This is a genomic window from Paracoccus methylarcula (assembly GCF_003007735.2).
Lineage (GTDB): Bacteria > Pseudomonadota > Alphaproteobacteria > Rhodobacterales > Rhodobacteraceae > Paracoccus > Paracoccus methylarcula.
Genome location: NZ_PXNQ02000008.1, coordinates 54,972 through 169,877, shown reverse-complemented (window position 1 = coordinate 169,877; position 114,906 = coordinate 54,972). Strand labels below are relative to the sequence as shown.

103 protein-coding genes, 1 tRNA gene and 7 pseudogenes (1 of these 111 cut by a window edge) are annotated in these 114,906 nt (G+C 60.8%); 60 read left to right on the top strand and 51 right to left on the bottom strand.

All coding sequences use genetic code 11. The features are described from left to right. Positions 1-703: 703 nt before the first annotated feature. The 5 genes from A7A09_RS13910 (at position 704) to A7A09_RS13885 (ending at position 4,867) form a co-directional block, all read left to right on the top strand. Complete coding sequence (locus A7A09_RS13910) at positions 704-1,234, top strand: HD domain-containing protein (protein ID WP_211341136.1); 531 nt, start codon at positions 704-706, stop codon at positions 1,232-1,234. 177 nt (positions 1,235-1,411) lie between these two features. Beyond that, positions 1,412-1,843 carry a DUF3293 domain-containing protein gene (locus tag A7A09_RS13905; RefSeq protein ID WP_106691958.1) on the top strand — a complete coding sequence of 144 codons (432 nt, stop codon included), beginning with the start codon at positions 1,412-1,414 and terminating at the stop codon, positions 1,841-1,843. A 327-nt stretch (positions 1,844-2,170) separates the two neighbouring features. Then, a complete protein-coding gene (locus A7A09_RS20550; protein WP_148043674.1) occupies positions 2,171-3,745 on the top strand; it encodes a hypothetical protein in 1,575 nt (524 codons plus the stop codon). Between the two features lie 66 nt (positions 3,746-3,811). After that, positions 3,812-4,282: a hypothetical protein gene (locus A7A09_RS20545; RefSeq protein WP_148043673.1), complete on the top strand. Its 471-nt coding sequence runs from the start codon at positions 3,812-3,814 to the stop codon at positions 4,280-4,282. Positions 4,283-4,408: 126 nt separating this feature from the next. Further along, the gene (locus A7A09_RS13885; RefSeq protein ID WP_148043672.1) at positions 4,409-4,867 is read left to right on the top strand and encodes a hypothetical protein; all 459 of its coding nucleotides are present in this window, start codon (positions 4,409-4,411) and stop codon (positions 4,865-4,867) included. Between the two features lie 276 nt (positions 4,868-5,143). On the opposite strand, the gene A7A09_RS13880 is transcribed toward A7A09_RS13885, so the two are convergent. Then, positions 5,144-5,458, bottom strand: a complete 315-nt coding sequence (locus tag A7A09_RS13880) for a putative quinol monooxygenase (protein WP_106691953.1) — start codon at positions 5,456-5,458, stop codon at positions 5,144-5,146. A 174-nt stretch (positions 5,459-5,632) separates the two neighbouring features. After that, a complete protein-coding gene (locus tag A7A09_RS13875; protein ID WP_106691952.1) occupies positions 5,633-5,866 on the bottom strand; it encodes a hypothetical protein in 234 nt (77 codons plus the stop codon). Between the two features lie 99 nt (positions 5,867-5,965). Between A7A09_RS13875 and A7A09_RS13870 the strand changes: the two genes are divergently transcribed. The 5 genes from A7A09_RS13870 to A7A09_RS20825 all read left to right on the top strand — a co-directional run bounded on the left by A7A09_RS13870 (position 5,966) and on the right by A7A09_RS20825 (position 8,138). After that, positions 5,966-6,181, top strand: coding sequence for a hypothetical protein (locus tag A7A09_RS13870; protein WP_148043671.1), 216 nt, complete (start codon positions 5,966-5,968; stop codon positions 6,179-6,181). Positions 6,182-6,454: 273 nt separating this feature from the next. Beyond that, positions 6,455-6,967 carry a hypothetical protein gene (locus tag A7A09_RS13865; RefSeq protein WP_106691950.1) on the top strand — a complete coding sequence of 171 codons (513 nt, stop codon included), beginning with the start codon at positions 6,455-6,457 and terminating at the stop codon, positions 6,965-6,967. A gap of 108 nt (positions 6,968-7,075) precedes the next feature. Continuing rightward, positions 7,076-7,531, top strand: coding sequence for a hypothetical protein (locus A7A09_RS20540; RefSeq protein ID WP_148043670.1), 456 nt, complete (start codon positions 7,076-7,078; stop codon positions 7,529-7,531). Beyond that, on the top strand, positions 7,531-7,890 hold the full coding sequence (locus A7A09_RS13855; RefSeq protein WP_148043669.1) for a hypothetical protein: 360 nt from the start codon (positions 7,531-7,533) through the stop codon (positions 7,888-7,890). The genes A7A09_RS20540 and A7A09_RS13855 overlap by 1 nt, the downstream gene beginning before the upstream one ends. A 47-nt stretch (positions 7,891-7,937) precedes the next feature. Continuing rightward, positions 7,938-8,138, top strand: a complete 201-nt coding sequence (locus A7A09_RS20825) for a hypothetical protein (RefSeq protein WP_106691947.1) — start codon at positions 7,938-7,940, stop codon at positions 8,136-8,138. A 203-nt stretch (positions 8,139-8,341) separates the two neighbouring features. On the opposite strand, the pseudogene A7A09_RS13845 reads toward A7A09_RS20825, so the two are convergent. The 4 genes and pseudogenes from A7A09_RS13845 to A7A09_RS13830 form a co-directional block, all read right to left on the bottom strand. Further along, a pseudogene (locus tag A7A09_RS13845) lies at positions 8,342-11,697 on the bottom strand (error-prone DNA polymerase). Then, entirely contained in the window at positions 11,694-13,178 is a 1,485-nt protein-coding gene (locus A7A09_RS13840) for a Y-family DNA polymerase (protein WP_106691946.1), read from the bottom strand. Before A7A09_RS13840 ends, A7A09_RS13845 begins: the two are co-directional and overlap by 4 nt. Further along, positions 13,105-13,692 carry an ImuA family protein gene (locus A7A09_RS13835; protein WP_106691945.1) on the bottom strand — a complete coding sequence of 196 codons (588 nt, stop codon included), beginning with the start codon at positions 13,690-13,692 and terminating at the stop codon, positions 13,105-13,107. Before A7A09_RS13835 ends, A7A09_RS13840 begins: the two co-directional genes overlap by 74 nt. Next, complete coding sequence (locus A7A09_RS13830) at positions 13,682-14,359, bottom strand: SOS response-associated peptidase (protein WP_106691944.1); 678 nt, start codon at positions 14,357-14,359, stop codon at positions 13,682-13,684. Before A7A09_RS13830 ends, A7A09_RS13835 begins: the two co-directional genes overlap by 11 nt. A 64-nt stretch (positions 14,360-14,423) precedes the next feature. Here A7A09_RS13830 and A7A09_RS13825 point away from each other — a divergent pair, with 64 nt between their 5' ends. Then, entirely contained in the window at positions 14,424-15,011 is a 588-nt protein-coding gene (locus A7A09_RS13825; protein WP_148043668.1) for a hypothetical protein, read from the top strand. Continuing rightward, a complete protein-coding gene (locus A7A09_RS13820) occupies positions 15,008-15,769 on the top strand; it encodes a hypothetical protein (protein WP_106691942.1) in 762 nt (253 codons plus the stop codon). The genes A7A09_RS13825 and A7A09_RS13820 overlap by 4 nt, the downstream gene beginning before the upstream one ends. A 36-nt stretch (positions 15,770-15,805) precedes the next feature. Here A7A09_RS13820 and A7A09_RS13815 read toward each other — a convergent pair whose 3' ends face one another. Then, a complete protein-coding gene (locus A7A09_RS13815) occupies positions 15,806-16,081 on the bottom strand; it encodes a helix-turn-helix domain-containing protein (protein WP_106691941.1) in 276 nt (91 codons plus the stop codon). A 213-nt stretch (positions 16,082-16,294) separates the two neighbouring features. Here A7A09_RS13815 and A7A09_RS13810 point away from each other — a divergent pair, with 213 nt between their 5' ends. Both A7A09_RS13810 and A7A09_RS21100 read left to right on the top strand, forming a co-directional pair. Then, the gene (locus tag A7A09_RS13810; RefSeq protein WP_106691940.1) at positions 16,295-18,058 is read left to right on the top strand and encodes a GmrSD restriction endonuclease domain-containing protein; all 1,764 of its coding nucleotides are present in this window, start codon (positions 16,295-16,297) and stop codon (positions 18,056-18,058) included. Then, the gene (locus A7A09_RS21100) at positions 18,055-18,657 is read left to right on the top strand and encodes a hypothetical protein (RefSeq protein ID WP_211341135.1); all 603 of its coding nucleotides are present in this window, start codon (positions 18,055-18,057) and stop codon (positions 18,655-18,657) included. The genes A7A09_RS13810 and A7A09_RS21100 overlap by 4 nt, the downstream gene beginning before the upstream one ends. Positions 18,658-18,727: 70 nt before the next feature. On the opposite strand, the gene A7A09_RS13800 is transcribed toward A7A09_RS21100, so the two are convergent. From A7A09_RS13800 to A7A09_RS13780, 5 genes are all read right to left on the bottom strand, one after another. Further along, on the bottom strand, positions 18,728-21,715 hold the full coding sequence (locus A7A09_RS13800; protein WP_106691939.1) for a type I restriction endonuclease subunit R: 2,988 nt from the start codon (positions 21,713-21,715) through the stop codon (positions 18,728-18,730). A gap of 249 nt (positions 21,716-21,964) precedes the next feature. After that, complete coding sequence (locus A7A09_RS13795) at positions 21,965-22,297, bottom strand: hypothetical protein (protein ID WP_106691938.1); 333 nt, start codon at positions 22,295-22,297, stop codon at positions 21,965-21,967. After that, positions 22,297-23,355: a restriction endonuclease gene (locus A7A09_RS13790; protein WP_106691937.1), complete on the bottom strand. Its 1,059-nt coding sequence runs from the start codon at positions 23,353-23,355 to the stop codon at positions 22,297-22,299. Before A7A09_RS13790 ends, A7A09_RS13795 begins: the two co-directional genes overlap by 1 nt. After that, on the bottom strand, positions 23,352-24,641 hold the full coding sequence (locus tag A7A09_RS13785) for a restriction endonuclease subunit S (protein WP_106691936.1): 1,290 nt from the start codon (positions 24,639-24,641) through the stop codon (positions 23,352-23,354). The genes A7A09_RS13790 and A7A09_RS13785 overlap by 4 nt, the downstream gene beginning before the upstream one ends. Beyond that, positions 24,638-26,656 (bottom strand): type I restriction-modification system subunit M, encoded by a 2,019-nt coding sequence (locus A7A09_RS13780; RefSeq protein WP_106691935.1) that lies wholly within the window; start codon positions 26,654-26,656, stop codon positions 24,638-24,640. Before A7A09_RS13780 ends, A7A09_RS13785 begins: the two co-directional genes overlap by 4 nt. A 155-nt stretch (positions 26,657-26,811) precedes the next feature. Here A7A09_RS13780 and A7A09_RS20820 point away from each other — a divergent pair, with 155 nt between their 5' ends. Next, complete coding sequence (locus tag A7A09_RS20820; RefSeq protein ID WP_170167111.1) at positions 26,812-27,156, top strand: hypothetical protein; 345 nt, start codon at positions 26,812-26,814, stop codon at positions 27,154-27,156. On the opposite strand, the gene A7A09_RS13770 is transcribed toward A7A09_RS20820, so the two are convergent. The 5 genes from A7A09_RS13770 to phaC form a co-directional block, all read right to left on the bottom strand. Next, entirely contained in the window at positions 27,153-28,433 is a 1,281-nt protein-coding gene (locus A7A09_RS13770) for a tyrosine-type recombinase/integrase (RefSeq protein ID WP_106691933.1), read from the bottom strand. The two genes, A7A09_RS20820 and A7A09_RS13770, sit on opposite strands and share 4 nt — an antisense overlap. A 145-nt stretch (positions 28,434-28,578) precedes the next feature. Then, positions 28,579-28,668 (bottom strand) — tRNA-Ser (locus A7A09_RS13765). Between the two features lie 39 nt (positions 28,669-28,707). Beyond that, positions 28,708-29,310 carry a polyhydroxyalkanoate synthesis repressor PhaR gene (phaR, locus tag A7A09_RS13760; protein ID WP_106691932.1) on the bottom strand — a complete coding sequence of 201 codons (603 nt, stop codon included), beginning with the start codon at positions 29,308-29,310 and terminating at the stop codon, positions 28,708-28,710. Between the two features lie 154 nt (positions 29,311-29,464). Beyond that, on the bottom strand, positions 29,465-29,908 hold the full coding sequence (locus A7A09_RS13755) for a phasin family protein (protein ID WP_106691931.1): 444 nt from the start codon (positions 29,906-29,908) through the stop codon (positions 29,465-29,467). A 198-nt stretch (positions 29,909-30,106) separates the two neighbouring features. After that, the gene (phaC, locus tag A7A09_RS13750; RefSeq protein WP_245999353.1) at positions 30,107-31,801 is read right to left on the bottom strand and encodes a class I poly(R)-hydroxyalkanoic acid synthase; all 1,695 of its coding nucleotides are present in this window, start codon (positions 31,799-31,801) and stop codon (positions 30,107-30,109) included. On the opposite strand from phaC, the gene A7A09_RS21575 reads away from it, so the two are divergent. Together A7A09_RS21575 and phaZ are read left to right on the top strand one after the other, a co-directional pair. Then, positions 31,800-32,297: a hypothetical protein gene (locus A7A09_RS21575; protein WP_245999352.1), complete on the top strand. Its 498-nt coding sequence runs from the start codon at positions 31,800-31,802 to the stop codon at positions 32,295-32,297. The two genes, phaC and A7A09_RS21575, sit on opposite strands and share 2 nt — an antisense overlap. Positions 32,298-32,411: 114 nt before the next feature. Next, complete coding sequence (gene phaZ / locus A7A09_RS13745) at positions 32,412-33,761, top strand: polyhydroxyalkanoate depolymerase (RefSeq protein WP_436277800.1); 1,350 nt, start codon at positions 32,412-32,414, stop codon at positions 33,759-33,761. A 409-nt stretch (positions 33,762-34,170) separates the two neighbouring features. On the opposite strand, the gene A7A09_RS13740 is transcribed toward phaZ, so the two are convergent. Continuing rightward, positions 34,171-34,911, bottom strand: coding sequence for an alpha/beta hydrolase (locus A7A09_RS13740; protein ID WP_106691929.1), 741 nt, complete (start codon positions 34,909-34,911; stop codon positions 34,171-34,173). A 118-nt stretch (positions 34,912-35,029) separates the two neighbouring features. Between A7A09_RS13740 and thrS the strand changes: the two are divergent. From thrS to A7A09_RS13715, 5 genes and pseudogenes are all read left to right on the top strand, one after another. Continuing rightward, positions 35,030-36,975: pseudogene (gene thrS / locus A7A09_RS13735) on the top strand (threonine--tRNA ligase). A gap of 252 nt (positions 36,976-37,227) precedes the next feature. Next, the gene (locus A7A09_RS13730; RefSeq protein ID WP_106691928.1) at positions 37,228-37,434 is read left to right on the top strand and encodes a cold-shock protein; all 207 of its coding nucleotides are present in this window, start codon (positions 37,228-37,230) and stop codon (positions 37,432-37,434) included. A gap of 158 nt (positions 37,435-37,592) precedes the next feature. After that, a pseudogene (locus tag A7A09_RS13725) lies at positions 37,593-39,058 on the top strand (class I adenylate-forming enzyme family protein). Beyond that, a complete protein-coding gene (locus A7A09_RS13720) occupies positions 39,055-39,687 on the top strand; it encodes a DsbA family oxidoreductase (protein WP_106691927.1) in 633 nt (210 codons plus the stop codon). The pseudogene A7A09_RS13725 and the gene A7A09_RS13720 overlap by 4 nt, the downstream one beginning before the upstream one ends. 78 nt (positions 39,688-39,765) lie before the next feature. Beyond that, positions 39,766-40,341 carry a DUF2585 family protein gene (locus tag A7A09_RS13715; protein ID WP_106691926.1) on the top strand — a complete coding sequence of 192 codons (576 nt, stop codon included), beginning with the start codon at positions 39,766-39,768 and terminating at the stop codon, positions 40,339-40,341. A 47-nt stretch (positions 40,342-40,388) separates the two neighbouring features. Here A7A09_RS13715 and A7A09_RS13710 read toward each other — a convergent pair whose 3' ends face one another. The 14 genes from A7A09_RS13710 to A7A09_RS13650 form a co-directional block, all read right to left on the bottom strand. Next, positions 40,389-42,809 (bottom strand): GcvT family protein, encoded by a 2,421-nt coding sequence (locus tag A7A09_RS13710; protein ID WP_106691925.1) that lies wholly within the window; start codon positions 42,807-42,809, stop codon positions 40,389-40,391. A 426-nt stretch (positions 42,810-43,235) separates the two neighbouring features. Continuing rightward, a complete protein-coding gene (locus A7A09_RS13705; protein ID WP_245999368.1) occupies positions 43,236-43,874 on the bottom strand; it encodes a TetR/AcrR family transcriptional regulator in 639 nt (212 codons plus the stop codon). A gap of 124 nt (positions 43,875-43,998) precedes the next feature. Beyond that, positions 43,999-44,409 carry a PaaI family thioesterase gene (locus A7A09_RS13700; protein WP_366466038.1) on the bottom strand — a complete coding sequence of 137 codons (411 nt, stop codon included), beginning with the start codon at positions 44,407-44,409 and terminating at the stop codon, positions 43,999-44,001. Positions 44,410-44,421: 12 nt separating this feature from the next. Continuing rightward, positions 44,422-44,979, bottom strand: a complete 558-nt coding sequence (locus A7A09_RS13695; RefSeq protein ID WP_245999351.1) for an IclR family transcriptional regulator — start codon at positions 44,977-44,979, stop codon at positions 44,422-44,424. Then, complete coding sequence (locus A7A09_RS21570) at positions 44,880-45,218, bottom strand: helix-turn-helix domain-containing protein (protein ID WP_245999350.1); 339 nt, start codon at positions 45,216-45,218, stop codon at positions 44,880-44,882. The genes A7A09_RS13695 and A7A09_RS21570 overlap by 100 nt, the downstream gene beginning before the upstream one ends. Before the next feature lie 194 nt (positions 45,219-45,412). Continuing rightward, entirely contained in the window at positions 45,413-46,726 is a 1,314-nt protein-coding gene (locus tag A7A09_RS13690) for a TRAP transporter large permease (RefSeq protein WP_106691923.1), read from the bottom strand. Continuing rightward, complete coding sequence (locus tag A7A09_RS13685; RefSeq protein ID WP_106691922.1) at positions 46,723-47,286, bottom strand: TRAP transporter small permease subunit; 564 nt, start codon at positions 47,284-47,286, stop codon at positions 46,723-46,725. Before A7A09_RS13685 ends, A7A09_RS13690 begins: the two co-directional genes overlap by 4 nt. A 136-nt stretch (positions 47,287-47,422) precedes the next feature. Further along, a complete protein-coding gene (gene dctP, locus A7A09_RS13680; protein WP_245999349.1) occupies positions 47,423-48,484 on the bottom strand; it encodes a TRAP transporter substrate-binding protein DctP in 1,062 nt (353 codons plus the stop codon). Between the two features lie 117 nt (positions 48,485-48,601). Then, positions 48,602-50,605 (bottom strand): TRAP transporter permease, encoded by a 2,004-nt coding sequence (locus A7A09_RS13675; protein ID WP_106691921.1) that lies wholly within the window; start codon positions 50,603-50,605, stop codon positions 48,602-48,604. A 70-nt stretch (positions 50,606-50,675) separates the two neighbouring features. Beyond that, positions 50,676-51,869: a TAXI family TRAP transporter solute-binding subunit gene (locus A7A09_RS13670; protein ID WP_106692042.1), complete on the bottom strand. Its 1,194-nt coding sequence runs from the start codon at positions 51,867-51,869 to the stop codon at positions 50,676-50,678. 222 nt (positions 51,870-52,091) lie between these two features. Then, complete coding sequence (locus tag A7A09_RS13665; protein WP_106691920.1) at positions 52,092-52,742, bottom strand: histidine phosphatase family protein; 651 nt, start codon at positions 52,740-52,742, stop codon at positions 52,092-52,094. A gap of 21 nt (positions 52,743-52,763) precedes the next feature. Then, positions 52,764-53,966, bottom strand: a complete 1,203-nt coding sequence (locus tag A7A09_RS13660) for an acetyl-CoA C-acyltransferase (RefSeq protein WP_106691919.1) — start codon at positions 53,964-53,966, stop codon at positions 52,764-52,766. Positions 53,967-54,014: 48 nt separating this feature from the next. Continuing rightward, complete coding sequence (locus A7A09_RS13655) at positions 54,015-55,133, bottom strand: acyl-CoA dehydrogenase family protein (protein WP_211341133.1); 1,119 nt, start codon at positions 55,131-55,133, stop codon at positions 54,015-54,017. A gap of 1 nt (position 55,134) precedes the next feature. After that, the gene (locus A7A09_RS13650; protein WP_106691918.1) at positions 55,135-56,313 is read right to left on the bottom strand and encodes an acyl-CoA dehydrogenase family protein; all 1,179 of its coding nucleotides are present in this window, start codon (positions 56,311-56,313) and stop codon (positions 55,135-55,137) included. Positions 56,314-56,434: 121 nt separating this feature from the next. Here A7A09_RS13650 and A7A09_RS13645 point away from each other — a divergent pair, with 121 nt between their 5' ends. After that, positions 56,435-57,430: an NADPH:quinone oxidoreductase family protein gene (locus A7A09_RS13645; protein ID WP_106692040.1), complete on the top strand. Its 996-nt coding sequence runs from the start codon at positions 56,435-56,437 to the stop codon at positions 57,428-57,430. On the opposite strand, the gene A7A09_RS13640 is transcribed toward A7A09_RS13645, so the two are convergent. Further along, complete coding sequence (locus A7A09_RS13640) at positions 57,431-58,087, bottom strand: histidine phosphatase family protein (protein ID WP_106691917.1); 657 nt, start codon at positions 58,085-58,087, stop codon at positions 57,431-57,433. Between the two features lie 47 nt (positions 58,088-58,134). Here A7A09_RS13640 and A7A09_RS13635 point away from each other — a divergent pair, with 47 nt between their 5' ends. Both A7A09_RS13635 and A7A09_RS13630 read left to right on the top strand, forming a co-directional pair. After that, entirely contained in the window at positions 58,135-59,139 is a 1,005-nt protein-coding gene (locus tag A7A09_RS13635; RefSeq protein ID WP_106691916.1) for an NADP-dependent oxidoreductase, read from the top strand. A gap of 14 nt (positions 59,140-59,153) precedes the next feature. Beyond that, positions 59,154-59,624, top strand: a complete 471-nt coding sequence (locus tag A7A09_RS13630) for a MaoC family dehydratase (RefSeq protein ID WP_106691915.1) — start codon at positions 59,154-59,156, stop codon at positions 59,622-59,624. 27 nt (positions 59,625-59,651) lie between these two features. Here A7A09_RS13630 and A7A09_RS13625 read toward each other — a convergent pair. Next, positions 59,652-60,394, bottom strand: a pseudogene (locus A7A09_RS13625) (enoyl-CoA hydratase). Positions 60,395-60,839: 445 nt separating this feature from the next. Here A7A09_RS13625 and A7A09_RS13620 point away from each other — a divergent pair. From A7A09_RS13620 to A7A09_RS13605, 4 genes and pseudogenes are all read left to right on the top strand, one after another. Further along, complete coding sequence (locus A7A09_RS13620; protein ID WP_245999348.1) at positions 60,840-62,579, top strand: class I adenylate-forming enzyme family protein; 1,740 nt, start codon at positions 60,840-60,842, stop codon at positions 62,577-62,579. 30 nt (positions 62,580-62,609) lie between these two features. Then, a complete protein-coding gene (locus A7A09_RS13615; RefSeq protein WP_245999347.1) occupies positions 62,610-63,920 on the top strand; it encodes a 3-hydroxyacyl-CoA dehydrogenase in 1,311 nt (436 codons plus the stop codon). Beyond that, complete coding sequence (locus A7A09_RS13610) at positions 63,917-64,696, top strand: enoyl-CoA hydratase-related protein (RefSeq protein WP_106691912.1); 780 nt, start codon at positions 63,917-63,919, stop codon at positions 64,694-64,696. Before A7A09_RS13615 ends, A7A09_RS13610 begins: the two co-directional genes overlap by 4 nt. A 36-nt stretch (positions 64,697-64,732) precedes the next feature. Continuing rightward, a pseudogene (locus tag A7A09_RS13605) lies at positions 64,733-65,496 on the top strand (SDR family NAD(P)-dependent oxidoreductase). A 24-nt stretch (positions 65,497-65,520) separates the two neighbouring features. On the opposite strand, the gene A7A09_RS13600 reads toward A7A09_RS13605, so the two are convergent. From A7A09_RS13600 to A7A09_RS13585, 4 genes are all read right to left on the bottom strand, one after another. Beyond that, positions 65,521-66,390 carry an acyl-CoA thioesterase gene (locus tag A7A09_RS13600; RefSeq protein ID WP_106691911.1) on the bottom strand — a complete coding sequence of 290 codons (870 nt, stop codon included), beginning with the start codon at positions 66,388-66,390 and terminating at the stop codon, positions 65,521-65,523. A 76-nt stretch (positions 66,391-66,466) separates the two neighbouring features. Further along, positions 66,467-67,882, bottom strand: a complete 1,416-nt coding sequence (locus tag A7A09_RS13595; protein ID WP_106691910.1) for an MATE family efflux transporter — start codon at positions 67,880-67,882, stop codon at positions 66,467-66,469. Between the two features lie 68 nt (positions 67,883-67,950). After that, positions 67,951-68,730 (bottom strand): SDR family NAD(P)-dependent oxidoreductase, encoded by a 780-nt coding sequence (locus A7A09_RS13590; protein ID WP_106691909.1) that lies wholly within the window; start codon positions 68,728-68,730, stop codon positions 67,951-67,953. 2 nt (positions 68,731-68,732) lie between these two features. Continuing rightward, positions 68,733-70,028, bottom strand: a complete 1,296-nt coding sequence (locus A7A09_RS13585; protein ID WP_106691908.1) for an acyl-CoA dehydrogenase family protein — start codon at positions 70,026-70,028, stop codon at positions 68,733-68,735. A 529-nt stretch (positions 70,029-70,557) separates the two neighbouring features. Here A7A09_RS13585 and A7A09_RS13580 point away from each other — a divergent pair. After that, the gene (locus A7A09_RS13580) at positions 70,558-71,634 is read left to right on the top strand and encodes a phosphotransferase family protein (protein WP_106691907.1); all 1,077 of its coding nucleotides are present in this window, start codon (positions 70,558-70,560) and stop codon (positions 71,632-71,634) included. A gap of 176 nt (positions 71,635-71,810) precedes the next feature. Beyond that, positions 71,811-72,824, top strand: a complete 1,014-nt coding sequence (locus A7A09_RS13575; protein ID WP_106691906.1) for a purine-nucleoside phosphorylase — start codon at positions 71,811-71,813, stop codon at positions 72,822-72,824. Positions 72,825-72,908: 84 nt separating this feature from the next. Here the strand turns inward: A7A09_RS13575 and A7A09_RS13570 are convergent, their stop codons facing one another. Further along, a complete protein-coding gene (locus A7A09_RS13570) occupies positions 72,909-73,562 on the bottom strand; it encodes a potassium channel family protein (protein ID WP_106691905.1) in 654 nt (217 codons plus the stop codon). Continuing rightward, a complete protein-coding gene (locus A7A09_RS13565; RefSeq protein ID WP_245999344.1) occupies positions 73,559-74,740 on the bottom strand; it encodes a low temperature requirement protein A in 1,182 nt (393 codons plus the stop codon). The genes A7A09_RS13570 and A7A09_RS13565 overlap by 4 nt, the downstream gene beginning before the upstream one ends. 185 nt (positions 74,741-74,925) lie before the next feature. Between A7A09_RS13565 and A7A09_RS13560 the strand changes: the two genes are divergently transcribed. The 5 genes from A7A09_RS13560 (at position 74,926) to A7A09_RS13540 (ending at position 80,321) form a co-directional block, all read left to right on the top strand. Continuing rightward, positions 74,926-75,681 (top strand): transporter substrate-binding domain-containing protein, encoded by a 756-nt coding sequence (locus A7A09_RS13560; RefSeq protein WP_211341132.1) that lies wholly within the window; start codon positions 74,926-74,928, stop codon positions 75,679-75,681. Between the two features lie 121 nt (positions 75,682-75,802). Continuing rightward, positions 75,803-76,474 carry an amino acid ABC transporter permease gene (locus A7A09_RS13555; protein WP_106691902.1) on the top strand — a complete coding sequence of 224 codons (672 nt, stop codon included), beginning with the start codon at positions 75,803-75,805 and terminating at the stop codon, positions 76,472-76,474. Between the two features lie 29 nt (positions 76,475-76,503). Further along, positions 76,504-77,277 (top strand): amino acid ABC transporter ATP-binding protein, encoded by a 774-nt coding sequence (locus A7A09_RS13550; protein ID WP_106691901.1) that lies wholly within the window; start codon positions 76,504-76,506, stop codon positions 77,275-77,277. Between the two features lie 117 nt (positions 77,278-77,394). Beyond that, the gene (locus A7A09_RS13545; protein ID WP_106692039.1) at positions 77,395-78,075 is read left to right on the top strand and encodes a TetR/AcrR family transcriptional regulator; all 681 of its coding nucleotides are present in this window, start codon (positions 77,395-77,397) and stop codon (positions 78,073-78,075) included. Positions 78,076-78,284: 209 nt separating this feature from the next. Then, complete coding sequence (locus A7A09_RS13540) at positions 78,285-80,321, top strand: NADH:flavin oxidoreductase (protein ID WP_106691900.1); 2,037 nt, start codon at positions 78,285-78,287, stop codon at positions 80,319-80,321. Positions 80,322-80,357: 36 nt separating this feature from the next. Here A7A09_RS13540 and A7A09_RS13535 read toward each other — a convergent pair whose 3' ends face one another. Further along, a complete protein-coding gene (locus A7A09_RS13535) occupies positions 80,358-80,780 on the bottom strand; it encodes a tellurite resistance TerB family protein (RefSeq protein WP_106691899.1) in 423 nt (140 codons plus the stop codon). 92 nt (positions 80,781-80,872) lie between these two features. Here A7A09_RS13535 and A7A09_RS13530 point away from each other — a divergent pair. The 3 genes and pseudogenes from A7A09_RS13530 to A7A09_RS21555 all read left to right on the top strand — a co-directional run bounded on the left by A7A09_RS13530 (position 80,873) and on the right by A7A09_RS21555 (position 84,956). Then, positions 80,873-82,467, top strand: a pseudogene (locus A7A09_RS13530) (lysine--tRNA ligase). Between the two features lie 195 nt (positions 82,468-82,662). Next, a complete protein-coding gene (locus A7A09_RS21560) occupies positions 82,663-83,397 on the top strand; it encodes a hypothetical protein (protein WP_245999343.1) in 735 nt (244 codons plus the stop codon). A gap of 98 nt (positions 83,398-83,495) precedes the next feature. Further along, complete coding sequence (locus A7A09_RS21555) at positions 83,496-84,956, top strand: hypothetical protein (protein WP_245999342.1); 1,461 nt, start codon at positions 83,496-83,498, stop codon at positions 84,954-84,956. Between the two features lie 74 nt (positions 84,957-85,030). Here A7A09_RS21555 and A7A09_RS13520 read toward each other — a convergent pair whose 3' ends face one another. Beyond that, on the bottom strand, positions 85,031-87,187 hold the full coding sequence (locus tag A7A09_RS13520) for an esterase-like activity of phytase family protein (RefSeq protein WP_106691898.1): 2,157 nt from the start codon (positions 87,185-87,187) through the stop codon (positions 85,031-85,033). A gap of 356 nt (positions 87,188-87,543) precedes the next feature. Between A7A09_RS13520 and A7A09_RS13515 the strand changes: the two genes are divergently transcribed. Together A7A09_RS13515 and A7A09_RS22240 are read left to right on the top strand one after the other, a co-directional pair. Continuing rightward, entirely contained in the window at positions 87,544-87,729 is a 186-nt protein-coding gene (locus A7A09_RS13515; RefSeq protein ID WP_148043667.1) for a hypothetical protein, read from the top strand. A 47-nt stretch (positions 87,730-87,776) separates the two neighbouring features. Then, positions 87,777-88,088 (top strand): annotated as a pseudogene (locus A7A09_RS22240) (phage integrase central domain-containing protein); the annotation flags it as partial. A gap of 365 nt (positions 88,089-88,453) precedes the next feature. On the opposite strand, the gene A7A09_RS13505 reads toward A7A09_RS22240, so the two are convergent. After that, a complete protein-coding gene (locus tag A7A09_RS13505) occupies positions 88,454-88,690 on the bottom strand; it encodes a hypothetical protein (RefSeq protein WP_106692038.1) in 237 nt (78 codons plus the stop codon). 150 nt (positions 88,691-88,840) lie between these two features. On the opposite strand from A7A09_RS13505, the gene A7A09_RS13500 reads away from it, so the two are divergent. Then, positions 88,841-89,575 (top strand): Crp/Fnr family transcriptional regulator, encoded by a 735-nt coding sequence (locus tag A7A09_RS13500; RefSeq protein ID WP_106691895.1) that lies wholly within the window; start codon positions 88,841-88,843, stop codon positions 89,573-89,575. 22 nt (positions 89,576-89,597) lie between these two features. On the opposite strand, the gene A7A09_RS13495 is transcribed toward A7A09_RS13500, so the two are convergent. Beyond that, positions 89,598-90,023: a hypothetical protein gene (locus A7A09_RS13495; RefSeq protein WP_106691894.1), complete on the bottom strand. Its 426-nt coding sequence runs from the start codon at positions 90,021-90,023 to the stop codon at positions 89,598-89,600. Between the two features lie 357 nt (positions 90,024-90,380). On the opposite strand from A7A09_RS13495, the gene A7A09_RS21550 reads away from it, so the two are divergent. The 7 genes from A7A09_RS21550 (at position 90,381) to A7A09_RS21865 (ending at position 94,270) form a co-directional block, all read left to right on the top strand. Then, positions 90,381-90,542 carry a hypothetical protein gene (locus A7A09_RS21550; protein WP_245999341.1) on the top strand — a complete coding sequence of 54 codons (162 nt, stop codon included), beginning with the start codon at positions 90,381-90,383 and terminating at the stop codon, positions 90,540-90,542. 139 nt (positions 90,543-90,681) lie between these two features. Further along, entirely contained in the window at positions 90,682-91,035 is a 354-nt protein-coding gene (locus A7A09_RS13485; protein WP_106691893.1) for a hypothetical protein, read from the top strand. A gap of 129 nt (positions 91,036-91,164) precedes the next feature. Then, positions 91,165-91,971 (top strand): transglutaminase-like domain-containing protein, encoded by an 807-nt coding sequence (locus A7A09_RS13480; protein WP_106691892.1) that lies wholly within the window; start codon positions 91,165-91,167, stop codon positions 91,969-91,971. Between the two features lie 252 nt (positions 91,972-92,223). Then, a complete protein-coding gene (locus A7A09_RS13475; RefSeq protein ID WP_106692037.1) occupies positions 92,224-92,430 on the top strand; it encodes a cold-shock protein in 207 nt (68 codons plus the stop codon). Between the two features lie 149 nt (positions 92,431-92,579). Then, a complete protein-coding gene (locus A7A09_RS13470; protein ID WP_106691891.1) occupies positions 92,580-92,837 on the top strand; it encodes a DUF982 domain-containing protein in 258 nt (85 codons plus the stop codon). A gap of 40 nt (positions 92,838-92,877) precedes the next feature. Then, positions 92,878-93,873 carry a fatty acid desaturase gene (locus A7A09_RS13465; RefSeq protein ID WP_245999340.1) on the top strand — a complete coding sequence of 332 codons (996 nt, stop codon included), beginning with the start codon at positions 92,878-92,880 and terminating at the stop codon, positions 93,871-93,873. Between the two features lie 265 nt (positions 93,874-94,138). Beyond that, positions 94,139-94,270, top strand: coding sequence for a hypothetical protein (locus A7A09_RS21865; RefSeq protein WP_281277594.1), 132 nt, complete (start codon positions 94,139-94,141; stop codon positions 94,268-94,270). 169 nt (positions 94,271-94,439) lie between these two features. Here A7A09_RS21865 and A7A09_RS13460 read toward each other — a convergent pair whose 3' ends face one another. After that, positions 94,440-95,129 carry a winged helix-turn-helix transcriptional regulator gene (locus tag A7A09_RS13460; RefSeq protein ID WP_106691889.1) on the bottom strand — a complete coding sequence of 230 codons (690 nt, stop codon included), beginning with the start codon at positions 95,127-95,129 and terminating at the stop codon, positions 94,440-94,442. Positions 95,130-95,268: 139 nt separating this feature from the next. Here A7A09_RS13460 and A7A09_RS13455 point away from each other — a divergent pair, with 139 nt between their 5' ends. From A7A09_RS13455 to A7A09_RS13430, 6 genes are all read left to right on the top strand, one after another. Beyond that, the gene (locus A7A09_RS13455) at positions 95,269-95,697 is read left to right on the top strand and encodes a GFA family protein (protein ID WP_106691888.1); all 429 of its coding nucleotides are present in this window, start codon (positions 95,269-95,271) and stop codon (positions 95,695-95,697) included. A 38-nt stretch (positions 95,698-95,735) separates the two neighbouring features. Continuing rightward, positions 95,736-96,608, top strand: a complete 873-nt coding sequence (locus tag A7A09_RS13450) for a class I SAM-dependent methyltransferase (protein WP_106691887.1) — start codon at positions 95,736-95,738, stop codon at positions 96,606-96,608. Positions 96,609-96,674: 66 nt separating this feature from the next. Beyond that, positions 96,675-97,610: a carbon-nitrogen hydrolase family protein gene (locus A7A09_RS13445; RefSeq protein WP_106691886.1), complete on the top strand. Its 936-nt coding sequence runs from the start codon at positions 96,675-96,677 to the stop codon at positions 97,608-97,610. Between the two features lie 304 nt (positions 97,611-97,914). Further along, entirely contained in the window at positions 97,915-98,304 is a 390-nt protein-coding gene (locus A7A09_RS13440; protein WP_106691885.1) for a rhodanese-like domain-containing protein, read from the top strand. 81 nt (positions 98,305-98,385) lie between these two features. Further along, a complete protein-coding gene (locus tag A7A09_RS13435; protein ID WP_106691884.1) occupies positions 98,386-101,541 on the top strand; it encodes an ATP-binding protein in 3,156 nt (1,051 codons plus the stop codon). A 101-nt stretch (positions 101,542-101,642) separates the two neighbouring features. Continuing rightward, positions 101,643-102,146 carry an OsmC family protein gene (locus A7A09_RS13430; protein ID WP_106692036.1) on the top strand — a complete coding sequence of 168 codons (504 nt, stop codon included), beginning with the start codon at positions 101,643-101,645 and terminating at the stop codon, positions 102,144-102,146. Positions 102,147-102,291: 145 nt separating this feature from the next. Here A7A09_RS13430 and A7A09_RS13425 read toward each other — a convergent pair whose 3' ends face one another. The 3 genes from A7A09_RS13425 to A7A09_RS20815 form a co-directional block, all read right to left on the bottom strand. After that, on the bottom strand, positions 102,292-103,104 hold the full coding sequence (locus tag A7A09_RS13425; RefSeq protein ID WP_170167110.1) for a methyltransferase domain-containing protein: 813 nt from the start codon (positions 103,102-103,104) through the stop codon (positions 102,292-102,294). A 58-nt stretch (positions 103,105-103,162) separates the two neighbouring features. Next, positions 103,163-103,834 carry a hypothetical protein gene (locus A7A09_RS13420; protein WP_148043666.1) on the bottom strand — a complete coding sequence of 224 codons (672 nt, stop codon included), beginning with the start codon at positions 103,832-103,834 and terminating at the stop codon, positions 103,163-103,165. Between the two features lie 96 nt (positions 103,835-103,930). Then, on the bottom strand, positions 103,931-104,710 hold the full coding sequence (locus tag A7A09_RS20815) for a LuxR C-terminal-related transcriptional regulator (protein ID WP_170167109.1): 780 nt from the start codon (positions 104,708-104,710) through the stop codon (positions 103,931-103,933). Positions 104,711-104,743: 33 nt separating this feature from the next. On the opposite strand from A7A09_RS20815, the gene A7A09_RS22150 reads away from it, so the two are divergent. Further along, on the top strand, positions 104,744-105,535 hold the full coding sequence (locus A7A09_RS22150; RefSeq protein ID WP_170167108.1) for a hypothetical protein: 792 nt from the start codon (positions 104,744-104,746) through the stop codon (positions 105,533-105,535). Positions 105,536-105,800: 265 nt separating this feature from the next. Here A7A09_RS22150 and A7A09_RS13410 read toward each other — a convergent pair whose 3' ends face one another. Both A7A09_RS13410 and A7A09_RS20805 read right to left on the bottom strand, forming a co-directional pair. Continuing rightward, on the bottom strand, positions 105,801-106,634 hold the full coding sequence (locus A7A09_RS13410; RefSeq protein ID WP_106691880.1) for a class I SAM-dependent methyltransferase: 834 nt from the start codon (positions 106,632-106,634) through the stop codon (positions 105,801-105,803). Positions 106,635-106,706: 72 nt separating this feature from the next. After that, positions 106,707-107,123: a cupin domain-containing protein gene (locus A7A09_RS20805; RefSeq protein ID WP_170167107.1), complete on the bottom strand. Its 417-nt coding sequence runs from the start codon at positions 107,121-107,123 to the stop codon at positions 106,707-106,709. 293 nt (positions 107,124-107,416) lie between these two features. Between A7A09_RS20805 and A7A09_RS13400 the strand changes: the two genes are divergently transcribed. Then, a complete protein-coding gene (locus A7A09_RS13400; protein WP_170167106.1) occupies positions 107,417-109,048 on the top strand; it encodes a winged helix-turn-helix domain-containing protein in 1,632 nt (543 codons plus the stop codon). Between the two features lie 193 nt (positions 109,049-109,241). Here the strand turns inward: A7A09_RS13400 and A7A09_RS13395 are convergent, their stop codons facing one another. Beyond that, complete coding sequence (locus tag A7A09_RS13395; RefSeq protein WP_106691878.1) at positions 109,242-112,322, bottom strand: DUF5801 repeats-in-toxin domain-containing protein; 3,081 nt, start codon at positions 112,320-112,322, stop codon at positions 109,242-109,244. Between the two features lie 524 nt (positions 112,323-112,846). Here A7A09_RS13395 and A7A09_RS13390 point away from each other — a divergent pair. From A7A09_RS13390 to A7A09_RS13380, 3 genes are all read left to right on the top strand, one after another. Beyond that, positions 112,847-113,401 (top strand): putative pterin-binding protein, encoded by a 555-nt coding sequence (locus A7A09_RS13390; protein WP_106691877.1) that lies wholly within the window; start codon positions 112,847-112,849, stop codon positions 113,399-113,401. Between the two features lie 122 nt (positions 113,402-113,523). After that, positions 113,524-114,792, top strand: a complete 1,269-nt coding sequence (locus A7A09_RS13385) for a sensor histidine kinase (RefSeq protein WP_170167105.1) — start codon at positions 113,524-113,526, stop codon at positions 114,790-114,792. Then, a protein-coding gene (locus A7A09_RS13380; protein WP_106691875.1) for a response regulator transcription factor crosses the window boundary here: on the top strand, positions 114,789-114,906 show its beginning. Its footprint extends 509 nt past the window's final position; only the first 118 of its 627 coding nucleotides appear in the window; its start codon is at positions 114,789-114,791; its stop codon lies off the right edge, out of view. The genes A7A09_RS13385 and A7A09_RS13380 overlap by 4 nt, the downstream gene beginning before the upstream one ends.

Sequence of the window (114,906 nt, the reverse complement as noted above, 5' to 3'; positions counted from 1 at the left end):
GCCGCCTTACTCTCCGCGTCCATAACAAAGTCATTCCGGCGATCCATTCTTCCCGCCTGGGCAATATCAATGGGGGTAATTACATTTGTCACCTATTACAAGGCATTCTATTAAATTTTTCATTGGCCCTTAATTATCTTACCTGTATATCCGGCACATGTTTGAGTTTTACGCATTAATCCATCGATTGTTTTTCATGTCAATTATGAATCGGAAAATTGACGTTACAACAGCCGATATCTGATAGCCGCAGCGTAACACGAAGCTGGCGGTGGCGTAGAATTTCGTCCAGTAGAAGTTTTATATTCATCTACGATGCGTAATAATTACTCCTGCACTCACGCTCAAGGAATCCCAACTGAAAATAAGAGCAATGCAACCCGCCCCCGGAAAAACCTTTACAATTTAGTAAACGCCTGCCTCGCAGAAGTGCAATAAAACGTTACGCAAACTGAAGAGGATTGAGTTTGGAAAATTTCCCCGCGCCTCAACATGAACGCGGGAAAAATACCCTCCATGCCCACACGATGCGGTCGGCCTTTTTGTTCTCATGACTCTGCGGTTCAAAGTATCAGCATTAGCGATTGAGAAATTCGCGGGTGGCTATACTATCAAGCTCATGAGCGCAGAGTTACCCGCAACTTCTCACACGCTGCCCGCGTTCATAAACTTGACTGTATGCCCACAACTAGCAGGAAACAGAATGGAAAAATTGATCCAGAAGGCCCTCGCCTTCGCTGTTGCACAGCATGAAGGGCAAATCCGAAAAGGCCCATCGCCAATTGCCTATACACACCATCTTGCCGAGGTTTCCGCACTAGTCGCGGCATTCGGAGGCGAGACCGAAGTGATAGCGGCAGCCTGGCTACATGATGTCGTCGAGGATACCGATGCTTCGATCAATCAGATAGCGGAGAAATTTGGCCCCGTCATTGCCGAGTTGGTGGACGAGGTCACTGACGACCCGCAACTGTCGAAGGCCGAACAGCGGGCTGCCCAGATCGCTCACGCACCCAATCTTTCGCTGGGCGCGGCCCTGATCAAGACGGCTGATCAGACCTCCAACATGGGCGGCCTGGTCGCGTCTCCGCCGAACTGGGATGCGGAAAAGCGTGAAAAATATATTCGCAAGGCGGAAGCGGTGGTCGCCGGTCTGAAGATCCCGAACGAAATGCGTCGAGCCTTCGAGAATGCGGCGAGCCGTGCTCGGCGTTTGACCCCTCAAAAAGAATGAGAACTCGGATGATAAGGGTCGCACCATCGAAGCACTCGCGCAGATGACAACGCCTTGAACTCAAGCTGAATACACTCGGTGACGATGACGGATACTATGTTTTGAGGTGGCCGTTAGGCGAATATTCATGTATCGACTCCTTGGCTCGTGCGTCCGAGAATAAAGAGGTAGGAAACAATGGGTGCCAAAAGTGAAGGACTTTCTACGGATCTGTTGGCAGCATATCTTAATACCGAATTCCGCGTGATGGAGCCTCGGCAGTTTACCCTGCGTATCGGGATCCCCTCAAGTGAAGTAAAGGCTGTTTACTTGGCGCTTGGGTATTCGTCCGCAGCATTTCTCACGGCATGGAATCCCTTGAGTCAAAAAGCAACCGACCAACAGAATGAAGCCGCCCAAGCTGCACTAATCGATAAATTGGTTCGCAACAAATACCTTGTGTGGACGGGAATAGGGGTAGATCCGACAGGTGATTGGCCTGGTGAGGAGAGCGTCTTTGTGCCTGGGATCGACCTAGACACTGCTAAATCATTCGGCAGCGAGTTTTCCCAGAACGCGATCGTCTGGATGGATGTGGATGGAGTTCCTCAACTCATCCTTCTACAGTAATGTCATGATGGTGATCTGGCCCAATCGGTAGCTGGACCCGGAGCCGGAGCCGGTAGAGCGAGCCATTTCTGCCAGTGCTGGCCCAGGCAACATGTTTAATGCTCACCGCCTCCAACGTAGACCGGCTTCAATAGGCTTTTCAGAAGTTAAGCTAAGCCGAAAGCTCTCGCAAACCGAAACCATCTCACATGCTGGAGACGCACCATGCCGCGTTGGTCTATAAGATTTCCCACCCGACCCCCATCAGCGCGCCAGGTAAGCCACACTTGACATGAGAGAGAATTTGATCTGCAATTATCGAACAAACGCTCTTGTGGAGTTCCAAGCATGCTGCTTTTCTCGTGGGGCGACGAGCCAGCTATCGCTATAGGCGACAATTCCGATCTTTCAAAATGTAAAAAAGCCTTCTTCTACGACGGGTCCGCTAGTTCGGTCGACGAAAACGCTCGATGGAAAAATGTTAATCCGCGCGCACTCGCCGATGCCACGCAAATACATACCGGAACTGCATTTCGGGAAATGTTCCCAAAGGCAATAGAGTCTTTAGAGCGGCGTTTTGGCCCCCTGCCGAATAACGGACGGCCTTCCCCGGAAGCAAAGAAGTTGTTGGAGATAGATCCAGACTTGTCTCTGCCCATGCAGATTTTTTCCCACGCGCTCGCATTTGGTGTCGCCCTGGGAAGCCAGCACGAGCTCAAAAAATGTGGGCGTGCGTATATCTATCATACTGACGATCCGCTTCCGCAATGGGAACCCGTTCATCCGGAAATTTTTGAAAGGTGGGATAAACTTTCAAATTGGAACGAGCTCCGAGACCACGATGCAGTTGCGGAACTATCACTTGTTACGATTCTTGCTGATGAGGCGCGTTTCAGGGATTTTTGCTATAACGATACACAATTAGAACGCGCTAGGTGCAGTTTAGAAGGATTAAGCAATCTCGAAATATCCGCTCTCTGTGCGGCAAAAATTCCCGAAGGGATTGAGGAGAAGAAACTTCGCGAGAGCATCGAGGAATTTCTGTGGAATCCTATCATCGCAGAAAACGAAATTGAGGCCAACTGGGAAGTAGAGGTAATGAGCGAGAGATCGCTCCTTCACACCGCACGTTACTACTATTCAGCTGCAAAATATGAATTGGAACTGCGAAAGAATTATCAATGGCAACGAGCCCTCTCAAAAATGAAAACGATTCCTGTCAGACTTTATGACGTTGATGGAAACCCCGCGATGAAAATCGGCACTCCGCATGACGTGAGGGTGTTTTTGTATGATCAGAGGAGCGGTTGGGTCTCGGCGCACCCAGCGATCCTGAAACATGAGTTTTGTTCGCCGATGCATGTAAACGAAATCAAGCTGTATCACCCCAATCCCTATGCTTTGATGCCGGAGCTATACAAAAAGCAGGGAGTCGATTTGGATCGAGTCACATACGTCAATGAAACTCAGATGGTTCGACGCCCCGTAAGGAATTTCGGCGAGAAAGAAGTCGACCAGATGAAAAATAATAACTTAACATCCAAAAGTAAGAGCGATGTAGCTGAGAGTATAGCATTCATGCGATGTGACTTATGGACTCACCCAGAGAGAATTGCGCAACTTGGGGTGTTTGATCGCTTTGTCCAAATTGAAGTTTACGATGATCAGGAACATCGCACCTACCAGCAGATCCAATGTAGATTGTGTGGACAGAAATATTTCTATGAATTTTATGAAGTCATTGATTGGAAGGATGGAGATGATCCGCAATACATGACTTTTATCCCCATTCGGGGTGATAGCGATATTGAAAGCCTCAAGAACTGTAGAGACGTTTCATCTTCAGGTGAGTTCCCAAGATTGCTTTGCGATCACTTGAAAGGAGCTGAAAAACCTAGAGTTCATTGGGCACTGAAAGGCTAGAAGATTTGTTTTCTTGTAGCAGGGCGTTGCTTACAATTTCCAGGGCGCAGGACAGAGGTTCAGGTAGTGACAGTAAATCCAGATACAGGCGAAGAGCCGATATGCCCTCTCTGCGGAGCCGAGCATTATGGAGATTGTGGCCATCTCGTCGCCGATATCGATAACACCTTTGGCGAATGTCTGGGAGGAGAGTTATATGATCGTGACGGAGAGTTTTATGATCTTATTAATCATGATTTTTTACATCACCTGTCATCGAAAACCTCGCCAAGTCTCGTCGACTTCAACCTACAGGGAATTTGGGAACAAGCCGCCGCTGAGTTTAATGACGGAGACGAGGATATTTTTGTTGATAGAACGGCATTCATTAGAATGTTGACTGATCTATTGGAGGATGCGGGAGGGAGCCGCTACCCCGGGCCTTTAGAGGATTCGGAAGGACCAGGAATGACATCCTCGATAACTCTAATATTCGCCTCTAACCCAAAAGAAATCATCAATATATCTTTGCAATTGCTGAAAGTTAAGTTGCGTTGATATGTCGAAGACAATAGTTATCAGTTATTGGTGGCATAGGGCGTGTTGACATGCCGTATGCTCGTCAGATACCCTTTGATATTAGGATCTTTATCCTTTGAACCTCAAACCACAAGAAACAACGGAATGATGATTCCCACCCTCACTGTCATGCCCGACTTCGGGATGGGACCATTTCTGTGGGTGAATGGGCCGGAAGACAATAGCCTAGGAGTTGGAGGCAATTGCTGTGATGCAACTGGGCGATGCGGCAGTCACCCAATGTCGGATGATTTGTTCGAGGCATTCAAAGAATGGATCTTCGAGTTTGAATCTGCCTCGTGGAGACCTCTGGAAGCCAACGGGGATTCAGATGATTGGGAGAGGCATGCGCTCAAGGAGCCTGAGCTGATCCTCGATTGGAATAGTTTTCACGCCCGTGGATTGGAGCTGGCCAGGCGGCTGAAAGCAGAAGTCGGGGCGAACTTTCGGGTCGTCTATGAGAAGCCTATGGAAGATCCTCAGCGCCGCATCGATGAGTGGCGTGAAATTCGGGATGACGGATCTGTCGTCGTCCTTTCGGGCAGGTTCGAATCGTCCAACTAAGAGTAAACGACACGCGCCACCATGCTCACGATAGTCCGAAAGAGATCGCAACTCGTGCTGACCACTGGTCAGGGCCATTTGCTTCGCCGGCATCTGATGTCGGTGAGTGGAAGAAGGAATGACTGGGGTGCGGGACCGACCGAGCAGCCGTGCCAGCGGCGAAGGGCGATCCCTGAATTGCGGACAAGTGATCCTCCGAGACAATGATGTCGATCAGGATAATGTGAGAAAACCCGGCGACGAGACGGCGGTTAGTCCCTGGGCTCTATTGACCGTTCAGGCGTCGCTACCCTTTATCCATTGTGGCGTGATGGTCCGGAATTCCGATGGCCCGGCGAGCAGTGCCGCCGTTTCCTGCTCATACGCAATGAACCATGGCTGCTTGACGAAATCATCCGTTGCAGCTGCGCCGGTGAAAAGCTGATAAGCCACGATTGCGTCGGGATCGGTGTCGTCATAACCATAGATGTAGGCGATCTGACCATCCGCATTCTCGATGTAGGCGCGTGCATATTTCTCCCATGTCTGCTTTACCTCTTCGCGCTTGCCGGGTTGCGCCCTGTGTTTGATGTAAAGTGCTTTGGTGTTCATGGTTCATCTCCTCGAACGTTGCGGCGACAGCCGCTGATGATCGGACATCTTGCCCATGTCATATTGACGATCGAGCAACCCCATTTGTGACGTGAGCCAAGATCTGTTCGATCGCCGCCGTGCTGCCCCGGTTCGCCGACGCCGGCACCGAGGTTACCCCCGACCTGTGATGCCTCACTTGTCTTCAACCTCTTTGACCAGGTTACCCAGCAGGTAAAGGGCAAGACCGAAGCAGCACGCCCCACCGATAGTATAGCCAATCACCAGCCATTTCGCCGACCAGCCATGCAAGTAGGCGCCCAGACCCGCCGAGCCCCACAGGATCAGCGCGACGTTCTTGGCGAAATTGGCAGAGCTCATGACCCGCAGGTTGTGACCCTTGACGTGATCAATCTCGGTTTTCGGCATAGCTTCCTCACGTTATCAGTTGATTACGTGACCAAAGTAAGTTGCGCGACCGTCGCTGTCGGGTGGGATGTGACGCGGTGCGTCGGGAGTTCGATGGGAATGACCGAAGTCCTAGAAAAATTCACTCAGATCGATGGGGATGCATCCGATGCCCGCGGTGATACGGAACTCGATCCTCCATCCCGTCGTGCCGGTCGGCTGAGCCGGAACAGGCAGAAAGGCTCGGCCTCGTATTGCGATCGTGTCAACCGCCAATCGGGTGATGCGCAGCCAGATATCCAGAGGATCATGGAGACCGGCAGTGAGGCCAACTGACCAGCGGTAAAGGCTGAGCGGTTGTCTGATGCCTGTGTGATGCTTGAGGCAACGAGAATAGAACGCGACAGGCATTCTGAAACATCTGGATCAGAGTGTATCAACTGTATCTCCTGCCGCGAAGCGATTTGAGAGTCATAAAATTTATCTAATAAATCAACGCGCTGAAGAAGCCCTGGTGCGACGCAAACTTGCGCTGATGGGTCTTTTCGAAAATTTTTATTGCAAGCATTAACGCGATAGTGTTAGTGTTATTGAGAAAGGAGAATCACCATGGCCATGACACCAGCCGAAAGCCAGCGCGCATATCGTGAGAGGATAAAGGCAAGGAAAGAGGCGGCAAATCTTGCGGCTTACCAAGTATTCAATACGCCGTTCTATGAAGCATTACCCGAGGACCACTCGTATAGCTCTGACTTTGCCAATGCGTTTGAACTTATGGGAATACCAACCCCCGAGTTCAGTGACGACCGCGGACCGGAAGAATTCACGCTGGACGTTGGAGCAAAGGACGATGGCTTCTTCGATAAAATGCCAGGTTCACTGGGAAGGGCGGAATTGATGGTGGACTGCCTCTTGGCAGCCGCAAAGGATTTGGCAAGTCACGTAAGCGATCACAAGAAATCCGAAATCAAGGCACGGCTCGCCGAAATCGAAACGTCTGACCTGTCGGACCCTGAGATACGAAAGGCCGCGCTCAAGGACGTGACGCGCCTGAACAAGATGTTGGATCAGCTTGATAAGCAGGTCCGCTGGACCTTCCCGCAGTGGAAGGTGACGGGCTGAATTGCCCAATGGGAAGGACAAGGGCGGCCGGACTTCCCCGGCCTGCAAAACTGCGGACGACCTACCGCCCTCGTCATTTGAAACGCGATAAACAAAGAGGTAAATCGCATGTCTAATACTGATAACACGATCATCCACGGATCATCAACCTTGACGGAACAGCAGCTGTTTAACCGGTTCCTTGATGCTCCGATCCGGACCGGAACTCGTTCAACGTTGGTCGACAGCTTAGTGAGTCACGAAAATGCAGAATGGCATTTCTTCGGCTTTGCCGGGTGCGAATCTTGCTGTTTGGATGCAGAGATGCCTGAAAGGATCATTGAAGAACTTCGTGAATGCGATGATCCCGCATATGAAATCGGGGTAGCAATCGGTGATCTTGAAGGTTTTTTGGAAGCGCTTCGTGTGTTGAAGGAGGAGTTTGCTTCTGTAGCTGAAGCCACTCGTGTGCCGGAGCCAGAAGAAACAGGTGACGAGGAGATCGATGATCAGGCATATAATGATTGGGTAGAAAACCCTCGCTTCATCCTTCCCGCAACGCCGGATCGGCGGGAGGCAGCATAATGGCAATGAACCCTGCGCTTCAGACTCTGGTAAAGCAGTCAGCTGAGAAATATCGGCATGCTCCCGTTGAGCGCTGTGATGACGATGCCCAGGCGGCTGGTCGTTCGCTCCTCGACTGCGTCATGAGACTGATTGAAATCAATGAGGCTGAACTCGAACGGAGTAAAGACGTAATCACGATTGCACAGCTTTTGGTGGAGGGGCAGTCAATCCTGTCCAAAGGCGAGATTGCCAAGATCAGGGAGTTGCTCAAGATGTTGCATCTTTCCTTGGGCAACATTTCAGCCGCATCTAAGGAAATCGGCAATTTCGTGGAAGATTTGGAGCCTGTGGAAGGTGACGATCTGAAAGCAGCATAATGTCTATACGTTCTCATCACTTGCCCCGTCGGAACGCCCTTGATCGCATGTCTGATCATGATCGCGAACTGGATTTCGACCGGCGTTTGCGCGGCCTTGAAGCCGAGATTGCCGGGCTGCACTCTGGTGAAATTACCCCCTGGTATGGGGGCAAAGCTTACCAGTTGAAGCTTTCGAATGCCCGGCTGTGCCGTCTTGTCAAAAGGGCAAATGAATACGGCCTCTGGTTGGACGAAGAGGTCGCATAAAAACTGTGCCGTCCGTGAAGTCAGGTTTGCGGACGGCGCCCCAATTATATCTGCCTACTGCCCCATGTTCAGGTATATTGCCACTGTCGGCCGTCCGGTAACAAGTCTTTTGAATGAGCGGTTACACTTGTCTGGTAAGAGGATAGCCAAGACCTATCCACGCACGTCAGCGAATATTATTGCTTGGTCCGGGAGCTACCTCCTCAATGAAAATCCCGGCTCGGAAAGAGCTTCTTCGCCTGTTCCCTCGGATGGCGGGCTGAACTGCGGACACCGCCACCGGTAGTGTGCTGCATCTCACCCACTCCCTCGTCATCGCCGTCAATCATCACGGGTCGCGCCAGCGTCGAGAGCATCGGCGAGATATCCTCGACCTGCTCGGCGATCAAATGCGTGACCTGCCCCTCGCGTTCGATCCTGCCGGTCACACGTAGCAACCGGCCGGCGATGACCGCCTTGCGGAAGGTCTCGTAAATCTTACGCCAGACGACGACATTGGACACGCCGGTCTCATCCTCCAACGTCAGGAAGATCACACCGGATGCCGTGCCGGGACGCTGGCGGGTGATCACCAGCCCGGTGACGGTGACCCGCCCCTTCGCCATCGGCAGCCGGTCATGGGGCAGGCTTTCGGGCAATTTCGGGCGCAGCAATTCCACGGGATGGGCACGCAGGCTGAGCCGCAGCGACAGGTAGTCCTCGATCACCTCCTGCCCGAGCGTCATCGCCGGCAGGGTGACCTCCGGCTCCTGTCCACCCTCCCCGTCATTGCCGAAGAGCGGCAGTGGTTTGGGCGCGCGCAATGCCCGAGCCGCCCAGAGCGCATCACGGCGTGACAGCCCGATGGAGGCGAAGGCATCCGCCTCGGCCAGTCGCTCCAGCACCGCCGGATGCAGCCCCGCCCGCCGCCAAAGGTTTCCACATCCGCATAGCCATTGCCGCGCGCCGCCCCGATCCAGTCGGCATCCTCCTCGCGCATGCCCCTGATCTGGCGGAACCCCAAGCGCAGCGCCAGTTCGCCGTCCAGGCGCGGCTCCAGCGTGCAATCCCATTCCGAGTGGTTGACCGAGATCGGCCTCACCTCCACACCATGCTCCCGCGCATCGCGCACGAGCTGCGAGGGGGCATAAAAGCCCATGGGCTGGCTGTTCAGAAGCGCGCAGGTGAAGACCGCCGGATGGTGGCATTTGAGCCAGGCGGAGATATAGACCAGCCGCGCGAAACTCGCGGCATGGCTCTCGGGGAAGCCATAGGAGCCGAAGCCCTCGATCTGCGCGAAGCAGCGTTCCGCGAAATCCACGGCGTAGCCGCGCGCCAGCATGCCCGAGATGAAGCGATCCCGAAAGGCACCGATCGTGCCCATCCGCTTGAAGGTTGCAAGCGAGCGGCGAAGCCGGTCGGCTTCGGCAGGTGAGAACCCGGCGGCGACCACGGCGATCTGCATGGCCTGCTCCTGGAACAAGGGCACCCCATAGGTGCGCCCCAGCACTTCCATCATCGCCGGTCCCAGATCCTCGACACTCTCCTTGCCCTGGCGGCGGCTGATGAAGGGATGCACCATGCCGCCCTGGATCGGGCCGGGACGGATGATTGCCACCTCGCAGACCAGGTCGTAGAATTTACGCGGCAGCATCCGGGGCAGGAAATTGAGTTGCGCCCGGCTTTCCACCTGGAACACGCCGATCGCATCCGCCTTGCAGAGCATGTCATATACATGGCTGTCCTCGGGCGGCACATTGGCCAGTGTCAGCTCCAGGCTGCGGTGATCTGACAGCATGCCGAACGCCTTGCGGATGCAGGTTAACATGCCGAGACCCAGCACATCGACTTTCAACAGCCCGAGCGCATCGATATCGTCCTTGTCCCATTCGATAACGGTGCGATCCTCCATGGCCGCGTTCTCGATGGGGCACAGCTCGTCCAGCCGGCCCTGGGTGATGACGAAACCGCCGACATGCTGGGAAAGATGCCGGGGAAAGCCGATGATCTCGCCGATCAGCTTCGCGGCCAGCATCACACGGGTATCGGCAGGATCGATCCCGGCATCGCGCATCCGGTCCTCCTTGGGCGCCGTGTCCGACCAGCCCCAGATCTGCCCCGAAAGCCGCGCGATCACGTCCTGGCTGAGTCCCATGACCTTGCCGACCTCGCGGATCGCGGCGCGGGAACGGAAATGGATCACTGTAGCGGTCAGCCCGGCGCGATGACGCCCGTAGCGCTCATAGATCCACTGGATCACCTCTTCCCGGCGCTCATGCTCGAAATCCACGTCGATATCGGGCGGCTCACCCCGTTCCTTGGAGATGAAGCGCTCGAAGATCAAGGTGATGCTCTCGGGTGGCACCTCGGTCACGCCGAGCAGGTAGCAGACGACGGAGTTCGCCGCCGAACCACGCCCCTGGCAGAGAATATCCCTGGAGCGGGCGAAGCTGACGATGTCATGGACCGTCAGGAAATAGGGCGCGTAATCCATCGCGGCGATGAGCTTCAGTTCCTTATCGACCCGCGCGGTGATCTTGCTTGGTGCCCCATCGGGATAGCGCCAGTGCAGCCCTTCGCGGGACAGCCGTTCGAGCCGGGCCTGGGCGGGCTCGCCGTCGCGGGCCTCATCGGGATATTGATAGCGCAGATCGTCCAGGCGAAAGGCACATTGATCGGCGATCTCCAGCGTGCGGCGGATGGCGGCCGGGTAGCGATGGAGCATCCGCGCCATCTCGGCACCGGATTTGAGCCTGTGCTCGCCATGGGTCAGGCGGCGCTCGCCGATATTGTCGATGGTGCAGCCCTCGCGCAGGCAGGTCAGCACATCGGCAAGTGGACGCCGGGCCGAACGGTGCATCATCACCTCGCCAACCGCCACCATCGTCAACCCTGTCGCCTGCGAGAGCTGCGCCAGCCGATCGAGACGTATCTGGTCGCGCCCGTCATAGTGCGGGGCAGCCCCCAGGAAACACTGATCGGGAAAGGCATGCCGTATCCGTCGAAGTTCGCCCAGCAATTCCCTGTTGCGCCCTGCTTCCAGCGGATCGGGCGGCAGGGCGATCAGCACCATGCCAGCGCCCCAGTCCAGCAGATCCTTGCGCGTGAGATGGCATTCGCCCTTGCCCGCCCTCCGCTTGCCCAAGGACAGGAGCCGGGTCAGCCGCGACCAGGCGGTGACATCCCTGGGCAGTGCCAGCCATTCCACCTCGCTGTCGGTGAAGACTAGCCGTGCGCCGGGGATCAGCCGGGGCAGTGGTCCGTCATGCGGGATGCGCGGTCCCTCGCTCGGCGAGGCGTATTGCATCACCTGTCGGCTGGAATGGTCGGTCACCTGCCGGGACCAGATATTGGGGTTGTCCTGCGATACGCCAGCCGCTTCGCGGGCCTCTTGGCGCAAACGCTCCAGTTCCTTCAGGGCGGAAAAGGCTCGCACAACGCCCGCCACCGAATTGCGGTCGGTGATGGCGACGGCAGAGAGCCCCAGCTCGGCAGCACGCCTGACCAGCTCCTCGGGATGCGAGGCACCCTGCAGGAAGGTGAAATTACTCGTCACGCAAAGCTCGGCATAGGGGGTCATGCGAACTCCCCCTGCACCGACCAGTTCGGGTTCTGCGGGGTATGAAACAGCCACAGGCGTGGTCCCTCGCGCGTCTCCACCCGCCAGTAATCGCGCAGGCCCGAGCGCCAGTTGGGATCGTCGAACCACCATTCCGGGGTGATCCGTTCCGGTCCGGTGGCGCGCAGCGTCGTGAAGGACATACGTCGCCAGCGGAACCGCGCGGGCGGATGACCCGGCTGGCTCATCCCGCCGATCATGACCGGTTCGGGTGGGAAGATCACGATCGGTCGCTCCGGTCCGCGCCGGGGTGGCGGGTCTTCCGCTTCGCTATAGGCTGCCGGGGCCAGCAGAAAGCTGCGCTCGGGGATCTTGCTCTCCGCAGGCAGGAGGCGCAGCACCCGGTCGAAGCCCAGGCGGTTGCCGAGACGGGAGAAGAGATCGGACAGCGCGTCTTCCCGGCGTTCGCTCGCACCGCCTTCGAGCTGCACCGGGGCAAGCGGCTCGGTCACATGGGCGGTCAGTCGCATCGCCTCGATGCCGAACCCGGCCTCGATCTCCTCGACGCCCTTGGCAAAGAGTGCCGCGATCCGGTCTGGCTCACGCATGGGTCGGGCAAGGCCGATCTCTACCTGCACCATCTCCTTGTCCACCCGGTGCAGGTCCAACCGCAACCGGCGCGCGCCCCGGTGAAGCTGGGCAAGGGTCTCGCAAAGCCGGTCGAGCAAGCGCGACAGCCCTGCCATCACGTCTCCCTGCAGGCCGATCGGTTCCGGCAGGGTCAGCCGCACGCTGAAACGCGGGGCGTCCTTCTCGGGAGACACCGGTTCAGGCTGCCATCCGAGCGCCTGGTCGAGCCGCAGGAGCAGATGCGGGCCGAAGCGGCGTGCCAGGGGTGCACGAGGCTGGGCGGTCAGGTCGGCGATCCGGTTGAGTCCCATGCGCTGCAGGGCCTGCGCCGTATCCGCATCGATCCGCAGGGCGCTGACCGGCAGGTGAGCGATCCCCTCTGCCAGTCCTTCCTCCGGGACGATCCCGCTGCCATGGCGCGCCAGCCCGTATGCTGCGCCCCGCGTTCCGGCGATGGCACTGCGAACTGTGAGTCCGGCACGTTCCAGCCTGGCATGCAGATCGGTGCGCAGTTCCTCCTCGCCGCCGAAGAGATGCGGCACCCCGGTGATATCGGCAATCAGCCCGTCCGATCCGTCCCGCGCCACCATCGGGGAATAGCGGATGGCGAACCGGCGCAGGGCGGCGAGCGCGGCGCCCTCGCGCGTCAGATCGGCGGGACGGGTGGCAAGATCGGGGCAGATGGCGCGGGCATCTGCCAGGGCCATGCCGCGACGCAGACCACGCTGTTCGGCGCTCCGGGTCAGGCAATGCAGATGATCGGCATTGCCCGATCGCAGGATCAGGGCAAAGGCCCCTTCAGCGGGCCGTCTCCGCAGCTCGGTGTCGCTGGCCAGCCGCGGAAACCAGATCGAAAGCAGCCGTCGCACCATTCCAATGCAGGTTCCAGTTTCCAGTTGTTCCCTTTTTGTTCTTGATAAGGGACCAGTGATGCAGAGTCGAGTCCCGCGCATCCCCCGCGACCGGCGCGCAATGCCAGCGGGTCTCGGCGGCATTGCTGCCCTGGCCCTCGCGGATCAGCATCAGCCCGGTGGTGCGACCTGCCTCTGCTGCCAGTTGCAACCGGCGCCCAGCGGTAAGCGAAAGCGGCAGCGAGGGCTCGGCAATGACCAGCCCGACCGGATTGGCGCGCAGGCTCTCCTCAACCGCCCAGAGCAGATCGGTCTCACTTGCAGGGCGGATCACATGTAGCCGATCTCCGACCCCGTCGGGCAGGCCACGCAGCATCGGCAGGTGCTCTGCGCGCGGTGCCAGCACCCAGACCAGAGGCGCATCATGGCGTGCCGCCTGGAAGAGCGCGAAGGCGCGACGCCCCAGCCCTTCCGCCTCATGCACCCGCGATGGCGCCAGCGAGAGCATCTGCTCCAGCTCGGGTTCAGGCCGCATCCTCACGCACTCCTTCGGCGACGATCTGCAGACAACCATCTGGCAGGGGACGTTGCAGCTTGAGCGCCTCCTCGGCCAGTGCGGTCAGCCAGCGCCGGCATTCCTCCGGCTCCGTCAGGATCACCGGCATGGCCTTGGGATGCACGGCACCCACCTCGGCATTGGGCGGACAGGTCAGGAACCCAAACAGCTCCGTCGTGACCTCGCCCTCCTTCAGCTTGCGCACCGAGGTCCATTCGGTCCGGATCCCGGCGAAGAAGGCGAGTGGGCGTTCCTCTCCGAAGGCGAACCAGACAGGGGAATTGCGTGGGGCGCCCGGCCGGCTGTCGATCTCGGAGAAGCTGGTGAAGGGCACCAGGCAGCGATGCTCCACACCCAGCCAGCGTCGCCAATGGGGTGAGCCCGTATTGCGGATATTGGTCACGCCCTTGTCGGTGCGCTTGCCCTCCAGGAACTTTGCCGGGGTCGGCATACCCCATCGCGACATGGCAAGCTGCCAGCCACCAGTTGGGCCGTGCCGGAGGATCGGAGCCGAATAATCCGGATAGATGCCCGGCTGTGGCGGCAGGTTGCCCATCACATCCTCGACCTCGTCCTCCAGCACATCATCGACGAAGACGCGGCGCACGGCGTCCTGGCTCTTGGTCTGACTGTAAAGGTTGCACATCGGCGGCACTCGCGAAGAATCAGGGTAGGTTCGGATGGGAAGGAACAATGCCAGAACAAGGCGAGTGCGGGAAGTCAATGAACTGCAATGGCATAAATTTTCGCTCGCCAGCCAAGGAAAGGTGCACTATCCGTTAGCAATGTCCGAGGAGTTGGAGAAATTCTGGAGTGCCGACAAGGAGTTGTCCGTTGATCCCGATTGGAAGCGCCGGGAGAAGGACGAGTTTGTTCGGTTGGTAAGTCCCCTCGATATCAATGGCGTGACCGTGGAAGGATTGCGCTTCACCGTATCAGCCCACATATACATGCCGGATAGGTCGGTCACATTTCAGATTGAATACGAGTCCGTTCAGCACCCGAAGGGTGTCCCGATGGTTCGCTTCGAATGGCGACCCCGATCGCCCCACAACAATAAGGGGCTAGGTCCACTCGAATATCGATATATAGCGCTGACCGGGACTCATATTCACCCGTTTGATCTGAATTGGGCTTATTCCCAAAACCAGGTCAGAAAGGGTAACCTACCCATCGCAGTTCCGGTGCAACAAGAAATTGGCAGTTATGACGAGGCTCTTGCTTTCGTCGAAACTAAGTTTAGAATCAAGGGGGTAACGGGGATCCCCGCTCCTCCGTGGACCAGTAAGATGATATGACCGTAAAGACCAGAGACAGCAATACATTTCAAGATGTTGTGCGAGCCGCCGCCTCACAACTAGTCTCGCATGAGCTGATCTCTGGAGGCCATTATGTGACCACGCCTCTCATGTATGCCAGCGGAGGTTATGTGGTTATTCGTGTAGAGCAAGCAGGCGACGAGTTTCTGGTGTCGGATTTTGGCGCGGGACATGAAGAAGCTAGCCTCATCAACGGTGAAACCATTTTCAAGAAAGTGGCAAGAAGCATAGCGGAAGCAAACGGCGTGCAGTTTGACAGTTACTCATTCTTTGTCCTCAGGGTGTCCAAAGAACAACTGCCGGGAGCGATCGCTACAATAGCCAATTCGTCGCAAGAAGCGGTGAACATAACTGCTATGAAAGTGAGCGAGCGCAAACACCGCGACGACAACACTATCCTTTATGAAAGGCTTTCATCAGTGTTCGGACGTGCAAGCATTGCTCGTGACGCACATATCCTGGGGGCATCAAATACCGAGTGGCACGTGTCGTCTCTCGTGACCGTGCAAAATCATAGTGTAGCGTTTGAGGCGGTTTCCAAGCACCCCAATTCAATTGTCCATGCCGCAGCCAAGTTCAGCGACATCGCTAGAATTAATGACGCGCCCGGCAGAGTCGCGGTCGTGTCGAATAAAAAGGCGCTTGGGACATATCTTGGTGTTCTAGCTCACAACGCAAATGTGATCGAGCGTCGGGTGGACGATCAGGTTTATCAGAATCTTCTGGAAGCCGCTTAAACATTCATTGCTGCCAGGATCTGCAGAATAGTGCGGCTATGAAGACCTTACGGCTGGATTGGGATTATCACCAAGATCAACCCGTTCCTCCAACGCAACGATCAGCTTCGACATCGGTATCCCCAGCCCTTCGCTAACCGCCGCCAGAGCGCTGAGCGAGGGCTGACGCTTGCCGGTTTCCAGAAACGAGATGAATCTGACCGATACGTCCGCCCGCTCGGCCAGCTCCTCCTGGGTCATTCCGGCATCCTCACGTGCATCCCGCAAGGTTGCGGCGAATGCGGCGACGAGATGTTGATTGCTGCGGTCCATGGCATGGAGCCATTCCGCACGGCTTGACAATCCACCACGAACAGTTGTTCTAGTTGAGAATAAATGGCGTTCGCCATTATCCGGGAAACAGAACAATTACAGGGACAAGGGGACCTCCCATGCCAGATTGATCTGCCGTTGCATGGCATATGTCCCATCCGTTTGGCAGCCAGCCCAAGGCTGCCGTTCCCGGTCCCCGTTTCCGAGTCCATCATGAATTACGCTTCCCGCACCATCGGCACCGTCATCGACGATGTGAACCGCACCTATCTGCTCCCGGCCATCCAGCGCCCGTTCGTCTGGTCGTCATCCCAGATCATTGCCCTCTTCGATTCCTTGCTGAAGGGATATCCGATCAGTTCCTTCATGTTCTGGGCGATCGACGAGGCGACCAAGGCCGAGGTGCGCAGCTATAAATTCATCGAGAATTACAGCCAGGACGCTCGCAATGAACCCACTTCGACCGTGGGACGGAAGACGATTCTGGTGCTGGACGGTCAGCAGCGCATGACATCCTTGCTGATCGGATTGCGCGGCACATTCTCGGAAAAGGCGAAGGGTGCCCGCCGGTCCAACCCGTCCGCCTGGTCGATCAAGACCCTGTATATCGACCTGCTGAAAGATCCGGCGGAAACGGACCCGGAAAATGACAGCGAACTTGGCGTGACCTATGGCTTCGCGTTCCATGAGAGACGTCCAGCGGATACCCACCGGCATCACTGGTTCAAGGTCGGCGCGATCCTGGACTACGCGACCGAGGAACGCCTGGAGGGGCTGATTACCAAGGTAAAATCGGAACTGCACCACGGGGTAACATCCTATGATCACCAGATCGCCGAAGACATCCTGCGCCGGCTGCATCGGGTCGTCTGGCAGGACGAGGCGATCAATTTCCACACCGAGACCGACCAGTCTCCCGACCGGGTGCTGGATATCTTCGTGCGCGCGAATGATGGCGGGGTGAAGCTCTCGAAAGCGGACCTGTTGCTGTCGATGATCACCTCGAAATGGTCAAGTGGCTCCGCCCGCGATGAGATTTACAAGTTTGTCGACTACATCAACAGGGATCTCGGCGCCCCCAACAAGGTCAGCAGGGATTTCGTGCTGAAAGCCTGCCTCGTCGCCTGCGATTATGACGTGGTCTACAATGTCAGGAACTTCACCACCCAGGCCATCGCCGAGATCGAGCAGAAATGGGAATCGATCAAGCGGGCGATCGAAAACACCTTCCGGCTGCTGAACCGGCACGGGATCACCGGCGAGAACCTCGGGTCGCTGAACGCGATTATGCCGTTGGTCTACTATATCTACAATACGCCGGATTTCGATTTCCGCGGATCGAGCGAGTTCGAAGGCGCCAATGCCGCCGCGATGCACCACTGGCTTCTGAATAGCCTGCTGGTCAGCGCGTTCGTCGGCCATTCCGACCAGACCATCACGACGGCACGGGCGACGATCCGCGAACATCTGCGGATTGCGCGGGATTTCCCGGTGACCAAGCTGTTCGACGCCATGGCAAAGGGTGGACGGCTGTCCCAGGTGGATGAGCGAACCATCGAGGAACTGCTGGAAATGCAGTATGGCAGGCCCCGCACCTTCGTGGCATTGTCGCTGCTCTATCCCGGACTCGACTGGAACGGATCGAACTGGCATGTGGATCACATCATCCCGCAGGCGGATGCCCAGAAGAACGTCCTGCGGGGGCGTAACCTGCCCGAACACCGGATCGCGGAAATCATCGCGGCCGCGAACAGCCTTGGCAATCTTCAGCTCCTGCGTGCCGATGAAAATATAGAGAAGAGCGCAATCCCGTTCCGGTCCTGGATCACCGGGCGTGACCGCGAGTTCCTGAAGTGTCACATGATTCCGGATCAGGCCGACCTCTGGGACGTCACCACGCTACCGGAATTCGTGCGCGAGCGCGAAAAACTGATCCGGCAAAGCCTGCTGAAACTGGTCGGAAGGAAAGCTGCATGAAAGATACCCTGATGAACCGCGAGGAGTTGAAGCTGGCCTGCCTGGCACTTCTGGACGAGGCTGCCGTCGAACATCCCAGCGGTCATCAGGGTAAATCGGTCGCCCGATATATTCTCCGATCGGTAAATGACGATCGCATCGAGCTGATGTTCGAGAAGGGCGAGAATTCCCGCGCCAACCTGTGGGTCGCAAAATCATTCGCCCGCGATCTGATGAATCTGGGAATAGAGTGCAAGGAATATCCCGCTTCCGATCTGAACCGGGAAGTCGAACCGGGAAAACCGCGCAGATATGGCCGACATGCCGCCTTGAAGCAAATGCGCGACCTCGCTCATGCCGATCTTGTTCGCTTCACTGTCGAGAATGTCTCCCAGATGAAAGTGCTCATCGCAGGCATGAAGTCATTTCATCTGCAATACCATGATCCTGATAAGGCAGAGTCGGCCGCAATGCCCCAGGCAATGCCCGATACGGCAAAACAGATTCCAGACGATCACGCGACCTCCGGCAATGGAAAACGGGTCTTGCTCGGTTTTCTGGCATTTGTTGGGCCAGTTCTGTTGTTTGTGGTCGGCGTCATTGCCATTGGATTTGGCTGAAGTGCGAGCAAGCGGATGGCGGGATAGTCGGTTGGGGCGGCGTCTTACACGGGGTGATTTTCGGTAAAGATCAGGCAGACTCCCGCGCTTCCCGTAGCGCACGGTTAAAGAAATGCCGCGTTGCCTTATCACGCGCTTCCGGATCGGAAAGCACGATGTTCCGCATCTCATTGTCACGCTGGAACATGCGGATCGCACCCTGAAAGAATGCCTGAGCGAAAGCGGAATACACCACGTCCGGTGGGTTGTTGCGCAGCATCTCGGTCAGGTCTTCATCGAGGATGTCCCGATTGACCTGTTCGAAGCGGATCATGTCTGCCTCGGAAAACTGCGTGCCGTGCCGGTCATTGAACGCCTGCACGATCTCTGACAGCTCCTTCTTCTCGTCTTCATTATAAGGCTTCGCGCCGAATTCGCTGATGGCGGCGAGGGCTTGCGTATCGCCAGGCGATAGTGACGCGCTCCCTTGTTCCTTCTGATCTACCTTGAAAGCCTGCAGGCGAAGCATGTCCTCCGTGATCTCAATCTCCGGGGGAAGCTCACGATTCGGCAGCAAGCGTGAAAGCCAGCTGCCATAGGATGCCAGTTTTTCCAGCCCGGTGTCATCAAGCGAGATGACTTGCGCGATGAAGGCATAAAAGCGATTGAAGCTCTTCAGGAGTTGGCGGAACTCTTCCTGCCGTCCCTCGTCATCGTCAGCGTCAAACCGGGCGACGGCTTGGCGCACGAGCCCCTCAAGTCGCGGCCGGTCTGCGGTGCTGAGCGGTCCCTTAAAATAGATCTGGGCGAAGCGTTCGATCTCGTCCTTGTCGAGATAGCCGAACTTGTAGAGCCGCCCTTCCAGATCATAGACCTGATTGGGATCGGACATCGCCTCGACCGTTGTGACCTCGTAGAATGGGCGGAAGGCGTTCTGAATGTCCTCGATCGTGTTCTGGAAATCGAGGATAAATGTCCGATCCTTGCCTGCCCTCGTCCTGTTCAACCGGGAGAGCGTCTGCACCGCTTGGAGATTGGAAAGCTTCCGATCAACATACATGGCGCACAGCTTCGGTTGGTCAAAACCGGTCTGGTATTTCTCGGCCACGATCAGGATGTGATAGGTATCCGGATATGCGGTGCCGTCCGGTTTGAAACCGTCAAAACGACCAGGGAGCTCAGTTTCGGCGAAACCATTCAGGTCAGCCTCGGTTGTCGGTTCGCCGTTCACGTCAAGATCACCCGAAAATGCTACGAGGGCCTTCAGGTCGGCATAGCCCTGCGCCTTGATGTAGTTCTGCACGCCGAAGAAGTATTTGAGCGCGTGCTCGCGGCTCTGGGTGACGATCATCGCCTTGGCCTGCCCGTTCAGCTCATGCATGACGTGGCGGCGGAAATGCTCAACGATTATCTCGACCTTCTGACCGATCGCGGTGGGATGCAGACTGGCATATCGAGCAACCTTGCGCTGCCCCTTCCGGCCGCTCAGCTCCGGATCATCGTCGATCGCCTTTTCGAGCTGATAATACGCTTTGTAGGTCATGTAATTCTGAAGCACGTCGAGGATAAACCCTTCCTCGATGGCCTGGCGCATGGAGTAGAGATGGAAGGGGTGAGGATGCCCGTCGGCGCCCTTCACGCCGAAGCGTTCCAGGGTGACGTTGCGCGGCGTGGCGGTGAACGCGAAAAAGCTGATATTCGCCTGCGGTCCTCGCGCTTTCTGATATTCCGCGATCAGATCCTCGATGTCGTCGCTTGAATTGGCCTCACGCGTCAGCGCGTCCGTCATCGCCTGGGCGCTCTTGCCGGATTGGCTTGAATGCGCCTCGTCCACGATCACGGCAAAGGTGCGGTCTCCCTGTCCGGAAAGTTCCCGCAAGTGGTCGGTCGAGAACTTCTGGATGGTCGTGACGATGATCCGCGCGCCCTTGGCGATCGCGTCCTTAAGTTGGCGCGACGTGCCGTCGATCTTCTTCACGACGCCAGTGGTTTGCTCGAACTGTGTGACTGTCCCCTGGAGCTGCCTGTCGAGCACGACCCTGTCGGTGACGATGATTGCCGTGTTGAAAACCTGGCGATCGGTCCCGTCATGCAGATTGATCGCGTGGTGGGCCAGCCAGCCAATCGTGTTTGATTTTCCAGAGCCTGCCGAGTGCTGGATCAGATAATTCGCTCCCGTGCCATGGACCTTGGCATGTGCCATGATCTTGCGAACCGCATCGAGTTGCTGGAAGCGCGGGAAGATCATGACTTCGTCTTTCCCGCTCACTTCCAGATGCATGAACTGGCCGATGACATCGAGGAGGACCGAACGTGAAAAGATCGCCTCGCCCCAGGAACCCGACCTGTAGAGATAGGCAATGCGGTGCTCGTCCTCGACATCGGGATTGCCGGCTCCGCCGTCACGTCCCCGGTTGAACGGCAAGAAACGGGTTTTCCCGTTCATAAGCCGTGTGGTCATCGATGCATTGTCTTCATCGAGCGCGAAATGGACAAGCGCGCCTCGCTTGAGGGTGAGGAGCGGCTCGCCTGCGGGAGCGCGGTCATCGCGATACTGCTTCTCAGCATTGCGGAAGGTCGAGCCGGTCAGAAGGTTCTTCGCTTCGATGGTGACGACCGGCAGGCCGTTGACAAAGAGCACCACGTCGAGGCGGCCTCCATGCTTCTGGCTGTATTCGACCTCGTCCATCACGGACAGGATGTTCGCCCGATACTCTGCGATGCGCTTGGGTTCCAATCCGCTGGCAGGACGGAAATAGCAAAGGCTCAGGGCGATGCCAGGAACGATCTTGATGCCCTTGCGCAGGACATCGAGAAGGCCACGATCTTTCAGCGCTTTTTCGAGTTGCTTGAAGAACACCTCCTCCGCCGACGCGGTATAGTGCTGCGTCAGCTTTTCCCATGCCTCGGGCTGTGTGCTCTGGATGAAGCGAAGAACGAGAGCCCGATCCATCGCGAGGGCGCGGTCGTAATCCACCTTCGGGTCGCGGCGTTCGTAGCCTTCGCCACTTTCAAGTTGAGCAATCAGATGATCCTGGAGGATTTTCTCCTTGTGAACGCTCTGGGCTGAAATCGTCATGATGCCGCCCTCCCTGCCTGAGTTGCGGTGAAGGCGGCGAGATAAGGGGCACTCAGGGTCACGGCGCGTCCTCGGCTACGTCAATTCGATTAGCCGTTTCAAGCAAATTTCCTTCGCGTTCATGTTCTGCCATTGTTTTGCAAAACAGATCTGCGAGTGCGCATCCTAGTCGTGCCATATCGCAGCGGCGCAAGTGCAGCTGCTTTCCAGCAATCCGAACGATCTGACCTTTTAGGAAACTGTTTTCGTTTAGTGGCTTGACCTCACGAGCATCGCCATGGGCAACGGCATTACGAATGCCAGAAAAAAATCGAATGCTGTCATCTCTGGCAAATCTCGAACCGACCAAGGTGCGTCAGATATCCGCGCCGCTTGCAAGGCAATTCCGACTTCCCGTGCCTGATGATCTTGGGGGCGAGCACTATCGGCCTTTGTGCGCGCTCGCTGCACAACCCAGCAAACGATGGTGGCAAAGAGCGCATAAGACTCGGTTGCCTTGTAGTCTTCTTTGGTGCTTTTCAGCATTTCAGCAAGGCGTCGAACAGTTTCATACTCGGAAGCATGTTCTTCGATTTGTCCCATTAATTCGTTCCTCCCGCCATAGGCGCCCAAATCTGCTTCAGTGGCAGCTTGGCGCGTGTTTCGTCGGAAAGCTCGCCATAGGTGCGGAACAGTGCCTTCAGAAGGTCAGGCATTTGCCACAGGCGGAGCTTGAAGAAGTTGTTGTCGAGCTCCTTCTGAGCCACGGCATTCACGCCGCCAATGCTGACTAAAAGCCCCGTCTGTGCCTGCGAGTTCGAGACTGAACCGATCAGGCGCAACACCACGTCATGGTTGGCCGCACCGTCACCGGATTTCACCTGCACACAGATGCGATCCTCGCCAAGGCCGAGCGTGCCGCCTGCGGCCAGGATATCAACGCCGCCATCAGCACCAGGCGGGGAAACTTTGGTTGTGTAGCCCTCGACGCGCATGATTTCAGCAACCAGATCGGCGAGGGCATGGCCCGCAAACTCGGATTTGATCAGCGAGATGATCTGCTGGTTGGCAATGTCCTCAATATCGGTCTGATATTCGTCGGCCTCGGTCTCGTCATCCTCCGCCCCAATCACAGGCTGCGGCATCGGTGCCCGTCCCTGTTTACCCAGAAGCGAGCCGGGGTCAGTGCCTGTTTCGATGACAGCCTGCACGCGCTCAAGCGCCGAATTGCGCTTGATCTCGCAGATGGTCATGAAGGCCCCGAAGGAATGCCGCAGGTCTTGCTTGAACGTATCGCGTGGCAGTGACTCTTCTTTCCATTCCACGGCGCGGGCATGCTTGAAGTCGCTGTCCGCGTCGAACTGATAACCGCCCGTGACGATTCCGATGGCGACGCCGTTTGTGACCTTGCGCGGCATCACCACGAAGTCGCCGATCTCTATCTGGTTGACGAACTGGTTGAGCTGGGCGGCGAAGTTGCGCAGGCGGTTCTTGCCCTCGTCGGGCAGCACTTCCTGAAGATGGGCAAGAACCGCGTCGCGGCTGTCCAGCTTAGTCAGATCGCCGACTTCCAAAAAACCAGGGAGCAGCTTGCTCTGGTCGATGGCCGAAAGCTCCCGCTCTCCATGCGCGCCTGCCCTGACAATCCATAACCTGGTCATGGCTGCATCGCCTCCTCGATCTCATCAAGCTGCCGGTCGGTCTGCCCCTGCTTGCTCCAGGTCGCCACGTCGATCCGGCCTGTGACGGCGGCGGTGATTAGAGCTGAGCGGAATTCGCGGAGACGATCGATGGAGGTCGCGATTGGTGCAAGCACCTCTTTTACCGCGGCGGCGTTCACGGCGATCTGGTCTGCGATATGCACTTGTTCCTCGAATGGTGGCAAAATGATCCGGACTTGTCGGAAATGCTCCCAGTAAAGGCGTTGTCTGAAATCAGCGATTCCCTTGGACGCCCGCCGAAACTCCTCGATCCACATTGGCGTGCGCAGCAAGTGCTCAAAGTAGGGCGCGTGGATTTTTTCTGTTGGTCGAGCCACGACATAGGCAGGGCTGACCAACCCGTCAACTTTCGCAACGCCGAATGCGCCCTGCCAAGCCCGCATCATGTTGTAGACGAGATCTCCGACGCGGACCCGTTTGTAGGCGCTGCGATCCTGGATATACGTTACGATCCGGTGGCGATCTTCGTCGTCCAGTTCGCGATCCGATATACCCCAGTTGATCGAAACTGAAAGAACCGGCAAGTCTTCTCCGCCCATCTCGAATGACTCTTTAAATACTGTCGCGACTCGGCAAACGCGCCAATGTGAAGGCGCAAGTGGTAGTTGACCCAATCCGGTAATCGATCTCCCGGGGTGGTTCGCGCCGGTCGCTGTCTCAGTGGCAAACGCTTTTTGCTTCTTTCCCAACAACTCCACCAACCTTTTCTTCTTTTCGATCAGTTGGTCGATGCGGGCGATCTCGCGGTCGAGAAAATCCGCGATGGCTTTTTGGGTGGCGAGGTCGGGGAGCGGTATTCTTTCGGCTCTGAGCTTGTCTCGACCAAGCTCAATAAAGGTTGTGCCCTGCCCAGCTGCTTCAAGCTGGGGTTTACGAGATAATAGCGACCAGTATGCAAAATCCGTTCGAACCATGGAACGCGGCACCAAGCCACGACAGCCTTGATTGAAGCACATTGGTTGAGATGCGATCGCCATATGCCCGATAGGGGCACGAATCGAGAGAATGATCGTCCCCGCCGGAACCATTTGTGTTCCGCAACTGGAGAAACCCTCTTGAGTTATACTGCGTCCGCCACCCGCTATGTAGCGGATGCTTAATTTTCCAAGATCAGCAGGGCCGACCCAAGGAATATCTCCGTCCCAATATGCGGGCTCACCGGAAGCCGGGGTTGCACCATTGAAAACGTCGAACGCAGCACCAATCGGGACCTCAGTGAAACTCACGCCGCCACCTCCTTCAGGAGACCAGCGATCTCGGCTTCGAGCGCCTTCAGCTCTGCATCGATCTCTTCGAGCGGGCGGGGCGGCACATACCTATAGAAGTAGCGGTTGAAGTTAATCTCATAACCGACGCGCCCGACCAGCTTGTCACGGGCGTCTGTATAGCTCCGATCGACCCAGGCATCGGGCACGAAGGGCAGAACCTCGCGTTCCATGTAATCATGCCAGTCCTCCGTCAATGGAACCAGTTCGTGATCGCGCAGTTGCGGATCTGGAACAGGGTTACCGTCCTTGTCGAGTTCCGGCTCGGCATCCTCATCTCGCACCGACATGGCGGCAACGATTGCCTTCTTGAGCGGCGCTCCCAGCTTTATCTTCGCCATGGTGGCGATCTTTCTTAAACCCCTTTCTACGCCATTGGGCGAAGTGTCATTCTCGCCGCCAAGGACATCGGGCAGGAACTCAAGAAGCCGGTCCTGTTCGTCCTCATCGAGTCTTTGGAACGGCTTGCTGTCGCGCAGGGCCTCGATCCCCTCGTCTGTCACCTCGAACCGCTGGCGCAGCGGACGCTCGACGCGAATCTCGCGATAGCCAAAATCCTCGGTGTCGAAGATTTTCGAGACATCAGACTCGCCGCTATCGCCATTCAGGAATCCCGCATAAATGCGCACGATCTCGGCACGCGCCTCTTCCGGGATTTCGCGGCGCTTGCTGCCCAGGGATTTACGCATGGATTTCCAGAAGCGTTCGCCGCTCGCATCGATCAACTGCACCAAGCCGCGCCTGTTGGCGGGTTTGCGGTTGGTCAGCAGCCAGACATAGGTCTGAATGCCGGTATTGTAGAAGAGATCGGTGGGCAATGCGACGATGGCCTCGACCCAGTCATTTTCGAGCATCCAGCGGCGGATTTCGCTCTCGCCCGATCCCGCACCACCAGTGAAGAGGGGCGAGCCGTTCATGACAATACCGATGCGCGAGCCAATCTCGTCATCGCGCATCTTCGAGATCATGTGCTGCAAGAAGAGAAGCTGGCCGTCAGAGATGCGGGGCGTTCCCGCCCCGAAACGTCCGTCGAAGCCCATATTCTCCGCTTCGGACTTGATCGGTTCCTGATACTTCTTCCAGTCCACACCATAGGGCGGATTGGAAAGCATGTAGTGGAAGCGCTTACCTGCATGGGCATCCTGCGTGAGCGTATTGCCGAAGGCGATCTGCTCGGGGTCGTGACCTGTCACGAGCATATCCGACTTGCAGATGCCAAAGGACTCGCCGTTAAGCTCCTGACCGAAGAGCTCGACACGGATTGCGTCGTTGAAGTCTTTCAGCGCCTCTTCGGTCAGCGCGAGCATGCCGCCCGTCCCGCAGGCAGGGTCATAGACCTGGCGGATGATACCGCGCCCAGTGAGCTTTTCGTCATCATTCGCGATGAGAAGATCGACGATCAGGCGGATCACCTCGCGCGGCGTGAAATGTTCCCCGGCCGTTTCGTTCGAGATTTCCGAGAAGCGGCGGATCAGCTCTTCGAAAAGGTAGCCCATTTCGAGGTTCGAGACGGAATCCGGATGAAGGTCAATCTCGCAAAATCGTTCGAACACGTTCCAGAGGATGCCGCCGTCCTTCAGCCGTTTGAGCTGATCGGTGAAGAGGAACTTATCCAGGAAGATGTCACGGACGTTGCCCGAGAACTTCGTGATATAGTCCACGAGGTTGTCGTGAAGCTGGCGAGGGTCCTGACCGCGCAGCTTGTCGAACGTGAAGCGGGAGAGGTTGTAAACCTTCACATTGCCGCCGATCGCGCCGAACAGGATCATGTCGCGTGTTGCTTCGTCCACGCCGTCAGGAAGCGATTTCTCGGCTTCCAGGACTGCATCCTTTGACTCCGCCAGGATGCAGTCGAGGCGGCGAAGCACGACAAAGGGAAGGATGACCTTGCCATATTCGGATTGCTTGAAATCTCCGCGCAAGATCTCGGCGATTGTCCAGACGAAGCTGCCAAGGTTCTGAATGTCGGTAGCCATCTGTCTCGCCCCTCATTTTTCTTTCTAAGATCCGCCTGTTATTGGATTGGCGTATTTTTCCGACGGGTAATGCGGCTCGCTAGCCGATCCCGTAATGGCAAGGTTAAGTCGCTCGTCAAGATTGGTCAACGAAACCACGGCACTCACGCTGCCAGATGATCCAGCTCCAGACCGGGATAAGCGATCGCGTTCACCAACTCGACACGCTGCTCCAGCCTTGGGGCATGATCCCGTATCGGCCGGTCAGGTATTCGAAATTTTTTCACAATCCACCCGTCAGATTTCGATCACCTGTCTATAAGGTAGGTATGAAAGCTGATGTTACACTCGACCGCCTTCTTGATGCCCGTGATCGCCTCGCGGCACTGGTTGCTGATGAGCGCTACGAGTTCGTGCCGTTCTTCAAGAGGATCGAGAGTGAGATCGCAGCACTTCAGGATCAGAACGACATCGTCGCTCGGGCACGCGCCGTCGTGGCAGCCCGTAAAACAGCCGCCTAAATCGCGATGGCGCTCAACAATTCAAGCGTATACTCCAGACTTGCGCCGCCACCATATCGTTCTCTGTCCAATCGGTGCCCGAATACATCGCGCCTGATCCGGTCATCGATTCCTGCCGCCAACATCCGGTCTTCGAAACTGTGACGTAGCGAATACATGACATGCTGTTCCGTCTCCATCAGGCCGTTTTCGCGCAAAAATTTATTCACTGCCGCGCTCAAGGAGGATTTGCCTGCGTAGCGCGGAAAACCGTTGGGGCAGGCCCGCATCGCCTCCAGGCTAACTCCGGTGAGAGGTATCTTGCGCCGCGCATAAGCACTTTTTACCTCGCGACCATCCGGCTCAATTGAGATATGAGGCACATTGTCGCTCAACCGAATCCGATCAGCAGACAGATTAGCGATCTCGCTGGGCCTGGCACCAGTATTGATCATAACCAGCAGGATCGTGCGCGCCTCGATATTCAGCCCGTCCAACGCGCCGGGAGCCAGCAGTTTATCTCGAATCCAGTCATCAGAAAATGGCGGCCGGGGAATCTTGTCGCCTTCCTTGAACTTCAAACCGGTTACGGACAAATCTAGGTCAAGTCGCTTCTTTTCGTTCACGGTAGAAAAGATCCCACCCAAGTGAGTGAGCTGCTTATTCGCAGTGCTTGGCATGATTGCCCCGGTCTCGATCCGTTCCATCAAGCTATCGCGGAAATCCAAAAGATCATCACGGGTGATAGAACTCAGGGGTTTGTCGCCGATCACTTCGATCAAACTCCTGATCGCCAGTTTACGTGGATTCTTCCATTTGCGAAGCTGATCAGCATCCTTTCCGAAGGTCTTGTCCTTCGCCAGCCCCCAATAGGCTTCCAGGGCCTTGGATAGGGTGAACTCCGGCGCGTCCACCGTGCCGAGCAAGGCGCGCGCTTCCTGGACATCCGGCTTCTGTCTCTTGCCGCCGATCGCCTCGATCCGCTCCAGCAATTGTTCAATCGGTAGGTCAACCACCTTGTCTGCGCGCACGTATTTGAAGCCCCGCGCCGCTGCCAGTTCCCTGGCAGATTCGAACAGCGCCTCTGCGTCAGTGGTATCGCCGGCGAGCTTGGCCTCCCAGGCTGCAACCTGCTGTTGCCAGACAGCATCAGCCTTCGCGTTCGCAGCGCCCCTCGAATCAGTGTGAAGACTGATCCAGACTTGGGTCTTGGACTCTACAGAGGCGTAGCGCTTCGGCACAGAACGCACGAGATACAGGATGCCCTTCACGGAATTCTTGCGCGACATAATCGCCATCTGCCTGATCCTCAGCGCGTTCTGAATTGAGGTTACATTAGCAGATTCGTTAGCAAAAGCATTAGCAAAAATGCACGTCCAGCAACTAGACTGAGGCACATTTTCTTTATATTCAATGCGCTACGATCCAGAATGTGAGTTGAAATGGCGGAGCGAGAGGGATTCGAACCCTCGAGACGGTTCCCCGCCTACACACTTTCCAGGCGTGCGCCTTCGACCACTCGGCCACCGCTCCGTGACGGGTGGTCTAGCCTGCGTTGCGGCGCTGTGCAAGTCAGAGCTTTGCAATTCGCTTCTGCAATTCCGCCAGTTGCCTGCGGATCTCTTCCATGTCGCCGGACTCCTCGCCCTCGCCGGTTTTTTCGGAACCGCCGGACGTGCCATTCTCCCCCGCGCCGTCATCCGCCATCTCGCCCGGCTCGGGCCCGGAACTGCCCTGCCAGCCCCCCATCATCGCGCGCAGGAACATCTGCTGCTGACGCTGCATCGCCTCGAAACCGGGAACGGTGTTCAGGGGGCTGGGCATCGCTGTCATGTTCTCCATCAGCTTGGACTGGCTGTCCCGCAGGATCTCGAAACTCGCGGCCAGGAATTGCGGCACCACGGAATTCGTGCTCGAGGCATAGCTGCGGACAAGATCGGTCAGCACGTCGATGGGCAGGACATTCTCGCCCCGGCTCTCATGCTCGGCGATGATCTGCAAAAGATATTGCCGGGTCAGGTCATCTCCGGATTTCAGGTCGACGATCTTGACCTCGCGCCCGTCGCGGATGAAGGCGGCGATATCCTCGAGCGTGACGTAATCGCTGGTCTCGGTATTGTAGAGCCGTCTGCTGGCGTAACGCTTGATCAGCAGCGGGGCAGTTGTCGTGGCCATAGGGGCCCCTTCTCTTGATCCGTTTGCGCAATGATGGGTCCGCCGCTGCGAAAAGGCAAAGGAAAAGAGACAACATCGCCGTCAACATCTGTCGACCGGGCAGCAAAAAGGGGCGGAGAACCGCCCCTTTCCGAATACAAGCTGCGGGCGAAGATTACTTCGCGGCGCCAGCGGTGGCCTTCTTGACGGCGGCCTGCGTGTTGCGGGCAGCCTTCTGGGTTTCCGCGGCAGCGTCCTTGCCGGCCGACAGCATCAGGTCGACGGTGTCCATCTGCACCTTCTTGGCCACTTCGGCGAAAGAGGCCATGTGCTCGGCCGCGACCTCGGCCGAAGCCGAAGCGTAATCGGTGACGGCCTTGGCGTAATCGGCGGGCTCTTCCTTGGTGGCGGTCAGTTCACCCATGCGGGCGATGCTGTCCTTGGCCCACTGGGCCGAGATCTCGGTCGAACGCTCGGCGGCGCCGAGAGCGACCTTGGCCAGCTTTTCGTTCAGCGCCTGCTGCGATTTCACCGCTTCCTGGAAGGACGAGGTGTCGACCGGGAAATTCGCCAGGATGTCCTGGAAGGTCTTCGAGAAGTCAGGGGTCTTGGTTGCCATGTCATTTACTCCATTTCAGCGCGGCGGAGGGAGGGGAGAGGAGGAGGACCGTGTCGCCGCAATATCAAACTATCGTGGCAACAATATGAATGCTGCAGCGCGGCATTTCAAGTATTTTTTCTGCACCGCAGCAAAAAATTCACATTCGCAGATTCATTCCGCATAACGCGCTGAAATCGCACCCATATTCACACCCGCTTAATCGGCCCGCTCGTGAACATAGCGTCCCGGGGCCGGATCATGCCCCTCATCCGGCCTGCGGGCCTCGACCATCCTTCCCGCGCGTGCGGTCAGCCACTCGCCCCAGGAGGGCCACCAGCTTCCCCTGTTCAGGCTGGCTGATTCGCGCCAGTCCTCGGCGCCGTCGGCAAAGCCAGCCCCGCCGGTATAATGGCCGTATTTGTCCCGGCCCGGCGGGTTCACGATGCCGGCGACATGGCCGGATTCCGACAGGATGAATGTCTTGTCCCCCGATCCCATCTGCGCGACCCCGCGCCAGCAATCGCTCCAGGGGGCGATATGATCGCCTTCGCAGGCGACCGAGCAGAGCGGCACCCGCACATCGGCAAGCCGCAGCTTTTGGCCGAAAAGCTCGAACCCCTCCCCGGCAAAATCATTGGCCTGGCACAGCCCGCGCAGGTATTGCATCGCCATCTTGCCCGGCAGGTTGGTGCTGTCGCCGTTCCAGAACAGCAGGTCGAAGGCGGGCGGGGTCTCGCCCATCATGTAGCTGCGGATCGCCGGACCCCAGACCAGGTCATTGGCGCGCAGAAAGCTCATCGTGCGCGACATCAACGCGGCCTTCAGCAACCCGTGGCGCTTGATCTCGGCCTCGATCCCATCGACGAAATCATTCTGCAGGAAGGCCGTGAACTCGCCGTGGTTCGAGAAATCCGTCAGCGTGGTGAAAAAGGTCGCGCTGTTCACCCGGTCATCGCCGCGCTTGTTCAGAAGCGCCAGCGTCAGCGACAGCGTCGTGCCCGCGATGCAATAGCCCACCGCGTTCAGCTTGCGCTGATCGGTCAGGTCGCGTACCTTGTCCATCGCCTCCAGGTAGGCGGAGACATATTCCTCCATCCCGAACTCGGCATAGCTGGCATCGGGATTCTTCCAGCTGACCACGAACAGCGTATGACCCTGCCCGACCAGCCAGCGGATCAGGCTGTTCTGGGGCTTGAGATCGAGGATGTAGAACTTGTTGATCCAGGGCGGAAAGATCAGCAAGGGCGTCTCGTGCACCTTGTCGGTGGCCGGGTTGTACTGGATCAGCTCGTAAAGCGGCGTGCGATGCACCACCCTGCCCTCGGCGGTGCCGATATTCTCGCCCACGGTGAAGGCCTCGCGATCGGCCAGCGAGACGATCATCTCGCCGCCATGCTGCTCGACATCGCGCACCAGGTTCTCCAGCCCCTTCACCAGGCTTTCGCCCTCGGTTTCCAGCGCCCGTTCCAGCGCGTCCGGGTTGGTCGCCAGGAAATTCGTGGGCGACATCATGTCCACGAGCTGGTTGGTCAGCCAGTTCACCCGGCGGCGCGTCGTCTCGTCCGGCAATTCCAGCCCCTCCGCGGCGCTCTTCATCGCATCGGCATTGATCAGGTATTGCTTCCTGACGAAGCTGAAATAGGGATGGCTCTGCCAGAGCGGGTTCTTGAAGCGCTTGTCGGCCGGCGCCTCCTCCTCCTCCGGCACGGTCAGCTGCCCCTTGGCCAGCGAAACCTGCGCATTGGCGTAGTTCTTCAGCGTCTCGCCCCAGAAATTCACCTGCTGCTCGATGATCCGGCCGGGCTGCTCGGCCAGGGTCTTCACCCAGGCATTGGCGGCGGTCAGGTAAAGATCGGGCCCCGGCCCCTCGACGCCAGGATTGGGAGGCTGCCGCTCCGCAAGCGCCGCCATGAGCCGATGGCTCAGCACCTCTATCCGCTCGACATTCTCCGCCAGTTTCCGCGCGACAGGGCCGGTCGCCGCCGGGCCCGGAGCGCCATGTCCGCTTTCCGCGGCTCCCGCTTCCGGCCTGGGCGCCTCGCTGGCGCGCGTCGAGGCGGCAGCCGAAAGCCCGGTCTTCGCGCGACCCTGCCTGGCTGCGGGTTTCGCGGTGCCGGTCCGGGAACTGCTGCTGGCCGCATTCGGGGCGGCGGCGCTCTTGGCCTTGCGGGTGGGAGCGGGTTTCGCCGCAGCCTTCGGCGTGGATTTCGCGGCGGTCCTGGGTGCCGCTTTCGTCCCCGGCGCGGGCTTTCCGGATTTTGCCGCGACGCGGCGTTTCGAAGCCGCCGGGGGCTTCTCTTTCGCCTCGGGTTTCGCTGGCTCCGGCTTTACGGAAGTTACCCGATCCGTAGCATTCGAATTACTCTTGTTGCTTGCGCGCCTTGCCATGACCCGGATTCCCCCCTAATACAGTTGCAATGATATGCGCAGAGTTGGCACAGCGTAAAGCTGGGTTTTGGTTTTTCGAACCGCAACTTAGCAGCCTGTTCCGATTGCCGCGATGCAGCAAGGATTGGCCGTTATGGCGATGAAGGGTATCAAGGGAATCGTTTCCTACGACGCGATGGAAACGATTCGGAACACCAATGAATGGCTCGGTGCGACGGCGCGCGCTTTCGCCTCCAACCCGATATTCGCCCTCAACCCGCATCCGGGTTTCCGGCTGATGAGTGCCTGGGGCCATGTCACCGAACGCAGTTTTGCCCGCATGGTCGTCAAGCCCGATTGGGAAATCCCGCCCATCTCCGGCGAAGATGGCGAAGACCATATCGTCTATGTGGAACCGGAACTGGAACGCCCCTTCGGCGACCTGATCCATTTCCGCGTCGCCCGCCGCGAGCCAAAACCCCGCAAGGTGCTGCTGGTCGCGCCGATGTCCGGCCATTACGCGACCCTGCTGCGCTCGACCGTGACCTCGCTGCTGCCCGATTGCGAGGTTTACGTGACCGACTGGCACAATGCCCGCGACATCCCGGTGAGCGAGGGCAAGTTCGACATCGAGGATTACACCAATTACCTGGTCGATTTCATCCGTCATCTCGGCCCGGATACCAATGTCATCGCCATCTGCCAGCCCGCGCCCCTGGCGCTCGCCGCGACTGCCATCCTCGCCGAAGAAGAGCCAAAGGCCCAGCCCCGCAGCCTGACCCTGATCGGCGGTCCGGTCGATCCCGACGCCGCCGCGACCGATGTCACCGATTTCGGCAACCGCATGACCATGGGGGAACTGGAACATCTGGCGATCCAGTCCGTCGGCTTCAAATATCGCGGCGCGGGCCGCATGGTCTATCCGGGGCTCGCGCAGCTTGCCTCCTTCATCGCCATGAATGCCGAGACCCATGCCGGCGCCTTCGTCAACAAGATCTTCAACGAGGCGCGCGGCACCGCGAGCGAGGGCGACAAGCATAACCGCTTCTATGACGAATATCTCGCCGTCATGGACATGACCGCGGAATTCTATCTCTCCACGGTCGAGCGCATCTTCAAGAAGCTCGAAATCGCCCGGAACAGCTTTGTCGTGAACGGAAAGCCGGTCGATATCGGCAAGATCACCGATGTCGCGATCATGACGGTCGAGGGGGCGAATGACGATATCTCCGCCCCCGGCCAATGCGTCGCCGCGCTGGATCTGTGCACCGGCGTTCCCGAGGCGAAGAAGGTCCAGCACCTGGAGGAGGGTGCCGGGCATTACGGCATCTTCGCCGGAAAATCATGGCGGCTGAACATTCGCCCGCTGGTGCTCGATTTCATCGACGAGCATTCGACCATGCCGGCAGAGACCCGCCGAAAGCGCCGCCGCGACCGGAACGCCAGGGCATCGGATTGCGGCATCCAGGATCCGGTCGGCGACAACCGCAAGATCGCGGTCTGATCCCCCTCGGTGCATCGGGCATTCTATTGCGTTCCGCGACAGCCGGGGGGGTTCACATCCCCGTCGCCGGCTGGTTCTCGAACCAGCGGCGCACCCGCAGCCGACCCTCCGTGGGATATTTGCCTGAAGAGAGAGCGGGTTCGAGTTATCCGGCCTGGACCGGATTCCGTCGATGAGGATTTATTCCATGGTGGAATCAATTATCCGCGTATTCACAAGATTATGCGCGAAATGGAATTAACCTCGGAGCATTGCCGCACGAAATCCCGTCGAACCCGCGCGAACTGTCTACGCTCTGTGTACAGGTTCTGAACGGGCGGTGCGGCCAGAACTCCAGCATTTCCCGGTCTGATCACCCGCGCCGTTGCGCCCTGTGGACATGCGCGGCATAGGCTGCCGTTGCGGGCGTCTATCGCAACAGCCCGGTCACCGCATCCTCGATCAATCCCAGGCAATCGGGCGATGAGAAACGGTGATCCGCGCCCTTGACCAGGGTCAGGCGAATATCCTCTCCTTGCGCGTGATCCAGCAGGGCCAGCGCCCAATCGACCGGCACATCCTCATCCGCCGTCCCCTGCAGGAGCCGGGTCGGGAAGGGCAGGACAAGCGACTGGTTCATGACCAGGTGATCGCGGCCATCCTCGATGAGTTTCCGGGTGATGACATAGGGTGCGTCATCGTATTCACTGGGAATTTCGATCCTCCCGTCGCGCATCACCACCTCTCGTTGCGCCGCATCGAACCCGGCCCAGAACCCCTGCTCGCTGAAATCCGGTGCCGCCGCGATGGTCACCAGCCCCGCCACCCGCTGCGGCATCGTGCGGGCCAGCAGCAGCGCGATCCACCCCCCCATGCTGGAGCCGACCAGGATCTGCGGCCCCTCGGTCAGGCTGGTCAGCGCGGCAGCGGCATCCGCGAACCACTCGCCGATGCAGCCTTCCTCGAAGGCGCCGCTGCTGTCGCCATGGCCGGAATAGTCGAAACGCAGGAATCCCCGCCCCTGCCCGCGCGCCCAATGCTCCAGATGCATGGCCTTGGTGCCGGACATGTCGGATTTGAACCCACCCAGGAAAACGACCCCCGGCCCCTTTCCCTTCAACAGGTTATAGGCAATCCGCCGGCCCTGCGGCGTATCGAGAAAATCAGTCATCGGACATTCCCCATCAATTCACCCTATCTTGACAGTTTTCGCGCAGAGGTCCATGGGACAGCCTCGACATACCCGCAGCCGGGCGTTCCGTGGGCGCCAAACCGACGAGGAGGACGACATGTCCCAGATCTCCCTTTCCTTTCCCGACGGCAATTCGCGCGACTACCCCGCCGGCATCACCGCCGCCGAGGTCGCCGAAAGCATCGCGCCCAGCCTTGCCAAGCGGGCGATCTCGGCCAATCTGGACGGCCGCCATATCGACCTGGCATGGCCGATCACCGAATCCGGCGCGATCACCATCAACACGATGAAGGACGAGGCGCAGGCGCTGGAACTGATCCGCCATGATTTCGCCCATGTCATGGCCCGCGCGGTGCAGGAGATCTGGCCCGACGTCAAGGTCACCATCGGCCCGGTGCGCGACCATGGCTGGTTCTATGATTTCGACCGGAAAGAGCCTTTCACCCCCGAGGATCTTGGCCGGATCGAGGCGAAGATGAAGGAGATCATCGCCGCCCGCGACCCCGTCCGCACCGAGGTCTGGGACCGCGACCGCGCCATCGCCCACTACAAGGCGCAGAACGAGCCCTTCAAGCTGGAACTGATCGACCGCATCCCCGAGGGCGAGGATCTGCGGATGTATTGGCATGGGGATTGGCAGGATCTCTGCCGTGGTCCGCATCTGCAAAATACCGGGCAACTGCCCGCCGACGCCTTCCGGCTGACCCATGTCGCGGGCGCCTATTGGCTGGGCGACGCCTCTCGCCCGATGCTGCAGCGCATCTATGGCGTGGCGTTCCGCAACAAGGCCGATCTGAAAGCGCATCTGACCATGCTGGAAGAGGCCGCCAAGCGCGACCACCGCAAGCTGGGCCGCGAGATGGAGCTGTTCCATTTCCAGGAGGAAGCGCCCGGCATGGTCTTCTGGCACCCGAATGGCTGGACGATCTATCGCGAGCTCGAGGCCTATATGCGCCGCCGCCTGACCCGCGCGGACTACAAGGAAATCAAGACCCCGCAGGTGGTTGACCGTATCCTGTGGGAAAAATCCGGCCATTGGGAAGCCTACCGCGAGAACATGTTCATCGTCGAGGTGGACGAGGAAGGCGCGAAGGAAAAGCGCACCAACGCGCTGAAGCCGATGAACTGCCCCTGTCATGTGCAGGTCTATAACCAGGGCCTGAAATCCTATCGCGACCTGCCCCTGCGGCTGGCCGAGTTCGGATCCTGCCACCGCTATGAAAGCTCGGGCTCGATGCACGGGCTGATGCGGGTGCGCGGCTTCGTGCAGGACGATGCGCATATCTTCTGCACCGAAGACCAGATCGAGGCCGAATGCGCCAGTTTCCTTGACCTGCTCGGCTCGGTCTATGCCGATCTTGGTTTCGAGAAATTCGACATCAAGCTGTCCACCCGCCCCGAAACCCGCGTCGCTCGGACGAAATTTGGGACAAGGCGGAATCGGCGCTTGAAGCGGCGATCCTCAAGGTCCGCAACGATTTCGAGATCGATCCCGGCGAGGGCGCCTTCTACGGCCCCAAGCTGGATTTCAAGCTGACCGACGCCATCGGCCGCGAATGGCAATGCGGCACCTTCCAGGTCGATTTCAACCTGCCCGTGCGGCTGGATGCGGAATATATCGGCGAGGACGGGGCCAAGCATCGCCCGGTCATGTTGCACCGCGCCATCCTTGGCAGTTTCGAGCGTTTCATCGGTATCCTGATCGAGAACTATTCCGGCAAGCTGCCGCTCTGGCTGGCGCCGCGCCAGGTCGTCGTGGCCTCGATCGTCTCGGATGCCGATGATTACGTGCGGCAGGTCGTGGACGCCCTGCGCGCCGCCGGTCTGCGGGCCGAAGCCGATACGCGGAACGAAAAGATCAATTACAAGGTCCGCGAACATTCCGTCGGAAAGGTGCCCGCCATCCTTGCCATCGGCATGAAAGAGGTAGAAGCTGGGACCGTGTCGCTGCGCCGGCTGGACAGCCAGGGCAGCCGCACATTGTCTTTGGAAGAGGTCGTGGCAGAGCTGTCTGCCGAGGCAACTCCCCCCGATCTTCGTTGAATCCGGGGGATAATCCGACAGCATCGGTGGAATATCGCGATCAATAATCCGCCGATGACAACAAAACTTCACGTTGCTGTCGCTGGAAGCGTCGCTTTCCGGCTTGTCTTTTTTAATGATTCGTTCATGCTGACATCCGCGTGAGCGACAGACTTTCTACCGCCTCCCGATCATGGGCAGCCGGCAAGACGAAAGCGGGGCTGCACGGCCCGGGGCAATCTCGCCTCGGGATAATGCGAAGGAGATACGGTTATGGCGACCGGAACGGTAAAATGGTTCAACGCCACCAAGGGCTTTGGCTTCATTGCCCCGGATGATGGAGGCAAGGATGTGTTCGTGCATATCTCGGCGGTCGAGCGCGCCGGGCTGACCGGATTGCAGGACAATCAGAAAGTCGAATACGAATTGCAATCGGGCCGCGATGGCCGCGCCTCGGCTGGTGATCTGAGACTGCTCTGAGCCTGTCTTGACAGAATTTCGAAACGGCCCGTTCGCGCGGGCCGTTTTCAATTCAAGACGGGATTCCGGCCATTCCCGCAGGTGATGCGGCCGAATGCGGTTCCCCATTCGCGGCGATTTCTTTATTCAGGCGCTGAAAACATCGTCGGAGAACCACCATGAACCTGGCCGAGCATGTGCTGCACGCCGGCGCCTCGCATCCCGACAAGCTGGCGCTGTCCGTGATCGGGACATCGCGGGCGGAACGCTGGTCCTATGCCCGGCTGATCTCTGCCGTGCGCGGCACCGCGACCGGGTTGCTACGGGCGGGATTGCAGCCCGGCGACCGGCTGCTGATGCGGTTGGGAAACACGGCGGCCTTTCCGGTCGCCTATCTGGGCGCCATCGCGGCGGGCATCGTGCCGATCCCGACCTCGGCCATGCTGACCCGGCGCGAGATCACGAAACTCGCCGCCGAAACCGGACCCGCCATGATCGTCGCGGGCGAGGGGATCGCCCTGCCCGACCACCCGGCCCCGATCCTGCCCGAGGCCGGGCTGGCCGATTACATGAACCTCCCCCCTGCGGATTACGCACAGGGCCAACCCGGGCGGCTGGCCTATATCATCTATACATCGGGCAGTTCCGGTCAGCCCCGCGCGGTCATGCATGCCCATCGTGCCATCCTTGCCCGGCGGATGATGTTCGACGGCTGGTATGGGCTGCGCGAAAGCGATCGCGTCATGCATGCCGGTGCGTTCAACTGGACCTTCACCCTCGGCACCGGCCTGATGGATCCATGGACCATGGGCGCAACCGCGCTGATCCCCGCCGATGGCATCGCGCTGGAGCAGCTTCCGCTCCTGGCCTCGCGTCACGGCGCCACCATGCTTGCCGGTGCGCCGGGGGTTTTCCGCCGTATCCTGCGCGCCGAATGGCAGCCCATCGCCAATCTGCGCCACGGCCTTGTGGCGGGAGAGCGCCTGGACCCCGGCCTGCGCGCCGACTGGACCGCCCGCACCGGCACCGACTTGCACGAGGCGATGGGCGCGTCGGAAATCTCGACTTTCATCTCGGGCAGTCCCGAGCGTCCCGCGCCCGCGGGCACCGCGGGCTATCCGCAACCCGGACGCCATGTCGCGATCCTCGGGGATGACGGGCAGCCGCAACCGGCTGGCACGCCGGGGGCACTGGCCGTGCGCCGCGACGATCCGGGGCTGTTCCTGGGCTACCTGGGCCAGCCCGAAGAGACCGCCGCCCGCCATCGCGGCGACTGGTTCCTGACCGGGGACCAGGCGCAAGAGGATGAAAGCGGCGCCATCACCCTGCTTGGCCGCGCCGATGACATCATGAATGCCGGAGCTTCCGCGTCGCCCCGCCCGAGATCGAAGAGGTTCTGTCCGGCTTTCCCGGTGCGGGCGATGTCGCGGTGGCAGAGCTTTCGGTCGGCCCCGGCAGCAGCATCATCGCCGCCTTCTGGACCGGTCCCGCCGATGCAGCCGATCTGCGCGGATTCGCGGAATCCAATCTCGCACGCTATAAGCAGCCCCGCGAATATATCCGGCTCGATGCCCTGCCCCGCACGGCCACCGGCAAGATCAACCGCCGCGCATTGCGCGCCGCCCATAGCAAGGACCCGGCATGATCCGCCTCGACATCTTCTCGGACCCGGTCTGCCCCTGGTGCCTGATCGGCAAGCTTGAACTGGACCGCGCGCTGGAAAGCCGTCCCGATCATCCTTTCGAGATCGTCTGGCACCCCTTTCGCCTGAATCCGCAGATGCCTCCCGGGGGCATGGACCGGCTCGCATATCTCAAGGCCAAACCGGGTGCCGCCGACGCCGCCAAGGCGGTCGCCGAGCGTGCCGCGAAAATGGGGCTGGAACTGCAATTGCCTGCGCGTCAACCCGACACGACCGATGCCCATCGCCTGATGCATTGGGCGGGGCTGGAGGGTGCCCAGAGCCGGGTGATGTCGGGCCTTCTGCGCGCCTATTGGCAGGAGGCGCGCGATATCGGCGACAAGGCCGAACTGGCCAGCATCGCCAAGGCCGCAGGCATGGACGAGGCCGTGACCGCCCGGCTCCTGGCAGGGGATGCCGACCGCGACGAGGTGATCGGGCGCGAAATGCATGCCCGCGAGCGCGGCATCAACGCGGTGCCCAGCTTCATCGTGGCCGACACCCATGCCGTCAGCGGCGCCCAGCCCGCCGAGCTATGGCAGAAGGTCATCGACGAACTGACGGCTTCGGGCGGCAACACCACCTTGCACTAGGTGCATCCCTGCATCGCCCCGCCACTGGCGAGCAAATCACCGCTTGATGCTTCCGGCGGGTCATGCTGATCTGCGCCGATGAAAAATCAGCGCCTTCTCTCCTATCTGGCCGTTCCCGCCATTCTCGCCGTCACCGGGCTGTGGCTCTGGTGGCGCGGGCGCGTGCTGATCTGCAAATGCGGCACGCTCCGGCTCTGGCATGGTGAGGTGGTGAGTTCCGAGAATTCCCAGCACCTGCTGGACTGGTATAGCCCAAGCCATCTTATCCATGGCTTCCTCTTCTTCGCCTTGATCGCGCTGTTCTGCCGCCTCTTCCGGCTGAAGATGCGCTTCCTTCCGGCACTCACCATCGCCACATTGGTCGAGGCCGCGTGGGAACTGGTCGAGAACAGCGACAGCGTCATCGAGCGTTACCGCGCCGTGACGATCTCTCTCGACTATTACGGCGATTCCGTCGTGAACTCGATTTCGGATATCGCGATGATGATCCTCGGTTTTGCCCTGGCGTCACGTTTCCCGGTCTGGCTGTCGGTCCTGCTGGTGATCGCCCTGGAGGTCGTGACGATGCTGGTGATCCGGGACGGATTGCTGCTGAATATCGTGATGCTGCTCAACCCGCTCGACGCGATCCGCGAGTGGCAAGCAGCGCGCTGAGGCCCCCCTCAAGAGCGAAAGGACCGGGGCCGCCCCCGGTCCGATCATCATCCTCGCAGTCTCTTGCCCTCGGGATCGAACGGCGGTTCCTTCAGGATTGTGGCGCGATGCGGTTTGCCCAGCACCATGACCTCGACCCTATCGCCGGGTTCGGCGTTCTTCACATAGCCAAGCGCCAGCGACATGCCCACGGAATAGCCGTAGCCGCCCGAGGTCACCCGGCCGATGCCTTCGCCATCCCTGAAGATCGGCTCGCCCCCGGTCGCATCGGCATTGGACGCGCTCACATCCGCCTCGTCCAGATGCAGCATCACCAGCCGCTCGCGGGCGGGACGGGAAAGCGTATCGGCAACGGCGTCCCTGTTGAGGAAAGCCTTCTCCAGCTTGCACAGCCGGTCCAGCCCGACCTCCTGCGGCCAGTATTCGGGGCTGTATTCGCGGCCCCAGGAGCCGTAACCCTTTTCAATGCGTAACGACATCAGCGCGCGGCTGCCCACCGGACCGGCACCGAACGCACGCCCCGCCTCCAGCAGCGCCGTGTAAAGCCGCGCCTGATCCTCGGCACGGCAATGCAGCTCCCAGCCAAGATCGCCGGTGAAGGACACCCGCAGCGCCAGCAGATCGATCCCCGCCAGCGTGATCCGCCGCGAGCGCATGAAGGGAAAATCCGCACTCGCCAGCGACGCATCGGTCAGACCCTGCAACAACGCCCGCGACTCTGGCCCCGCGACATTGAAGCCGCAGACCGCCTCGGTCAGCGAGGTAAACCCGGTGCCCTCGGGCAGCGGCACCTGTTTGAAGAAGCGCTTGTGATAGCGCTCGGCCATGCCGGAGCCGATGATCCGGAACTCGTCCCCGGCCAGCCGCGTGACGGTGAAATCGCCCGCGATCCCGCCCCGCTTGCCGATCAGCGGCGTCAGGCAGGACCGGCCGACCTCCTTCGGCATGATGTTGGCAAAGACCGCGTTCAGCCAGGCTTCCGCCCCCGGCCCCTTGCAGCGATACTTGGCGAAATTCGAGATATCGATGATCCCGGCCCGCTCGCGCAGCATCCGGCATTCGTGGCCGACCTGCTCCCACCAGTTCTGCCGCGTGAAACCGTTGGTCTCGGTGGTCCCCGGCGCATCCGCGAACCAGAGCGGATGCTCCCACCCGGCATTCAGGCCAAAGACCGCCCCCATCTGCCGCTGCATATCAAAGACCGGGCGGGTGCGCGCCGGACGTCCCGCGCTGCGTTCCTCGCCGGGAAAATGGATGGCGAAGCGATGGGCATATTGATCGCGCACCCGCGCCCTGGTGAATTCCTTGGTGGTCCAGCGGTCGAAGCGGGCCATGTCCCATGCGAACATGTCATATTCGGTCTCGCCCTCGATGATCCATTGCGCCGCCATCAGCCCCATGCCACCGGACTGGCTGAAGCCGGGGATGATGCCGTTGCAGCAGAAATAACCCTCCAGCTCCGGCACCGGCCCCATCAGCACATTGCCATCCGGCGACCAGATCATCGGCCCGTTGATGCCGCGCTTGATCCCGGCCTCGCCCAGGGCGGGGACGCGGGTGATGGCGTTCATCAGGTTCTCCTCGATCCGCTCCAGGTCGTCGGGGAACAGGTCATGGGCGAAATCCAGCGGCGTGCCGTCCTCGGCCCAGAACCGCATGTCGCGCTCATAGGCGCCGACCAGCAACCCCTTGCCCTCCTGCCGCAGGTAATATTCACCGTCGCGGTCGCTGACCGAGGGCAGCCTGCGGTCCATGCCGTCGATCTCCGCCATGGTCTCGGTGACGAAATACTGATGCTCGGTCGGCTGCAAGGGCAGCTCGATCCCGGCCAGCGCCGCCACCTCGCGCCCCCAGAGCCCGGCCGCGTTCACCACCCATCGCGTGCGGATATCGCCCTTGGGCGTGCGCACGATCCAGCTTCCATCCGCCTGCCGCTCGGTCGCCGTCACCGGGGTGAAGCGGTGGATCTCGGCACCCCGCTGCCGCGCGCCCACCGCATAGGCATTGGTCACCCCGGAAGGGTCCACATTGCCGCCCTCGGGCTCGTACATGACGCAGCGGATACCGTCGAGATTGACCAGCGGGTTGAGCGCCCGCGCCTCCTCAAGGCTGATCTCGTAGAAATTCATCCCGTAAAGCTTCGCCTTCGCCGCCTGCAGGCGCAGCTGATGCTCGCGCGCCTCGGTCTGCGCCAGGTAGAGCGAGCCGGGCTGGAACACGCCGCAACTCTGGCCGGTCTCGGCCTCCAGCTCATTATACAGCTTCATCGTGTAATGCTGGATACGGCTGATATTGGTGCTGTCATGCAGCCCGTGGATATTCGCCGCCGCATGCCAGGTGCTGCCACTGGTCAATTCGTCGCGTTCCAGCAGGATAACATCCGACCAACCCAGCTTGGCAAGGTGATACAGGATCGAGCAACCGATCACCCCGCCGCCAATCACGACCGCTTGCGCTTCTGTTCGCATCTTTCCTCGCGTCATTGATCGAAAAACCGGGCAACCCCATCGACGAGCAGCCTGCGCCTTCTTCTTCATCCAAATATCCTGCGGGGGTCCGGGGGCGCAAAGCCCCCGGCCTTCAGGACAGGCACATCCTATTGCGGCGATCTTTGCCACAGAAGCAGATTTCCGACATTTTCCAGCCTGTTTCAGGGGGACGGTCACCCGGCTCCCGCACCGCCCGCCCAGGCCTATGCAGCACATCCGCAGGGTGACTGTTCCGCGGGTTTGCCCAGACCAGGATACCCGGGATCAATCCCGCCCCGATCCAGATCACGGCATGCCTGACCGACGGATCCGCAAATCCCCGGAAACCGGGGCATCCGCCCCGTCCATGATCCGATCTTCGAAAACTATCGGTGCGCGTGGCCCAACCATGACCGGCTCGGCCGGTCAGGACTGCCCGTCATTCACCGTTGCCCGGATCATCGCCGCTGCCCCCGCCGCAATCGTCCTGACGATGGCCTCGTCCGGCTGATCCCGGTTCAACCAGTCGCGCATCGGCCCGAAGGCCGACAGGAAGACCATCAGGTTCGCGACGATTTCCAGCCGCCGATCCCCGGTCTCGACCCCCAGCCTGTCGGCAAGCTGATCGGCGAGATCCTTCATCACCGCGATCTCGCGCAGGCGCATCGCCTTGCGGTCCTCGGGCGGAAGATGCGGGATGGTCCTGTATGCCAGCAAGGTTCCCTGCCGCTTGAATTTCCAGCTATCGGTAAAATACCGCTCCAGCGCCTGTTCCAGCGAAAGCCCGTCATCCAGCAGGATCTCGGGCAGGGTCGGCACATCGGCGCGGAACCAGAGCTGGTTCAGCAACCGGCGCAGGATATCGTTCTTGTTGGCGATATAGTCGTAGATGCTGGCCTGGTTGACCCCGGAGCGCGCGCAGATGTCGCGGATCGTCGTGGCCGCGAAACCCTTTTCCAGGAAAAGCTCCAGCGCGGCGTCGCAGATCTGCTGGCGCTTTTTCTGGATCAGGGTCTGGTTCTGGACGTTGTTGATATCGGCTTCTTCCAGAAGCTCCTGGCGCACCGCGCGCAAACGTGCATTTTCCCGCCCCACTGGTCAGAAACCCCCGCTGATTATCCGGCTGCCTGGCAGACTAGCTGCCCGCGATATGGGTGACAACCGCCCGTCCACCCGGGACATGACCGCCTCAGACGCCCTTGCGGTAGCGGAATACACCGCTTCCGGTGGCAATATCCTCGCCGGTCTCGTCGGTGATCCTGCCCTCGGCGAAGAATGTCGAGCGTCCGCCGCCGACCCGCCTGCCCTCTGCGATCAGGAGCCGTCCGACGGGGCGCGAAAGAAAGGTGGTGGTCAGCGACAATGTCATCCCCATCGCCTTGCGTTCCGGATCGCCGGTGTAGCATCCGGCATAACCCATCACCGTATCCAGCAGCACGGAATAGATTCCGCCATGCGGAATGCCGTGGCGATTTTCCAGATAGGGCCGGATCGGCATCTCGAAGCGCGCCCAGTCCTGCGACCAGCCGGTGATCCGATATCCCAGATGAGCCTGGAGCGGATAGGGATCCTCGACAAGATAATCTTCGACTTCGTCCATCATCATTCTTCTTCAGCCTGTTTCTTGCCTGCCGATCATGCGCGCGGATTCGATCAATCTGCTGCCATATTCCGAGACCAGGATTTCGGGTGACACCAGAAAGGAGGGACCGCCCACATTCAACCCGTATATGCGGTCGCCATCCAGCGCCTCGACCGGAACGGCGATCCCGTTGACCTCCTTTCGCCATTTCCCGAAGGAGGTGGTGAAACCGTATCTGGCGAAATCCTCCTGCGCCTCGTCCAGGCCCTGCCGGATCACTGTCTCGTTTTCCGGATGCTCCCTCATGGCGAGCTGCAACATCTCCTCGCGCTCGTCCGCTTGCATACCGACAAGCACCGCGCGGCCGATCGCGGAATAGAACAGCGGCAGGCGCGCACCCACATTCATCGTCAGCGACACCGCTTGATTGGAGCGCCGCACGGCCATGTAGATGACCTGCAGCCGATGCCGTTCGGCAAGGGCCGCAGTCACATAGGGGTTGGGACCCGAGCAAAGCTTGCGCATCTCCTGCTTGGCCAGCGCGCCGATCTCCATCCCGGCCAATGCGCTGAACCCGAGCGCGAGCACACCGGCGCCGAGCCGGTAGGCCCCTTCGCATCGGATTGCACGAGATAGCCCAGCTTGCACAGCGTATATGTCAGGCGGCTGACGGTGGGCTTGGGCAGCCCGGTCCGGCCCGCGATCTCCTGGTTGGTCAGCGTGGTTTCATCAAGGCGAAAGCAGCGCAGGACCTCGAAGCCCCGGGCAATCGCGGTGACGAAGTTCCGGTCGCCCTCGGCCTCGATATCGTCGTTGATCCTGCTCATCACTGGTCCCTTCGGATAGCGCCACCTGAATAGCCTGAACGCCCCATGTTCACCCCAGGATCGCTCGCGGGCATTTCATGCGTTTCGAACGGCAGTTTCAATGCCATACGCGATATAGTTCAACCAAAATCGCATATCCGGCCTGAATCATCGTGGGACCGCCCGAATTCTGACCTCACACGGCAAGACCCAACTCAGCCATAGAGCAATTCCGGTATGAACAGCACGATTCCCGGGAACAGGATCATCAGCAGCACCCCGAGCAGCGTCACCAGGACATAGGGAATGACCGAGGCATAGATATCCCCCATCGTGACATCGGGTGGCGCCACCCCCTTCAGGTAGAAGAGATTGAAGCCGAAGGGCGGTGTCATGTAGCCCACTTCCATCATGATGATGAAGAGGATCCCGAACCAGATCGGATCGAATCCCGCATCGCGCACCACCGGCAGAAAGACCGGCAAGGTGATCAGCATGATCCCCACCGGATCGAGCACCATCCCGAACAGGAACAGGACCGTCAACATGAAGAGCAGCGCGCCCCATTTGCCACCGGGGATGAATTCCATCAGGTTGGAAATCAGGCTTTGCGCCCCGAGCGCGGTATAGGCGGCGGAAAAGGCATGCGCCGCGAACAGGATCCACATGACCAGCGCGGTCAGGCGCAGGGTCGCGATGGCCGTCTCATGGATCACCTTCCATGAAAGCTGACCGTTGACCGTGGTGGCGACCAATGCGCCGAAGACCCCGATCGCAGCGGCCTCGGTCGGGGTCGCGAATCCGCCGAAGATGGCCCCCAGCACGATGGTCACGATCAGGATCGGAAGGATGACCGCGCGCAGCGACCGCAGTTTCGGCCCCCAGCCCGTCCGCTCTTCCTTCGGCAGCGCCGGTCCCAGTTCCGGCTGCAGCCAGCAGCGCACGCCGATATAGATCGACACCAGCACGAATAATGTCAGCCCCGGACCTATGCCCGCCGCGAACAGCCGCCCGACCGACACCTCGGTCAGCAGCGAATAGAGCACCATCAGGATGGATGGCGGGATCAGGATACCCCAACCGCCGCCCGCGTTGATCGCGCCCAGTGCCAGCTTCTTGTCATAGCCGCGCTCCAGCATCTTGGGCAGCGCGATGGTGCCCATCGTCACCACGGCCGCCCCCGAGATCCCCGACATCGCCGCGAAGATCACGCAGATCAGCACCGTGCCGATGGCCAGGCCCCCGCGCAGCCCGCCCCACCATTGATGCATCATGTCATAGAGATCATTCGCGACGCCGGATTTCTCCAGCAGGATGGCCATGTAGACGAAAAGCGGAATGGCCATCAGCGTGGGCGACTGCATCGTCTCCCACATTTTCGAGGCCAGCAGGTAGAAGCCGATCGATCCCATCTCGTAATAGAGAAACACCACCGAGACACCGCCCAGCACGAAGGCCAGCGGCGAGCCGAGCAGGACGAACAGCAGCAGGCAGCCGAAGAACAGCAGGGTCAGAAGTTCCACGCTCATAGCTGGACCTCCTGCGGATCGGAACCATGCGGGGCTGCGGCGGATTTGCCGAACACCTCCTCGGGCACAGGCAGGTCCAGAAGCACCCGGATATCGGCCCAGAGGCGGATGCAGCCTTGCAGCAGAAGCAATATCGCGGCAATCGGGATCAGGGATTTCGTCGGCCATAGCGGAGGATTCCACAGCGAGTTGGACCGCTCCATCCCCGTTATCGCGTCCGAGGCAAGGACCCATCCCTGCCACAGAAGCACCCCGACAAAGAGCAGGAACAGCGGCCAGGTCAGGATATCCAGCAGCGCCTTTCGCTTGCGGCTGAACTTGCCATAGAAGATATCGACATTCACATGCGCCCGCTCGGCCAGCAGATATCCTCCGCCGATGATCGCGTAACCGCCGAAGATCAGCGTGGCCAGTTCGGCGGTCCAGATCGCCGGCCGCCCGACCACATAGCGCATGACCACATCGGCCAAGAGCAGGCCGAACAGGATCAGGACCGCGAGCGAAGCCCAACGCCCGATGAAACGGTTGAAACGCGTGATGACACGTGCCGCCTGAAACATGCTCTGTAATCCTTGTGCTGGCGTTGCGGGATGCTGCCCGGCCGGAACGGTCCGGGACCGCCTTGATCCGATCCGGGCTCGCGAGCCGGTATGAACGGCTCGCAGCGGGTTCTTTCCGCCGCGAACCGCAGGGGCATCAGCTATAGCCCAGATCCGTCATGAGGCCGCGATAGATATCCGCCGCCTTGCCGGCCTGCTCGCTCTTTTGCCCCTCGGCTTCGAGGATCTTCGTGGAGGCCTCGGCCAAAAGTTCGCGCACATCATCGGGCAGGGTCACGACCTCCACCCCCTGGTTGGCAACGCCATCGGCGAGCGCCAGCGCCTCCTGATGCTGATATTCGGCCGTGCGCAGGAAGAACCGCGCCTGAACCGTGTCGAGGAAGGCGGTGCGCAGATCGTCGCTCAACTCCTCCAGCGCCTTCAGGTTGACGATGTAGGAATCCGTCGTCTGCGCCAGGACGGGCTTGTAGTGATACTTGCACACCTCCCATAGCGACATGGATTGCGCCCCGATCGCCGCCCCCCAATGCGCGCCATCGACCACGCCCGAACTCAATGCCTGGTACAGCTCCGATCCGGGGATATATTGCGGCGCGGCCCCGGCGGCAGACAGGTAATCCAGCATCGCCCCCGAGGACCGGATCTTGAGGCCGCTGAAATCGGCGGCGGATTCGACCTTCTTGGACGCGGTCATCTCGACCGGCAGCACCTTTTCCGACAGGAGCATGACGCCCTTGGGTGCCAGTTCCTCGTTCAGCAATGCCTCGAGCCCGAGATTCTTCAGCGCATGTTCGAACTCCCATGCCTGGCGGAAGGTGCCCGGAATGCCATAGACGAAATTCGCCACGCTCGCCTGATCCTCGAAATAGGATGCGGCAAGCGTGCCCATCGGCACCACGCCCTTGCTGACGATATTGAAGATGTCCGGCCCCTTGGCGAATTCCCCGGCACCGAGCAATTCCATCTTGAAGGCCCCGTCGGTCCGCTCTTCCAGGGTGCTGGCCATCTTGCCGAGACTGTCATCGAAGGATGCCGATGCCTTGGGCCAATGCGACTGTATACGCCAGCTCACCTCTCCGGCGGCAATCGCCTTGCCGACAAGCGCCGGTGACGCGACGGCGGCGACCGCGCCGCCGCGAAGCAGCGCCCGACGGTTCATTCCCTTGTGCGTTGCAGTGGTTTTCAGTGTGGTTTTCATGTTTTCCTCCCTGTTTTCAGCCAGCCGGTCCGCCCTTTCGGGACATGGCCGCGTCAAGTCGTCGATATGCTAATCAGCCCGGGACAATCCCGACCCTGACAAACGTCCGTCACATTCTCAACTTATTTCTTCTGACGAAGCCGTGTAACCCGTGGCCGCGCCGTCCGGTTGTTTCCGCCGTCTCGCGTCGCCCCAGATCAGGAAGACGAGGACAGCGGATGCGGCCCCTCCGGCCAGCGTCGTGATCAGGCCGGGAAAGCTGAATGCGAAACCTGCCGCGGCCAGCGGCAGGCGCAACCACGGCCGCACCGGGCCGACGCCGAGAAGATAGCCTTCAAGCCCGCCCGACAGCAGGATGATCCCCGCGACGATGGATGGCAGGACATAGATCAGCGGCGTCAGGTCTCCCTGCAGCACCAGCGCCGGCTGGAACAGGAAGAACAGCGGCACGAAATAGATCACCACGCCAAGACGCATCGCGGTGAACGAGGTCCGCATCGGGCGTGCCCCGGCAATGGTCGCGGCCAGGAAGGCCGCCGCGCCGACAGGTGGCGTGATCACCGACAGCATCGCGTAATAGACGATGAAGAAATGCACCGCGATGGTGTTCAGGCCGCCGACATTGATGATCGCGGGCGCCAGCGTCACGGCCAGGAAGATATAGGCCACGATCGCAAGCCCCGCCATTCCCATGATGAAACAGGCGAGCACCCCGAACAGGATGATGAGATAAATATTCCCGCCGCCAAGCGCGACCAGCCCGGATGTCACCGATCCCGTCACGCCGGTGATGGTCAGCGCGCTGACCACGAAGGCAATGGGCAGGATGATGGCGGCGGTCTGCGTCACCAGCAGGCCGATCTGCCGCAGGGTCTCGAACAGCCGGCGCGGCGTCATCCGGGTTTCCGGCTGCAGGAAGCTCAGCAGGATCATCAGACCGCTCGCATACCATGGCGCGTAATATTCCCACCGCATGTAAAGCAGCCCCCAGACCAGGAAGATCAGCACCAGCAGGAACGGCCAGCCCCGCAACAGGACCTTGCCTGCATTGGGGATCTCGGCCGCGCTCATCCCGGTCAGCCCCTTTCGCGCGGCATAGGCGTCCACTTGCAGGATGAGCCCGAAATAGAACAGCAGCGAGGGCAGGATGGCGGCGACCATGACGGTCGCGTAATCGACGCCGATGGTGATCGCCATGACAAAGGCGATGGCCCCCATGACCGGCGGCATGACGACACCGCCGGTCGAGGCGCAGGCCTCGATGGCCGCCGCGTAATGGGCCGGATAACCCACCTTCTTCATGGTCGGGATGGTGATCGAGCCGGTGCCCGCGATATTCGAGAAGATCGATCCCGACAGCGACCCGAAAAATGCCGAGGCGACGATGGAGACCTTGGCCGGGCCGCCGCGATAGCGTCCGAAACCGGCATTCGCGAGATCGATGAAGAACTCGCCTGCCCCCGTCGCGATCAGCACCCCGGCAAAGACGAGAAAGCCCAGCACGATCTCGGCGACGATCTTGGTGGTGATGCCCAGCATCCCCTCGGCGCGGAAGACATGCGCCTCGATCATCTGCTCGAAACCGTAGGGGATGCCCATCAGCAGCCCCGGAAACCGGTCGGCGACAAGCGGATAAAGCCCCAGCAGGAAGACCACCAGCAGGAATGGCAGCCCGCCCGAGCGCCGCGCCAGTTCCAGCATCAAAAGCCAGATCACCACCCCCATCGGAAGATTGGTCCAGCCAGCCTGCACCATGTCCCAGGCATGGAACGAGAACCAGAGACTGATCCCCAGGGCGGTGACCGCAGCAGCGATATCGAAAAGCGGGATGCGTTTCTGCCCCTGAAAGGCGGGCAGCGCGACAAATGCCATCGCAGAGAACAGCCCGATGAAGATCCAGTAATACTGTCCCTCCAGCAGCCGTTGCCCCATGATCGGCACGCCGAAGACATAGGCCAGCCCGAAGCCCAGCCCGATCGTGCAGAGCGCGACGAACAGGATGCTGGGAAGCGTGAAGAACCCGCCGAGACGGCTGAGATCGGGATCGGCGGCGGGCACCGTTGCCGGTGCTGCGCCCGTATCCGTGACATCCGGCGAGGTTTCAAGTTCAGAATGCGACATGATATAGGCCCGGTTTCTGGCATTGACACTGATTGCCGGCCCATCTCGGGGCCGGCCTAGGCGTTTCCGGTCACAGCCTCGAACGGAAGCCTTCGAGATCCGCCGTGTGCTTTTCCAGGATGGCGATGAAGTCGGGGTTGTCGAAACGGATCTTCACCCCCTGCTCGCCCGCCTCTTCCATCGCCGCCCCGCGCGCTGCGATCCAGGCATCCATCTTCTCGATGGCGGCATTGTTCCAGGCGTCGTCGGCCTCGCTCCACTGCCCGATCTCGCGCAGGTATTTCACCGTTCCCTCATGCACCGGAAGCGGGGAGCGGTCGAGATATTTGCGGAATTCCTCCACCGACATCCGCGCGGCCAGCGGATGGGTATCCTTGTAGCCGTCATAAGCGGTGTGCATCCATTTCGCGAGATTGTAGACAAGCTCGGTCTCGGTATCCGCAGGCACGCCATAGACGAAATTCGACGTCGCCCCGCCGACACCCCGCGCCGTCTTCACCCCCATCGAGATCTCGGTCGGGACAAGCATCGGGCGCGAGTCGAGATATCTCGACCATCCCTCGGAATTGCCGGGATCAAGCGGCAGCCAGCGGATCCCGCCGGGCGCGCCCTCCATCTCGGACAGGACCGAGCTGATCGCCGCGCAATAGGCAACATCGGCCTTGCCCTCGACGACCGAGCGGCAGTTCTCGGCATAGCTGGAGGCGGGAACATAGGAGATCAGCGATTTCGCCTCTTCCGCGCTCAGGCCCAGATAGGCTGGCAGCCCCTGCTCCACGGCGGACACCATCGGCGGCGAGAAGAGACCGGCCGCCACGCTGTATCCGCCCTTTTTCAGGTCCTCCAGCGATTGCAGCTCGGAATCCCCGGCCACGACATAGCCCCAGGGCGTGTCGTTATGGTGCCAGACGACCCGTTGCGGCACCGGCTTCTGGCTCGCATAGCCGTCTATGCCTTGCGTCTGGTAGCGCATTTCCGCGGCTGAAACAGAGGACACCATGATGTCGCGGCGATCCGTCAGGCGGGTATAGCGCATGGTTTCACTGTCTTCCGGCACGACCCGAACCGTCATGCCGGTATCCTCTTGCAGGATCGGCGCCCAGCCATTGGTCGATGCAAAGCTGCCGCTCGCCGTTCCGGGCGTGCCGATCACCAGCAGGCGCGGCCAGTCAAAGCCTTCTTGCGCGATTGCCGCGCCCGACAGGCCAAGCATCGCCACGATCGAGCCGAGGATCCCTGCGGTTCTGATATCCGGCCTTTTCATCGTTTCTCCTCCCTTATGTTTTTCGTCACTTGCCCAGGCAGTTCGTCCATGTCCGATCCGGCGCATGGCAATGGAAAGCCTCCCTCTTCCCCGCCCGGCGATCCGCGCCAATCCCGGGCGGGTCATAATTCCTGACGGCTGTCAGGATATGTATGCCCATCTCTGCGAGTCAATGCTTTCCAGGGCCTGGCGACAAAGAGAACCGGCGCATCGGCATGCCCATCAGCTATAGGTCAGCATCATTTGCCCCTCGGGCGACATCAGGTGCGGAACCGCGTTGAATTCCTGCAGGTAGAAGGCCCTCTCTGAAAAGATGAACCTCGTCATGGAACTGTTCCTGATCTGCAGGTTGAGATGCATCATCTGCGCATCCGGGGCATCAAGGGCCTTCGCGGTCATCCGCCCGATCACCCCGCCCGAACTGACGACAAGCACCCTTTTCGCATCCGTCCGCACGGCGAACCGGCGGGCAGCCTCGACACGGGTGGCAAAATCCTGCCAGCTCTCCTTCGCGCCGCCGCATCCGCCCGCCTGCCATTCCAGGACAGTTTCGCGCAGATTGCGGAAATAGGATTTGCGGTCGGCCTTCACGTGATCCGGAACCGCGCCCCCGAACCGCGCGCGGAAAAGATCGTCGAGATCATATTCGTTGAACCCTGCATGCTCTTCGGCCGCATCCCCGAAGCCCATCGACGCCAGCGTTTCCCGCTGCCGCACAAGCGTTCCGGTGATCAGGCGGTCGGGGATCCAGCCGATCTCGCGCAGCATCTCCCCCACCACGCGGGATTGACGATGCCCGAGTTCGGACAATTGGTCGTAATTGTCGGCCCCGAAGGATGCCTGACCGTGCCGGATCACCAACAGCTCTGCCATGTTCTGCTATGACCCCTGCGTTCAGAGCACTTCGAACAGCCCGGCGGCGCCCATGCCTCCACCCACGCACATGGTGCAGACGACATATTTCGCGCCGCGCCGCTTGCCCTCGATCAGGGCGTGGCCGACCATGCGCGCGCCCGACATCCCGTAAGGATGCCCGATCGAGATCGCGCCGCCATTGACGTTCAGCAACTCATCCGGGATTCCCAGAACACGCGCCGAATGCAGGACCTGGCAGGCAAAGGCCTCGTTCAGTTCCCACAAGCCGATATCGTCCATCTTCAGCCCATGGGCCTGAAGCAAGCGTGGCACGGCATGGATGGGGCCGATACCCATCTCGTCAGGGGCAAGCCCCGCCGCCATCACGCCCACATAGCGGCCAAGCGGCTGAAGCCCCAGTTTCTCGGCCCGTCTGGCCTCCATCAGAACCGAGGCCGATGCACCGTCCGACAATTGCGAGGCATTGCCTGCCGTGATGTGCCGGCCTTCCTTGACCTTCTGCCCGTCCTTGAACACCGGCGACAAGGCTTGCAGGTTTTCAAGTGTCGTCGAGGGCCGGTTGCCCTCGTCCTTGGCCAGTTCGACCTCTTCGTCGGAAACCTCTTTCGTCTCCTTGTCGACCACTTTCCTGATCGTCTTCATCGGCACGATCTCGTCATCGAACAGCCCCGCCTCCTGCGCCGCCGCCGTCCGTTGCTGCGACCGCAGCGCATAGGCGTCCTGATCCTCGCGGGTGACGCCATAGCGGTCCGCCACGATCTCGGCGGTTTCCAGCATGGTCATGTAGAGCTCGGGCACATGCTCGACGATCCAGGGATCGGTGCGGCGGTCCTGGCGGATATTCTGGTTCTGCACGAGACTGATGCTTTCGACACCCCCGCCGATGACCACCTCCATGCCGTCATGCACGATCTGCTTGGCCGCCGTCGCGATCGCCATCATGCCCGAGGCGCATTGCCGATCGATCGACATGCCCGCGATGGTATCGGGCAGACCCGCGCGGATCACCGCCTGACGGCCGATATTGCCGCCGGTGCTGCCCTGCTGGATGGCGCAGCCGATCACGCTGTCCTGGATCTCGGCGGGATCGACGCCGGAACGCTTCACCGCATGTTCGACGGCATGACCGATCAATGCCTGGGCCTGGGTATCGTTGAACGCGCCCCGAAATGCCTTGCCGATGGGTGTGCGGGCGGTGGAGACGATGACTGCGTCACGCATTATGCTGTTTCCTTCCTGGTTTCGTTTCGCGTTCGGGGGAAGCCACGCTCACATCCCCCGCAGGGCCGCGACCTGCTCGGCGTGATAGCCGTAATCGCCAAGCCATTCCGAGCCGACACGGGCGCGCTTCATGTAGAACCCCATGTCATATTCATCGGTCATGCCGATCCCGCCATGCATCTGCACGCCCTCCATCACCGCCAGTTGCGCGGTCGAGGTCGCCCGTGCCTTGGCCAGCGACACGGCAAGCGTCGCCTCATTGGGATCGGTGTCCAGAACCCGGCCCGCATTGAGGATCGCCGAAGCCGTCACCTCGATCTCGCACCACAGATGCGCAGCGCGATGCTGTAGCGCCTGGAAACTGCCGATGGGCTGGCCGAACTGCTTGCGGTCCTTCAGATAACCAACCGTCATGTCGAAGGCGCCTGCCGCCAGTCCCGACATTTCTGCCGCCAGGGCCGCCTGCCCGGCCTCCAATCCCGGCTTGAGGGCCGTCATCGCGCCGCCCACTTGCCCCAGAACATCGTCACCCGTCGCCTCGACATTCTCGAACGCGATCCGTGCGGCGTCGCGGGAATCGATCATGCCCTGCGCCGTCCGGGTGATCCCGGCGCGGTCTGCCGGCAGGTCGAACAGGGTCAGCCCCTCCTCGCCCGTACGCGCGAGCACCAGAAGCCGGTCGGCGAAACCGCCATCGACCACGAAGCATTTCTTCCCCGAAAGGCGGAAACCGTTGCCATGCCGCTCGGCGGTCATCGCCGTCGCCTCGGGGGCGAATTTATGCGCCTCGTCAATGGCCAGCGCATGGGTCAACTCGCCTGCGGCAATCGCCGCCATCGCGCTTTTTGCCCGCTCTCCCCCGATCCGCCGCAGGATCGTCGCGGCGATGACCGCGCTGGACAGAAAGGGCGTGCAGGCCAATGTCCGGCCCATCTCATGCGCCAGCACCCCGGCGGCGGCATGTCCCATATCCGCGCCGCCCGCATCCTCGGGAATCAGCACTCCGGCCCAGCCCATGTCGCAGATCCGCCGCCAGAGCGCGGGATCATGTGTCCTGCCCGCATCGCGCAGATCGCGCAACGCCCGGACCGGGGCCGCCTCGTCCAGAAACCCGCGCGCATTGTCGGCGAGCATCGCCTCGTCTTCGCTCTTCACCAGTTTGTCCATGTCACGCCCCCGGCAATCCAAGAACCCGGCGCGCCAGGATCGTCAGCATCACCTCGCTGGTGCCTCCCTCGATGGAATTGGCCTTGGTCCGCAGCCAATCGGCCGCGCGATTGCCGACCGGCCCGTCCCATTCCAGCGCCGCGCTGCCGCAGGCCGACATGATCAGTTCGTGGCGGCGCTTGTTCAGCTCGGTTCCCATGTATTTCAGCATGGCCGACGCATTCCCGACGCCCTTCCCGGCCTCGGCCATGTCCTTGTAGCGCTCGATGGTCAGGCCGGTGGCCAATGCATCGACCTCGCAGCGGATGGCAGCGGCCCGCAGGACCGGATCCTGCGCCGAGGGCTCGCCCGCCATCTGCGCCATGACCGCCCCGAGCGCACGCCCGCCGGAAAGCCCGGTGCCGCCGCTGCTGATCATCTCGCGCTCATGCGTCAGCAGGTATTTCGCCACGTCCCAACCGCGATTCGCCTCGCCGACGATCCGGTCCTTGGGCACTTTGACATTGTCGAAAAACGTCTCGCAGAAGGGCGACGCCCCCGAGATCAGCCGGATCGGGCGCGTGGTGACGCCGGGATCGTCCATGTCGATCAGCAAAAACGAGATCCCCTTGTGCTTCGGAGCCTCGCGGTCGGTCCGGATCAGCGCAAAGATCCAGTCGGCCTTGTCGGCATAGGAGGTCCAGATCTTCTGGCCATTCACCAGCCAGTGATCGCCCATGTCCTCGCCGCGGGTCTGGACGCTGGCAAGGTCCGATCCCGCGCCCGGCTCGGAATAGCCCTGGCACCAGCGTATCTCGCCGCGTGCGATCTGCGGCAGGTAATGCCGTTTCTGCTCGGGCGTTCCGAATTGCAGCATGGCCGGCCCCAGCATCGAGATGCCAAAGCTTTTCAGCGGCGGGCGGGCATTGATCCGCTCCATCTCTTCAAGGAAGATTTTCTCTTCGGCGCGGCTCAGGCCGGCACCGCCATATTCAGCGGGCCAGCGCGGCACGGTCAGCCCCCGCGCCGCCGCGCGTTCCAGCCATGACCGCTGCGCATCGCTGGAAAATTCCCAGTTCTTCCCGCCCCAGCAGATCGCATCATCGGTGATTCTGCCATCGCGCATCTCTGCCGGGCAGTTCTCTTCCAGCCATGCGCGAATCTCGCTTCGGAACCTGTTCAGGCGGTCGTCATCCTGCATATCAGCCCCCCCCTTCTGATGCGCACTTGTTCCGCTATGCAAAATTGCATTTTGAAAAATGATTGACAAGACGTTTTGTTCGCTGGCCTATTGTGGCCGCGGTCAGAAGGAGGAGAACGACATGAAATCAATGCTGAGTCATGAGCCGGGCGGGCCTGAAACACTGGTCATGGCAGAGCTTCCGGAACCGGAGCCGAAAGCGGGAGAGCTGCGAATCCGTGTCCGCGCCGCCGGGCTGAATTTTCCCGATACGCTGATCATCCGGGATCTCTACCAAGTCAAACCTTCACGCCCCTTCGCGCCCGGAGGCGAGGTCGCAGGCGAGATCGAGGCCGTGGGCGAAGGTGTCAGCGGATTCGCGCCGGGTGACCGGGTTCTGGCGCTGACCGGGCATGGCGGCTTTTCCACCCATGTGATCGCCGAGGCGGCGCGGGTCGCCCGGATTCCCGACCGGATGCCCTTTGACGAGGCCGCCTGCTTCATCTTTACCTATGCGACATCGCATCACGCGCTCAAGGACCGGGCGCAGATCAGGACCGGGGAAACGCTGTTGATCCTCGGGGCCGCCGGAGGCGTGGGCGCAGCCGCGATCGAGCTTGCCAAGGCCGCCGGGGCAAAGGTGATCGCGGCGGTCTCGTCCAAGGAAAAGGCGGAGTTCTGCCAGGAGCTTGGTGCGGATGAGACCATCATCTACCCGCTCGACATGGATCGCGCCGCACAAAAGGCATTCTCGGACCGGATCAAGGCGCTCTCGGACGGAAATGGCGTGGATGTCGTCTATGACGCGGTCGGCGGCGACTACGCCGAACCGGCCCTGCGGGCGCTGGCCTGGAAAGGCCGCTTCCTCGTCGTGGGCTTCCCGGCGGGGATTCCGAAGATCCCCCTCAACCTCACCCTGCTCAAGGGCAGCCAGATCGTCGGGGTTTTCTGGGGCGCCGCCGTCCGCCGCGATCCAAGGGGACATGCCGAGAACATGGCCGAACTGTTCGCGCTTTATGAAAAGGGACAGGTCAAGCCGCGTATCCATGCCCGGTATCCGCTGCACCAGGCGGCAGAGGCGCTGACGCTCATGCAGGATCGGAAGGTGCTGGGCAAAGTCGTGCTGACCGTCGATTGATCAGTCCAGATGCGCCGTATCGTTGAACCGCCTCGCGATCATCACCTCGCCCCGGATGACAAGCTGGCTGATCGAGCCATTCGCGGCGCCGTTGAACGCAAAGGGCCTTGCCCCGGTCGCGATCGACATCGCCGCGCCGATCACCCCGCCATGCACGAATACCGCCACACGTTCGTCGGGATGCGCAGCCGCGATCCGCAGCAACGCGGCCCGGACGCGCCAATGAAGCGCGGCGGTGGTTTCGGCACCGGGGATCTCGCCCCATTCATGCATGGCCTTCGCGCGCTCGAAAGCCGGATGCCGTTCCGCCGCGCGAAAGCGGTAAAGCCCGCCATCCCATTCGCCGAGATGCACCTCTCGCAGGTCGGCCTCTACTTTCGGGGCAATGCCCAGCATACCGGCCAGAGGGGCCGCGGTCTGCCGGGTCCGCTGCAATGTCGTGACATAGATTGCCGCGATACCCTCGCCTTGCAGCCGCGCGCAAACCGCCTGCGCCTGCGCCTCGCCGTCCGCGTGCAGGGCCGGATCGCCATGCCCGTCCTTCAGCGGAAAGCTCTCTCCCCGGATCGCCGGCATCGATTCGCCGTGGCGGATCAGCAGCAGGTCCGCCGCTCCGGGCGGAGGGGCAAAGCGGTTCTGGCGGACTTCATCGCTCATATCGATCCTTTCCCGTTTCGACCGGATATAGCCACAAGGAACAGACCATGACAAACCGACAGATCGTCGTCGCCGAATTGCCAAAGGATGCGCTGACACCTGGTCATTTCAGGATGACAACGACCCCGATCCCCGAGCCGGGCGAGGGCGAGGCGCAATTGCGCGTCATCCTGATGTCCATCGACGCGGCGAACCGCTCCTGGCTGAAAGGGGCCACCTACCGCGCCCCGGTTCTTGCCGGAGATCCGATGCCGACCTATGCGGTCGCCGAGGTCACCCGGTCGCGCAGCCCCGAACTGGACGTTGGCGATCTGGTCATCGGGTCCGCCAGTTGGTCGGAGTTTGTGACGGCCCCTGCGGACAAGCTGCGCAAGATGCCGGGCATCCGCCCCCTGTCGCATCTGCTGTCGGTCTACGGGATCGCGGGAAAGACGGCCTATCACGGGTTGATCACTGTCGGCAGGGCGGTCGCGGGGGAAACCGTCCTCGTCTCTGCCGCCGCCGGTTCGGTCGGGGGATTCGTCGGCCAGATCGCCAAGGCCATGGGCTGCCATGTCATCGGCATCGCCGGAGGGGCCGAGAAGTGCAACTGGGTGACCTCGGAACTGGGCTTCGACGCCTGCCTGGATTATCGCGACAGCGGTTTCAACAAGGCCTTGCGGGCAGCCTGTGGCGATGGCGTCGATGTCTATTTCGACAATGTCGGCGGCAAGGTCCTGGAGGCCGCCCTGTTCAACATGAAGGACAGGGGGCGCGTCGTCTGCTGCGGCGCCATCAGCCAATATGACACCGACACGCCTTCCGGTCCCCGCAACCTGCCGGGGCTTGTCGTGACCAAGCGGCTGCGGATGGAGGGTTTCATCGTCAGCGATTTCGCGCGGGATGACGACAAGGCGATGAAGGCGCTGCGCCACTGGGTCGATGCGGGCCGGATCAAGGTGACCGAGGATATTTTCGACGGCCTCGAACGGGCCCCGGAAGCGCTGATCGACCTGCTGGCCGGCGGCAATACCGGCAAGCGCATGGTGCGCGTATCCGCCGATCCCAGCTGACAAGGAGAGCCGAGATGTCATCCCTGCAAAATGCGTTGGAACATTACCAAGCCCGGATCGGGACCAAGATCGGAATATCAAGCTGGGTCACGGTGGATCAGCAAATGATCGATGCCTTCGCCGACACGACCCGGGACAACCAGTGGATCCATACCGACCCGAAACGCGCCGCCAGCGAGACGCCCTTCGGCGGCACGATCGCGCATGGTTTCCTGACGCTGTCCCTGGCCAGCGGCTTTGCCCAAGAATGCTTCCAGCCCATGCCCGGCCAGGTCATGGGGATCAATTACGGCCTGAACAAGCTTCGCTTCCTGAGCCCGGTCAAGGTCGGATCGCGCCTGCGGGGTCAATTCACCCTGCAGGGGATCTCTGTCCGAAGCGACACCGAGTTGCTGCGCGAAACCCTTCTGACCATCCAGATCGAAGGCGCGGAAAGGCCCGCGCTCGTGGCCGAATGGCTTGGCATTTCCGTTTTCAGGGATTGATGCCATGCCATCCGGGGGGCGGTGAGATTACGCCCCCCTGAATACCGGCTTGCGCTTTTCGACAAAGGCCGCCGCCGCCTCCTTGTGATCCGAGGTCATCATCGACAGGGCGTGGTTATGCGCCTCCTGGTCGAAACAGGCACTCAGATCCGCGCCTTTCTCGGCCAGGGCGATATTCTGCTTGATCCGGCCATAGGTCAGCGTCGGCCCCCCTGCCAGGCTGCGGGCCAGCGTCTTGGCCTCGTCCAACGCAGAGCCAGAGGCAACGGCGCGCGTCATCAGCCCGAGCTCGACGGCCTCCTTGCCCGACAGCACCGGCGAGGTCAGGTAAAGCTCCCTCGCCTTCGCCGCCCCAACTATCTGCGTCATGAAATAGGTGCCGCCGTAATCTCCCGACAGGCCGACCTTGGCGAAGGCCGTGGTGATCTTCGCGTCCTCGGCGCAGATGCGCAAATCGCATGCCAGCGCCATCGAGAGACCCGCGCCGGCCGCAGAGCCCTCTATCGCGGCAATGGTCGGCTTGGGCATGTCATGCAGATATTGCGAGACGCTCATCCGCTCGCGCAGGCGCTGCATTCGTTCCCCTTGCGATAGCTCCGCCCCCTGCCCCTCATTCATCGCCTTGACGTCTCCGCCCACGCAGAAATGCCCCTCGCCCCGGTCAGCAGGACCGCCCGCACCGTTGAATCCATCGATGCGCGGGCGGCGGCATCACGCAGGGCCAGGGTCATCTCGGGATTGAGCGCATTGCGCCGCTCGGGCCGGTTCATGGTAAGGATCAGCAGGCCGTCTTCGAATTCCTGCAGCAGCGCATCTGACATGGATGGTCCTTTCGGGTCTTTCATCAAGAGATTTCATTCGCCGGGCAATCCGGGTGCGAAGCGTCAACCAAGCCGCTTCCCAATCGGTATCTGCCCGCGCAATCCTGGCAATGCGGCAGTTTTCCATGGCGCACTGACAAGTGTCAGGATAATGTGGTCACAGCACATGGTCAAGAACGCCGCAGCCGATAAAACGATTCCCTGTCCGTGATCAGGATTTGCAGCCACTCCTTTCCGGGCACGGATTCGGATCATGGCCGATAGGCGCGTTTTGCGGAATTGAATTTCGACATGCGGTATTGGCAGGTTCGAAAATTGTGACTAGTCTCCGGCCGCAGGAGGCGCGCTTGGGGGAGAAAGCTTCGTGAGACGACTCGATTTGGGAGGGGAGCGGATGACAGGATCAGAACAGGCAGGAGTGGTCTCGAACCTCCCTCAATGCCCGATGACCTTCGAGCAGGCCGTGCAGCATGTCGAAAGCAACAACCCGATGTTCCGGACGACATCGGTGACGCTCCGGGGAATCACCTACAAGGCGTTCAGGAACTGCCCGCGAAACCTGCCCGAGATGATGCGCTCCAGCCGGGAAAAGCATGGCAACGGGGCCGCCGATTACCTGGTCTATCGCGACGAACGCTGGTGCTATGACGCGTTTTGCAATGACGTCAACAAGATGGCCCATGTCCTGCGCGACCGCTTCGGCCTTTCCAAGGGAAGCCGGGTCGCCATCGCGATGCGCAACTACCCCGAGTTCCTGGTCATGATGCTTGCCATATCCTCGATCGGCGGCGTGGCGGTCCTTTTGAATGCCTGGTGGACGACGGAGGAATTCGAATATGCCCTGCAGGACAGCGGGGCGAAATTCGTCGTCGCGGACGGTCCCCGGCTTGAACGGCTGCAACCATTGACCGCCCCGCTCTCGCTGACCACGATCGGCGTGCGGGACGGTGAAGCGCTTGCATCCCACGCCTACACGGCCTTGCGGGACGGTATCTCGCCCGGCACCATGCTCGAAACCGGGATCGAGCCCGACGATGATTTCGCGATCATCTATTCCTCGGGCACGACCGGCAAGCCGAAAGGCGTGGTCCAGACCCATCGCGGCGCGATCACGGCGGTCTATTCCTGGCTCATGCAGGTTGCCATCGGGCCGTTGGTCACCCCGCCCGGCCCCGATACGCCACTCATGCCGCCCGCCTCGGTGCTGATCGTCACGCCGCTTTTCCACGTCACCGCCTCGCATACGCAGTTCCTCTACAGCCTGGCCGCACCCGCCAAGGTGACGCTGCTGCATAAATGGGATCCCCATGAGGCCATGCGGCTGATCAAGGAAGAGAACGTCACCCGCTTCCTCGGCGTGCCGACGCAATCGGCCGAACTCATGGCCGCCATTCGCGACACCGGGGAAACATTGCCCTCGCTCAGATATATCGGCGCAGGCGGGGCCAAGCGGCCCGCCGCGCAGGTGGCGAAACTGGCCGAGACCTTTCCGATGGCGAATGTGGCGACGGGATGGGGGATGACCGAAACCAATGCCCTGGGGATCGGCATGATGGGTAATGCCTACAAGGAACGCCCGAACGCCGCCGGGCGTCTCTATCCGCCGGTGCAGGAAATCCGTATCCTTGATGATGACGGCCACGAGGTCCCCACCGGCACCCTGGGCGAGATCACCGTCAAGAGCCTTGCCAATATGCGATGCTACCTGAACAAGCCGGAAGAGACGGCGGCGATCCTGAAGGATGGCTGGCTGAGCACGGGTGATCTGGGCATGATCGACGAAGAGGGCTTCGTCACCATCCTGGACCGCAAGAAGCATATCATCATCCGGGGGGGCGAGAATATCTCCTGCCTCGAAGTCGAAGGCGCCCTGCATCGGCATCCCGATGTGATCGAGGCCTGCGCCTTTTCCGTTCCCGATGAAAGGCTGGGCGAGATCGTGGGGATCGCCGTCCATCTGCGCGACGGAGCCTCTCTGACCCATGCCGAGATGGCGGATTTCCTGAAGGACCATCTGGCCAGGTTCAAGATCCCCGAGAAATCGTGGTGCCAGCATGAACCGCTCTTGCGCGGCACCACCGACAAGACGGACCGCCGCGCCATTCGCGCCGCCTGTCTCGGGCAAACCTCCTGACAACACCGGAAAACCAAGCAAGGAGTTCCCATGGCTCAAGAAACCATGACGTCATCATCCATGACCGGGAATAGCGATGCCTATATCTCGGCCGCCGCCCAGACCGCCTGGACCGTTCCGGGGCTGGATGCCGCAACGCCCCGCCGCGACATCAAGACCGTCGGCATTATCGGCGCGGGAACCATGGGCGGCGGGATCGCGATGAATTTCGCGACCGCCGGCATCCCGGTCAGGATCGTCGAAACCACGCAAGAGGCGCTTGATCGTGGATTGCAGGTCGTCCGCAACAATTACCAGCGCAGCGCCGACAAGGGCCGTTTCCCGCAGGACGAGGTCGAAAAGCGGATGGACCGGCTGGAGGGGCGGCTTGCCATCGCGGATCTGGGCGATTGCGACCTGGTGATCGAGGCGGTGTTCGAGAACATGGATCTCAAGCACAAGATCTTTACCGAGCTGGACAAGGTCATGAAACCGGGCGCGATCCTGGCCACCAATACCTCGGCCCTGAATATCGACGAGATCGCCAGCGTGACGAAACGCCCCGAGGATGTGATCGGCCTGCATTTCTTCTCGCCCGCCAACGTCATGAAACTGCTCGAGATCGTGCGCGCCGCGCATACGACCGATGACGTGGTCGCGACCTGCATGGACCTGGCCCGCAAGATCGAAAAAATCGCGACGCTGGTCGGCGTCTGCCCCGGTTTCGTCGGCAACCGGATGCTGTTCACACGGCAGAAACAGGCGCTGAAACTGATCCGCAAGGGGCTGATGCCCTGGGATATCGACGCCGCCATCAATGCCTTCGGCTTCAAGATGGGGCCGTTCCAGATGAGCGACCTGGCCGGGCTGGACATTGGCTGGTCCAAGGGGGCCACGACCCAGAACCCGATCCGCGACGCCCTGTGCGAAATGGACCGGCGCGGGCAAAAGACCAAGGCGGGATATTACGATTACGACGATGCCCGCAGGCCGATCCCCTCGGAAGTCACGGCGGCCATCATCCGCGACATCACCGGGGCCGAACCGGTCACGATGCCGCAGGACGAGATCATCGAGACCTGCATCTTCCCGATGATCAACGAAGCGGTGAAGATCCTTGAAGAGAACAAGGCGCAGCGCCCCTCGGATATCGATGTGGTCTGGCTGAACGGCTACGGTTGGCCAACGGACAAGGGCGGGCCGATGTTTTATGGCGATATGGTCGGGGCCAAGGCGGTGCTGGCACGGATGGAGCAACTTGGCGCCGAGGATCCCGAATTCGCGCCTGCCGAGACATTGCGCAGACTTGCCGAAACGGGTGGCAAGTTCACCGAAATCGACTGCGGAGGGCTGAAGACATGAGCTATGAATTCATCACGACCGAACGGCGGGATCACATCCTGATCGTCACCATGAACCGGCCCGAGGTCCATAACGCGATGCATTCCGACATGCATCACGAGATGAGCGATTGCTGGGACAGCTTCGCATCCGACCGGGATCTCTGGGTCGCCGTCCTCACCGGGGCGGGCGACAAGGCCTTCACCGCCGGGAACGACCTGAAGGCAACGGCGAAAGGCGGCAACAAGAAGGGGATGCCGCCGACCGGCTTTGCCGGGCTGAGTTCGCGCTTTGACCTGGAAAAGCCGATCATCGCCGCAGTCAACGGATTCGCCATGGGCGGCGGCTTCGAGACGGCCTTGTCCTGCGACATCATCATCGCCTCCGAACGCGCCAAATTCGCCCTGCCCGAGGTGAAGGTGGGCTTCTTCGCCGCCGCCTCGGGGGTGCAGCGGCTGTCGCGCTATATCGGGCGCCTCGCCGCGCAAGAGTTGATGCTGACCGGACGCACGATCGACGCTGACGAGGCGCTTAAGCTGGGCTGTTGCAACGAGGTGGTGCCGCATGAACAGGTCCTGTCCCGCGCGCTGGAACTGGCCGGGCAGATCTGCACCGTCTCCCCGTCTTCGGTGAAGGCGACCAAGCGCGTGCTGAACCATTTGGCCAGGACCGAAGGGCTGCCCCAGAGCCTCGAATATTCGCGCGAGGTTCAGCGAGACCTGGCCAAGACCAGGGATTTCTCGGAGGGCGTCAACGCCTTCGTGGAAAAGCGCAAGCCCAACTGGGTCAATGAATAGAACGTAGCAGAGACGCTATCGGAAGGAGACTGAAACATGTTGTTCGACCTCACGGGAAAAACCGCCCTGCTGACCGGGGCCTCCAAGGGCATGGGACTGGCCATGGCCAAGGCACTGGCGGAACATGGCGCGACGGTGGTGATCTCTGCCCGCAAGCAGGACCAGCTTGACGCCGCCGCAGCGAGATCAACGCGATGGGCAAGGGCAAGGCATATGCCGTTGCCTGCAATGTCGGCTACAAGGATCAGTTGCAATCGCTGGTCGATCAGACCCATTCCCTCGCAGGCGAGATCGACGTGGTCATCGGCAATGCCGGGGTGAACCCCTATTACGGCCCGACCTCGGAAATCCCCGACGACGCCTATGACAAGACCATGAAGGCGAATGTGCAATCCAATCTCTGGCTCGCCCAGATGGTCGCCCCGGACATGATCGAGAAGGGGTCGGGGTCGATGGCCTTCACCTCGTCCATCGGCGCGTTCAAGCCTTCGGTCATGCTGGGAACCTATGGCATGTCCAAGCTGGCGCTGATCGGGCTGGTGCGCAACCTTGCCGCCGAGTTCGGGCCCAAGGGCCTGCGCTTCAACGCCATCTGCCCCGGCCTCGTGCGCACGGAATTCGCCCGCGAGCTCTGGGACAATCCCGATGTCGAGAAGCGGATCAAGAACGACATCCCCCTGCGCCGCCTTGGCGAGCCCGAGGATTTCGCCGGTCTCGCGGTCTTTCTTGCCTCCGATGCCAGCCGCTACATGACCGGGCAGGCGCTGACCGTCTGCGGCGGCTCGAACATGTGGACCTGAACGGGCCTTTGCGCGGTTCGCCCCCTACGCCTTGCGCGTCACGGGGCGGACAAGCCCTTCCTGCGCGACGCTGGCCACCAGCCGTCCGGCCCGGTCATAGATCAGCCCGCGATTGAAGCCGCGCGCGCCTCCGGTAAAGGGGGCGTCCAGCGCATATAGGTGCCAATCCTCGAACTGGATCGGGGTGTGGAACCACATCGCGTGATCGAGGCTGGCGCTCATCACGTTGCCCTTCAACCATGTCAGGCCATGCGGACGCAGCGACGAGCCCAGAAGGCTCATGTCGGAGGCATAGGCGAGCAGGCAATGCTGCATCTCGGGCGGCTGCCCCTTTGCACCGGGCATCCGGAACCAGAGATGGTTCCGATCATCCGTCCTGACCGGATCGATCAGGTCGCGCGGCGCGACCTCGCGGACATCTATCGGTCTTTCGCGCAGGAAATCGGGCAGCTTGTTCTTGGGAATCCGGTCGGCATGGGCTGCCCGCAAGTCGTGCTGGTCGATCAGGTTTTCCGGCCCTTCGACCTCTGGCATCGGGTGCTGGTAATCCCATCCCGCCTCATCGATCTGGAACGAGGCGGACAGGTTCAGGATTTGCCGCCCATGCTGGATGGCGACGACGCGCCTTGTGGTGAAGCTGCCGCCGTCACGGGCGCGGTCGACCTGGTAGATGACCGGGATCTCGGGATCGCCCGGCCGGATGAAATAGGCATGCAGCGAATGACAGGCCCGGTCCGGCACCGTCCGGTAAGCCGCCATCAGCGCCTGCGCGATCACATGTCCACCAAAGATCCGCGCCCCGCCCTGCCCCTGATAGGCAAAGCCGCGAAACATATCGACCTCAAGCCGTTCGATATCGAGCAGTTCGAGAAGTTTGCGCGCAGCATCCGTCATGACGATCAGTCCCTTGAAATCATGTCGCTTATCGCAGCTATCCGTGGGATTGACAACTGTCAGGAAGCGCCACCCGCTACTTCCAGCGCGAAACCCTGACGGCCATGGCGATCACGACGCCATAGGCCAGCATGCCGATGGCAATGGCAATGAACACGCCGCGCACGCCAAGATCGGTCAGGTTGACGAAAGCCCATACCCCGCCGATGGCAAGCAGGATGCGGCAAATGCTTCCGACGACCGGCCACATCATCCGCCCGGCGCCCTGGCTGGCGAAATACAGTGCCAATCCAAGCCCGAAGAAGAAATAGAAGGGCGCGACCGTGCGAAAATATGCCCGGCCAACCGCAAGCGGCTCGGCCTGTGCGGGATCGAGAAAGATGCGCAGCCACAGATCGGGCATGAAGGCCAGCAGAAGACCGATCGCGCCGATGATCGTGGCGGCGGCGAAAGAGCCGGTCCAGGCGATGGCCAGCCCGCGATCCCGTTTTCCCGCGCCGATATTCGCCCCCACCATGCTGGTCATCGCGGCGCCGATCCCGAACACGATCGGGATCATCAGGAATTCAAGCCGCGCACCAAGCCCATAGCCCGCAAGCGCCGCCTCGCCGAACCGGGCCACGATGCCAACCATCATGACTATGGTCAGGATCGTCAGGGCCGAGTTGAACGAGGCCGACAGCCCGACCCTCAGAATATCGGCAAACAGCGCGGGGCTTGGCCGGATGGGGCCTTCCCGCAAGGACAGCCCGGCCCGCCCCGTCAGGACATAGGCAAGCGCCGCAATCGCCCCGATGCCATAGGCCAGCACCATGCCAAGGGCGAGGCCCGCTATCCCAAGCGCCGGGAACGGTCCCCAGCCCAACCCGAATGCCCCGGAGAGCGGGATCGAGCCTGCCGATACCAGCACGAGCATCAGCGCCGGTGTGAACATGTTGCCCGTTCCCCGAATGACGCTGAGCGTCGAGTGGCACATCCAGAGCGATACGCAGCCGGGAAAGAAGATGGCGGCATAGGCCAGGGCGGCGCGCATGGCATCGCCCTCGTTGCCCAGCAAGGTGAATATCCCGCGGCCGAAAAGCGCCATCAGCACCGCCGAGAGGCAGGCGATGGCCACGGCCAATATCCATGCCACCACGACGAGGCCGCTGGCCCGTTCGGTATTCTCCGCCCCGAGCGCCCGCGCAATGGCCGAGGAAATGGCGCCCCCCATGGCCCCGGCGGAAAGGGCCTGTGTCAGCATCACCAGCGGAAACACCAGCGCCAGCCCGGCAAGGGCCGTCACCCCCATCCGGCCCGCGAAATAGGCCTCCGAGATGCTCATGGCGGCCTGGACGAACATGGCGATGGCATTGGGTGCGGCAAGCCGCGCCAGCGTCGGCCCGATCGGGCCTTCCAGGAACCTGCGGGTGCGTCTCGACCGGATCAGCGCCGCCGACGCGGCGCGGCCGACCGGGGCGATAACGGGGGCATCGGGTTCTTGAAACGACATGATCCGAAACTTTCTCGCATTGCCAGCCCCTTGACCCGCACCGCATTCGCCATGCAAGCCGCTCCGGGTCAGGCCCCTGTGTTCACCGGGTTATATTTCCGGTTCAACCGCCGCATGCCGCCGATCCAGCGGTCATAATCATCGGTTTTGCGGCGCATATATTCCAGCACCTCCTTATGCGGCAGGACCAGGAATGTCTCCTTCTCGATTGCCTCAAGGCATTCCCCGGCCACGGCATCGGGCTCCAGCAGGCCGTCCACGCTGGCGACGCCGCCCTCCTTGCCCTTGATCATGTCGGTATTGACCGCCTGCGGACAAAGCACCGAAACCCTGATCCCGTCATCGCCATAGGTCAGCGCCAGCCATTCCGCGAAGGCCACCGCCGCATGTTTCGTCACCGCATAGGGGGCCGAGCCGACCTGGCTGAGCAATCCGGCGGCAGAGGCGGTGTTCAGGAAATAGCCGCCGCCCCGCTCGATCATCCGGGGAACCAGGTGACGGGCCGTCCAGATATGAGACATCACGTTGATCTCCCATATGTTCTGCCATTGCTCATCCGGCAGCTCGGGGCCGCCACGGATCGAGATCCCGGCATTGCAGCAGAACAGGTCGATCGGTCCCTGCCGGGTCTCGACCTCCTTGATCAGCGCCTTGATCTCATCCTCGGCGGTCACATCGACCCTTCGCCCGATCCCGCCGATCTCCCGCGCGGTCTCCATGACACCTGCCTCGTTCCGGTCGGCACAAATGACCTGCTTCGCCCCGGCGGCATGGAACCGATGCGCGAGGGATCTGCCGATTCCCCCGGCCGCGCCGGTCACGACGACGATACGGTCCTTGACCTGCATGGCTAACCCCTCCTGCCCCGGGTCCGTATCGCGGCCTGACGGTCATTCGAGTTCTCGAAAGCCTGCCGCTCGGCGCGGGCGATGACATGGTGATGCACCTCGTCGGGGCCATCGGCGAAACGCAGGGTGCGCTGCTTCATGTACATCTCGGGCAGTTCCGACCACTGGCTGATGCCCGTGGCTCCATGCATCTGCATCGCGTCATCGATGATCTTGCAGCATTTCTCGGGCACCATGGCTTTGGCCTTGGACACCCAGATCCGGGCCTCCTTGTTGCCCAGCACATCCATCGCCTTGGCGGCCTTGAGAACCATCAGCCGCATCGCGTCGATCTCGATCCGGCTGCGCGAGATGGTTTCCATGTTCTTGCCCAGGTCGATGATCTTCTTGCCGAATGCCTCGCGCGTCAGCCCGCGATGGATCATCAGGTCAAGCGCCTTCTCCGCCGCGCCGATAGAGCGCATGCAATGGTGAATCCGGCCCGGCCCCAGCCTGAGCTGGCTGATCTCGAAGCCGCGCCCCTCGCCCCAGAGGATGTTTTCCTCGGGCACCCGGACATCGGTGAAACGGATATGCATATGGCCATGCGGGGCATCGTCATGCCCGAACACGTTCATCGGCCCCAGGATCTCGACCCCCGGCCAGTCGATCGGGACGAGGATCTGGCTCTGTTGCCGGAACGGCTCGGCATCGGGCGAGGTCTTGACCATGACGATCATGATCTTGCAGCGCGGATCCCCTGCCCCCGAGATGTAATATTTCTCGCCGTTGATGACCCATTCACCGTTTTCCAGAACGGCGCGGGTGCCGATATTCCTGGCATCCGACGAGGCGACATCCGGCTCGGTCATGGCAAATGCCGAACGGATTTCACCATTGAGCAGGGGCTTGAGCCATTGCTCTTTCTGTTCGCGGGTGCCGACCCGCTCCAGCACTTCCATATTGCCGGTATCGGGCGCCGCGCAGTTCATCGATTGCGGAGCAAGCGGGTTCTTCCCCAGCTCAAAGGCGATATAGGCATAGTCGAGATTGGACAGCCCCTCGCCGGTCTCGGCATCCGGCAGGAAGAAGTTCCACAAACCGGCGGCCTTCGCCTTGGCCTTGAGATCCTCGATGATCTCAAGCTGTCCCGGCGCGAAGGCAAAGCGCTCTTCGCGGTTCCGGCCAAGTTCCTCATATTCGGCCAGCGCGGGATCGCAGTTGTCGCGGATATGCCTGACGACCTTTTCCAGCAACGGCCTCGCCGCCTCGGACATTGCCAGATTGTGAAGTTCGTCCTGCGGATTCGCCTGTGTCATGTTGCTTCCCCTAGCCTGTCCAGACCTGCTATCTTACTTTGCATATCAGACATAAAAATCTGAATTTACGTAACTATTCTTGAATTTCACAAGGATTCCACAGCCCCGCAAATCGATGCATCCCGGTCGGAAACCTGGTCGCTGCCGGGCTTTGCTCGCTCGGCTGATCGGAAGGGACATCGTGAAACCATCCGGATGAATTCCTGTCATATCCGGCCTTCCTCCCATGGCAAGAGCGCGAAACTGACAGTTGTCAGTAATACGCCTCTCCCTCAAAGCCGGTCAAGCCCCGACGCAGCATTTTTGCGCATCATGCAAAACTTGCCATCAGGAGATTGACCCGGTCTTCCACCGTAATTATACCTTTCTGACAAGTGTCAGGAATTTTGACGGAAACTCGCCGAGACTGTCACAGGCGACGATATGGAAGGCACATGCACTTAGGGAAAGACGCGCTCGCGAAACGCAATCGCCGCCGATTTCCCGGCAATCCCCTGACTTCAGAAAGAACAAGCGCAGGCTGGTTTCAATGACAAGAAAAGACAAATCCGCCCCGGTATTGATCGAACCGCTTCCACGCCACAAATTCGACGCGGGCGCCCTGCGCGACTGGCTGTCGGCAAGGCTGCCGGAGGCAGGCGACGGGATCGAGATCCGGCAATTCCAGGGCGGCATGTCAAATCCGACCTTCATGCTGACCTGCCGCTCTGGCGCGCGTTTCGTGCTGCGCAAGAAGCCACCCGGCAAGCTGTTGCCCAAGGCGCATGCCGTGGATCGGGAATACAGGGTGATGCACGCGCTTGGCCCCACGCCCGTCCCGGTTCCCGAGATGGTGGCCTATTGCGACGATCCCGACATCATCGGCGCCGAGTTCTTCGTGATGCGTTTCATCGACGGGCGGATCATTCCCGATCCGGCCATGGCGCCGATCCCGCGCGATCAGCGCCCGATGATGATGTTCTCGCTCGTGGATACGCTGGCCGAGTTGCACCGGATCGACTGGCGCGCCGCGGGGCTGGAAGGCTTCGGGCGGCCCGAGGGCTATCTGACCCGCCAGACCCTCCGCTGGTCGGCGCAATATGAGGCCGCGAAAAGCGATCTTCCCGCCGATTTCGACTATTCGCAGATGGACTGGCTGCGCGACTGGCTGATCGAACATGCGGGCGTGGCCGATGCCAGCGCCATCGCGCATGGCGATTTCCGCCTTGGCAATGTGGTGGTTCATCCTGACGAGCCGCGGGTCATCTCGGTTTTGGACTGGGAATTGTCGACCATCGGCCATCCCCTCGCCGATCTCGCCTATCTTTGCCTGCAATATCGCCTGCCGCCGGATTTGCCCGGCTCCCACGATCTTCTGGGGGCTGGCCTGCCGGCCGAAGACGCGGTGCTGGCGCGATATTGCGACAAGGCCGGACTGGATCGCGTCCGGGACTGGCCGGTCTTCCTTGCCTTTGCCTGTTTCCGTTATGCGGCCATCGTGCAAGGCGTCGCCGCCCGCGCCGCCCGTGGCAATGTCAGCAGCGCGAGCGCGAATGCCGAGACCGACGGCGCCCGCGCCCGGCGCGTGGCCGAGGTTGGCGCCGAAATCGCCCGGGCCATGTCCTGAACACCGTTTCACGGCAGGGCCATGACATGGCCCTTCCTGCCTCTTGCGTGGGCATGAGCCCGAAACATCTGCGCGAGGGCTTTGCCGAGATTGCGCCTCCAAGGCGAACTCGGCTAGGCAATGGCCGATACCGTCAAGACCACTGATCCGTCACCTTTGAGAACCGGGAATCCCTGATGTCGATGAAATCCGCAGCCCTGATCGCAACCACCGCCCTGCTGCCGATGGCGGCCCTGTCCCAGGAATTGCCGGACCCGAAGGTCCTGGTGATCACCATGTTCGACGGCGAGACGCAGCCCTGGCTCGACAATCTCGACCTGTCCGAGGAAATCGCCATTCCCGGCCTGCCAGAATCCGCACCAGCCCTGTCATGCAATGACGATCTTTGCGTGATGACAACGACGATGGGTTTCGCCAATGCCGCCAGTTCGGTCGCCGCCGTCGCGCTGAGCGACAGGGTGGATCTCCGCGACAGCTATGTCCTTGTCGCGGGAATCGCCGGAGTGGATCCCGAAGAAGGCACCCTGGGCTCCGCGCATTGGGCGCGATATGTCGTCGATGCCGGTCTGCGTCACCTGATCGACCCCCGCGAGATTCCCGAAACCTGGGAAAGCGGTTCCCTTGCCCTTGGCACCTCCGAGCCGGGGGGCGAAGACGGCTGGACCGCCGGAACCGAGCTTTACGAGCTGAACGCGGATCTGACCCAACGCGCGCTGGAGATAACCAAGGACACGGAACTTGCCGATAGCGAGCAAGCGGCGGAATATCGGGCGACATATACTGCCGAAACGGCGCAAGGGGCACCTTTTGTCAGCGCATGCGACACATTGTCGGCCGACACCTATTGGCATGGCGCGATCATCGCGAAAGAGATGGAAAACCGCGTCGCGCGCCTGACCGGGGGTAATGGCGTCTATTGCACCTCGCAGATGGAGGACAATGCGACGCTTGCCGCGCTGGAGCGGGCGGCGCAGGCCGGGAAGATCGATTTCGACCGCATTGCCGTTCTCCGGACAGCCTCGAATTTCGACCGGCAGGCCGAAGGGCAGACAGCCGCGGAATCCCTTGGCGCGGATTCCGGCGGGTTCGGCCCGGCCACGGAAAATGCCTTCCGCGTGGGCAATGCCCTGGCGCAGGAGATCGTCTCGAACTGGGAGGCATGGGCGGACGGCGTCCCGAAGGAAAACTGAGCCATTGGCCGCTGGCCATCTGGCTGACGCCATCCGGGGCTCGGGTGGCGGTCCCGCATTGGCGCCGCCCTCCATCAGCCTGCCTCAATTCCCGCTCGCATGCAGCCCGACCAGCCGCGACAGCAGGATCACCGTGTAGAGGACACCAAGCACCGCCTCGAAAGAGGCGAATGCCTGCGCATAGAACCCGACCGGCGTGATATCGCCATAGCCAAGCGTGGTCAGCGTGACATAGCTGTAATAGACCATCTGCTGCCACGTGATCTCCGCCCCCGAGCTCGCCACGAAGGAACCGGGGGCAAGCCACTCGATCAGCGCGAGGATCGCCGCGAAACCCGATCCGATGACCAGGTAAAGCGATGTCGCGGACAGGACGACATCGGCCATCACGATACGTGTCCGGAAGGTATAGAGAACCAGCACGGCGCACATCGCCCCGTGATAGGCGATGGAGGTCAGGAACACGGCAAGCGCCGCCGAGGAACCGGGGGCGTAGGAATTGACGAGACCGGCGATCAGCACCGCGATGCCGCTGACCGTGACCGCGCCCCGCAGATATGGGTCGGCGGTCAGCGCCCATGTGGCGGCAACGAACATCCCCGCGTAGAACAGGTAGAAGATCGCGGGCCATGCGCCGCCCGCCCCCGACAGCGGATAGGTCAGGTTATGCAGCAGGATCGCGAGCAGGAACGCGGTATTGACCGCGATCCCGTGACGGGCGGACAGGGGCTCCCTCATCCCCAGGTCCCTTTCGAGCGGCCGGACAGCGCCAGGACCGCCATCACCACCAGCACCCCCGCCCCGAGCCAGAGACCGGCGAGATGCAGCTTGACCGCCACGAATCCCCAAAGCGCCAGCGCGGCGACGGCGGCAAGATATGCGGGCCGCATCCCCTGCGACATGACCCGATGAAAGAGCGTGCTGCCGAACAGGAAGATCGCGGGTCCGGCAACGGCGACAAGCGCCGTCGGTACATGGACGGTGTCCAGGGGATGGGCGACCATCATCTCGATCGCGACGGCCACGACGATGGCGCCGCACACCATCACCCCATGCGCATAGGCCAGTCCCGCACGGGCGAGTTTCGTGTGATCGGAGCCATGCGCAAAGCGATGCTCCCCCTCTTCGGTCAGTTGCACGAAATAGATCGACCAGAGGGAAACGATCAGGCAGAACCCGATCGTGGCGGCCAGGACGATCCCCGTATCCAGGGCATGATCGACAAGCATCCCGCCCAGGAGCAGGATCGATTCACCCAATGCGATGATGAAGACCTGCTGGTTGCGTTCCAGCAGATGCAGCCCCCTGAGCGGCCAGCTTTCCATCGGTGTCGCGCCTTTGCCGGGAAGCCAGAAGCCGTGATAGGGCGCGGCGTAATCCAGCAGCACCGCCAGGATCCACAGCCAGACACGCTGTTCGGGCAGCAGGGCGCCCGCGATCCAGAACAGCCCCGAGATCCCGCTCCATGCGCAAAGCTGGGCATAGTTGCGGCCCATCCTCTGACCGCGGAACAGGATCGCCATATATCCCGCGCGGATCAGCGCCATGGCGACATAGGCGCCGGCAAAAAGCCCCGCGCGCGAGGAATAGGCCTCGGGCATCGCCACGGCCATCAGCAGCGCGCAGCCCATCAACACGACCATCAGCGCCCGGCCGCTGGCGTGATCGGGATCCAGCCAGTTGGTGGCCCAGGCCGTGTAATTCCATGCCCACCACACGGCGGCGAACAGCGTCGCCGCCTCGAGCGCGCCGAGCCAGTCTTGATGCGCCAGCAGGAAATGCGACAATTGAATGATCGAGAAGACGTAAACGAGATCGAAGAACAGCTCCATATTCGTGACGCGGGGATTGTCCCCGGCACCGAGTTGGCGGAGCGCTCGTGTCGGAATGAGGTGATGCAGAAAAGGCTGACTCACGAATTCGGTCCTTGGGCTGGGCGTTTCAATTCCTGTTGACTATCCCCGAAACCCGCCATTCTGCAAATACCGGGTTTCACGGAATCTGCCTCACGCCCCGTCAACTTGACGCCCTCCATGCGGACCGACATAGTGGCGCGGTTACACGGACATTCTGGCTAGGGGGACAACCTGTGAGACACCCATTGAAGACGCTTTTCCTGCTTTCCTGCTTCGGTGTGGGTCTGGGCTTCGCCGGAATTGCCAATGCCCAGGAAGAGACCCTCGATGTCGTCACCGACCCGAGCTTCGTGCCATTCGAGATGATGGACCAGGATTCCGGCGAGATGGTCGGCTTCGACATGGACATCATCAACGAGGTCGCCGAGCGTGCCGGGTTCGACATCAACATGCGGACCATGGATTTCAACGGCATCATTCCCGCCGTGCAGACCGGCAATGTCGATATCGCCATCGCCGGGATCACCATCACCGATGAACGCGCCGAGATCGTCGATTTCTCGGACCCCTATTATGACAGCGGCCTGCGCCTGCTGATTGGCGCCGATGACGACAGCATCGAGACCGTCGAGGATCTCGAGGGCAAGACCATCGCCACCAAGATCGGCTCGACCAGCTACGACTATCTTCAGGAGAACCTCGGCGACAGCGCCGAGATCACGCCCTATCCGGGTTCCAGCGACATGTATATGGCCCTGCTTGGCGGCAGCGCTGATGCCGTCTTCTACGACGCGCCCAATGTCGGCTATTTCTCGCAGACCCAGGGAGAGGGCCGCACCAAGACGGTCGGACCGCTCTACGAGGGCCAGCAATATGGCATCGTCCTGGTCAAGGACAGCGAATGGGTGGAGCCCGTGAACGAGGCACTCGCCGCCATGAAGGAAGACGGCACCTATGACGAGATCCACACGAAATGGTTCGGCAGCGCGAGCGAAGAGTGATCCTCGCGCCTTGATCATGCGGGGCCGGATCGCTGGATCCGGCCCCCTGTCATTGAACCCGCCGCGCTGCCTGCCCTTCATCCCGTGGAAAGCGTTGACTGTATTCTGACGGAGGTCCCTCTTGGACGTCACTTTCCAATTCAACTGGCAGGCGGCCTTCGCCTCGCTTCCCCATCTCGTGGCGGGCATTCCCTATACGCTCCTGATCTCTTTCGGCGGGCTGGCCATCGGGTTCTTCATCGGCATCTTCTTCGGCCTGCTGCGGATCAGCCCGAGTGCATGGCTGCGCTGGCCCGCGATCGTCTATATCGAGATATTCCGGGGCACGCCGGTGCTGGTGCAGGTGCTGTTCATCTTCTATGGCCTGCCGCAGCTCCTCGGCGGTCCGATCAACGCGCTGGTCGCCGGTATCGCCGCCATTGCCGTCAATTCCGGCGCCTATATCTCCGAGATCGTCCGCGGCGGCGTGCAATCCATCGAGCGCGGCCAGCGCGAAGCCGGTCTTTCGCTTGGCCTGTCGCGGGTGCAGACATTCCGCGACATCATCTGGCCGCAGGCCTTCCGGCGCATGATCCCGGCGCTCGGCAACCAGGGCATCATCAGCATCAAGGACACCTCGCTGTTCTCGGTCATCGGGGTGGGTGAACTGGTGCGGCAGGGACAGATATATATCGCCACGACCTTCACCGCGCTTGAGGTCTACCTGATGGTCGCCCTGCTCTACCTGGCGATCACCCTGTCATTGTCCATCGCGCTGCGCCTGCTTGAACGCAAGGGACTGGTGGGACAATGACCGGGCCGACGACAGAAGGACATCCCGACATGACGCATGAAAAGCCGGCCCCGGACGCCACGCCCATCGTGAGCCTGAGCAAGCTCAACAAGCATTACGGCGAGTTGCACGTGCTCAAGGATATCGACCTGACGGTGGTTCCCGGCGAGGTGGTGGTGATCATCGGCGCCAGCGGCTCGGGCAAATCGACGCTGATCCGCTGCGTCAACGGGCTGGAAGAGTTCCAGCAGGGCGAGCTGGAGGTCGATGGCAATACCTTGCTGCCGAATGGCAAGGCCACAAGGGCATTGCAGAAGATCCGCACCGAGGTCGGGATGGTCTTTCAGCAGTTCAACCTGTTCCCTCACCTGAGCGTGCTCGACAACGTGACACTGGCGCCGATGCGGGTTCGCGGCTGGAGCCAGGACGACGCCACCGCCACCGCCCGGCGGCTATTGGCGAGGGTGGGGATCAGCGATCAGGCCGACAAATACCCCAGCCAGCTTTCCGGCGGTCAGCAGCAAAGGGTGGCGCTCGCCCGGGCGCTGGCGATGGAGCCGCGCCTGATGCTGTTCGACGAGCCGACATCCGCGCTGGATCCCGAGATGATCGGCGAGGTGCTGGATGCCATGCGCGAACTGGCGAGGGAGGGCATGACGATGATGATCGTGACCCACGAGATGGGCTTCGCCCGCGAGGTCGCCGACCGGGTGATCTTCATTGACAAGGGCAGGATCGCCGAAGAAGGGCCGCCCGAGCAGATCTTCGACGCCCCGCAGCACCCTTCGACGCAAAGCTTCCTGTCCCGCGTCCTCAAGCACTGATCCACCATCCCCCTTCCCGGCGCGGCAGGAGCCGGAAATAAGCAGGTATGTCGAGCTACAGTTCACAAGTGTTTATTTATCTTGCCACTATCTGACCCCAGACCTATGCTCGGGGCCATGGGAATAACGGATAACCCGGACGAGGACGTGAAGACATCCGGCTGGCGCGGCTCGCGCGAGCTTTGGCTGAGGGCGGCCAAGCGGGCTTTTCTCGATACCGGACTCGATGCGGTGAAGATCCAGCCGCTTGCCAGCAGCCTGAATATCTCTCGCACCAGCTTTTACTGGTTCTTCAAGGATCGGAACGCCCTTCTCGACGCGCTTCTGGAAGAATGGGAGGCCAAGAATACCGGCGCCTTCATCGATGCTTGCAATGCCTATGCCGAGACACCGGCCGAAGCGGTGCTGAACCTGATCGGCGTGTTCCTGGATGAGACAGTTTTCGAGCCGCGCCTGGATTTCGCCGTGCGCGGTTGGGCGCATCAATCCGCCCCGGTGATGGCCCGCGTCAATGCCGCCGATGAGCGCCGCCTCGCGGCGATCCGTGCGATGTTCGACCGTTTCGGCTATCCGGCGGACGAGGCCGATACGCGGGCGCGCACGGTCTACCTGACGCAGATCGGCTATATCTCGATGCAGGTGCGGGAAAGCCTGCCAACCCGCATGGCCCGCATCCCCCGCTATGTCGAGATCTTCTCGGGTCACGCGCCCCTGCCCGGCGAATTGGCCCGGTTTCACGCGCGCCACGGATATTCGCCGCGGGAAAGCGGTGCGGATCTGCCCGCAGGCAAGGCGTAAGCGACCACCGATCAAACGGCTGAACCAAGAGCAAGACGGCGTCGCGGTTACCCGCGATCCGCCTAGGATCATTGTCAAATATCAACCCGTCCGCGCCATGAGGCATCGACATGCCGCCCAAGCCCACCTCGTAAAATATACATAACTGAACTTTTAATTGACAATAATGAACATTTCATGGAATCCTCCCCATAGCCAGGGAGGTCTCCATGTCCAGCGATCCACTTCTCCAGCCCTATCAGCTCAGGCATCTGACGCTGAAGAACCGGCTGATGATCACCAGTCACGAGCCCGCCTATCCCGAGGATGGCATGCCCAAGGAACGTTACCGCGCCTATCATGCCGAGCGGGCGCGGGCCGGGGTGGCGCTGACCATGACTGCCGGATCGGCCTCGGTCGCCCGCGACAGCCCGCCGGTCTTCAACAATATCCTGGCATGGAAGGACGAGGTGGTCGGCTGGATGAAGCAGTTGACCGACGAATGCCACGATCACGGCTGCGCGGTGATGATCCAGCTTACCCATCTGGGCCGCCGCACCCGGTGGGACAAGGCCGACTGGCTGCCCGTGGTCTCGGCGGGACATGAGCGGGAACCCTCGCACAAGGCCTTCCCCAAGAAGGCCGAGGATTGGGACATCGCCCGGATCATCGAGGATTACGCCGACGCGGCCGAACGGATGCAGGCGGCGGGGCTGGATGGCATCGAATTGCAGGCCTATGGCCACCTGATGGACCAGTTCTGGTCGCCGCTGACCAACGAGCTGGACGGCCCTTACGGCGGCAGTCTCGACAACCGGCTGCGTTTTACCTTTGACACGCTGAGGGCGATCCGCGACCGGGTGGGGCCGGATTTCATCGTCGGTGTCCGCTACACGGGGGACGAGGATCTGCCGGGCGGACTGACCAAGCAGGACGGGCTCGAGATCTCGCGCCGCCTGAAGGATTGCGGCATGGTCGATTTCCTCAATGTCATCAAGGGGCATATCGATACCGATGCGGGCCTGACCGACGTCATCCCGGTGCAGGGAATGCGATCCGCGCCGCATCTGGATTTCGCCGGAGAGATCCGGGCAGCGACCGAGTTCCCCACCTTCCACGCCGCCAAGATCCAGGACGTGGCCACCGCCCGCCACGCCATTGCCAGCGGCAAGCTGGACATGGTCGGCATGACCCGCGCGCATATGGCCGATCCGCATATCGTGGCCAAGATCATGCGCGGCGAAGAGGACCGGATCCGCCCCTGCGTCGGCGCGAATTACTGCCTTGACCGGATCTACCAGGGCGGCATGGCACTGTGCCTGCACAACCCGGCCACGGGACGCGAGCTGGAGCAGCCGCACGAGATCACAAAGGCCGAAACCAGGTGCCGCGTGGTGATCGTGGGAGCCGGGCCGGCGGGGCTGGAGGCTGCGCGTGTCGCCGCCGAGCGGGGGCACGAGGTAATCCTGCACGAGGCGGCGAATGATCCGGGCGGGCAGATCCGCTTGACGGCCCAGACCTCACGGCGGGCCGAGATGATGCAGATCATCCAGTGGCGTTTTGAGGAATGCCGGCGGATGGGCGTGACCTTCCGCTTCAACAGCTTCGCCGACGCTGAAACGGTGCGGGCGGAGCAGCCGGATGTGGTGATCGTGGCGACCGGAGGGCTGCCGCATACGGAATTGCTGGAGGAAGCCAACTCGCTGACCGTCTCGGCATGGGACATCCTGTCCGGGGACGCGCAGCCGGGGCAGAACGTGCTGATCTATGACGATGCGGGCGATTATGCCGCACTGCAGGCAGCCGAGAAGATCGCCGCCACCGGCGCACGGGTCGAGATCATGACCCGCGACCGGAATTTCGCGCCCGAGGTGATGGCGATGTCGCTGACGCCTTCGATGCGCGAATTGCAGCAGCGCGACGTGACATTCACCGTGCTTTGGAAGCTCGACGCGGTGCGGCGCGAGGGCAATCAACTGCTCGCCACCATTGGCAGCGATTACGGCGGCGTCAGCCGCGAGCGGCGGGTGGACCAGGTCGTGGTCAATCACGGCACGAGGCCGCTGGACGATATCTATTTCGACCTGCGCCCCGGCTCGGTCAACCTGGGCGAGGTGGATTACGAGGCGCTGGTCGCAGGCGAGCCGCAGCAGGTCCGGCGCAACCCGGAAGGCAGTTATCAACTGTTCCGCATCGGCGACGCGGTGGCCGCGCGCAACACCCATGCCGCGATCTACGATGCGCTGCGGCTGGTGAAGGTTCTCTGACGCAGCCGGGACCGCCCGAGGGCGGCCCGGATTGTCCTACAACACCCTGTGACGCACCTGCGCCGACAATTCGATGGCGGCTGCATGCAGGCGCGCGATGCTCAACTGGTCGCGAATCTCGGCCAGCAGGGCGATTTCGCCCTCGTAAAGCCGCCCATCCGCCGCGCCGACATCGCAGGCCAGCGCATAGGCGGTCTCGTAAAGTTTCTCGGGCAGGGCATCGCGGATCAGGCCGAACAGCGCGTCGAGCCCGTCCTCTTCTTCGAACAATGCCATGACCGTCTGGCTGACCGGGCGGATGCGGTCATCGTCATATTCGGCGAAGACCGGGGCATGATCGACCATGCGCTGGATCGCCACCAGTTCGGACGTGCGCATATTCGCATCCGAGGCCGACATGGCGACCATCACCGCGACCAGCGCGTCGCAGGGTGAAAGGGAAGGCAGTTCGGTCGTCATGGTTACGTCTCCGTCAAGGTTGGTGGTTACATTATTGACGATCGGGTAAGCTTTCAATAAGGCGGCGAGGCCCCGGAACAGGAGTAGACGATATGACCACCCTGCGCGATGCCGCGATGAGTTCGAAGGCCTGGCCGTTCGAAGAGGCGCGCCGGGTGTTGAAACGCTACGAGAAAAAGCCCCCCGAAAAGGGTTTCGTGCTGTTCGAGACGGGTTACGGCCCCTCGGGCCTGCCGCATATCGGCACCTTTGGCGAGGTGGCGCGGACGACGATGATCCGCCGCGCCTTCGAGATCATCAGCGACATCCCCACCAAGCTGATCTGTTTCTCCGACGACATGGACGGGATGCGCAAGATCCCCGACAACGTCCCCCAGCAGGAGATGCTGCGCCAGCACGCGCAGAAACCGCTGACCTCGGTGCCCGATCCGTTCGGGCAATATGACAGTTTCGGCCATCACAACAATGCCATGCTGCGGCGCTTCCTGGACACGTTCGGCTTCGAATACGAGTTCATCAGCGCCACGGATTTCTATCGCTCGGGCCGGTTCGACGCGACATTGCTGCGCGCGGCGGAACGCTATGACGCGATCATGGAGGTGATGCTGGCGAGCTTGCGCGAGGAACGGCAGCAAAGCTATAGCTGCTTCCTGCCGATCAGCCCGACAAGCGGGCGGGTGCTTTACGTGCCGATCAGGAATGTCGATGCGCAGGCCGGCACGATCACTTTCGACGACGAGAACGGGCAGGAAACGACGCTGCCGGTGACCGGCGGACAGGTCAAGCTGCAATGGAAGCCCGATTTCGGTGCCCGTTGGGCTGCGCTCGACGTGGATTTCGAGATGTATGGCAAGGACCACTCGACCAACACGCCGATCTATGACCGCATCTGCGAGATCCTGGGCGGCCGGAAACCGGAACATTTCACCTATGAGCTGTTCCTCGATCAGGATGGACAGAAGATCAGCAAATCCAAGGGCAACGGGCTGTCGATCGATGAATGGCTGAGCTATGCGGCGACCGAGAGCCTTTCCTATTTCATGTATCAGAAGCCGAAAACCGCCAAGCGGATGTATTTCGACGTCATCCCCAAGGCCGTGGACGAGTATCACCAGCAGTTGCGCGCTATCCCGACCAGGGCATCGAACAGCAGCTTGCCAACCCGGTGCGGCATATCCATGGCGACAACGTGCCCGCCTCGGACATGGTGGTGCCGTTCCAGATGCTGCTGAACCTCGCCTCGGTCGCGGGGGCCTCGGGCAAGGAGGGTCTGTGGGGCTTCATCCGCCGCTATGCGCCGGAGGCCAGCCCGGAAACCCATCCCGGGCTCGACAAGGCCGCCGGATTCGCGCTGCGTTATTTCAAGGATTTCGTCGCCCCGACCCGCGAGTTCCGCGCCCCTTCCGATGTCGAGCGCCGGGCGATGGAGGATCTGGCCGGACGCCTTGCCGCATGGGATCAGCCCGCTGACGCCGAGGCGCTGCAATCCATGGTCTTCGCCATCGGCAAGGAACATGGCTTCGAGCCGCTTCGCGACTGGTTCAGCGCGCTTTATCAAGTGCTTCTGGGCGCGAACCAGGGCCCGCGCTTTGGCGGCTTCATCGCGCTTTACGGCATCGAGGAAACCCGCGGCCTGATCGAGCGGGCGCTGGCCGGCGAATTGCTTACGCCCGCTTCTTCTTCATAAAAATATCCTCGGGGGAGCCCGGCCCCACCGGGCCGGGTGGGGGCGGACAGCCCCCTTCCCAGCCACGCCGTTGCGCGAACCAAAGTCGCAACGCGCGCATGGTTCAAGCCATGTTAACACGACATGAACTATCTCTTCGCGGGCAAGGCGGGGCTTTCCCTCGGGCCGCCGCCCACCGCTTCGGGGAGACAGGACATGAGTATCGCCATCACCAATGACATCCTGCTGATGCCGCCCGCATTCAGCGCCGGGCTCGATATCTGGGGCCGGAACGACGGAACCGGGAGCGACACGAGCTGGGCCGGGGCCCATAACGCCGGGATCGTGCCGGACGACCGGCATTTCGGCAGCTGCCTGGAAATCCTCAAGGAACAAACGACCACGCGCATCCGCTATCGCGGTGACACTCCGATCATTCCCGGCGTCTATCTGCGGGTCTCGGCCCGGATCAAGCTGGTCGCCGGGCCGCCATGCAGCGCGCGGATCGCGGGCTGGCCGGGCGACGCATCGCGGCGTCACGTGAGCGGGTTGACCGAGACCGGCCCGGCCCTTGCCATCGACCGCTACGGCGAGGTGGCCGAGATCAGCGCCATCGTCGGCGTCGGGGCGCGGCGGGGCGTGGACATGGCCTGGGGCTTGCGCCCCTCTCTCGGACATTTCGGGATCGATCTTCTCGGTGCGAATGGCAGCGCGGTGCGGATCGAATCGATCCGCATCGAGGATGTCACCCCGGCCTTCATCCCCTCGCTGATCGATTGGGTGGATGTGCTGGATTTCGGCGCAAAGGGCGATGGCGTCAGCAATGACCGCGATGCCTTCATCGCCGCCGACCAGGCCGCGAAAGGCGGCCGGATCCTGGTGCCCGAGGGGCGCTATTTCATCGACGCAATCTCAGCATCAATTCCCCGATCCGCTTCAGGGGCACCCTGAAAACGCCAGCCTCGACCCGGATATCGCTTCTCAAGAACTTCGATTACCCGAGCTATGCGGACGCGTTCGGCGACGAGACGCTTGGCCTGAAAAAGGCGTTGCAGGCCTTGCTGGGCTATAGCGACCATGTCGCGCTGGACCTTTGCGGCAGGCGCGTTGAGCTGACAGAACCGTTGGACTTCAAGAAACTGGCGCCGGAACTGAAAGCTTATTCGAACCGCCGCGTGATCACCAATGGCAGCATCCTGGCCATGCCCGGCGAGGCCTGGAACAGCAGCAAGGCCAGTAGCATGGCAAGCTATGATCCCGCCGATCCGCTGGCACTGACCGATGTCAAGAATATCGCTGCGATCGAGATCGGCAGTCTTGTCACCGGCAGTGGCGTGGGGCGCGAGGTCTATGTGAAGGGCCGCGACATCCGCGGGGCACGGCTGGAATTGTCGCAACCGCTTCATGGCGGGGCGGGAACCCGCGCATATGATTTCGAGCGGTTCCGCTATGTCTTCGACTTCTCCGGGCTCGACCAGATCGACCGGGTGAATTTCGACGACCTGGACATCAATTGCCAGGGCATCGCCAGCGCCATCATGCTACCGATCAAGGGGCAGATGATCGCGATACGCGATTGCTACATCACCCGGCCGAAGGATCGCGGGATCACCTCGATCGGGCGCGGCTGCCAGGACATGCTGGTCGATCGCTGCCAGTTCATCTCGCATGAGCTGGGGCTGCCCGCGCAGGAACGCCGCAGCGTCGCGATCAATGTGAACGCGAATGACGTGAAGATCCGCAACAACCGCTTTGTCCGTTTCGCGCATTTCATGGTCGCCAAGGGCGGCGGCCATATCATCAGCGGCAATCACTGGTTCCAGGGCGATGGCACCACGGATGGGCTGCGCTATGCCGGGCTTGTCCTGACCCAGACCAATGTGCAGGTCACTGTCACCGGCAATTACATCGACAATGCCTCGATCGAATGGACCAACGAGCATAGCGAACGCCCGGATTTCGACGGCAAGCAGTTCAGTTTCGGCGGGCTGACGATCACCGGGAACACATTTCTGACCAGCAATACCGCGCCATGGTTCACATGGCTGACGATCAAGCCCTATGGCAGCGGCCATTTCGTTCACGGCCTGATGGTGACCAGCAATGTCTTCAAGTCGCTGGATGGCCAGATCGACCGGATAGACCGCGTGGACAAGTCGATCGCCGACCTGGACTACAACAACATGCGCAACGTGATATTCGCGGGCAACAGCTTCAACGGGATCAGGACCTATGTCGCCAATCCGCTGCTGGTCACGCATGAACAGAAAAGCGCCTCGCAGCGATGGACCTCTACCATCCTGAGCGGCCTGCCCTTCAGCGGCTGGACCAAATCCGTCGAGTCGGTCGTCGCCGAAAGCCCGCTGACCGATGCGGCGGGAAAGCAAGTCGCCGGGATGCCCTGGGTGCAGACCCAGACCGGAAGCGGCAAGCGCCAGGTCCGGCTGCACTGGGCCACGGCGCTCAAGGGGCGGGTCTCGTTCCAGGCGCGGATGGACCGGCCGCATTGACGGGATCGGACGGCACCGGGATTGGCGCGCCTGTTCGCGCCGTCCATCCCAAGGGACGGACGGCAGTTTTCCGGTCAGTTCAGTTGGAAGGACCAGAAATGGGTCTCGCCCGAGCTGTCATCCACGCCGTCATTATCGGTGACGACATGGGCGGTTCCCTCGGGGGTGATCGCCAGCCCCTCGACCTTGTCCTGGACATAACCACCGGGGGCATTCAGATCGGGGATCAGGTCGCGCACGATTTCCTTGTCCACCAGCGGCAGATCACCATCGAGCGGGGCAGGCTGCAGACCGGCCAGATCGACACGGGTGATCTGCTTGAGCGCGGCCTTGCCGCCGATCAGGTTGTCGCGCTCGATCAGGTAGAGCGCATCCTCGTGGACTGCCAGATCGGAAAGGCCGACCCAGCCCTCGCCCGTCTCGATCGGATAGCGGAGGCCTGACCATTCGCCGCTGGCCGGATCCAGTTGCAGCAGCTTGACCTGCCCCTCGGGATCGTCGCCCCATTCGCGCTGCACGGCAAGCCAAAGCTTGCCTTCCGCCAGCGCGATGCCTTCGAAGCCGAAACGCTTTTCATGTTCGGCCAGCGCCTCGGGCAGTCCGAATTCCCCGGTGATCGCTCCCTCGGCATCGACATGCAGGACCGCGTGGGGGATGTCCTTCTCGCTATTGCCTTCCGAGGCCAGCCAGAAACCACCCTGCCCGTCCGGTTCGATCCCCTCCAGATCCAGCTTTTCGGCGGGCGCACCATCGCGGCTGACGACAAGGCGCGAAGTGATCCGAGCCGGGCTTTGCGAGGCATCGATGGCGAAGATCGCCGGGGCGGCGGAATAGAAGCTGTCGCTGACCGCGTAGAGCCGCGCCGGATCGGTCGGATCGACTGCCAGGCCGGACAGCGCGCCCCAGGGGATCAGCTCATCCGCACCGGCCGAGGTGATGGTCGGATAGGCGGCGGGCGTATCCTTGCGCTCATAGAGCATCACATGGGCGCGCGGGCCGCCGTCCTCACCCAGATCGGTCTCGTTCGCGGTGGCGAAAAGGTTGCGCTGCGGGATCGCGACCAGCCCCTCGGGGCCGACCCCGGAAGGCAGGGCCTGCACCAGGCGCGGTGCGGCGGGATCGCTGGCATCGAAGACGAAAACAATGCTGCCGCGTTCAGAGGCCACGAAAATCATCGGCGTATCGTCATATTGCGCGGTGATCACAGCCTCGGGCTCGCCGCCCTTGTTGTCCGAGCGGCCATCGGGGTAATGGCCCAGCTTCATCAGTTCGTGATCCAGCAGGTTGCCGCTGTCATAGACGACACTGCCATCCCTGCCCCAGATCGTGAAGCCATGGCTGCCGCCATTCCAGTCGCCCTCATTCGCGGTCACAAGGTGGTCGTTGTCCAGCCATGCCACGGCATCCGGTTCGCGCGGGACCTCTGACAGGCTGGCCGTGGGGGTGATCTGGCCGTCATCCTCGGTATCGATCCCGTCAAGATCGACGCTGCCCGCGCTGAAATGACCCGCAATCTCTCCATCCGCTCCGATGATCGCGATATGGTTGTTCTCCTGCAGCGTGACGGCCAACTCGCCCGCCTCGTTATAAGAGACGAATTCCGGTTCCGGATCACTGCCCGCGAGCTCGGCCAATCCCGTCAGCTCGATCCGCTTCAGCCCGGCGCAATCGGCGGTGCCATCAGCGACCGGGATCGTCACGACGAAACCGGCGGGCATCTGCGGGATGACGCCGTCATTCACATCCTCGTCGCGCTCGTTCTCGATTGCGATGGCGATCTGGCTGCCATCGCCATTGATCGCGACCGAATCCGGCTGACCGCCGATATCGCAGCTGGCGGTGATTTCCTGGCTGGCGATATCGACGCTGCGCAGCGCCCCCGAGGGTTCGGTAAAGCTGTCCGAAGTATTCACCCCGACGAATGCCGTGCCGCCGACGATCACGGTGGTGGACGGCTCGCCATCCATGGCGATATGGCCAAGCGGCATGGGCGCGGCCGGGTCCGAGATATCGATCAGCCCGAGCGCCTCCAGCGGACTGTCGGAATAGATCAGCGTGTTGCCGTCCCCGGTCACCGCCATGATCTCGGCGCTGGTTTCCTGCGTCCTGTCCTCGCCTTCCGCGAAATTCGCGGTGGTGGGAAAGCTGGAAATGCGGTTGAAAACCGGCTCGGCAATGGCGGCGGGCGCGGCCAGGCCGAGCGTGACGAATGACGTCAACATGAGACGCATGGCTATGATCTCCGGGAAAGTTCTCTCCCGGCGGTTGTGACTTGGGAAAGCGACGGTTCCGCGACGCTCATGCGACAGGTTAATGACAGTGAGTGGATGTTTCGGGGCAGCTAAGGAAATCCCACGGGATCGCTCTTCTTCTTTGGGCAAATACCTCCGGGGGGCGCCGGGGGGCAGGCAGAAATCAGGGATCACCCATCAGGACACCTCATGCGCCCTTGTTGCATCCAGATAATGATCTGTATTCAATAAATTAGTTCCATCAACGGACATTTTGCGGCTCCAAGCGGATTTAGAACAGTTCGATGCCGTCTGTTATCATTCTCCAATCACGGTAACACCGGATGGAGAACAACATGACACTGACCGTCAAACAGATCGAAGCCGCCCGCCACGGGTTACAGAAGGAACGCATGGGGACGGAGCCGGGCTCTATCTCAGGCTCTATCCATCTGGAAAGAAATCGTTTCAAACTCAGGTGCACAAGGCGAAAGGAGAAGCTGGCAGGGTCTGAATCGGACTCGGTGATTTTCCCGACCTGAGCCTTAAGGTCGCGCGGGATCTGGCGGTCTGGGTGCGGCTTCAGGCAATGCGCGGCTGGTCCCCCGAGCAGATCCGCAGTGCCCTGAAGGCCGAATGCCTGCCCTCTCCGTCCGCATCGCCACAGGACCTGCCACGTTCAGCAACCCCATTCCGGCAGGTCGCACGCGATTGGTTCGAGCGCAAGCGGCTCGGCCTCAGAAGCCAGAGGACCATCGACCAGAGCTGGAATACCATGCTCACCTATGTCTTCCCGGCTCTGGGTGATCGACTGATCGGCGAAATTTCCCGCCGCGAGGTGGTCCAGACACTGCGTCCCATCTGGCGTGAGAAACATGTCACGGCCCACCGGACCCTTGGCCGTATCCGCGAAGTCTTTGACCTCGCGATTCTGGAATATGACGTTGCAGTCAATCCCGCGCAATTCGATGCGGCTGCCGCCTATGGTTCCGTCCGTCGTCATACCCGTCACTTCGGATCTCTGTCATGGGAACGGATGCCGGAATTCTGGCGCTGGTTGCAGGACGTTCCATGCGAAGAACAAACCCGACAGTTCGTGATGCTTGTCAATCGGCGTGCATGTTTGGATGCCGATCACCCCGCTACGGGGGCAATTTTGCACGCAGGTTCACAGTCGAGTCCCACGATGTCTTCACGAGAACCGCGCCGCATCCAGGCCGTTTTCGTTCCCGGTCTGACTCCATGGCGTGGACGGCGAGCGTTCCCTCATGACCGTAGAACCGAGTGCCCGCCAATGATGATCAGATTGATCAGCTCAGCGGCGGCGCGGTGCATTTCCATGTCGGCATCCGATCCGATCGCGTTTTCGTGGGTTGACGCGGCATCGCTGAGAACGCCAATGATTTCGTGTTCTGGAAGCAGCCCGTTGTCCTTCAAGGCAAGCAAAAGCGCTTCGCAGATGGAAAGAGCTGCAATTCCTGAATAATCTGTCTGGCCAGACATGCCGGGCCATCCTTTCTGCGGAAGAGTGATCAGGGCAGATGGCGCCCTGACGACATCGTCATCCTTGCAGGAATTGCGGTATGCTGGGCTGATCGAAAGCAGTCTCATCCCGAGGTTCTCGGCAATTCAACATTAATTCCGGAGTGGTTCTTGAGCGCAACCGAACATAGCCCGCTTGCCCGAAAACTGGCCGCCTTCGTCGCCTTGTCCTCCGACGAGCTCGCAACCCTGATGCGTTTGCACCAGCGCCGCAGGAATTTTGTCGCCGGACGGGACATGGTCCATCAGGGACAATCGGATCACGCTGCCTATATCCTGGAAGCCGGTTGGGTCTGCTCCTACAAGATTTTACCCGATGGCACCCGTCAGATCGTGGACTTCCAGATCCCCGGAGATTTCCTGGGGTTGCGCAGCGTCCTGCTTCAAACCTCGGATCATAGTATCGAGCCTATCGGTGAAGTTCAGGCTGCCGAGGTTCTGGTAAGCGATCTGTTGGGCGCCTTCGCGCAAACGCCGCGATTGGCGGCGGCCATCCTTTGGGCTGCATCACGGGACGAGGCGATGGTTGTCGAACATCTCGTCGGCATCGGACGGCGGGACGCGGATTCGCGCATGGCCCATTTCCTGCTCGAACTCGGAGCCCGGCTGGCGCTTGTCGGGTTGGGAAGCAAGGCAGGATATGCCTGCCCCTTGACGCAATATCACCTCGCAGATGCCTTGGGGCTGAGTGCCGTGCATGTCAACCGGGTTCTGCGGCAACTCCGGGAGAAGGGGCTGGTGACGTTCCGGGATGGGCAGGTGGTTTTCCACGATTACGATCGTCTGGTCGCACTGGCAGAGTTCGATCCGGCATATCTGGATCAGACGGGACCGCTCCTGAAGTGAAGGAACTCCATTCGGGCCGGCATCACTCTCCGGTTCCGGCTCCGCCCAGGAAGAATATCTGTGCCAGAATCAGCAGGATCATCGCAATGGCGAGAATCTTGCCGCCGGAGATCATTGTCCATGGCGTTTCCAAGGTTTCCATTGTCGTTGAGGCACGGGAGGACGAATATTCGGGAAGCAGCCGGGTCAATTCGCGTGCAACCGCTGCATGCTCAAGAAGCAGCACGGGGACATCCCGAAATCCCGACAGGACCGAACTCAGGCGATCATGCGCGGCGTCCCGTGACAGCATCGCAAGTTCCGATGCCTCTTTCCAGGGATCGAGCCCGAGTCTCGCGAGTGTCGAGAGAACGGTCACATCATGCCCGTCCCGATCCTCGCCTACCGTGGCATATAGAAAGAGATCGAAATCGCTTCCGTCGGGGTTCAGATAATTGGCCGTGGACATCCTGTTCTCCTGCTTTCGACGGATGACGAGCTGTCAGGCCATACCGTCACATGTGACGAGGTTCTGACCGAACGCGTGGGGAAATATTTCTGGATCACCTCGACCCTACCAGTTCAAGCTCGGCTCCGCCTTGATGCAGATCAGTCGAGGATCGGGCGGGGACATTCCGTTCCTTGATCGCGGTTTTCCGTGACCGGGCCAGATCGCAAAAGAATTCGAGGGAAGCTAACACCGATCAGCATGGGACGGCCGGGTCGATAGTAGCCTGTTCCATACTGCCAGGCCATGTTCCGACTCCGCCATCAAGCTGACGGCGCCAGGTGGTGCGAGCAGGTATGAAATTCGCGGAGGCCCCGGATGAACATGCGATCGACCTCGTCGATGGTGACATTTGCTTGCCCATTCACCTTGCCCGGTTACCAGGATGAGCTGCCGGCAGGTGAATACGAGGTCCTCGTGGAAGAGGAACTTCTGCAGGGACTGAGTTTCGAGCTTATCGCCGAACAGCGACCTATCTGATGGTTCGAGGACGGAACGGCAGGCCCGGCATCACCGAGATGCGTCCAATCACCGGGACGGATCTGGAAACGACGCTCAACCGCGATCGGGCGTCCGCCGATCATCGCGACGCGGCGCATGCACAGCAGGAGAAGTTGAAATGAACACACCAGAATGGCTGAAACCCGGCATCTACGGAGCCATGATCGGCGCGGTCTTTGTCGGCGTCGTCGGGTTCACCTGGGGTGGCTGGGTCACCGGCGGGAGCGCCAACAAGATGGCCATGGCCATGGCCCATGACGATGTGATCGCGGCACTGGTCCCGGTCTGTGTCGGCATGTCCCGCAGCGACGCGGACCGGGCACTGAAAATCGCGACGATACAGGAAGCCTCGAACTACCAAAGGCGCGGCGCATTGATGGAAACCGGTTGGGCGACTGTCCCCGGTTCGGAGGAACCCAACCGGGATCTGGCGCAGGCTTGCGTCGCAGCGCTCGAACTTGACGCTTCTTGATAACGGCTGGCCGGGATCGAATGGCAAACTCAAGCATATTCTTGCTGCAATGGTTCCTGCCGGGCCTTTCTGCTTGTGACGAAGGGCACAGGTCGCGCCTCCGATATGCAAGCCGAAAGGATCTTATCCATGCGGATTAGCCTGGGCTGCCATTTCCGATATGAGCTTGCGCAACCGACACCGATGATTGCGATGCTCAATGTGCATTACTCCCGTTTTGGCGATCTGGAGCGGCCCGATTACCTGATCACGTCCCCCGCTGTCCCACTGGACAGCTACCGGGACGGATATGGGAACTGGTGCACCCGGCTGGTTGCGCCCGAAGGTGATTTCAGCCTGTCGACGGATGGCATATTCCGAGATCCCGGCGCCACCGATCCTGTTTCACCTGACCTGAAGCAGCATCTTGTCGAGGAACTGCCCTTTGAGACGCTCGTTTTTCTTCTCGGAAGCCGTTACTGCGATACTGACCTCTTGTCCGAGGAAGCCTGGCGGCTGTTCGGGCACACCAGCCCTGGCTGGGCGCGGGTCGAGGCCATCTGCGATTTCGTGCACCAGCATATCCGCTTTGGCTACGAGCAGGCATCTGCAACTCGCACGGCATCCCAGGCCCTGGCCGAAGGGCGCGGGGTTTGCCGTGACTTCACGCATCTGGCAATCACCTTCAGCCGCTGCATGAATATCCCGGCACGCTACTGCTCTGGCTATCTCAGCGATATCGGTGAACCGGAGCCACATCCCCCCGGGGATTTCGCGGCATGGATGGAGGTCTATCTGGCCGGACAATGGTGGGTCTTCGACCCGCGCAACAATGCGCCACGGATTGCCCGTATTCTCATCGCCCGCGGACGCGACGCCGCAGATGTCCCACTGGTCCACACATTCGGCCAGAACAGATTGACGGAATTCCAGGTCTGGACGGAAGAAATGGAATAGCCTGTGAGGGCCGATCCGAGCATATTGCAGCCATGGGAACGTTCCAACGATGAGCGGGAACAAGAGGCGCTGAGCTGCCCTATCGAAGTTTTCCGCCATGGGGCTTGTAATGGAATCGGCGCATCCCCACCTAGGAGGTGCAAAGCATCTTCTTTCGACCTTCTGTTTCCTAACGGCCTCAGGCGATCTCTAGACGACTCTGAGCCGGGCCATCGCATTCTGTGGATGGCGAACAAACCAGGAGACATCACGATGGCCAATGGCACCGTGAAATGGTTCAATTCCCAAAAAGGCTTCGGCTTCATCGCTCCCGAGCATGGCTCGAAGGATGTGTTCGTTCACATCTCCACGCTTGAGCGCGCCGGGCTTCAAGAGCTCAACGATGGGCAGGCCGTGACTTTCGACGTTGAAAACGGCCGGGACGGCCGCGAATCCGCGATCAATCTCGCACTGGCATAAGCCCTTGCTTGAATCAACTGGAAGGCGGGGGCAGTCCTTGGACTGGTCCCGCCTTCTTCCATTCATATGGCCCTCTGAACTTCAGAGACGGCCACTGCGAATACTATCTGAACGGACAGGACTTGATAGAGATCAACTGGGGGAATCCCATGACATTCGTCGTTTCACCCGAAGGCGACACACAAAAGATCAGCACGATTGAACAGGCATTTTACTGGCTTCGCAGGAAATGGCCGGTCACCGATCACAACCGCGATTTTGCGCTCGATCGCATCGATGCCGCAATGAATTGCCTGGTGACGGTCGAAGACGCACGCAAGGCGTTTCTCTCGGCCGCGAGAAGCGCCGGCTTCATGCCGGGTGGCATCGCGCGCCCGGACAGTGGCCATTCACAACAGATGACTTGAAAACAAGGCATCGGCGTAACTCCAAATGAAAGATTACCGGTTGCAAGCTTCTGAATGGACCCGGATCCTCGTTAAATATCGTGAACCGATCCTCACCCGCAGCATTTTCGAACTGGCCGTCACACTTGGCCCCTTCGTGGCAATCTGGGCCCTCGCCTGGTGGACGCTCGCGATCAGCCCGTGGCTGGCGGGCGCGCTGGCCCTGGTAAATTCGGCCTTCCTGGTGCGATTGTTCATGATCCAGCACGATTGCGGCCATGGCGCGTTCTTCAGGCATCGCCCGCTCGGCGACTGGATCGGTCGATGCCTCGGAGTCCTGACGCTGACGCCATATGACGTATGGCGGAAAAATCACTCGATCCACCATGCGACCACCGGCAATCTGGACCGGCGCGGCACCGGTGACCTGCCGACCCTGACAGTCAGGGAATATCGAGAGAAATCATGGCTCGGCCGGGCCATGTACAGGCTGGTCCGTAATCCGGTCTTTCTGTTCGGAATCGCCCCGGTCTACTTGTTTTTCCTGCAAAACCGCCTGCCCATCGGTCAGATGCGCGCGGGGCGACGATATTGGCTCAGCGCATTGGCGACCAACGCGGCGATAGGCGTGGTTCTGGCATTGATCGTTTGGCTGGGCGGCCTGGAGGTGCTGTTATTCGTGTTCCTGCCGACAACGATATTGGCGGCGATCACGGGGGTATGGTTCTTCTATGTTCAGCATCAGTTCGAAGACACGGTCTGGGACAGTGAGGAAGACTGGAACCTGCATGATGCTGCCTTCAGCGGAAGTTCGCATTACGACCTGCCCGGCATCCTGCGATGGATCACCGCGAATATCGGCGTTCATCATGTGCATCATCTGGCCAGCCGCATTCCCTTCTACCGCCTTGGCGAGGCGATCAGGGACCACGATCTTCTCGCACAGTCCAAGCGCATCACGCTTTGGGAAAGCTTCCGCTGCGCCCGGCTTCATCTCTGGGACGAAAAGAGCCGCAGGCTAATGTCGTTTGCGGATGCCCGCTCCGTCACCGCCTGACTTTCGCGCAGATTACCTGAACAGCCATCCTCCGTTCGCAGAAGCGTCGCAAGACCTGGCCGCAGAAGTCAGCCGGAGAGATTTTACCGGCCACTGATGTGGATCAGCTAGGCGGCGCGGTTTCCATGCGACTTTGCACTATCCGTGCGTCCGTTGGCATCACAGGCGTTTCCACGCAACCTGTCTCGTCTGGTTCACTCGACGAGCATCTGCGCTCGGCGACAGCTTCACAGTTTAACAGTTTCAAACGACTTGGAGAAATGACATGGCAAAGGGCAAAAGCCGCCGCGGCAGAGAGAACAAGAAACCGAAACAGAAAAAGGCCGAGACCGTCCCGACCGCTTCGTTCAGCACGAGCTTGTCAATCGGGACCAAACCAAAGGCAAAGAAGAACTGATCCGGTATTGTGGCACCATTTCTCCAAGCGAGAGGCTCTGTGCGCGAATAACGTCGTATTGGCGGTTAGAGCGTTTTGCATGAACTATGAATCTTGATGCTCTTTATGGGAGGCGTTTTGTGATTCACCATGCTTGGAGATGGATCACATGAACGGGCGTGATCGCACATTAACCAGCCATCCGTTCCTCATGCGCAAAGGGGCTGAGGCCAAGCCATTCCTGCATTCGGGTCGCGATCTCACGCGGGCCGTTCAGTTCCAGCCTGCCATCGTTTACGGCCTTTACGACCGTGTCCAGGCCCATCCAGATCGCGGTCATGGTGCGCAGGCTGCATTCGGCGTAGAGATCGACCTCGTAGCCCGGATCGGCATAGCAGGCCTCGACACCTGATTGCGGATCGACCAGCAGCCAATAGTTCTGCCGCGCGACCGGAAGATCGTTGAACGCGAACTGGAGACAAACCCGGCGTTCCGGCAGCGGATCGATATTCAGGAAGCGATGCATATCCCATATCAGCAATTCGGGATCGAGATTGTTGAGGGAAATGTCGCTTTCCACCCATCTCTGCCCCCATGCACCGATCCCCAGGACAAGCGGGCGCAGTTCTTCTCCGGCTTTCGTCAGGCGGTATTCCTTGACGCCCTGATCACCCATGACGGGTTGAATCACCCCGACGGCCTCCAGTTCCGCCAGCCGTTTTGACAGCAGCGTTGGCGACATCCGCGGCAGGCCACGCCGAAGATCGTTGAACCGCGTGCTGCCGCACAGAAGCTCTCGGATCAAAAGCGGCGTCCAGCGCGCGCAGAGAATCTCGGAGGCCATCGAAACCGGGCAAAACTGACCGTAACTGCCACGCATGACATGCCTCTCATTGTTGGGGAAAACCTGATCATTCGAGCCTAGGCGGAATGTCCGGCCCGGTCCAGTACAGTTTCAGGACTATCGCGGCACGGCCATTACCGCGACTCTGGTGGTGTGAATACCAGGGAGACAGACCATGACCACAACACATAAGGGAGCCTGCTTTTGCGGCAGCATTGAAATCGAGGTTTCCGGCACGCCGGAAGGAATGGGCTATTGCCACTGCGCGTCCTGCCGTGCCTGGTCGGCGGGGCCGGTGAACGCGTTCAGCCTTTGGAAACCGGACGGCGTGCGGATCACCAGGGGACAGGATCTGCTCGGCGAATATGCCAGCGCACCGAACTCGAAGCGGCGCTTTTGCAGGAATTGCGGCGGACATCTCATGACGGATCACCCGGAATGGGGCGTCACCGATGTTTTCGCAGCGGTGATCCCGAGCCTGGCCTTCGAGCCGGGCCTCCATGTGAACTACGCCGAGACCGTGCTGCCGATGCGGGACGGGCTGCCCAAGTTCAGGGATTTCCCGGCCGAGATCGGCGGGTCTGGTGAGCAAGTGCCGGAATAGCATCCATCCATCGGGCAAGGCCCGGCAAGGAGAGTGACATGACAACCGCAACGAAAGTTTTCGACCCCATCGCATTCAAGCAAACCACCCGCCGCCAATGGGATGAGGCCGCCGAGGCCTGGAACCGGTGGGCACCGCTTCTGGACAGATGGCTGGGACCATCGACCGAATTGATGCTCGACAGGATGGGCCTGGCACAGGGTAGCCGCGTCCTGGACATCGCGGCCGGTGCCGGAGGCCAGACGCTTAACGCGGCGAGGCGCGTCGGGCCTTCGGGTCATGTGCTGGCGACCGATCTGTCGCCGGGCATCCTGCAACATGCCAAGGCCAATGCCGATCTTGCGGGGCTCGGCAATGTCGAAACCCTGGTGCTTGACGGCGAACAGGCTGGCGACATCAAGGCCGAACCGTTCGACGGCGTCATGTCGCGCGTCGGCCTGATCTATTTTCCCGACCAGCACAAGGCGCTGACGGGCATGCATGCCCAGTTGCGCCCCGGCGGCCATATCGGTGCGATCACCTATGCCGAGGCTGATCGCAACGGCTTCTTCTCGGTGCCGGTCGGCATCATCCGCCGCCGTGCCGCATTGCCCGCGCCGCTGCCGGGTCAACCCGGCCCCTTCTCGTTGGGTGATCCCGACCTGCTGGCCAGCCGGCTGCGTGATGCAGGCTTTACCGATATCGACATAACCCGTGTCGCGGCGCCTGTCCGCCTGAACTCGGCTCGGGAATGCCTGCAATTCGAGCGGGAAAGTTTCGGCGCCCTGCATCAGATGCTCGCGGGGCTCACCGCACCCGAACAGGATGACATCTGGGGTGAAATCGAGGAAGCGCTGCGCGCCTTCGAAACCGGGGGCCGGTTCGAGGGACCTTGCGAGATGCTCGTCGCCACCGGGACGAAAGCTGCCTGATCCATGCTTGAGCCTCACAGCCGGAACCTGTGGGCAAGCTGCTGAAACGCGGAAAGGAAACATCCGATGACCAAGATCGCAATCGTCCAGGAGCCGCCTGTCTATCTGAACCTCGCCGCCAGCATGGAGCGCGCCGTCGGCCTGGTCGCACAAGCCGCCAGCGAGGGCGCCCGGTTGCTGGTCTTCCCCGAGGCCTGGTTTCCCGGCTACCCGACCTTTTGCTGGCGCCTGTCACCGGGTGCCGACATGGGCAAGACGGATGAACTGTTCACCTTGCTGCAAGCCAATTCCATCGATCTGAGCCGCAATGGCATGGCCCCCTTGCAGGAGGCCGCCGCCGAGCATGAGATGGTGATCGTGGCCGGTTACCAGGAAGTCGATGGCGCGGTGTCGGGCTCGACCCTGTTCAACTCCTGCATCACCATCGACGCCGATGGCAGCATCGCGAACAACCACCGAAAGCTGATGCCGACCAATCCGGAACGCATGATCTGGGGCTTTGGCGACGGATCCGGCCTGAACGTGGTCGAGACGGCGGTGGGGCGGATCGGCGCGCTGATCTGCTGGGAAAGCTACATGCCGCTGGCGCGTTTCGCGCTCTATGCCCAGAATATCGACATCTATGTCGCCCCGACCTGGGACAGCGGCGATACCTGGCTGGCCACGATGCAGCATATTGCCCGCGAAGGCGGTTGCTGGGTGATCGGATGCGCCACGGCACTGGAGGCATCGGACATTCCCGCGGATATCCCGCATTACGACATCCTGTTTCCGAACAAGGATGAATGGGTAAATCCCGGCGATGCGGTTGTCTATGCGCCCTTCGGCGGAATCGCTGCCGGGCCGATGCATCGGGAAAAGGGGATGCTCATGGCCGAGATCGATGTCTCTGCCGCCCGCGCTTCGCGCCGGAAATTCGACGCCAGCGGCCATTATTCCCGCCCCGACGTGTTCTCGCTTTCGGTCGACAGAGGCCACAAGCGGCCCGTTTCGTTCAACTGACCGGTAACGGGTCGCAGCGGACACGAAGCGCACAGATAACCGGCATTGGTGGCTATCCATGGAAAGCTCGCCTCGTTCGCAATTGCCGACAGGAATGACACGGGTTCGCTGCACAGCGTTCGAATGTCCGGTATGAAGATGGCCGCAGCAGCATCCGTTCCTGACGAAAGTCGGGCAAGGGCCGGATGGACAGGTTCCTAGTAGATGCCCAATCCGTATCGGGAATGTTCCAGGAACACCTTTCCTGCCACTCTTCCGGTGATGTCTCCTATTCCCGGGGGCATGCAACAGGAAGGAAAACATCGTGGCAAATATCAAGGACATCGTGACTGCGGCCAAGGCGAGGATCGAGAACCTGACTCCGGCGACGGTGGCGGCGGAACTTGATCGTGCCGACGTGCTGCTGGTGGATGTGCGGGAACCCAATGAGACGGCAATCGGGATCATTCCCGGCGCAGTCCTGGCACCGCGCGGTATGCTGGAGTTTCACGCCGATGCCTCAACCCCCTATTTCATCAGGGAGTTCGAACCGGACAGGCGCGTGATCATCTACTGTTCGGCGGGTTCCCGATCAGCGCTCGCCGTCAGGTCGTTGCAGGAACTCGGCTATCGTGATGTCGCCCATCTCGACGGAGGTTTCGCGGCCTGGCGCGGCGAAGGGCGCCCGGTTGTAGCACCGGCGGTCGCACCCTGAAGCGAGGGGCCTTTGCGGGGCAGGATTTGCGCGCTTGTGCAAAGAGTGCCCAGAGCCGATAATCGAGTCGGAGAAGCAGCGATGGCCGACAATCGATCGAACCAATACCTGCGGCTTGAGTTGCTCGGACAATTCCGGGTGATCGTCGCAGGTCGGGACCTTGGAGAGGTGGCATGGCCAGGTCGCCGATCAGCCGAGCTGGTGCAATTGCTGGCCCTCGCCGATCGTCACCGCCTCTTGCGAGATCAGGCCATCGAGGCGCTGTGGCCTCATCTGGCGGCGGAGGCTGGTGCAGCCAATTTGCGAAAGGCCGCTTTCCATGCCCGCCAGGCGCTCGATACCGAGGATGCGGTAGTGTTGAGCGGCGGTCGGGTCGCGCTTTTCCCAGCATGGCAAATCGAGACCGATGTCATGGAGTTCGAGCAGGCGGCGACGGCCGCGCTTCGTTCCCGGGACCCGAAGCAATGTGAGACTGCGGCCGCCGCATATAGCGGCATCCTGCTCCCGGAGGCGCTCTATGAGGAATGGACCCTGTCACGGCGAGACCGGCTGCAATCCCTTTACGCCGAACTGCTGAGGGCGGCTCATTGCTGGGAACGGCTGGTCAAGGTCGAACCGTCTGACGAGGAAGCATATCGCGAACTGATGCGCATCGCATTGGCAGCAGGCAACCGGCACGCCGCCATCCGGTGGTATGGCCAACTGCGGATGAACTTGCAATGCGAACTGGGCCTGGCACCAAGCCCGGAAAGCCAGGCCGTCTATGACGAGTGCATCGCCGGGCTTGGCCTTCCGACGGCCGTATTCGTTGGGCGTCAGGTCGAACTCGCCACGGCTGCGGTTGCCATGCGAGCGGCTGGAGAAGGTAAAATCGGCGCGCTGATCCTGCGCGGTCCGACCGGTATCGGCAAGTCGGCCCTGTGCCAACAGATTGCCGTGGCGGCGCGTGATCGGGGCTGGCGGACCATTACGGTTGCCGCCACGGGCGAACGCCGCCCCTACGAACCCCTGGCGGCAACGGTCGAGCAACTTCTCCAGGCTGATCGCGGGTTGCTCGATGTCGTGAATGACCGGACACGCACCACACTGGCCGAACTGACGGCACTGGTCCTGCCGGCAAAGCGTCGCAAGGACGGGTTGACCCGACACATGGTGATCGGGGCTGTGAACAGGCTGCTGGCGGCCGCCCGCGGCAAGAGCACAGGCGTCATGCTTGTCATCGACGACATGCATCTTGCCGATCAGGCGACGATCGATGCCTGCATGCAACTGGCGCGGGCCGGGGGAAAGTTTCCATTGCTCATCGTTCTGGCATACCGCGCCGAGACGGCACAGCAGGCCTTGGTGCAAGGCGTCGCCAGCCTCGGCCGCGCCGGCCGATCCACCGAGATCGAGCTTGGACCGCTGGAACATGGCGAGGCAGTCGCCCTGGCCGAAGCCGGCGCAGCGGGAAAACCGGATGCCCGGCTTCTCTCCGAGATCGCTGAGATGGCCGAGGGCAATCCATTCTTTGTCCTTGAACTCGCCCGCGGTGTCGCAGCGGGCAAGCTCTTGCCGCTCAATCCGTCGGCCCGGGACACGATCATCGCCCGGAACCTCGATCTTGACGATGCCACCGCGGCAATGATGCGCCGGCTGGCAGTGGCCGGGGATCACCTGGAGCCGGCCGAGGTGCTGGCATTGACCGGGTTGTCCGAGGAGGACGGGTTCGCGCTCCTCGATACCGCTGTGGAAACCGGTGTACTGACGGTTACCGATGCACGTTATCGGTTCCGGCACCACCTGGTCCGCCAGGCGCTCGTCGAGCAGACCCCTCCGCATCAACGGATTGCCGTGCATCGTGATACGGCGCGTCGCCTCGCCGCTTCCGGCGCTGCCCCGGGCCTGATCGCCCGGCACTGGATCGATGGCGGAAAACCGGCCGAAGCAATTGACTGGCTACTCGCTGCCGCCCGTCTGGCGATCAGGCTCGGGGCGTTCTCCGATGGTCTGGTCCAACTCGACAAGCTGCTGGAACAAGCGCCTGCGCATGCGGAAGCGCTGCGCCTGCGGGCGGAGGTTCTGGATGCCCTGGGCGACAGTCGCGCACCGGCAGCATTTGTCGCCGCCGCACGGGTCATCGGCGGGACAGGCGCACATGATTTGCGGGCAAAGCAGGCATTGGCCCAACTCAAGCTTGGTGATCCGACCGGAGCGCTGCGAACGGTAACCGGGATCGAGCCGGAGACGTTCGAAGGGCGGCTCGCACAGGCACTCACCTGGAGCGGCGCTGCCGCCCTGGGCTTCGCCGACCCGGGGATCGGCACGGCAAAGGCCGCCGAGAGCCGTCGGCTGGCCATGGAAATGGGGGACAGCGGCGCGTTGGTGGTTGCCTCCTGGGCACAGGCGGCCGCCGCACATGCCCGTGGTGACCTGCGCTCAAGCGTGCGGGCGGATCTGCGCGATACGAGCACTCTCCGCGACCTGGCGATCAGTATCTTCGATGGGCAGCTGTGCATTACCCAGCGGTTGCTTTACGGGGCCCGGCCGTATCGCGACGTCATCAGTTTCGCTCATTCGCTCAGGGCCGAGGCCGAACGGCTGGGTGCGGCACGCGGACAGGCTTTCGCCGTTACGCTCGGCGGGGAGGCGAAACTGCTGGCGGGCCGACTTGACGAGGCTGATGCGGATCTTGCTGTCGCGGCACGCCTCAATGAGGATATCGGCGCGGCAACCGGATTGGCGCTGGCGCTTCAACGGCGGGCCGAGGTGGCGCTCTATCGGGAATGTCACGCCGACGCCGCCGCACTTCTCGACGACGCCCTCGCGGTGGCGCGTGAGTCAGATGTAGGGTTCCATCTCTTCGACCGAATTTACGGCACCAAGATCGCCGCCGCCATCGACCCCAACTTGGCCCTGTTCGCGCTTGAAGACGCCGAGGCATCGGTTCGCGGACCGATGGAGACCTGTCCGGGCTGCCGGATCACCTTCGCCGTTCCGGCAGCGATCGCGGCGGCGCGCGCCGGGGACCTTGAGCGCGCGAGCCAATACGCGCATCAGGTGGAGAACCTGGCGGCGGTCGTGATGCGCCTGCCCGGGTGGAATGCGGCGGCCGAAGAGGTCAAGGGCCATCTCTGCCTGGCCAACCATGACGCCGGTGCTGCAACCCGCTTCCACACAGCTGCAGACGGGTTCCGAAGGGCCGGACAGCCCCTCGACGAAGCACGCTGTGCCACCCTGGCTGAAGCTTCGTTCTGAGCCGGTCCGGCACCGGGAACGATCAAAGAATGCCTGCCTGTCATCCTTGAGTCCGAGCTCAGCGCCTGCTGGGTGAACCCCGAGGAGGAGAGATCATGCATATGAACACTGAACTGAAAACGATACTGGACGGCATTTCATCGGCGGTCGCTGCCGACCCTGGCAATGCCACTGTCCGGATCAGCGCCGATTGCAAGCTCGTCGGCGTTCACGAGGTGGATGTCCAACTGGACGGACATGCGATCAAGTCCGATCAACCGGCCATGCTTGGTGGCAACGATCGGGGCTCCAAACCCGTCGAGATCGCCCTCGCTGCCCTGGGTTCCTGCCAGGCCCAGACATATCGCTTCTGGTCTGAAAAACTCGGCATCCGCTTCGACGACATCACCGTCGATATCGAGGGAGACATCGATATACGGGGCATCTTCGGCCTTCAGGATGGCGTTCGTCCTGGCTTCGGCGGTGTGCGCGTCAATGTATCCATCCGCGGGCCGGAGTCGCGCGAACGCTATGAAGAGTTGCACCAAACGGTCAATGCCCACTGCCCGGTGCTGGATATGTTTACCATGCCGGTGCCGGTCACAACCGCGATATCCCTGAACTGAGGCCGCATTTTCGACCGCATGGGGCGACGGTAGCACAGCGGAGCCCCGGCCACGGAGCTCCGCACGCAGCCTTGATACCGAAAGGTATCAACAACTAGGGGACTTGAAATTGCCAAATGGGCCAGCCTGGCAAAAGTTCCGTATCCTATTTCCGTCCGGTGGCAGAGGTCATCCCCACCTCAAAAGTCAGGTAACCGTCCTGAACAAATTCTTGCCACTGGGCGCAGACATCCTGCTCCAACGCGGTGCGAACGGCGTCATCTGTCCGCAACACAATGTCGGAAAGCGGCGTGCTGCAAATATACTGCCAGAGGAAATCGGCAGGCGGCGGAAGGCGAAGTATCTTTGGCAGTGCCCTGGCATCCACATCCCGGAAACCAGCACTGCGCATCAGTTCCCTTAGCTCATCGACATCGTGCATCGAAAACACCAACTCGCCAAAGGTTGCCGCTTCAGGGCCAATATGACGAGCAATTGCGTCGATCATGATTGCAAATAGCGGCGGCTTTGGCCCGGGAACGACGATGATTGCTCGCCCATCTTCCGTCAGAACGCGCCGCATCTCGCGCAGCGCGGCAAGCTTGCCGGGCACGAACTGAAGACCCATCTGGCAGAGCACGACATCGAAGGCATGATCTGCGAATGGCATGGATTCGGCGTTGGCTTCCTGCCAATCAATCGACATGTCTGTCGGAGTCGCCGATCGGGCCACCGCCAGCATCCCGGGATTTAGGTCGAGACCGGTTACCGATCCGGAGGCTCCGACACGCTCGGCCGCCAACCGTACCACCACCCCGGTTCCGCAGGCGACATCAAGCACCCGCTCACCGGTTCGAAGCGCTGCCGTGGCGATAAGATCATCGGCCACGGGCGCTGCGATAGCAGGAACGAAATAACGCTGATAATTCTCGGCTGCGGTTCCCCGGAAGCTCTTGCCATAGGTTTCATGCACGTTCATCTCATTTCTCCCTTTTGAGGGCATCGGGGCCCGAAGGCTGAAGCCCCTGTTTTCAGTCTCAGACGTCTCGCGCCGGAATAACGGTTGAGCGTGGGATACGCGCGGCAATGCCGAACCAGACCAGCCAGAGACACATCAGCAGCGACGAGACCAGCCAGACAGGGCCGCCGATCGAGAGCCCCAGATGCATGCCGAGGATCCAGCCGGTCGCCGACAGGATGCCGAACAAGCTACCTGCAGCGGCAGCCCAACCAGGCAAGCGGCCATCCGTGCCGCGCAGATCGAAATAGGCGATGAGCGCCACGGCCAGGGCGAGCCCGAGAAAGCCGTTCGCCATTCCGCTGGCAAAGCCCCACCAGATGGTGAAGGTGGCGAGGTCCCCGCTGTCCGCTGCCACGGACAATGCGGTGGCCTCGGAAACGGCGGTGGAAATGGTGATCAGGGCACCCAGAGCCATCACCATCCAGGCCGAACCGAGAACCGGTGAGCGCCGGATAGCCGGATTCGTGGCAATGGCCAGAAACCCTGCGCCCGAGAGCAGGAAGAGCGCGCCGGCCGCCATCCAATGCACCAAGGCCCAACGACCGTGGCCATCGGCGATATGTTGCATCTGGACCGAGAGATCCGGATCGGGCGGGCCGTGCGTGATCAGCGCGGCGGCCAGCAACGCAGCCCCTGCGGCGAGCCAGAGATCAGCGGCTGAAGTTTGATGGGATACGGTGTCGGGCATCTGGCAGCCCTCCATTATCATGTCCTGATACTGGAAAGGATAACCCGGTCCCGCGCGGCCCGCTTCGGTGCAACCACCCATGACGAGGCGATTTCCCTATGGGTGAAAACACCCAGTCTGCGGCGGGTCAATCAACCCGTGAGCAAGAGCATAAGCGGTGGCCGCGGCACGTGTCGGAACGTCGAGCCGGGTCAGTATATCGCTGACATGGCGGTCGACGGTCCGTTCGCTGAGACCGAAATGCCGGGCTATGTCGGGGTTTGTCATACCCTCGGCGATAAGTTGCAGGACCTGCCTCTGGCGCGGCGTCAGAGCTGTGATTCCGGGTGCGGCGGTCGTGGTCAGCCCCTCCAGCATGGAAAGATCGAACACGGCACCCAACTCCCGGAAAATACTGTGGGCGGCGTCAAAATGCATGCGTGCCGACTCGTCATCGCCAAGCCTCTGGCTGGCCTGCCCGATCAGAACCCGCGTTCGGGATGCTTCGTAGGGCATTTCCAGTTCCCGCCAGATCGCCCAAGCCTCACGCAGAAGGGCGAGGGCAGCTTTCAGCTTGCCCTCGGCGAGCAGTAACGCACCGGTGGCGTGGGTGGATGCCGCGTAAAGGAAAGGCGCGTCGATCTTTATTGCAAACTGCGTCAATTCGTCGGCCATTGTGCGCGCTGTGACGAGATCGCCATCGGCAATCAATATCTCGATATATGGGCCAAGCAGCCTGGGGCGCGATGCTCCACCTCCCGGCGCGCTTCCATTGCCAGAGGATTCGACGATACCGCGGATCAAGGCAGCGGCGGTCTCGTGCCTGCCTTGGGCCAGCCGCAGCAGCGACAGGCCGGGCTGCGGCTCATATCCTATCCGTGCGGCCTCGCGATACATCTCGTCGGCCTGATCGAATTCACCGCGCAACCGATGAAGTTCTCCCTGCTGATAGCATGCCCTTCCGACTACGGCCTCAGATCTGCCGGAAAGATGGGCGCGAGCCTTTTTCACCTCGGTGAGCGCCCTGGACCAATCGCCCTGCATTTGCAGAAGCTCGGAACGATGCACGAGACATTGACCGCGATAGGGCACAAGATCGGGCTGGGAAGCACACCAGCTATCGAGCTGCCTGGTCCATTCCCGTGCCCGGTGCAGGTCAAAGATGCTCTGGCAGGTCAGAATGACGGCGCAGTAGACGATCCCGGCCAGCACCGGCGACACTTCTCCGGTCGTGACCCCCAGCATCGCCTCGTCAAGCTGGGCTACACCCTCGACGGTATTGTGGGAACGGATCAGGTTCTGCCCACGGCCGAGCAGTCCCAGAGCCAGAAGATCGGGATCACCGAACCGTTCGGCGATCGTCACGGCCTGCGTAAAGTCAGCACCGGCAGTTTCGGTGTTTCCCTGAAACATCGCTATCAGCCCGGTGACGACAAGCCCGTATCCCTGTTCGACACATGTTTCGCGACAGTCCTTGATGATCCGTTGCGACCGGGCGAGCCAACCGGTAGCCTGAGCCTTCTCGCCGGAGCTGAGCATGTGAAGGCTGAGCCAGAATCCCCATCGGGCCGCACGCTTCACACGACCCTGATCGATGAGAGCGTGATGCGCGGACGTCCAGATCGCGATTGCACGGGCATCCTCACCGACAAGATATGCCGACGCCGCAAACCGCTCCAGGTCCGCGGGCTCAAGGGGCATCTCCTGGTTCGCGGCGGATAAAAGCCGGTAAGCCTCTCTCCATTTCTGCCGGGCGAACGCCTCTCTCCCCCGAGCGAGTTCAGGAATCCGTGACATGAGCTACCATATCACAGTTCACCTGCTATCGGGCGGAGCAGCATAGGTTTTCTGAGCGAATATCAGTTCCACACAGCTTTTACATGGCGTCGCTGTTACTGCAATAACCGGTCCTTTGATTACCGCTCGCACGCAATATCATTCAGCCAGCTTCATCCATTCGGATTCGATTGCCTCTGCAGCGGATCGCTCACGATTTTAGGATCACGACCTCCAGATATTCCGATGGTACCACCATCGTGCCGCCATTGGTCCGGTTGTGCTGCGCGATCAGCGCGAGGATATCAGCTTCGAGTTCAGCGGCTTCGTTCTCTTCCAATGTCGCGAACGCCTTCAACATCGGACCGTACCAGGTTCGAAACAACTCCAGCCAATGTTGCGGTGAGCGATAGCGAAAGACGAAAAACCGGCGTTTCATCGACAGCTTCGCTGCCTGATCGCCAAAGCGTTCCCGAAGCCAGCCACTGTTTCCCCAAAGCACTGGCGGCTTGGCGACTGGTGACGGAGGAGCGATAGCGCCGATTGTCTTCAAAAGACGACCGATGAAGCTTTCCGGTGTCCAGTTTGCCATTCCGATGCGTCCGCCGGAACGGACGACGCGCTGAATTTCCCGGGCCGCTTTCTCGTGATCAGCGGTAAACATGATGCCGAATGTCGACAGCGCCACATCGAAGGAACCATCCGCGAAGTCGAGCGCCTCGGCATCGGCTTCGGCAAAGGCGAGATCGAGGCCTTCCGCCTTGGCACGACGCCGTCCCTGTTCGAGAAGGGACGGCACATAGTCGGTCGAAGTAACGACGGCGAAACGGCGCGCTGCCGCGAGCGAGGCATTGCCATTGCCCGCGGCAATATCGATCACGCGCTCTCCGCCCCGCAGGTCGATGGCCTCGCACAGCGTCTCGCCCACGATCTGCAAGGTGACACCGATCATCCCGTAATCGCCGGATGACCAGGTCGCCTGTTGTCCGGCTTTCAGTTTCTCCATATCGGCGTCAGATGGGTTGCTCTGCACGATGTTCCGCATACGAACCCTCCTTTTGAATATCGCAACCCGGAGCTGACCTGGAAGTGCAGCAATACGGCGCGGTCTTGAGCCTCAGTCGCTATGCGGCACCATGATGGGCTCACCGGTGGGCCCTACCTGAAACACGATGAAACGCGCGCCCTCATCGGCCGAGGCAGTGCGGGCGGTCATGGGCTTGTCGGGCAACTCGTAAAAGGCATCGCCCGCTGTATAGGTTTGCGGCTCTTTCCCATCGACATCGACAAGGATCGAACCCTCCTGCATGTAGACGAAGACATGGCCGGGATGGGTATGCCGTTCCGTTTCCCAGCCGGCACCCACGTCGAACTCGACAATATTGGCCTCTGTCCCGTCGACCCCCATAAGGTCGGTCTTGAGCACCGGTGTCGTCGTCGCCTGATCGGCCACGGCGGCGTTCAAGCCGAACCCGAGGGCGACCGATATCGCCATGATTGTGCACGACGTGAAGCTTTTGGTTATCTTCCGCATGATCTTTCCTCCTGTTGTCGATTCAATTGTTACTGCCCGGTCAAGGCGGACCAGCTCGACACGGGAACACACCCTGTCGAACGAGGTGGCCGTCGGCCTTGACATACCGGGAGGGAAGACCATGGACCCGATGTAGAACGTGATCCGCGTGGCCTCATTTCCCAAGACAGTGTTGAGCCATGCCATATTCACACAAACCGACCGAAAAGTTGTTTGGAATCCGTTCATTGTTTCTCGCCATCGTATTGATTTTTTGTCCCCATCTGCGTCACAATGCTTATCGGGGGGCGACGATGCGATACGCATTCGACGACTACATTCTCGACACCGCACTGCGCGAATTACGATTTCGCGGCACGATCCAACCGGCTGAACCCCAGGTATTCGATCTGGTCCTGTACCTGTTGCGCAATCGTGACCGCGTAATCGGCTATGACGAGTTGATCGAGGCTGTCTGGGAAGGACGGAATGTTTCCGAATCGACTATTCGAAACCGTATCAACGCGGCTCGCAAACTGATTGGGGACGATGGCCATCGGCAATGCGTGATCCGCACCTTTCCCCGTCGCGGATTGCGTTTTATCAGCGAAGTCCGCGAGGGTGATATCACGTCGTCTTCCTCTGCAACCTCGCATTCTGTCATTCCGGATGACGAAAGCCTCCCCCTGGCGAATAACGAGGCACCGATACCTGCCAATCATGCAGATCGATCAGCGCAACCAACGCATCGCTGGCCTGTCGTGGCGGTGCTACCTTTCGTCAATCTCAGCGGTGATCCGCTCCAGGAGCATCTCGGCGATGGCTTTTGCGAAGATATCATCACGATGCTCGCCAGACATCGCACACTGACAGTCGTTGCGCGCAACTCTGCATTTGCTTTCAAGGGGCACACCGGCAACATACGCTCGGCCGGCGCGAACCTGGGCGCAGATTACGTCGTCGAGGGTAGCGTGCGGCGAATCGATGACAGCATTCGGGTTACAGCGCACCTGATCCAAACCAGCAATGGTCAACTCATCTGGGCGGATCATTTCGACCGGCGCATGGAGGCTCTGTTCGATGTTCTGGACAACATTACCCAACGGATCGTGGCAAATATCGAACCGGAGATAGGTTCAGCTGAACGTGCGCGCGTGGGGCGGAAGATACCATCGAGCCTTCGCGCATGGGATCTTTTCCAACTCGGAACGACGCATCTCTATCGGGCTACGAGAAATGACAACCGCGAGGCACAGAGGTTGCTGCGGCTGGCAATCGAGCAGGATCAAGAACTTGCCCAGGCCCACGCCTACCTGTCCTACGCGATCCTGCTGAGCATGCTCTATTTCGAGGCTGAACCAGAGGAGGAACGCCTCGATGAGGCCCAGGAACTGGCACGCAAGGCGATGGAGCTCGATGAGCATGATGCCATGATCCGGTTCGTCTATGGCCGCGTGCTGCTCGCGCGGTGTGAATATTCGGATGCCCTGCATGAGCTGGAACAGGCGGTCGCATTGAACCCCGCACTTGCGGTCGGCCATTGCGGCGTGGGTGATTCACTTGCCTATGAGGGGCGCTACGACGAATCGTATTCCTGTTTCCAGAGAGCTATCGAGCTGAGCCCACATGATCCACAACGCTGGGCCTTTTACGCCTATCGAGCGCTCGCGCATCTGTTCGCCCATGAATTCGAACTTGCTTCCGACTGGGCGAAGAAAGCTACCCACATTCCCAATTGCCATTATTGGCCCTATGCTCATCGGGTTGCCGCACTTGGCCATCTCGGAGCGGTGGACCAGTACGAACAGGCGGTAAGCTTGTTGTTGAGAAAACGGCCCGGCTTTACCTGCCAAATGGCACGCAAGCGTCTTTTCTACATCAAGGATGATGACAAGCTCGATCTCTATGTTGCCGGGCTGAGAAAGGCGGGGCTGCCTGCGGTATAACGGTATTTTCAGTTCCTCACGCCTGCATCCGGATTGACGAACAAGCGAATTTCGCTCGATGCAGTTGCGCGCATAGCAACCGCGCGGGGCCGTCGTTCTACCGTTAGCTGATGACGCGAAGGCACCAAGGACAGGACCGGCGACCAGTGACCCGCCGCCGGCCAATCATGCAAGCCTGCATATTCCAAAGGACTCAGACGAATATCATGCCGTCGGCATTCCCGTCGATCTGGATGACAAAGGTGTCGTCCACGAAGTCTCCGTCTCCGTCGGTCTCGCGCGCCGTTGTTTCGAGGACGAAATCGGGAACCTCCTGCCTCTCGAACAGCGAGATTTCCTTGATCCGGACGCCATTGTTGCCATCGAGGCTCTGGAAGATGAAAAGCTCGTCAAACGACACCCCCGGCAGGTAATCCAGCGTCAACGAATTGCTGCCTTTCGGCAGTGCGAGATCCTCGAAGACGAACTCATCCACGAACACACCGTCATCATAGGCTACCAAACGGACGTCAAAGGTCGTGCCCTTGCCGGTTCCACCGTCAAGAACCACCTGCGCGCCCTCGACATCCTCGCTGGTGCTGAGCAGCAACTGTTCGCCCGGATCCATCTGGTTGTCATCGAGTCCTATGCCCGGGGTACTGATATTCACGTCATCCGCGCCGTCACCAGGAAGATTGCCTGCCGCGTATTCGGCCAGGGCATCCCCGTTGAAATTGCTGGACAGGAAGCCATCGAAAGTCACGGTTGTCGTGCCCTGGGTTCCCGATACGACCTCCAACTCCTTGGGGCCGCCGGGAGTGACCGAAGCGAAGTCCAGCGGGTTCAGGATCAGTGGCGCGTCCTGCAGGACCTCGAAGAGATATCCGCCAGGTTCATCGCCATCGAGCGTGAGCCTGAACAGGTCTCCGAAACTCCCGCTTGTATAGGTCAGCGTCGTTCCGTCGGCAGACAGCGTCTCGGTGATTTCTCCAAGGACGGTATCATCCGGCAACTCGGTGAAACCGAGGATCGTGAAGCTTCCCGGCCCGTCGGCACCGTAATCAAGGAAGCCCGAATCGCTGGTGGATTGGCCGCTGCCGAAGGTCACCAGCCCGTCGGAGATGGCGGAAGAGAATACCGGACCATCATCGCGGAAATTGAACGAACCGGAGACATCGACAGTCAACCCGGCGGCATCACCATCGGCATCGGCCGCGGTTGCCGTGAGCCCAACCGTCCCGGCGCCCAGGGTAATCGCATCGTTCGGATCAGGGTTTTCCGGGTGGACAACCGAGCGGCTTTGATCAAGCGTGACGTTGCCGGTCGCATCAACACTGATGCGCAGAACCTCGTCACCATCGGTATTGCTGCCGACGATATCCGCGCCGTTCATGGCAAGCGTCACCGGCTGACCGGTCAACGTATCGGTCAAACTGGTCGCAGCCCCCAGAAGAGCAAGTGAATAATTCAACCCTCCGCCGGCACCTGGCCCGTCAGCACCGAAACTTGATGCAAAGATCCCGGAGAAATCGGCACTGGCGTCTGTCGCAAAATCGGTCTCGTCGACTTCCAGAGCCGGAGCGGTGCCGTCTTCCGAGACAACCGGGGTATCGTCATCCACCAGAACGGCCAGGTCGCCGCTTTCCATGGTGATGCTGTCATTGTCGCGATCTGTGGCGACAACGACCGACCCGAGTTCGATCACGATGTCGTTCTCATCAAGACCGGAGATATGGTCGAGAGGTTTTTCCAGCGTAAACAGCCACCCCCCTGCCTGCGGCGTGATGCCATCGGGGGCGATATTGACCTGGAGGGTGAAAACCGTTTCGCCACCAGCGGTGGCGGTAAGCAGATCACCGGCAACCGAGTAACTCACCGGAGCGCCGCCAGAGGTCAGCACCGGCAATCCCGATGTATCGGTGGACAACGAGAAGGTGGCAGGCGTATCCGCCCCCGAACCGATCAGATCGGTAAGGTCTCCGCTCGCCATGGTCGCTTCGCCCGGCGCGTCGTCCACACCGCCCGCGATTCCGCCCGGCAGCCCATCTTCATCGACCACGCCCAACTGGGGCTCTCCGACCACGCTTGGCCCATCGTCGAAGAATTGCAGTTGTGAACCGACCTCGGTATCGGCCGAATCAATAAAGGCGAGCGCAACGCCGCCGACATTCCAACTTACATTCGAGCCTTGCCCCGATGTCGGCTGACCGTTCTCGATGAGAAAACGATTATGTGCCCCGTCGGTCTCGAACGTGATCGTGTCGTTGTTCCGGATGCCAGTGATTTCCACCGTTCCGTCCGGATCCGTGGTGAAAGCCCATGGCTCGCCATTGACGAAGACGGCCGTGATGTTGACCACATCATCGTCGGCGATACCCGGAATGAAGTCGGTGCCGGCTTCCTTTTCGGTCAGCAATGCGGTGATCCGAACCGTCGATTCCGCGTGGGGCGGTGTGAACTTGACGAGCGTTACCGACCCCTGATTGGCGGTTTGGAGATCATCGAACTGGATGTTGGCCGCGTCGCTTGCTTCTGTGGAACTCAGATTCGGCACCAGGTAATTGGAGTCCATGTTCTGGACATAGGTAACGACCAGCCCTTCTCCTGCATCGACGTTCTGATTGTTCGTGCCGAGTGAGGTCTGGTTGGCCTGACTGCTGTTCACCGTGTCACCGACGGTCGCGCCGGTGACGACGATCGCAGATCCTCCGGGCTCCCCGAAGGCCATGAATTCGTTCTGTCCCGCGGGCGCGCCGCCGAAATCGAATTCGAGGGTTGACTGGGCTGCAACAAAGACAAGATCCATCAGATCGACAGGGTCGTCGGGATCGGTGCCGTCGGGATGAGCCAAGGGCTCGAACAGGCCAATCCAGAAACGGGCCCCGTCGATCGGGAAGCCGGTTTCCTCGAGATAGATGGAAAATACGGGATCGCCGTCCGGATCGGCCGTGTTGCCGTCCCCTCTGCGTCCCAGAATGACATCATCGCCGGACGAGTACAGGAAGATCTGATCGCCATCATGGGTAAAGATTCCGCTCGCGACGCCATCGAGCGGATCGCCGTTGGCATCAACGAAGCTCAGATCGTCGGCTACACCGTCTGAGATCGTAAGATCGTTGCCGCCGCCGCCGGCAATTTCCAGCGCCCCTGAAAGGTCGGCGCCAGCAGCCGTAAAGGCGTCTCGAACTGCCAGCGGCACATCGGAAAACGCGATGTCCTCTTTGCCGCCGTCAGCCTGCAGCCCTGCTGTTTCGTCGATATATGTTCCGGAATTGACAATGATATCCAATGCCATATCAGTTTCTCTCCCCAGTCAGAGCTCAAGGGGCGCAGCACAATGATGCGTTATCCCTGGCGCAGGCACACTCGAACCATTCGAGGCGAAGCGCATGCTGTCATGTTGCTGTTGCGTCGTGAAAAGCGGGATCGGGAAGTCCCCGCAGCCTGCCCAGGCATGTGACCGGCAACATTCAAGCCGGTTCAAAAAGCTGGATCGGATTGGAACCACGGCCAATCATCGCGGTGCCGCTGATCGAACTGACCTGTTGGCTATTCAGGAAATTACCGAGACCGGCGATCGCAAAACACATGTTGTTGGCATTGGCTTCAATGGACGTGCGGACACCCTTCTCCTCAAATCGTTAAAGGAACCGAATCTTTCGCTCGGTCTGCCAGAGCAACTTCGCCTTCGGTGTTACCTGGCGGAAACGATAACCGATATTGCTTGAAACGAAAATTCCCGCGAATACGGGGGGAGGAAATATGCTATAGTTGGAGAACACGCCGCCACGACGAACATGAAAGAAGGAGATCTCCATTATGGCAAGCGCATCTTTTTCTTTTCCTGTCAAACGGCTTGGAGCGGCACTTAAAATATATGCAATTCTGACTGTTTTGGTTTTAATATCGGCGACGACATTGCCACTCGATGCAGCCGCGTCAGAGCCAGCCTCGTCTCAGGCCGAACTCATCATCGTCGATTCCTCCGGTAGTGAACACAGGCTGACCGAACAGGACTTTGCCTTGCTACCTCAGACGACGCTGGTAACCCATACCGCATGGACGGAAGGCCCCCGAAAATTCGAAGGTGCCCTTGCGCGGGATGTGCTGTCCGCAGCAGGAATAGAAAAAGATTTTCAGAAAATAAAGTCCATCGAGGCCGTGGCATTAAACGACTACCGCATTTCAATTCCCGCCACTGATTTTACCGATTTCGACGTTCTTATTGCCAGGAAAATGGACGGAAAACCAATGACCCGACGCGACAAGGGGCCTTACTGGATCGTCTACCCTCGAGACGAAAACCCCGAGCTTGCAGAATCTCAATATGATCATCGGTGGGTATGGCAGTTGTGGCGATTACAGATTCAGTAAAGGGAAACCGTCTCCTTCTGGCGGCCGGCCTCGCAATCGTCGGCTTTGTGATATTGCTCACCTATTCCTTTGCTCAACTCGTTCAAATTCAACGCTCTCTCAGTGCCGATGTGGGGGAGAACATGCTCTGGATGATAGGCCAGGCCGAAAAGGAGACCAGGCGCCTGCACGAAACGCTCCTCGTCATGGCCCTGAGGGGAACCGGCAAGGACGAGTTGATGTTGCGTCTCGACATCCTTCACAGCCGTATGGCTCTGCTTTCGGAGCAGCCGCAGAAAGCCTATCTCGCGCGTATCGGTGCCGCAGAGGACCTGACGCGGGACGCGCGTATCCTTGCCGGGCTGTCTCCCATCCTGGAAAATACTGCCGGTCCGCAGGATCTGGAACTTCCCGTGGTGGCGGCCTCTCTGACCCAACTGGCTGACAATCTGGGCCGCATTGCCAATCACAGCATGATTGTTGATCGCAACGAAAAGGCCGATCACCGTGACCGGTTACGAAAGGCCATGTATGTCGTGAAGACGGCTTTCGCGGGTTTGCTGCTTGCCGGAGCATCGCTGTCGTGGATGCTTGTCAGCAGCATGCGTGCCGCGCTGCGGTCTAGCCAGGAGCTGCGGCATCACAAGTCCCGGCTTGAGCAGACCGTGGCAGAACGAACGATGGAATTACGCAAGGCGCTTGAAACCGAACGGCGCGCCAAGGAGGTTTATCGCAGTTTCATCACGACGGTTTCGCATCAGTTCCGCACGCCTCTGGCGATCATCGATATGGTCGCACAGCGGCTTGGGCGCCGCCCCGCCGACTTCCCCCCTGCCGATATTGCCGCGAAAGCCCGGCGCATTCGAAACGCAACGCAGCGCCTGACCCAACTTGTCGGCAGCGTCACAAGCGCGGTGCGGCTGGATTCCCGGGACCTGCCGCTTACCCGCGCGCGCCACGATCTGAACGATATCCTGCGGACCGCAATCGCCTATCAGATGGAACTGACGCCCGAACGGATAATCCGCACCGATCTGGCGGATGGGCAACTTGCCTGCTGCTGTGATGCCTCGCTGATCGAGCAGGTCATTCTTAACCTGCTTTCCAATGCCATCAAGTATTCTCCCGACGAAACAGCCATCGACATGCGTAGCTGGCACGAGCATGAGCAAGTCTTCTGCTCGGTTCGGGATCGGGGCATAGGCATCCCCGAAACCGCGCAACCGCAAATATTCACCCGCTTCTATCGTGGCGGCAACGCCGCATCCTTTATCGGTTCGGGATTGGGACTAAGCCTCTCGCAAACCATCATCGAACTGCATGGCGGGACGCTGTCATTCATCTCCGAAGAGGGGAAGGGCAGCGCTTTCACCTTCAGCCTGCCAACAGAACAGACCGGGAGCACGGGATGAAAAGGAAAACCGCAGCAACCATTCTTTGTATCGAGGACGAAAAAGACCTGCTCGAAGAACTGACAGGGGAATTGACGGATTTGGGTTACGTGGCCTTCGGCGCCAGGAATGCCC

Excerpts from the sequence above, each read along its gene's own strand:
- A7A09_RS13910 (WP_211341136.1), top strand. The coding sequence starts at position 704 with ATGGAAAAATTGATCCAGAAGGCCCTCGCCTTCGCTGTTGCACAGCAT.
- A7A09_RS13905 (WP_106691958.1), top strand. The coding sequence starts at position 1,412 with ATGGGTGCCAAAAGTGAAGGACTTTCTACGGATCTGTTGGCAGCATAT.
- A7A09_RS20550 (WP_148043674.1), top strand. The coding sequence starts at position 2,171 with ATGCTGCTTTTCTCGTGGGGCGACGAGCCAGCTATCGCTATAGGCGAC.
- A7A09_RS13885 (WP_148043672.1), top strand. The coding sequence starts at position 4,409 with ATGATGATTCCCACCCTCACTGTCATGCCCGACTTCGGGATGGGACCA.
- A7A09_RS13880 (WP_106691953.1), bottom strand. The coding sequence starts at position 5,458 with ATGAACACCAAAGCACTTTACATCAAACACAGGGCGCAACCCGGCAAG.
- A7A09_RS13875 (WP_106691952.1), bottom strand. The coding sequence starts at position 5,866 with ATGCCGAAAACCGAGATTGATCACGTCAAGGGTCACAACCTGCGGGTC.
- A7A09_RS13870 (WP_148043671.1), top strand. The coding sequence starts at position 5,966 with ATGACCGAAGTCCTAGAAAAATTCACTCAGATCGATGGGGATGCATCC.
- A7A09_RS13865 (WP_106691950.1), top strand. The coding sequence starts at position 6,455 with ATGGCCATGACACCAGCCGAAAGCCAGCGCGCATATCGTGAGAGGATA.
- A7A09_RS20540 (WP_148043670.1), top strand. The coding sequence starts at position 7,076 with ATGTCTAATACTGATAACACGATCATCCACGGATCATCAACCTTGACG.
- A7A09_RS13855 (WP_148043669.1), top strand. The coding sequence starts at position 7,531 with ATGGCAATGAACCCTGCGCTTCAGACTCTGGTAAAGCAGTCAGCTGAG.
- A7A09_RS20825 (WP_106691947.1), top strand. The coding sequence starts at position 7,938 with ATGTCTGATCATGATCGCGAACTGGATTTCGACCGGCGTTTGCGCGGC.
- A7A09_RS13840 (WP_106691946.1), bottom strand. The coding sequence starts at position 13,178 with ATGGTGCGACGGCTGCTTTCGATCTGGTTTCCGCGGCTGGCCAGCGAC.
- A7A09_RS13835 (WP_106691945.1), bottom strand. The coding sequence starts at position 13,692 with ATGCGGCCTGAACCCGAGCTGGAGCAGATGCTCTCGCTGGCGCCATCG.
- A7A09_RS13830 (WP_106691944.1), bottom strand. The coding sequence starts at position 14,359 with ATGTGCAACCTTTACAGTCAGACCAAGAGCCAGGACGCCGTGCGCCGC.
- A7A09_RS13820 (WP_106691942.1), top strand. The coding sequence starts at position 15,008 with ATGACCGTAAAGACCAGAGACAGCAATACATTTCAAGATGTTGTGCGA.
- A7A09_RS13815 (WP_106691941.1), bottom strand. The coding sequence starts at position 16,081 with ATGGACCGCAGCAATCAACATCTCGTCGCCGCATTCGCCGCAACCTTG.
- A7A09_RS13810 (WP_106691940.1), top strand. The coding sequence starts at position 16,295 with ATGAATTACGCTTCCCGCACCATCGGCACCGTCATCGACGATGTGAAC.
- A7A09_RS21100 (WP_211341135.1), top strand. The coding sequence starts at position 18,055 with ATGAAAGATACCCTGATGAACCGCGAGGAGTTGAAGCTGGCCTGCCTG.
- A7A09_RS13800 (WP_106691939.1), bottom strand. The coding sequence starts at position 21,715 with ATGACGATTTCAGCCCAGAGCGTTCACAAGGAGAAAATCCTCCAGGAT.
- A7A09_RS13795 (WP_106691938.1), bottom strand. The coding sequence starts at position 22,297 with ATGGGACAAATCGAAGAACATGCTTCCGAGTATGAAACTGTTCGACGC.
- A7A09_RS13790 (WP_106691937.1), bottom strand. The coding sequence starts at position 23,355 with ATGACCAGGTTATGGATTGTCAGGGCAGGCGCGCATGGAGAGCGGGAG.
- A7A09_RS13780 (WP_106691935.1), bottom strand. The coding sequence starts at position 26,656 with ATGGCTACCGACATTCAGAACCTTGGCAGCTTCGTCTGGACAATCGCC.
- A7A09_RS20820 (WP_170167111.1), top strand. The coding sequence starts at position 26,812 with ATGATCCAGCTCCAGACCGGGATAAGCGATCGCGTTCACCAACTCGAC.
- A7A09_RS13770 (WP_106691933.1), bottom strand. The coding sequence starts at position 28,433 with ATGGCGATTATGTCGCGCAAGAATTCCGTGAAGGGCATCCTGTATCTC.
- phaR (WP_106691932.1), bottom strand. The coding sequence starts at position 29,310 with ATGGCCACGACAACTGCCCCGCTGCTGATCAAGCGTTACGCCAGCAGA.
- A7A09_RS13755 (WP_106691931.1), bottom strand. The coding sequence starts at position 29,908 with ATGGCAACCAAGACCCCTGACTTCTCGAAGACCTTCCAGGACATCCTG.
- A7A09_RS21575 (WP_245999352.1), top strand. The coding sequence starts at position 31,800 with ATGAGCCGATGGCTCAGCACCTCTATCCGCTCGACATTCTCCGCCAGT.
- phaC (WP_245999353.1), bottom strand. The coding sequence starts at position 31,801 with ATGGCGGCGCTTGCGGAGCGGCAGCCTCCCAATCCTGGCGTCGAGGGG.
- phaZ (WP_436277800.1), top strand. The coding sequence starts at position 32,412 with ATGGCGATGAAGGGTATCAAGGGAATCGTTTCCTACGACGCGATGGAA.
- A7A09_RS13740 (WP_106691929.1), bottom strand. The coding sequence starts at position 34,911 with ATGACTGATTTTCTCGATACGCCGCAGGGCCGGCGGATTGCCTATAAC.
- A7A09_RS13730 (WP_106691928.1), top strand. The coding sequence starts at position 37,228 with ATGGCGACCGGAACGGTAAAATGGTTCAACGCCACCAAGGGCTTTGGC.
- A7A09_RS13720 (WP_106691927.1), top strand. The coding sequence starts at position 39,055 with ATGATCCGCCTCGACATCTTCTCGGACCCGGTCTGCCCCTGGTGCCTG.
- A7A09_RS13715 (WP_106691926.1), top strand. The coding sequence starts at position 39,766 with ATGAAAAATCAGCGCCTTCTCTCCTATCTGGCCGTTCCCGCCATTCTC.
- A7A09_RS13710 (WP_106691925.1), bottom strand. The coding sequence starts at position 42,809 with ATGCGAACAGAAGCGCAAGCGGTCGTGATTGGCGGCGGGGTGATCGGT.
- A7A09_RS13700 (WP_366466038.1), bottom strand. The coding sequence starts at position 44,409 with ATGGACGAAGTCGAAGATTATCTTGTCGAGGATCCCTATCCGCTCCAG.
- A7A09_RS21570 (WP_245999350.1), bottom strand. The coding sequence starts at position 45,218 with ATGAGCAGGATCAACGACGATATCGAGGCCGAGGGCGACCGGAACTTC.
- A7A09_RS13690 (WP_106691923.1), bottom strand. The coding sequence starts at position 46,726 with ATGAGCGTGGAACTTCTGACCCTGCTGTTCTTCGGCTGCCTGCTGCTG.
- A7A09_RS13685 (WP_106691922.1), bottom strand. The coding sequence starts at position 47,286 with ATGTTTCAGGCGGCACGTGTCATCACGCGTTTCAACCGTTTCATCGGG.
- dctP (WP_245999349.1), bottom strand. The coding sequence starts at position 48,484 with ATGAAAACCACACTGAAAACCACTGCAACGCACAAGGGAATGAACCGT.
- A7A09_RS13675 (WP_106691921.1), bottom strand. The coding sequence starts at position 50,605 with ATGTCGCATTCTGAACTTGAAACCTCGCCGGATGTCACGGATACGGGC.
- A7A09_RS13670 (WP_106692042.1), bottom strand. The coding sequence starts at position 51,869 with ATGAAAAGGCCGGATATCAGAACCGCAGGGATCCTCGGCTCGATCGTG.
- A7A09_RS13665 (WP_106691920.1), bottom strand. The coding sequence starts at position 52,742 with ATGGCAGAGCTGTTGGTGATCCGGCACGGTCAGGCATCCTTCGGGGCC.
- A7A09_RS13660 (WP_106691919.1), bottom strand. The coding sequence starts at position 53,966 with ATGCGTGACGCAGTCATCGTCTCCACCGCCCGCACACCCATCGGCAAG.
- A7A09_RS13655 (WP_211341133.1), bottom strand. The coding sequence starts at position 55,133 with ATGGACAAACTGGTGAAGAGCGAAGACGAGGCGATGCTCGCCGACAAT.
- A7A09_RS13650 (WP_106691918.1), bottom strand. The coding sequence starts at position 56,313 with ATGCAGGATGACGACCGCCTGAACAGGTTCCGAAGCGAGATTCGCGCA.
- A7A09_RS13645 (WP_106692040.1), top strand. The coding sequence starts at position 56,435 with ATGAAATCAATGCTGAGTCATGAGCCGGGCGGGCCTGAAACACTGGTC.
- A7A09_RS13640 (WP_106691917.1), bottom strand. The coding sequence starts at position 58,087 with ATGAGCGATGAAGTCCGCCAGAACCGCTTTGCCCCTCCGCCCGGAGCG.
- A7A09_RS13635 (WP_106691916.1), top strand. The coding sequence starts at position 58,135 with ATGACAAACCGACAGATCGTCGTCGCCGAATTGCCAAAGGATGCGCTG.
- A7A09_RS13630 (WP_106691915.1), top strand. The coding sequence starts at position 59,154 with ATGTCATCCCTGCAAAATGCGTTGGAACATTACCAAGCCCGGATCGGG.
- A7A09_RS13620 (WP_245999348.1), top strand. The coding sequence starts at position 60,840 with ATGACAGGATCAGAACAGGCAGGAGTGGTCTCGAACCTCCCTCAATGC.
- A7A09_RS13615 (WP_245999347.1), top strand. The coding sequence starts at position 62,610 with ATGGCTCAAGAAACCATGACGTCATCATCCATGACCGGGAATAGCGAT.
- A7A09_RS13610 (WP_106691912.1), top strand. The coding sequence starts at position 63,917 with ATGAGCTATGAATTCATCACGACCGAACGGCGGGATCACATCCTGATC.
- A7A09_RS13600 (WP_106691911.1), bottom strand. The coding sequence starts at position 66,390 with ATGACGGATGCTGCGCGCAAACTTCTCGAACTGCTCGATATCGAACGG.
- A7A09_RS13595 (WP_106691910.1), bottom strand. The coding sequence starts at position 67,882 with ATGTCGTTTCAAGAACCCGATGCCCCCGTTATCGCCCCGGTCGGCCGC.
- A7A09_RS13590 (WP_106691909.1), bottom strand. The coding sequence starts at position 68,730 with ATGCAGGTCAAGGACCGTATCGTCGTCGTGACCGGCGCGGCCGGGGGA.
- A7A09_RS13585 (WP_106691908.1), bottom strand. The coding sequence starts at position 70,028 with ATGACACAGGCGAATCCGCAGGACGAACTTCACAATCTGGCAATGTCC.
- A7A09_RS13580 (WP_106691907.1), top strand. The coding sequence starts at position 70,558 with ATGACAAGAAAAGACAAATCCGCCCCGGTATTGATCGAACCGCTTCCA.
- A7A09_RS13575 (WP_106691906.1), top strand. The coding sequence starts at position 71,811 with ATGTCGATGAAATCCGCAGCCCTGATCGCAACCACCGCCCTGCTGCCG.
- A7A09_RS13570 (WP_106691905.1), bottom strand. The coding sequence starts at position 73,562 with ATGAGGGAGCCCCTGTCCGCCCGTCACGGGATCGCGGTCAATACCGCG.
- A7A09_RS13550 (WP_106691901.1), top strand. The coding sequence starts at position 76,504 with ATGACGCATGAAAAGCCGGCCCCGGACGCCACGCCCATCGTGAGCCTG.
- A7A09_RS13545 (WP_106692039.1), top strand. The coding sequence starts at position 77,395 with ATGGGAATAACGGATAACCCGGACGAGGACGTGAAGACATCCGGCTGG.
- A7A09_RS13540 (WP_106691900.1), top strand. The coding sequence starts at position 78,285 with ATGTCCAGCGATCCACTTCTCCAGCCCTATCAGCTCAGGCATCTGACG.
- A7A09_RS13535 (WP_106691899.1), bottom strand. The coding sequence starts at position 80,780 with ATGACGACCGAACTGCCTTCCCTTTCACCCTGCGACGCGCTGGTCGCG.
- A7A09_RS21560 (WP_245999343.1), top strand. The coding sequence starts at position 82,663 with ATGAGTATCGCCATCACCAATGACATCCTGCTGATGCCGCCCGCATTC.
- A7A09_RS13520 (WP_106691898.1), bottom strand. The coding sequence starts at position 87,187 with ATGCGTCTCATGTTGACGTCATTCGTCACGCTCGGCCTGGCCGCGCCC.
- A7A09_RS13515 (WP_148043667.1), top strand. The coding sequence starts at position 87,544 with ATGACACTGACCGTCAAACAGATCGAAGCCGCCCGCCACGGGTTACAG.
- A7A09_RS13505 (WP_106692038.1), bottom strand. The coding sequence starts at position 88,690 with ATGTCTGGCCAGACAGATTATTCAGGAATTGCAGCTCTTTCCATCTGC.
- A7A09_RS13495 (WP_106691894.1), bottom strand. The coding sequence starts at position 90,023 with ATGTCCACGGCCAATTATCTGAACCCCGACGGAAGCGATTTCGATCTC.
- A7A09_RS21550 (WP_245999341.1), top strand. The coding sequence starts at position 90,381 with ATGAACATGCGATCGACCTCGTCGATGGTGACATTTGCTTGCCCATTC.
- A7A09_RS13485 (WP_106691893.1), top strand. The coding sequence starts at position 90,682 with ATGAACACACCAGAATGGCTGAAACCCGGCATCTACGGAGCCATGATC.
- A7A09_RS13480 (WP_106691892.1), top strand. The coding sequence starts at position 91,165 with ATGCGGATTAGCCTGGGCTGCCATTTCCGATATGAGCTTGCGCAACCG.
- A7A09_RS13475 (WP_106692037.1), top strand. The coding sequence starts at position 92,224 with ATGGCCAATGGCACCGTGAAATGGTTCAATTCCCAAAAAGGCTTCGGC.
- A7A09_RS13470 (WP_106691891.1), top strand. The coding sequence starts at position 92,580 with ATGACATTCGTCGTTTCACCCGAAGGCGACACACAAAAGATCAGCACG.
- A7A09_RS21865 (WP_281277594.1), top strand. The coding sequence starts at position 94,139 with ATGGCAAAGGGCAAAAGCCGCCGCGGCAGAGAGAACAAGAAACCGAAA.
- A7A09_RS13460 (WP_106691889.1), bottom strand. The coding sequence starts at position 95,129 with ATGCGTGGCAGTTACGGTCAGTTTTGCCCGGTTTCGATGGCCTCCGAG.
- A7A09_RS13455 (WP_106691888.1), top strand. The coding sequence starts at position 95,269 with ATGACCACAACACATAAGGGAGCCTGCTTTTGCGGCAGCATTGAAATC.
- A7A09_RS13450 (WP_106691887.1), top strand. The coding sequence starts at position 95,736 with ATGACAACCGCAACGAAAGTTTTCGACCCCATCGCATTCAAGCAAACC.
- A7A09_RS13445 (WP_106691886.1), top strand. The coding sequence starts at position 96,675 with ATGACCAAGATCGCAATCGTCCAGGAGCCGCCTGTCTATCTGAACCTC.
- A7A09_RS13435 (WP_106691884.1), top strand. The coding sequence starts at position 98,386 with ATGGCCGACAATCGATCGAACCAATACCTGCGGCTTGAGTTGCTCGGA.
- A7A09_RS13430 (WP_106692036.1), top strand. The coding sequence starts at position 101,643 with ATGAACACTGAACTGAAAACGATACTGGACGGCATTTCATCGGCGGTC.
- A7A09_RS13425 (WP_170167110.1), bottom strand. The coding sequence starts at position 103,104 with ATGAACGTGCATGAAACCTATGGCAAGAGCTTCCGGGGAACCGCAGCC.
- A7A09_RS13420 (WP_148043666.1), bottom strand. The coding sequence starts at position 103,834 with ATGCCCGACACCGTATCCCATCAAACTTCAGCCGCTGATCTCTGGCTC.
- A7A09_RS20815 (WP_170167109.1), bottom strand. The coding sequence starts at position 104,710 with ATGTATCGCGAGGCCGCACGGATAGGATATGAGCCGCAGCCCGGCCTG.
- A7A09_RS22150 (WP_170167108.1), top strand. The coding sequence starts at position 104,744 with ATGAAGTTCTCCCTGCTGATAGCATGCCCTTCCGACTACGGCCTCAGA.
- A7A09_RS13410 (WP_106691880.1), bottom strand. The coding sequence starts at position 106,634 with ATGCGGAACATCGTGCAGAGCAACCCATCTGACGCCGATATGGAGAAA.
- A7A09_RS20805 (WP_170167107.1), bottom strand. The coding sequence starts at position 107,123 with ATGCGGAAGATAACCAAAAGCTTCACGTCGTGCACAATCATGGCGATA.
- A7A09_RS13400 (WP_170167106.1), top strand. The coding sequence starts at position 107,417 with ATGCGATACGCATTCGACGACTACATTCTCGACACCGCACTGCGCGAA.
- A7A09_RS13395 (WP_106691878.1), bottom strand. The coding sequence starts at position 112,322 with ATGGCATTGGATATCATTGTCAATTCCGGAACATATATCGACGAAACA.
- A7A09_RS13390 (WP_106691877.1), top strand. The coding sequence starts at position 112,847 with ATGGCAAGCGCATCTTTTTCTTTTCCTGTCAAACGGCTTGGAGCGGCA.
- A7A09_RS13385 (WP_170167105.1), top strand. The coding sequence starts at position 113,524 with ATGCTCTGGATGATAGGCCAGGCCGAAAAGGAGACCAGGCGCCTGCAC.